This is a genomic window from Kitasatospora sp. NPDC038210, assembly GCF_055600605.1.
The window spans coordinates 115,344-226,855 of the sequence record NZ_JBVJYK010000011.1; the positions used below are offsets into that span (position 1 = coordinate 115,344).

At 74.9% G+C, this 111,512-nt stretch carries 106 protein-coding genes and 1 pseudogene (2 of these 107 cut by a window edge); 48 read left to right on the forward strand and 59 right to left on the reverse strand.

Features of this window, described 5'->3' with window-relative positions; genetic code table 11:
* From ACZ7KX_RS22720 to ACZ7KX_RS22735, 4 genes are all read right to left on the reverse strand, one after another.
* Positions 1–50, reverse strand: the 5' end (the start) of a protein-coding gene (locus ACZ7KX_RS22720; RefSeq protein WP_470328038.1) for a flavin reductase family protein. The gene continues 490 nt to the left of window position 1, outside the view; only the first 50 of its 540 coding nucleotides appear in the window; its start codon is at positions 48–50; the stop codon falls past the left edge of the window.
* Entirely contained in the window at positions 47–1,882 is a 1,836-nt protein-coding gene (asnB, locus tag ACZ7KX_RS22725) for an asparagine synthase (glutamine-hydrolyzing) (RefSeq protein WP_470328039.1), read from the reverse strand. Before asnB ends, ACZ7KX_RS22720 begins: the two co-directional genes overlap by 4 nt.
* 1 nt (position 1,883) lies before the next feature.
* On the reverse strand, positions 1,884–2,723 hold the full coding sequence (locus tag ACZ7KX_RS22730) for a hypothetical protein (protein ID WP_470328040.1): 840 nt from the start codon (positions 2,721–2,723) through the stop codon (positions 1,884–1,886).
* Between the two features lie 313 nt (positions 2,724–3,036).
* Positions 3,037–3,996 (reverse strand): LuxR C-terminal-related transcriptional regulator, encoded by a 960-nt coding sequence (locus ACZ7KX_RS22735; protein WP_470328041.1) that lies wholly within the window; start codon positions 3,994–3,996, stop codon positions 3,037–3,039.
* A gap of 640 nt (positions 3,997–4,636) precedes the next feature.
* Between ACZ7KX_RS22735 and ACZ7KX_RS22740 the strand changes: the two genes are divergently transcribed.
* The 7 genes from ACZ7KX_RS22740 (at position 4,637) to ACZ7KX_RS22770 (ending at position 11,938) form a co-directional block, all read left to right on the forward strand.
* Positions 4,637–5,581 (forward strand): ABC transporter permease, encoded by a 945-nt coding sequence (locus ACZ7KX_RS22740; protein WP_470328042.1) that lies wholly within the window; start codon positions 4,637–4,639, stop codon positions 5,579–5,581.
* Between the two features lies 1 nt (position 5,582).
* Positions 5,583–6,464, forward strand: coding sequence for an ABC transporter permease (locus tag ACZ7KX_RS22745; protein WP_470328043.1), 882 nt, complete (start codon positions 5,583–5,585; stop codon positions 6,462–6,464).
* A complete protein-coding gene (locus ACZ7KX_RS22750; RefSeq protein ID WP_470328044.1) occupies positions 6,461–7,243 on the forward strand; it encodes an ABC transporter ATP-binding protein in 783 nt (260 codons plus the stop codon). The genes ACZ7KX_RS22745 and ACZ7KX_RS22750 overlap by 4 nt, the downstream gene beginning before the upstream one ends.
* Positions 7,240–8,061, forward strand: a complete 822-nt coding sequence (locus ACZ7KX_RS22755) for an ABC transporter ATP-binding protein (protein ID WP_470328045.1) — start codon at positions 7,240–7,242, stop codon at positions 8,059–8,061. The genes ACZ7KX_RS22750 and ACZ7KX_RS22755 overlap by 4 nt, the downstream gene beginning before the upstream one ends.
* A gap of 12 nt (positions 8,062–8,073) precedes the next feature.
* A complete protein-coding gene (locus ACZ7KX_RS22760; RefSeq protein WP_470328046.1) occupies positions 8,074–9,702 on the forward strand; it encodes an ABC transporter substrate-binding protein in 1,629 nt (542 codons plus the stop codon).
* 38 nt (positions 9,703–9,740) lie between these two features.
* Positions 9,741–10,766 (forward strand): LLM class F420-dependent oxidoreductase, encoded by a 1,026-nt coding sequence (locus ACZ7KX_RS22765; RefSeq protein WP_470328047.1) that lies wholly within the window; start codon positions 9,741–9,743, stop codon positions 10,764–10,766.
* A gap of 77 nt (positions 10,767–10,843) precedes the next feature.
* On the forward strand, positions 10,844–11,938 hold the full coding sequence (locus tag ACZ7KX_RS22770) for an LLM class flavin-dependent oxidoreductase (RefSeq protein WP_470328048.1): 1,095 nt from the start codon (positions 10,844–10,846) through the stop codon (positions 11,936–11,938).
* A 34-nt stretch (positions 11,939–11,972) separates the two neighbouring features.
* Here ACZ7KX_RS22770 and ACZ7KX_RS22775 read toward each other — a convergent pair whose 3' ends face one another.
* Complete coding sequence (locus ACZ7KX_RS22775; RefSeq protein WP_470328049.1) at positions 11,973–12,488, reverse strand: signal peptide protein; 516 nt, start codon at positions 12,486–12,488, stop codon at positions 11,973–11,975.
* A gap of 269 nt (positions 12,489–12,757) precedes the next feature.
* Between ACZ7KX_RS22775 and ACZ7KX_RS22780 the strand changes: the two genes are divergently transcribed.
* Positions 12,758–13,060 carry a hypothetical protein gene (locus ACZ7KX_RS22780; protein WP_470328050.1) on the forward strand — a complete coding sequence of 101 codons (303 nt, stop codon included), beginning with the start codon at positions 12,758–12,760 and terminating at the stop codon, positions 13,058–13,060.
* A 600-nt stretch (positions 13,061–13,660) separates the two neighbouring features.
* Here ACZ7KX_RS22780 and ACZ7KX_RS22785 read toward each other — a convergent pair.
* The 17 genes and pseudogenes from ACZ7KX_RS22785 to ACZ7KX_RS22865 form a co-directional block, all read right to left on the reverse strand.
* Positions 13,661–14,041 (reverse strand): annotated as a pseudogene (locus ACZ7KX_RS22785) (hypothetical protein); the annotation flags it as partial.
* Positions 14,042–14,062: 21 nt separating this feature from the next.
* Positions 14,063–14,791 (reverse strand): hypothetical protein, encoded by a 729-nt coding sequence (locus ACZ7KX_RS22790; RefSeq protein WP_470328051.1) that lies wholly within the window; start codon positions 14,789–14,791, stop codon positions 14,063–14,065.
* Between the two features lie 286 nt (positions 14,792–15,077).
* Positions 15,078–16,067, reverse strand: a complete 990-nt coding sequence (hypE, locus tag ACZ7KX_RS22795) for a hydrogenase expression/formation protein HypE (protein WP_470328195.1) — start codon at positions 16,065–16,067, stop codon at positions 15,078–15,080.
* A gap of 100 nt (positions 16,068–16,167) precedes the next feature.
* Complete coding sequence (hypD, locus tag ACZ7KX_RS22800; RefSeq protein WP_470328052.1) at positions 16,168–17,292, reverse strand: hydrogenase formation protein HypD; 1,125 nt, start codon at positions 17,290–17,292, stop codon at positions 16,168–16,170.
* A complete protein-coding gene (locus ACZ7KX_RS22805) occupies positions 17,289–17,627 on the reverse strand; it encodes a HypC/HybG/HupF family hydrogenase formation chaperone (RefSeq protein ID WP_470328053.1) in 339 nt (112 codons plus the stop codon). Before ACZ7KX_RS22805 ends, hypD begins: the two co-directional genes overlap by 4 nt.
* A 6-nt stretch (positions 17,628–17,633) precedes the next feature.
* On the reverse strand, positions 17,634–19,952 hold the full coding sequence (gene hypF, locus ACZ7KX_RS22810) for a carbamoyltransferase HypF (RefSeq protein WP_470328054.1): 2,319 nt from the start codon (positions 19,950–19,952) through the stop codon (positions 17,634–17,636).
* Entirely contained in the window at positions 19,949–20,737 is a 789-nt protein-coding gene (hypB, locus tag ACZ7KX_RS22815) for a hydrogenase nickel incorporation protein HypB (protein ID WP_470328055.1), read from the reverse strand. The genes hypF and hypB overlap by 4 nt, the downstream gene beginning before the upstream one ends.
* A 5-nt stretch (positions 20,738–20,742) precedes the next feature.
* Entirely contained in the window at positions 20,743–21,120 is a 378-nt protein-coding gene (gene hypA, locus ACZ7KX_RS22820) for a hydrogenase maturation nickel metallochaperone HypA (protein ID WP_470328056.1), read from the reverse strand.
* A 152-nt stretch (positions 21,121–21,272) separates the two neighbouring features.
* Positions 21,273–21,377, reverse strand: coding sequence for a DUF6893 family small protein (locus ACZ7KX_RS22825; protein ID WP_396546524.1), 105 nt, complete (start codon positions 21,375–21,377; stop codon positions 21,273–21,275).
* The gene (locus ACZ7KX_RS22830; RefSeq protein ID WP_470328057.1) at positions 21,371–21,877 is read right to left on the reverse strand and encodes a hydrogenase maturation protease; all 507 of its coding nucleotides are present in this window, start codon (positions 21,875–21,877) and stop codon (positions 21,371–21,373) included. The genes ACZ7KX_RS22825 and ACZ7KX_RS22830 overlap by 7 nt, the downstream gene beginning before the upstream one ends.
* The gene (locus tag ACZ7KX_RS22835; RefSeq protein WP_470328058.1) at positions 21,874–23,262 is read right to left on the reverse strand and encodes a hypothetical protein; all 1,389 of its coding nucleotides are present in this window, start codon (positions 23,260–23,262) and stop codon (positions 21,874–21,876) included. The genes ACZ7KX_RS22830 and ACZ7KX_RS22835 overlap by 4 nt, the downstream gene beginning before the upstream one ends.
* Complete coding sequence (locus ACZ7KX_RS22840) at positions 23,259–23,903, reverse strand: DUF6084 family protein (protein WP_470328059.1); 645 nt, start codon at positions 23,901–23,903, stop codon at positions 23,259–23,261. Before ACZ7KX_RS22840 ends, ACZ7KX_RS22835 begins: the two co-directional genes overlap by 4 nt.
* Entirely contained in the window at positions 23,900–24,547 is a 648-nt protein-coding gene (locus ACZ7KX_RS22845) for a DUF5947 family protein (RefSeq protein WP_470328060.1), read from the reverse strand. Before ACZ7KX_RS22845 ends, ACZ7KX_RS22840 begins: the two co-directional genes overlap by 4 nt.
* Positions 24,544–25,011: a thioredoxin gene (locus ACZ7KX_RS22850; protein ID WP_470328061.1), complete on the reverse strand. Its 468-nt coding sequence runs from the start codon at positions 25,009–25,011 to the stop codon at positions 24,544–24,546. The genes ACZ7KX_RS22845 and ACZ7KX_RS22850 overlap by 4 nt, the downstream gene beginning before the upstream one ends.
* The gene (locus ACZ7KX_RS22855; protein ID WP_350524684.1) at positions 25,008–26,792 is read right to left on the reverse strand and encodes a nickel-dependent hydrogenase large subunit; all 1,785 of its coding nucleotides are present in this window, start codon (positions 26,790–26,792) and stop codon (positions 25,008–25,010) included. The genes ACZ7KX_RS22850 and ACZ7KX_RS22855 overlap by 4 nt, the downstream gene beginning before the upstream one ends.
* An 88-nt stretch (positions 26,793–26,880) precedes the next feature.
* Positions 26,881–27,927: an NADH-quinone oxidoreductase subunit B family protein gene (locus ACZ7KX_RS22860; RefSeq protein ID WP_350524685.1), complete on the reverse strand. Its 1,047-nt coding sequence runs from the start codon at positions 27,925–27,927 to the stop codon at positions 26,881–26,883.
* Positions 27,928–28,059: 132 nt separating this feature from the next.
* Entirely contained in the window at positions 28,060–29,751 is a 1,692-nt protein-coding gene (locus ACZ7KX_RS22865) for an enoyl-CoA hydratase-related protein (RefSeq protein ID WP_470328062.1), read from the reverse strand.
* Between the two features lie 379 nt (positions 29,752–30,130).
* Here ACZ7KX_RS22865 and ACZ7KX_RS22870 point away from each other — a divergent pair, with 379 nt between their 5' ends.
* Positions 30,131–31,060 (forward strand): hypothetical protein, encoded by a 930-nt coding sequence (locus ACZ7KX_RS22870; RefSeq protein ID WP_470328063.1) that lies wholly within the window; start codon positions 30,131–30,133, stop codon positions 31,058–31,060.
* Positions 31,061–31,082: 22 nt separating this feature from the next.
* On the opposite strand, the gene ACZ7KX_RS22875 is transcribed toward ACZ7KX_RS22870, so the two are convergent.
* Positions 31,083–31,694: a hypothetical protein gene (locus ACZ7KX_RS22875; RefSeq protein ID WP_470328064.1), complete on the reverse strand. Its 612-nt coding sequence runs from the start codon at positions 31,692–31,694 to the stop codon at positions 31,083–31,085.
* 294 nt (positions 31,695–31,988) lie between these two features.
* On the opposite strand from ACZ7KX_RS22875, the gene ACZ7KX_RS22880 reads away from it, so the two are divergent.
* The 4 genes from ACZ7KX_RS22880 to qcrB all read left to right on the forward strand — a co-directional run bounded on the left by ACZ7KX_RS22880 (position 31,989) and on the right by qcrB (position 35,712).
* A complete protein-coding gene (locus ACZ7KX_RS22880) occupies positions 31,989–32,492 on the forward strand; it encodes an N-acetyltransferase (protein WP_396546534.1) in 504 nt (167 codons plus the stop codon).
* Between the two features lie 137 nt (positions 32,493–32,629).
* Entirely contained in the window at positions 32,630–33,292 is a 663-nt protein-coding gene (locus ACZ7KX_RS22885; protein WP_470328065.1) for a hypothetical protein, read from the forward strand.
* Positions 33,293–33,448: 156 nt separating this feature from the next.
* Positions 33,449–33,868 (forward strand): SsgA family sporulation/cell division regulator, encoded by a 420-nt coding sequence (locus ACZ7KX_RS22890; RefSeq protein ID WP_470328066.1) that lies wholly within the window; start codon positions 33,449–33,451, stop codon positions 33,866–33,868.
* Between the two features lie 221 nt (positions 33,869–34,089).
* Positions 34,090–35,712 (forward strand): cytochrome bc1 complex cytochrome b subunit, encoded by a 1,623-nt coding sequence (gene qcrB / locus ACZ7KX_RS22895; RefSeq protein ID WP_470328196.1) that lies wholly within the window; start codon positions 34,090–34,092, stop codon positions 35,710–35,712.
* Here the strand turns inward: qcrB and ctaF are convergent.
* The 3 genes from ctaF to ACZ7KX_RS22910 form a co-directional block, all read right to left on the reverse strand.
* Positions 35,681–36,073 carry an aa3-type cytochrome oxidase subunit IV gene (gene ctaF / locus ACZ7KX_RS22900; protein ID WP_470328067.1) on the reverse strand — a complete coding sequence of 131 codons (393 nt, stop codon included), beginning with the start codon at positions 36,071–36,073 and terminating at the stop codon, positions 35,681–35,683. The two genes, qcrB and ctaF, sit on opposite strands and share 32 nt — an antisense overlap.
* Complete coding sequence (gene ctaD, locus ACZ7KX_RS22905) at positions 36,070–37,761, reverse strand: aa3-type cytochrome oxidase subunit I (protein ID WP_350524693.1); 1,692 nt, start codon at positions 37,759–37,761, stop codon at positions 36,070–36,072. Before ctaD ends, ctaF begins: the two co-directional genes overlap by 4 nt.
* A gap of 216 nt (positions 37,762–37,977) precedes the next feature.
* Entirely contained in the window at positions 37,978–38,619 is a 642-nt protein-coding gene (locus ACZ7KX_RS22910; RefSeq protein ID WP_350524694.1) for an L-threonylcarbamoyladenylate synthase, read from the reverse strand.
* A gap of 212 nt (positions 38,620–38,831) precedes the next feature.
* On the opposite strand from ACZ7KX_RS22910, the gene ACZ7KX_RS22915 reads away from it, so the two are divergent.
* Together ACZ7KX_RS22915 and ACZ7KX_RS22920 are read left to right on the forward strand one after the other, a co-directional pair.
* Positions 38,832–39,173: a hypothetical protein gene (locus tag ACZ7KX_RS22915; protein ID WP_350524695.1), complete on the forward strand. Its 342-nt coding sequence runs from the start codon at positions 38,832–38,834 to the stop codon at positions 39,171–39,173.
* A gap of 48 nt (positions 39,174–39,221) precedes the next feature.
* On the forward strand, positions 39,222–39,515 hold the full coding sequence (locus ACZ7KX_RS22920; protein WP_350524696.1) for a helix-turn-helix transcriptional regulator: 294 nt from the start codon (positions 39,222–39,224) through the stop codon (positions 39,513–39,515).
* A gap of 73 nt (positions 39,516–39,588) precedes the next feature.
* Here ACZ7KX_RS22920 and ACZ7KX_RS22925 read toward each other — a convergent pair whose 3' ends face one another.
* Together ACZ7KX_RS22925 and ACZ7KX_RS22930 are read right to left on the reverse strand one after the other, a co-directional pair.
* Positions 39,589–39,744: a DUF6131 family protein gene (locus tag ACZ7KX_RS22925; protein WP_470328068.1), complete on the reverse strand. Its 156-nt coding sequence runs from the start codon at positions 39,742–39,744 to the stop codon at positions 39,589–39,591.
* A 202-nt stretch (positions 39,745–39,946) separates the two neighbouring features.
* Positions 39,947–41,497: a threonine/serine exporter family protein gene (locus ACZ7KX_RS22930; protein ID WP_470328069.1), complete on the reverse strand. Its 1,551-nt coding sequence runs from the start codon at positions 41,495–41,497 to the stop codon at positions 39,947–39,949.
* A gap of 245 nt (positions 41,498–41,742) precedes the next feature.
* On the opposite strand from ACZ7KX_RS22930, the gene ACZ7KX_RS22935 reads away from it, so the two are divergent.
* Positions 41,743–42,153, forward strand: a complete 411-nt coding sequence (locus tag ACZ7KX_RS22935; RefSeq protein ID WP_396546541.1) for a nuclear transport factor 2 family protein — start codon at positions 41,743–41,745, stop codon at positions 42,151–42,153.
* Positions 42,154–42,575: 422 nt separating this feature from the next.
* On the opposite strand, the gene ACZ7KX_RS22940 is transcribed toward ACZ7KX_RS22935, so the two are convergent.
* Positions 42,576–43,241 carry a TetR/AcrR family transcriptional regulator gene (locus tag ACZ7KX_RS22940; RefSeq protein ID WP_470328070.1) on the reverse strand — a complete coding sequence of 222 codons (666 nt, stop codon included), beginning with the start codon at positions 43,239–43,241 and terminating at the stop codon, positions 42,576–42,578.
* Between the two features lie 174 nt (positions 43,242–43,415).
* Here ACZ7KX_RS22940 and ACZ7KX_RS22945 point away from each other — a divergent pair, with 174 nt between their 5' ends.
* The 3 genes from ACZ7KX_RS22945 (at position 43,416) to ACZ7KX_RS22955 (ending at position 44,568) form a co-directional block, all read left to right on the forward strand.
* Entirely contained in the window at positions 43,416–44,033 is a 618-nt protein-coding gene (locus tag ACZ7KX_RS22945; RefSeq protein ID WP_470328071.1) for an SRPBCC family protein, read from the forward strand.
* Between the two features lie 87 nt (positions 44,034–44,120).
* Complete coding sequence (locus tag ACZ7KX_RS22950; RefSeq protein ID WP_396546545.1) at positions 44,121–44,294, forward strand: CsbD family protein; 174 nt, start codon at positions 44,121–44,123, stop codon at positions 44,292–44,294.
* Positions 44,295–44,373: 79 nt separating this feature from the next.
* Positions 44,374–44,568, forward strand: a complete 195-nt coding sequence (locus ACZ7KX_RS22955) for a hypothetical protein (protein ID WP_470328072.1) — start codon at positions 44,374–44,376, stop codon at positions 44,566–44,568.
* A gap of 202 nt (positions 44,569–44,770) precedes the next feature.
* Here ACZ7KX_RS22955 and ACZ7KX_RS22960 read toward each other — a convergent pair whose 3' ends face one another.
* Positions 44,771–46,174, reverse strand: coding sequence for an FAD-dependent monooxygenase (locus ACZ7KX_RS22960; protein ID WP_470328197.1), 1,404 nt, complete (start codon positions 46,172–46,174; stop codon positions 44,771–44,773).
* A gap of 85 nt (positions 46,175–46,259) precedes the next feature.
* Between ACZ7KX_RS22960 and ACZ7KX_RS22965 the strand changes: the two genes are divergently transcribed.
* From ACZ7KX_RS22965 to ACZ7KX_RS22990, 6 genes are all read left to right on the forward strand, one after another.
* The gene (locus ACZ7KX_RS22965) at positions 46,260–46,919 is read left to right on the forward strand and encodes a TetR/AcrR family transcriptional regulator C-terminal domain-containing protein (protein ID WP_470328073.1); all 660 of its coding nucleotides are present in this window, start codon (positions 46,260–46,262) and stop codon (positions 46,917–46,919) included.
* 249 nt (positions 46,920–47,168) lie between these two features.
* Positions 47,169–48,995: a phospholipase C gene (locus ACZ7KX_RS22970; protein WP_470328074.1), complete on the forward strand. Its 1,827-nt coding sequence runs from the start codon at positions 47,169–47,171 to the stop codon at positions 48,993–48,995.
* A 266-nt stretch (positions 48,996–49,261) separates the two neighbouring features.
* Positions 49,262–50,041 carry an HAD-IIA family hydrolase gene (locus tag ACZ7KX_RS22975; RefSeq protein ID WP_470328075.1) on the forward strand — a complete coding sequence of 260 codons (780 nt, stop codon included), beginning with the start codon at positions 49,262–49,264 and terminating at the stop codon, positions 50,039–50,041.
* An 83-nt stretch (positions 50,042–50,124) separates the two neighbouring features.
* Entirely contained in the window at positions 50,125–50,655 is a 531-nt protein-coding gene (locus ACZ7KX_RS22980; protein WP_470328076.1) for a hypothetical protein, read from the forward strand.
* 116 nt (positions 50,656–50,771) lie between these two features.
* On the forward strand, positions 50,772–51,224 hold the full coding sequence (locus ACZ7KX_RS22985; protein WP_470328077.1) for a DUF6343 family protein: 453 nt from the start codon (positions 50,772–50,774) through the stop codon (positions 51,222–51,224).
* A 207-nt stretch (positions 51,225–51,431) separates the two neighbouring features.
* Positions 51,432–51,656 (forward strand): hypothetical protein, encoded by a 225-nt coding sequence (locus ACZ7KX_RS22990; protein WP_350524708.1) that lies wholly within the window; start codon positions 51,432–51,434, stop codon positions 51,654–51,656.
* A 190-nt stretch (positions 51,657–51,846) separates the two neighbouring features.
* Here the strand turns inward: ACZ7KX_RS22990 and ACZ7KX_RS22995 are convergent, their stop codons facing one another.
* Positions 51,847–52,083, reverse strand: a complete 237-nt coding sequence (locus ACZ7KX_RS22995; RefSeq protein ID WP_470328078.1) for a DUF6296 family protein — start codon at positions 52,081–52,083, stop codon at positions 51,847–51,849.
* Positions 52,084–52,269: 186 nt separating this feature from the next.
* Between ACZ7KX_RS22995 and ACZ7KX_RS23000 the strand changes: the two genes are divergently transcribed.
* Together ACZ7KX_RS23000 and ACZ7KX_RS23005 are read left to right on the forward strand one after the other, a co-directional pair.
* Positions 52,270–52,953, forward strand: a complete 684-nt coding sequence (locus ACZ7KX_RS23000) for a DUF6328 family protein (protein ID WP_470328079.1) — start codon at positions 52,270–52,272, stop codon at positions 52,951–52,953.
* Between the two features lie 156 nt (positions 52,954–53,109).
* Complete coding sequence (locus ACZ7KX_RS23005) at positions 53,110–54,408, forward strand: AI-2E family transporter (protein ID WP_470328080.1); 1,299 nt, start codon at positions 53,110–53,112, stop codon at positions 54,406–54,408.
* On the opposite strand, the gene ACZ7KX_RS23010 is transcribed toward ACZ7KX_RS23005, so the two are convergent.
* The gene (locus ACZ7KX_RS23010) at positions 54,310–54,633 is read right to left on the reverse strand and encodes a hypothetical protein (protein ID WP_470328081.1); all 324 of its coding nucleotides are present in this window, start codon (positions 54,631–54,633) and stop codon (positions 54,310–54,312) included. The two genes, ACZ7KX_RS23005 and ACZ7KX_RS23010, sit on opposite strands and share 99 nt — an antisense overlap.
* A 311-nt stretch (positions 54,634–54,944) precedes the next feature.
* On the opposite strand from ACZ7KX_RS23010, the gene ACZ7KX_RS23015 reads away from it, so the two are divergent.
* On the forward strand, positions 54,945–55,742 hold the full coding sequence (locus ACZ7KX_RS23015) for a sigma 54 modulation/S30EA ribosomal C-terminal domain-containing protein (RefSeq protein WP_470328082.1): 798 nt from the start codon (positions 54,945–54,947) through the stop codon (positions 55,740–55,742).
* 94 nt (positions 55,743–55,836) lie between these two features.
* On the opposite strand, the gene lpdA is transcribed toward ACZ7KX_RS23015, so the two are convergent.
* Both lpdA and ACZ7KX_RS23025 read right to left on the reverse strand, forming a co-directional pair.
* Positions 55,837–57,243 (reverse strand): dihydrolipoyl dehydrogenase, encoded by a 1,407-nt coding sequence (lpdA, locus tag ACZ7KX_RS23020; protein ID WP_470328083.1) that lies wholly within the window; start codon positions 57,241–57,243, stop codon positions 55,837–55,839.
* 294 nt (positions 57,244–57,537) lie between these two features.
* Positions 57,538–59,061: a M28 family metallopeptidase gene (locus ACZ7KX_RS23025; protein ID WP_470328198.1), complete on the reverse strand. Its 1,524-nt coding sequence runs from the start codon at positions 59,059–59,061 to the stop codon at positions 57,538–57,540.
* Between the two features lie 283 nt (positions 59,062–59,344).
* Between ACZ7KX_RS23025 and ACZ7KX_RS23030 the strand changes: the two genes are divergently transcribed.
* A complete protein-coding gene (locus ACZ7KX_RS23030; RefSeq protein ID WP_350524715.1) occupies positions 59,345–59,521 on the forward strand; it encodes an antitoxin in 177 nt (58 codons plus the stop codon).
* A 115-nt stretch (positions 59,522–59,636) separates the two neighbouring features.
* On the opposite strand, the gene ACZ7KX_RS23035 is transcribed toward ACZ7KX_RS23030, so the two are convergent.
* Positions 59,637–59,867, reverse strand: coding sequence for a hypothetical protein (locus ACZ7KX_RS23035; protein WP_470328084.1), 231 nt, complete (start codon positions 59,865–59,867; stop codon positions 59,637–59,639).
* Positions 59,868–59,940: 73 nt separating this feature from the next.
* Here ACZ7KX_RS23035 and ACZ7KX_RS23040 point away from each other — a divergent pair, with 73 nt between their 5' ends.
* Together ACZ7KX_RS23040 and ACZ7KX_RS23045 are read left to right on the forward strand one after the other, a co-directional pair.
* Entirely contained in the window at positions 59,941–60,531 is a 591-nt protein-coding gene (locus ACZ7KX_RS23040) for a TetR/AcrR family transcriptional regulator (protein WP_470328085.1), read from the forward strand.
* Positions 60,528–61,910 carry an MFS transporter gene (locus ACZ7KX_RS23045; RefSeq protein ID WP_470328086.1) on the forward strand — a complete coding sequence of 461 codons (1,383 nt, stop codon included), beginning with the start codon at positions 60,528–60,530 and terminating at the stop codon, positions 61,908–61,910. The genes ACZ7KX_RS23040 and ACZ7KX_RS23045 overlap by 4 nt, the downstream gene beginning before the upstream one ends.
* Before the next feature lie 383 nt (positions 61,911–62,293).
* Here ACZ7KX_RS23045 and ACZ7KX_RS23050 read toward each other — a convergent pair whose 3' ends face one another.
* Positions 62,294–63,760: an MATE family efflux transporter gene (locus ACZ7KX_RS23050; protein WP_470328087.1), complete on the reverse strand. Its 1,467-nt coding sequence runs from the start codon at positions 63,758–63,760 to the stop codon at positions 62,294–62,296.
* Positions 63,761–63,912: 152 nt separating this feature from the next.
* Here ACZ7KX_RS23050 and ACZ7KX_RS23055 point away from each other — a divergent pair, with 152 nt between their 5' ends.
* The 6 genes from ACZ7KX_RS23055 (at position 63,913) to ACZ7KX_RS23080 (ending at position 68,759) form a co-directional block, all read left to right on the forward strand.
* A complete protein-coding gene (locus ACZ7KX_RS23055) occupies positions 63,913–64,455 on the forward strand; it encodes a PadR family transcriptional regulator (RefSeq protein WP_470328088.1) in 543 nt (180 codons plus the stop codon).
* A 204-nt stretch (positions 64,456–64,659) separates the two neighbouring features.
* Positions 64,660–65,529, forward strand: a complete 870-nt coding sequence (locus ACZ7KX_RS23060) for a class I SAM-dependent methyltransferase (RefSeq protein WP_470328089.1) — start codon at positions 64,660–64,662, stop codon at positions 65,527–65,529.
* A gap of 70 nt (positions 65,530–65,599) precedes the next feature.
* Positions 65,600–66,184 (forward strand): hypothetical protein, encoded by a 585-nt coding sequence (locus tag ACZ7KX_RS23065; protein WP_470328090.1) that lies wholly within the window; start codon positions 65,600–65,602, stop codon positions 66,182–66,184.
* A gap of 120 nt (positions 66,185–66,304) precedes the next feature.
* Entirely contained in the window at positions 66,305–67,192 is an 888-nt protein-coding gene (locus ACZ7KX_RS23070) for an isocitrate lyase/PEP mutase family protein (RefSeq protein WP_402798765.1), read from the forward strand.
* Positions 67,189–67,548, forward strand: a complete 360-nt coding sequence (locus ACZ7KX_RS23075; RefSeq protein ID WP_470328091.1) for a hypothetical protein — start codon at positions 67,189–67,191, stop codon at positions 67,546–67,548. Before ACZ7KX_RS23070 ends, ACZ7KX_RS23075 begins: the two co-directional genes overlap by 4 nt.
* Before the next feature lie 98 nt (positions 67,549–67,646).
* Entirely contained in the window at positions 67,647–68,759 is a 1,113-nt protein-coding gene (locus ACZ7KX_RS23080) for a bile acid:sodium symporter family protein (protein ID WP_470328199.1), read from the forward strand.
* Here ACZ7KX_RS23080 and ACZ7KX_RS23085 read toward each other — a convergent pair.
* From ACZ7KX_RS23085 to ACZ7KX_RS23110, 6 genes are all read right to left on the reverse strand, one after another.
* The gene (locus tag ACZ7KX_RS23085) at positions 68,725–69,192 is read right to left on the reverse strand and encodes a hypothetical protein (RefSeq protein ID WP_470328092.1); all 468 of its coding nucleotides are present in this window, start codon (positions 69,190–69,192) and stop codon (positions 68,725–68,727) included. The genes ACZ7KX_RS23080 and ACZ7KX_RS23085 overlap by 35 nt on opposite strands.
* Positions 69,193–69,226: 34 nt before the next feature.
* Complete coding sequence (locus ACZ7KX_RS23090; RefSeq protein WP_470328093.1) at positions 69,227–69,901, reverse strand: ribonuclease FAU-1 family protein; 675 nt, start codon at positions 69,899–69,901, stop codon at positions 69,227–69,229.
* Positions 69,898–70,740, reverse strand: a complete 843-nt coding sequence (locus ACZ7KX_RS23095) for a hypothetical protein (protein WP_470328094.1) — start codon at positions 70,738–70,740, stop codon at positions 69,898–69,900. The genes ACZ7KX_RS23090 and ACZ7KX_RS23095 overlap by 4 nt, the downstream gene beginning before the upstream one ends.
* On the reverse strand, positions 70,737–72,539 hold the full coding sequence (locus tag ACZ7KX_RS23100; RefSeq protein WP_470328095.1) for a GMC family oxidoreductase: 1,803 nt from the start codon (positions 72,537–72,539) through the stop codon (positions 70,737–70,739). Before ACZ7KX_RS23100 ends, ACZ7KX_RS23095 begins: the two co-directional genes overlap by 4 nt.
* Positions 72,536–72,979 carry a hypothetical protein gene (locus ACZ7KX_RS23105; protein ID WP_470328096.1) on the reverse strand — a complete coding sequence of 148 codons (444 nt, stop codon included), beginning with the start codon at positions 72,977–72,979 and terminating at the stop codon, positions 72,536–72,538. The genes ACZ7KX_RS23100 and ACZ7KX_RS23105 overlap by 4 nt, the downstream gene beginning before the upstream one ends.
* Positions 72,980–73,323: 344 nt before the next feature.
* Positions 73,324–74,370 (reverse strand): TIGR03617 family F420-dependent LLM class oxidoreductase, encoded by a 1,047-nt coding sequence (locus ACZ7KX_RS23110; RefSeq protein ID WP_470328097.1) that lies wholly within the window; start codon positions 74,368–74,370, stop codon positions 73,324–73,326.
* A 295-nt stretch (positions 74,371–74,665) separates the two neighbouring features.
* Between ACZ7KX_RS23110 and ACZ7KX_RS23115 the strand changes: the two genes are divergently transcribed.
* Positions 74,666–76,159, forward strand: a complete 1,494-nt coding sequence (locus ACZ7KX_RS23115; protein ID WP_470328098.1) for a carboxylesterase/lipase family protein — start codon at positions 74,666–74,668, stop codon at positions 76,157–76,159.
* 137 nt (positions 76,160–76,296) lie between these two features.
* Here the strand turns inward: ACZ7KX_RS23115 and ACZ7KX_RS23120 are convergent, their stop codons facing one another.
* Both ACZ7KX_RS23120 and ACZ7KX_RS23125 read right to left on the reverse strand, forming a co-directional pair.
* Positions 76,297–77,871 carry an adenosine deaminase family protein gene (locus tag ACZ7KX_RS23120; protein WP_470328099.1) on the reverse strand — a complete coding sequence of 525 codons (1,575 nt, stop codon included), beginning with the start codon at positions 77,869–77,871 and terminating at the stop codon, positions 76,297–76,299.
* 153 nt (positions 77,872–78,024) lie between these two features.
* Positions 78,025–78,696 (reverse strand): type 1 glutamine amidotransferase domain-containing protein, encoded by a 672-nt coding sequence (locus ACZ7KX_RS23125; protein WP_470328100.1) that lies wholly within the window; start codon positions 78,694–78,696, stop codon positions 78,025–78,027.
* A 182-nt stretch (positions 78,697–78,878) separates the two neighbouring features.
* Between ACZ7KX_RS23125 and ACZ7KX_RS23130 the strand changes: the two genes are divergently transcribed.
* Positions 78,879–79,787, forward strand: coding sequence for a LysR family transcriptional regulator (locus ACZ7KX_RS23130; protein ID WP_470328101.1), 909 nt, complete (start codon positions 78,879–78,881; stop codon positions 79,785–79,787).
* Here ACZ7KX_RS23130 and ACZ7KX_RS23135 read toward each other — a convergent pair.
* The 10 genes from ACZ7KX_RS23135 to ACZ7KX_RS23180 form a co-directional block, all read right to left on the reverse strand.
* On the reverse strand, positions 79,781–80,344 hold the full coding sequence (locus tag ACZ7KX_RS23135) for a hypothetical protein (RefSeq protein WP_470328102.1): 564 nt from the start codon (positions 80,342–80,344) through the stop codon (positions 79,781–79,783). The two genes, ACZ7KX_RS23130 and ACZ7KX_RS23135, sit on opposite strands and share 7 nt — an antisense overlap.
* A 279-nt stretch (positions 80,345–80,623) precedes the next feature.
* A complete protein-coding gene (locus ACZ7KX_RS23140) occupies positions 80,624–81,460 on the reverse strand; it encodes an ABC transporter permease subunit (protein ID WP_350520264.1) in 837 nt (278 codons plus the stop codon).
* Positions 81,457–82,476 carry an ABC transporter ATP-binding protein gene (locus ACZ7KX_RS23145; RefSeq protein ID WP_470328103.1) on the reverse strand — a complete coding sequence of 340 codons (1,020 nt, stop codon included), beginning with the start codon at positions 82,474–82,476 and terminating at the stop codon, positions 81,457–81,459. Before ACZ7KX_RS23145 ends, ACZ7KX_RS23140 begins: the two co-directional genes overlap by 4 nt.
* 173 nt (positions 82,477–82,649) lie before the next feature.
* Entirely contained in the window at positions 82,650–84,077 is a 1,428-nt protein-coding gene (locus tag ACZ7KX_RS23150) for an RtcB family protein (protein WP_470328104.1), read from the reverse strand.
* A 111-nt stretch (positions 84,078–84,188) separates the two neighbouring features.
* Positions 84,189–84,596 carry an archease gene (locus tag ACZ7KX_RS23155; RefSeq protein WP_470328105.1) on the reverse strand — a complete coding sequence of 136 codons (408 nt, stop codon included), beginning with the start codon at positions 84,594–84,596 and terminating at the stop codon, positions 84,189–84,191.
* 215 nt (positions 84,597–84,811) lie between these two features.
* Complete coding sequence (locus ACZ7KX_RS23160; RefSeq protein WP_470328106.1) at positions 84,812–86,056, reverse strand: styrene monooxygenase/indole monooxygenase family protein; 1,245 nt, start codon at positions 86,054–86,056, stop codon at positions 84,812–84,814.
* Positions 86,057–86,149: 93 nt separating this feature from the next.
* Positions 86,150–86,902 (reverse strand): thioesterase II family protein, encoded by a 753-nt coding sequence (locus ACZ7KX_RS23165; RefSeq protein WP_470328107.1) that lies wholly within the window; start codon positions 86,900–86,902, stop codon positions 86,150–86,152.
* Positions 86,903–87,124: 222 nt separating this feature from the next.
* Complete coding sequence (locus ACZ7KX_RS23170) at positions 87,125–87,715, reverse strand: RICIN domain-containing protein (RefSeq protein ID WP_470328108.1); 591 nt, start codon at positions 87,713–87,715, stop codon at positions 87,125–87,127.
* Positions 87,716–87,868: 153 nt separating this feature from the next.
* Positions 87,869–88,906 carry a helix-turn-helix domain-containing protein gene (locus tag ACZ7KX_RS23175; protein WP_470328200.1) on the reverse strand — a complete coding sequence of 346 codons (1,038 nt, stop codon included), beginning with the start codon at positions 88,904–88,906 and terminating at the stop codon, positions 87,869–87,871.
* A 436-nt stretch (positions 88,907–89,342) separates the two neighbouring features.
* Positions 89,343–90,032 (reverse strand): AAA family ATPase, encoded by a 690-nt coding sequence (locus tag ACZ7KX_RS23180; RefSeq protein ID WP_470328109.1) that lies wholly within the window; start codon positions 90,030–90,032, stop codon positions 89,343–89,345.
* Positions 90,033–90,291: 259 nt separating this feature from the next.
* Between ACZ7KX_RS23180 and ACZ7KX_RS23185 the strand changes: the two genes are divergently transcribed.
* Positions 90,292–91,884, forward strand: coding sequence for an AMP-binding protein (locus ACZ7KX_RS23185; protein WP_470328110.1), 1,593 nt, complete (start codon positions 90,292–90,294; stop codon positions 91,882–91,884).
* A 149-nt stretch (positions 91,885–92,033) separates the two neighbouring features.
* Complete coding sequence (locus ACZ7KX_RS23190) at positions 92,034–92,216, forward strand: hypothetical protein (protein ID WP_470328111.1); 183 nt, start codon at positions 92,034–92,036, stop codon at positions 92,214–92,216.
* Between the two features lie 24 nt (positions 92,217–92,240).
* Here the strand turns inward: ACZ7KX_RS23190 and ACZ7KX_RS23195 are convergent, their stop codons facing one another.
* The 3 genes from ACZ7KX_RS23195 to ACZ7KX_RS23205 form a co-directional block, all read right to left on the reverse strand.
* Complete coding sequence (locus tag ACZ7KX_RS23195; RefSeq protein ID WP_470328112.1) at positions 92,241–93,230, reverse strand: ABC transporter ATP-binding protein; 990 nt, start codon at positions 93,228–93,230, stop codon at positions 92,241–92,243.
* 202 nt (positions 93,231–93,432) lie between these two features.
* Positions 93,433–96,246 carry a hypothetical protein gene (locus tag ACZ7KX_RS23200; RefSeq protein ID WP_470328113.1) on the reverse strand — a complete coding sequence of 938 codons (2,814 nt, stop codon included), beginning with the start codon at positions 96,244–96,246 and terminating at the stop codon, positions 93,433–93,435.
* Positions 96,243–99,539: an FtsX-like permease family protein gene (locus ACZ7KX_RS23205; protein WP_470328114.1), complete on the reverse strand. Its 3,297-nt coding sequence runs from the start codon at positions 99,537–99,539 to the stop codon at positions 96,243–96,245. The genes ACZ7KX_RS23200 and ACZ7KX_RS23205 overlap by 4 nt, the downstream gene beginning before the upstream one ends.
* A 408-nt stretch (positions 99,540–99,947) precedes the next feature.
* Between ACZ7KX_RS23205 and ACZ7KX_RS23210 the strand changes: the two genes are divergently transcribed.
* Entirely contained in the window at positions 99,948–100,682 is a 735-nt protein-coding gene (locus tag ACZ7KX_RS23210) for an ABC transporter ATP-binding protein (protein WP_470328115.1), read from the forward strand.
* A gap of 287 nt (positions 100,683–100,969) precedes the next feature.
* Here the strand turns inward: ACZ7KX_RS23210 and ACZ7KX_RS23215 are convergent, their stop codons facing one another.
* Together ACZ7KX_RS23215 and ACZ7KX_RS23220 are read right to left on the reverse strand one after the other, a co-directional pair.
* Positions 100,970–102,586 (reverse strand): alpha/beta hydrolase, encoded by a 1,617-nt coding sequence (locus ACZ7KX_RS23215; RefSeq protein WP_470328116.1) that lies wholly within the window; start codon positions 102,584–102,586, stop codon positions 100,970–100,972.
* A 217-nt stretch (positions 102,587–102,803) separates the two neighbouring features.
* On the reverse strand, positions 102,804–103,394 hold the full coding sequence (locus tag ACZ7KX_RS23220; protein WP_470328117.1) for a TetR/AcrR family transcriptional regulator: 591 nt from the start codon (positions 103,392–103,394) through the stop codon (positions 102,804–102,806).
* Positions 103,395–103,578: 184 nt separating this feature from the next.
* Between ACZ7KX_RS23220 and ACZ7KX_RS23225 the strand changes: the two genes are divergently transcribed.
* The 6 genes from ACZ7KX_RS23225 to ACZ7KX_RS23250 all read left to right on the forward strand — a co-directional run.
* Positions 103,579–104,778 carry an FAD-dependent monooxygenase gene (locus ACZ7KX_RS23225; RefSeq protein WP_470328118.1) on the forward strand — a complete coding sequence of 400 codons (1,200 nt, stop codon included), beginning with the start codon at positions 103,579–103,581 and terminating at the stop codon, positions 104,776–104,778.
* Between the two features lie 85 nt (positions 104,779–104,863).
* Entirely contained in the window at positions 104,864–105,385 is a 522-nt protein-coding gene (locus tag ACZ7KX_RS23230) for a MarR family winged helix-turn-helix transcriptional regulator (RefSeq protein ID WP_470328119.1), read from the forward strand.
* 194 nt (positions 105,386–105,579) lie between these two features.
* Positions 105,580–106,083 carry a hypothetical protein gene (locus ACZ7KX_RS23235; RefSeq protein WP_470328120.1) on the forward strand — a complete coding sequence of 168 codons (504 nt, stop codon included), beginning with the start codon at positions 105,580–105,582 and terminating at the stop codon, positions 106,081–106,083.
* Positions 106,080–106,946 (forward strand): NmrA family NAD(P)-binding protein, encoded by an 867-nt coding sequence (locus tag ACZ7KX_RS23240; RefSeq protein ID WP_470328121.1) that lies wholly within the window; start codon positions 106,080–106,082, stop codon positions 106,944–106,946. The genes ACZ7KX_RS23235 and ACZ7KX_RS23240 overlap by 4 nt, the downstream gene beginning before the upstream one ends.
* A 443-nt stretch (positions 106,947–107,389) precedes the next feature.
* Entirely contained in the window at positions 107,390–111,280 is a 3,891-nt protein-coding gene (locus tag ACZ7KX_RS23245; RefSeq protein WP_470328122.1) for a Pls/PosA family non-ribosomal peptide synthetase, read from the forward strand.
* Positions 111,262–111,512: the 5' portion of a M1 family metallopeptidase gene (locus tag ACZ7KX_RS23250; RefSeq protein ID WP_470328123.1), read on the forward strand. The gene runs 1,141 nt beyond the window's last position; only the first 251 of its 1,392 coding nucleotides appear in the window; its start codon is at positions 111,262–111,264; its stop codon lies off the right edge, out of view. Before ACZ7KX_RS23245 ends, ACZ7KX_RS23250 begins: the two co-directional genes overlap by 19 nt.

A 111,512-nucleotide genomic window follows, 5' to 3' on the forward strand; every position in this document is an offset into this window, starting at 1 on the left:
AAGTCCTGTTCGGTGGCGTTCGCGGCGGATCGGGTCAGGGCTCCGCTCATCGCAGCCCCACCCGGTAGGCGCGCAGCCACTCGTCGACCTGGACCAGGTGGTCGAGGCCGCCGACGGGGTTGGGCGCGGTGCGCGGACTGGGCAGCGGCCGGCCCTCGGCGAGCAGCCGGCGGACCAGCTCGCGGTCCACCAGCTCGAAGACCGGCGCGTTCGGGTCGGCCAGCAGTTCCTGCGCGCGGGCCGTGAGCACCTCGGTGTAGCGGACGGCGGGGGTGGAGGGGTAGCCGCTCTTGGGCCGGTCGGCGACCTGCGGCGGCAGGAGGTCCCGGACGGCGTCCCGGAGCAGGCCCTTGGCCCGGCCGTCCGGCGCCTTGAGCGCCCACGGGACGTTCCACAGGTACTCCACCAGCCGGTGGTCGCAGAACGGCACCCGCACCTCCAGGCCGACCGACATCGACACCCGGTCCACCCGGTCCAGCAGCGGCGGCAGCCAGCGGGTGAGCGCCAGGTGGAGGACCTCGCGGATCCGCGCGTCGCGGGCCGACTCGCCGTCCAGGCGCGGCACTTCACCGAGCGAACGGTGGTAGGCGGCGGCGGTGTACTCCTCGGGGCGCACCTCGGCCCGGACGTCCGCGCGCAGCAGGTCCGCCGGGGTGGCCCTGCCGTGCAGCCACGGGAAGGTCGCCGCGGCGACCGCGTCGGCGTCGTGGAAGTAGGGGTAGCCGCCGAAGATCTCGTCCGCGGCCTCGCCGGAGAGCGCGACGGTGGAGCGCCGCCGCACCTCCCGGAACAGCAGGTGCAGGGAGGCGTCCATCTCGCCCCACCCGGGGCGGTCGCGGGCGCGCAGGACGGCGTCGCGGGCGTCCAGCAGGTCGTCGTCGGGCACCAGGACGGTGGTGTGCAGGGTGCCGATGTGCTCGGCGGCGGCCTCCACGTAGGGGGCGTCGCGGGTGGTCCGCCAGGCGTCGGGGGTGCGGTCGGCGCTGCCGGGGAAGTCGACGGAGAAGCTGGTGATCTTGCCCTGGCCGGCCCGTTCGCGGGCGGCGGCGGCCAGCGCGGTGACGGCGCTGGAGTCGACGCCGCCGGAGAGCAGGGTGCACAGCGGCACGTCGCTGATCAGCTGCCGTTCGACGGCGTCCGCGAGCAGCTCCCGGACGGTCCGCCGGGTGGTCGCGGCGTCGTCCCGGTGCTCGGCGGACTCCGGCCGCCAGTACCGGACCTCGCGGGTGGCGGCGCGGGTGACGACCACCAGGTGGCCGGGCCGGACCTCGTGCAGGCCGCGGAAGAGGCCGTGGCCGGCGCTCGGCGCGGCGGGCAGCGCGAACAGCTCGGCGATGCCCTCGGCGTCCAGTTCGGCGCGGAACAGCGGGTTGGCGAGCACCGCCTTCGGCTCGGAGCCGAACAGCACGCCGCTGCGGTGGGCGTGCCAGTACAGCGGCTTGATGCCGAGGTGGTCGCGGACCAGCAGCAGCTCCGCGCGCCGGGTGTCCCACAAGGCGTAGGCGTAGATGCCGTTGAACCTGGTCGGCGCCGACCTGCCCCACTGGAGGTGGGCGCGCAGGACCACCTCGGTGTCGGAGCGGGTGCGGAAGACGTGCCCGAGGGCCTCCAGTTCGGTGCGCAGCTCGCGGTGGTTGTAGAGCTCGCCGTTGTAGGAGAGGACGGCCGCCGGGTCCGCTCCGGGGCGGTCGGCGAGCGGCTGGGCGCCGCCGTCCGGGTCGATCACGGACAGCCGGCGGTGGCCGAGGGCGGCGTGCCGGGAGAGCCAGAGGCCGTCCGCGTCCGGGCCCCGGCAGGCCAGGGTGGCGGTCATCTCCCGGACGGTCCGGGCCTGGTGGAGCAGGTCGGTGTCCCAGTCGATCCAGCCGGTGATTCCGCACATCTCAGGACTCCCCGGGTTCGTCGGTGGCGGTGGGCCCGGCCGGTCCGGCGGGCGGCCCGGGCTCGGTCGAGGTCGCGGTCACGGGCTCGACTGCGGTCGTGGACTCCCAGGTGCAGCCGTGGCCGGTCGGGCCGTGGGTCAGCCGGTGCGCCGGCCGGTAGCCCTTGGCGCGGATGTTCGCGGACAGCGCCTCGGTGCAGTAGGTGCAGGGCGAGGCGAGGGTCAGCCGGACGCCCGAGCGCCGGGCCTTCTCCCGGTAGTCCCAGATCGCGCAGTGCGTGATGGTGAGCGCCGCGTGCTCGGGGCCGGGCGGCGCGTCGTCGTCGAACTCGTAGTGCGAGCCGTACAGTTCGGCCTGCCGGGCGATCCGGTGGATCGGGTCGGCGGCGCCCCGGCCGTGGTCGGGCTCGACCTCCCGGTGCACCTCGGCGTTGGACCGGGCCCAGTCGCCGAGCACCTGCTCGCCGTAGCGCAGGACGAGGAAGCGTTCCATCAGCGCCTGGTCGCGGAAGAACACCCGCTGCCACTCGACGGCCGGCGCGTCCGGCCCGGGCAGGTCGGCGAAGAGCTCGGACTGCAGGACGAACCAGTCGGTGAGGTGCAGTTCGTCCCCGCGTGACACCAGGTACCGCGTCAGGCCGGCCTCCGCCTCGTGCAGCCGCTGCCGCCAGAGCGCGGACCGCTCGGCGTCCGGCATCCCCCGGTACGGGGACCTCGGCTGCTCCGCGCCGGGGTGCCGTTGGCTCGCGGCTGCCAGGACCGCCGTACGCGGGCCGGCCTCGCCGCCCGCCCCGGCAGCGGAGCCGGTCGGAGCGCCGGTCCCGTCGGACACACCCCCCATCGGGCCATCTCCCTTCGGCTGAACGATCCTTCGGACCGTCGTGTCGTCGTCGTTCCCGCCACGCTACGAAGCGGCCCGCGCGGCCCGGTAGCCCCGAACGGCGCCGGTCGGGGCGCCGATCGTCGCCGTGCGGATGCTCCGAAGGTCGCCCTGCGCGAGCCCTTCCCGCCCCTCCCGGGAACCGCGCGCCACCCGCCCGGCCCCGGGCACGACGAAGGGCGGGCCCCGCGTACCGGCGGGACCCGCCCTCGGGCGGTGTCTGCGTGTCTGTGCGTCTGTGCGTCCGGACGTCCCCGTGGGGGCGGCGGCGGGACTACCCGGCGAGCCCGTGGCGGTGGGCGTAGAGCGCGGCCCGCAGCCGGTCGGGCTGCCCGATCTTGCGCATGGCCTGGGTGAGGTGCTTCTTCACGGTGGCCTCGGCCAGGGCGAGTTCGCGCCCGATCTCGGCGTTGCTCAGCCCGAGCCCCAGCTTGACCAGCACCTCCCGCTCCCGCTCCGTCAACCCCGCGCGCTGCGGCGGCAGTTCGCCCAGGTGCCGGACGGGGGCCGCCGCGTGGATCCGGGCGGGCGGCGGCGCCGGCAGGAACACCGACCCGCCGGCCGCGGCGAGTTGGACGGCGCCGATGATCCGCTCCCCGGCCAGGTCGAGCGGGAAGCACCCGCCCGCTCCGGCCAGCAGCATCCGGCTGGCCTCGGCGGTCGACTCGGCCCGGCGCAGCAGCAGGACCCGCGCGTCGGGCGCCCCGTCCGGTCCACGCAGGGCCACCACGGTCGCCAGGTCCTCCTCCAGGCTGGCGCCGCGGCCGAGCAGCACGACGTCGGGCGCGATCCGGCGCACGGCCGCGACCGCGCGCAGTGGGTCGCCGGTGGAGCCGACCACCGTCAGGCCGGGCGCGGTGGCCAGCACGCTGCGCAGTCCGGCGCTGGCGACGGAGTGCCGCTCGACCAGGAACACTCGGGCGAGCCCGGTGCGGTCACGGTCCTCGTCCACGCACATCGGGTGGCCGCAGCCGCAGCCGGCCGCAGCCCGGCCCGCGGCGGGCGACGCCGCTTCGGCCAGCAGCTGGTGACCGGCGATCAGGTCCAGCGGGTTGTCGGTCTCGGCCTGCGGCCGGTCCGGGGCGGTGGCAGTGACGGTGGCGGGGCCGGCGACGGGGGCGTCCCCCGCACCGGTGCCGCCGCAGGCGCCGCGGCGGGCGGGGAGCCGCCGGCCGCGCGGGCCGGTCGGGGCAATCGGGGCGGTCGGCCCGGCGAAGGTGCTCACTGCTGCCATCGGGCACCTCCGGGGGCGGAGGCTGGACGTCTGTGGTGTGGCATGGCGATGCGGTCCCCCTAGCTGGCGGCCGGTCGGCCGCCATGGACGCGGTGTGCTGCGGCGGGGATCCGTCGGGGACGCGGACGGGCGTCGGGCGCGGATCCGGGAGAGGAGGGGGCGCCGACCGCGGCGGATGTGGACCGGGGCGGTCAGCGCGCGGCGCGCGGTCGACAGAGCTCGTCGAAGGACCTGCGGTGCCACGAGCCGCCGATCCCCACCAGGGTGAAGTCGGTCCGCCGGATAGCCATGCCGGGAACCCTAGGTCCGGTTCCTTGTGCAGGTCAAGGACGGGACCGGGCCCCGGCAGCCCCGGCAGTGGCGCTCCCGCCACCGCGGATCCTGTGACCACGGGTAACAGCATCAGGAACTGACTGGCTGTCCGGGCCGGCCGTCCGCAACGCTCCTCCAAGCGGCCGCGGCCGTCGCGACAGCGCCCCGACGGCGCCGGCGACGCCCGTCCCGTACGGCCGAACGCCACTGCCCCGACGGCGTGATGACGGCCCGACACCCCGACCGGAAGGAACAGCACCGCCATGCCCGCGCCACCCCACCGGCCCGCCGCCGACCCGTCCGGCGCCCCGACCCGGAGGGCCGACGGGTGACCGGGTTCCTGCTGCGCCGGCTCCTGCCGGCCGTCCCCACGCTGCTCGGCGTCACCGCCGTCGTCTTCGCGACCGTCGCGCTCGTCCCCGGCGATCCGGTCGCCGCCTTCCTCGGTCCGGGCGCGCCGCCCGAGGCCCGCCGGGAACTCGCCGAACGGCTGGGCCTGGACCAGCCGTTGCCCGTCCGCTACGCCGACTGGCTCGGCCACGCGCTCACCGGCGACCTCGGCACCTCCGTCTCCGGACAGCGCCCGGTCGTCGACCTCCTGCTCCCCGCGCTCGGCCAGACGCTCGTCCTGACCGCCGCCGCGTTCCTGCTGGTCCTGGTCGGCGGGGTGGCGCTCGGCGCCCTCGGTGCGCTGCGTCCGCGCGGTACCGGGGGCCGGATCTCCGGGGCGCTGTCCACCCTCGCGGTGTCCGCCCCGCAGTACTCGGTGGCGCTGCTGCTGATCGCCGTCTTCGCGGTCGGGCTGCGCTGGCTGCCGGCCGGCGGCACCCACGACGTGTTCGGCTCCGGCGGCCCGGCCGACCTCGCCCGGCACCTGGTCCTGCCGGCGGTCGCCGCCGCGCTCGTACCGCTCGGGCTGACCGCGCGGGTGTTCCGGGCGGCGTTGGGCACCGTCCTGGCCGGTGAGCTGGCCGACTCGCTGCGCGCCCGCGGCCTGCGCCCGGCCGCCGTGCTGCGGCACTGCGTGCACAACGCCTCGCCCGCGCTGCTGACCATCGGGGGCCTGCAACTCGCCTACCTGCTGGAGGGGGTGGTCTTCGTGGAGACCCTGTTCGCCTGGCCCGGCATCGGCCGGCTGCTGTACGACGCGCTCACCGCCCGCGACCTGCCGCTGGTGCAGGGCGGGGTGCTGGTGGTCGCGGTCGCGTTCGTCGGCGTCAACGTCCTGGTGGACGCGGCGCACGCGGCGATCGACCCCCGGGTGAGGATCTGACGTGTCGACTCCGTGGCTCAGACGCAACCTCGGCCTGGCCGTGCCCGGCACCCTCGCCCTGCTGCTCGTCCTGCTCGCCCTCGCCGCCCCGCTGGTCGCCCCGTACGACCCGGCCGCCGGACGGCTCGCGGACCGGCTGCTCGACCCCGGCAGCCCCGGCCACCCGCTCGGCACCGACGGACAGGGCCGCGACCTGCTGAGCCGGCTGGTCTGGGCCGGGCGCGCCTCGCTCACCGGCGGGCTCGTGCCGGTCACCGTCGCGACCGTCGCCGGCACGCTGCTCGGCATCACGGCCGGGCTCGGCGGCCGCCTCACCGAGCAGGCGCTGCTGCGCGCGCTGGACGTGCTCTACGCCTTCCCCGGTGTGCTGCTGGCGATCGCCGTCGCCTCGCTGCTCACCCCCGGCCTGGGCGCGACCGTGCTCGCGCTGTCCGTGGTGCTCACCCCCGCGGTCGCCCGGGTCGCCTTCACCGAGGCCCGGCGGATCCGCGCCTCCGAGTACCTGGAGGCCGCCCGGATCAGCGGCGCCGGCCGGGGCGCGCTGGTGCTGCGCCAGGTCGCCCCCGTGGTGGCGCCGGTGGTGCTGGTGTACGCCTCCTCGCTGGTGGGGCTGGCCGTCGTGTACGCCGCCGGACTGTCCTTCCTCGGGCTCGGCGTCGCACCGCCGACCGCCGAGTGGGGCGCGATGCTGGACGAGCTGCGGCCCGCGCTGCTCACCCACCCGTGGGTGGCGGTGCTGCCGGCCCTCGTCATCCTCGCCGTCTCGGTGGTGTTCAACACCCTCGGCGAGGCGCTGCGCACCCGCGTCGGCGACGGCGCCGACCACCTGCCGCGGGCCGTCCCGGCGGCGACGCGACGAGCCGCGGAGCAGGTGGTCCGGTGAGCGCGCTGCTGGAGGTCGACGGCCTGTCCGTCGGGTACCCGGGAGGCGTCCGGGCCGTCGACGGGGTCTCCCTCGCCCTGCCGGCCGGCGGCGCCCTGGTGCTGCTCGGCGAGTCCGGCAGCGGCAAGACCACCGTCGCCCGTACGGTGCTCGGGCTGCCCGGGCGCGGCGCCGCCGTCACCGGGGCCGTCCGCCTCGCCGGGACGGACCTGCGGGCGCTCGACGAGCCCGCCCTGTGCGACGTCCGCGGCCGGCGGATCGGCTACGTGCCGCAGGACCCGGGCGCCTCGCTCGACCCGCTGCGCCGGATCGGCCCGCAGATCGCCGAGGTGCTGCGTCGGCACGGGACGGCCGCCGGTCGACGGGCCGCCCGCGCCGCCGTGCCCGGGCTGCTCGCCACCGCCGGCGTCCCGGATCCGGAGCGGGTCGCCCGGGCGTACCCGCACGAGCTGTCCGGCGGCCTGCGCCAGCGCGCCGCGATCGCCCTCGCGATCTGCTGCGGCCCGGAGCTGCTGATCGCCGACGAGCCGACCACCGCGCTGGACGCCCTGGTCCGCGGCCGGATCCTGGACCTCTTCGGGGCCCTGCGCGCCGACTGCGGCATCGCGCTGCTGCTGGTCACCCACGACCTGGCGGTGGCCCGCCGGATCGGCGGCACGGTGGCGGTCATGCGGGCCGGCCGGGTCGTCGAGCTCGGCCCGGCCGAGCGGGTGCTCCACCGGCCCGACCACGCCTTCACCGCCACCCTGGTGGCCGCCGAACCGGGAGCCCGCCGGTGAACCACGAAGCCACGGCTCCCCTGCTCGCCCTGGACGGCGTCGGCAAGCGCTACGGCGACCGGACGGCCCTGCAGGGCGTCAGCCTCGCCGTCGCCCCCGGCGAGACCGTCGGCCTGGTCGGCGAGTCCGGCTCCGGGAAGTCCACCCTGGCCCGCCTCGCGCTCGGCCTGCTCTCCCCGGACTCCGGCACCGTCCGTTTCGCCAGCCGCGACCCGTACCGGCTGCGCGGCCGGGCCGACCGCGCGCTGCGGGGCCGGCTGCAGTTCGTCCCGCAGCACCCGCGCGGCTCGCTCAACCCGGCGCTGCGGGCCGGGGAGGCGGTCGGCTTCGCGCTGCGGCTGCACGGCACGCCGCGCGCCGAGCGTGCCGCGGCCGTCGCCCGGCTGTTCGCGCAGGTCGGCCTGGAGCCCGCGCTCGCCGCCCGCTACCCGCGCGAGCTGTCCGGCGGGCAGCTGCAACGGGTGGCCGTCGCCCGCGCCCTGGCGACCGGGCCCGACCTGCTGGTCTGCGACGAGCCGACCTCCGCCCTGGACCGCGCCGCGCAGGCCCGCCTGCTCGACCTGCTCACCGAGCTCCGCGAACGCACCGGCCTGGCCTACCTGTTCATCTCCCACGACCTCGCCGTCGTACGCCACCTCGCCCACCGGGTACTGGTGCTGCGGCACGGCCGGGTGGTCGAGGAAGGCCCCGCCGACCGGCTCTGGGACTCCCCCGCGCACCCGTACACCCGGGCCCTGCTGGACGCCGCCACCGGCGCCGCCCCGCCCGCACCCGGGCTCCCCCGCACGACGAACCACCGGACCACCGACCACATCTGACGAGGAACCGCCATGACGCGCACCGCCCGTACCCGCTCCAGAGCCGTCGCCCTGCCGGCCGCCGCCGTCCTGCTCGCCGCGGCGGCGGGCTGCGCCGGGCCCGGCGGCGGCTCCGGCGACGGCTCCACCGGGGCGGGCGGCGGCACCGGCCGCGGCGGGACCCTGGTCATCGGCGCCACCGGCAAGCTGCCCAACACCGACACCGTGATCGGCGGCGCGGGCTTCGAGGGCAAGCGGCTGGTCTCCTTCCAGCTGTACGAGGGCCTCACCCGCTACGAGCTGCTGAAGGACACCGACAAGCCGCCGGTGGTCACCGGCGCCCTCGCCACCGACTGGCAGGTCGCGGCCGACCGCAGGACCTGGACGTTCACCCTCCGCAAGGGCGTGAAGTTCCAGGACGGCACCCCCTTCGACGCCGACGCCGTGGTCTTCAACCTGGCGCGCTACCTCGACAAGGGCAGTCCCGAGTACACCGACGCCCTCGGCGCCGCCGCCGCGGAGTACGCGGGCGACATCGCCTCCTACCGCAAGACCGACGCCGACCACGTGGAACTGGTCACCAAGGAGCCCAACGGCCACTTCCCGGAGGACCTCGCGCACGTCCTGATCGCCAGCCCCACCGCCGTCGGCAAGACCGGCTCGGCGGACTTCGCCCGGCACCCGGTCGGCACCGGCCCGTTCTCCTTCGTCTCGCAGACCGAGGGCCAGCAGATCGAGCTCGCCGCCAACAAGGACTACTGGCGTGGCGCCCCCAGGCTCGACCGGCTCGTGATCAAAGCCCTGCCGGACGCCGCCGCCCGCACCGCGGCCCTGCGCTCCGGTGGCGCGAACTGGATCGAGTACCCGAATCCGGACGACATCGACAGCCTGGAGGCCGACGGCGTCACCATCGCCACCAACAGCTACGACCACCTGTGGTACTGGATCCTGGACACCTCCAAGGCCCCCTGGAACGACCCGCGGGTGCGCCGGGCCGCCAACTACGCCATCGACCGCCGGGCCATCGCCGAGAAGCTGCTGCACGGCACCGCCGACCCCGCCTACCAGGCCGCGCCGCGCGCCACCGCCGCCTACGACCCCGCCGGTGACGCCTACTCCCACGACCCGGCCAGGGCCCGGCAGTTGCTGGCCGAGGCCGGCGTACCGAACGGGTTCACCACCTCCGTCACCGTGCCCACCGGCGGCAGCGGCAACCTGCTGCCGGTGCCGATCGCCGAGGCCCTCCAGCGGGACCTCGCCGCCGTCGGCATCAAGGTCGAACTGCGCACCACCGACTGGACCACCCTGATCGGCGCCGAGGCCAAGGGCCAGGTGGCGCTCGGTTCCGACGCCGTCGCCCAGTCCACCACGCTGTTCCAGTCCGAGGCGCTGCTGCCGCTGTTCATCGGCTCCACGAGCCCGTTCTGGACCGGCCACTACGCGAACCCGCAGGTCGACCAGCTGCTCGCCACCTCCGCCGCCGACGCCGACCAGGCCGCCCGGCAGGCCGGGTACCGCAAGGCCCTCGCGCTCGTCACCCAGGACGCGCCCTGGCTGTTCGTGGTCAACGACCGCAATCCGCGGGCCCTTTCGCCGAAGGTCCACGGACTCGTCCAACCGCAGTCCTGGTTCCTCGACCTGACCACCGTCTGGGTCGGCTGAGCCCCGCCCCCGAGTCCCACAGAACGGAAACCCGCCCGATGACCAGCCCGCACCCGCCGCACCACCACACCGAGACCGAGCCGCCCAAGTGGGGCATCACCCTGCCACTTCCGGGCCTGACCATCGACCGGCACCGCTTCCTGGTCGAGCGCCTGCCCGACCTCGGCTACACCGACGTGTGGAGCGCCGAGGGCGGCGGCACCGACGCCTTCACCCCGCTGGCCGCCACCGCGGCGTGGTCCCCCTCGCTGCGGATCGCCACCGGCATCGTCCCGGTGCACACCCGCGGCCCGGCGGTGCTCGCCCAGACCGCCGCGACGCTCGCCCAACTCGCACCCGGCCGAGTCCTGTTGGGCATCGGTGCCTCCGTCCCCGCGCACGTCACCGACATCAACGGCATCCCCTTCGACGAGCCGTTCAAGCGCACCCGGGACGTGCTGCGCTTCGTCACCCGGGCGCTGCGCGGCGAGTACGTCACCGGCGGGTTCGACACCTTCGACATCACCGGCTACCGACTGCCGCACCCGCCGGCCGAACCGGTCAAGGTGATCCTGGGCGCACTGCGGCCGAACATGCTCAGGCTCGGCTTCACCGAGGGGGACGGCGCCATCACCAACCTGCTGTTCCCGCACGACGTGCCGAAGATCCTGGACACCGTCGGCCCGCAGCCGCCCGGCAAGGAACTGGTGGTCAAGGTCTTCGTCTGCCCCACCGAGGACACCGACTACGCCCACCGCGCCACCCGGCCGTTCCTGGCCTGGATCCTCAACCGCGAGCCGTACCAGAAGTTCCACGAGTGGCTGGGCCACGGCGAGTTGCTCGCCGAGACGCACCGCCTCTGGGCCTCGGGGGACCCCGAGGGCGCCCAGAAGGCCCTGCCGGACGAGGTCGTCGACGGGCTCTTCGTCAGCGGCTCCCCGGAGGAGTGCCGTGAGCGCATCCTGGCCTACCACCGCCCGGGCGTCACCACCATCCAGCTGTACGTCTCGCTGCCGCCCGAGGTGTTCGTCAGCCGGGCCAAGCTGCTGGACACCCTGGCCCGGCTCGGCCCGGCCGCCCGCTGACCCGCCCCTCCCCGTCCCGTCCACTTCCCGTCCGACTCCTTGTCCATCTTCCGTCCGAGTTCCCCCGAGGAGAGCCCGTGCCCCTGGAGATCCGCGGCGGGGTCCGCGCCGCCCCCGTCCCCGGCAGCACCCCGCAGGAGCGCCAGGCCCTGCGCTGGGCCCCCGACGGCCGCGACCGCACCGCCGACCCCGCGTACGTCGCCCGCACCGCGCGCGAGAACGAGGAGGACGGACTGGACAGCGCCCTGGTGGTGCAGTCCAGTTCGTGGCCCGACCCCTGGCTGGTGGCTTCCTGGGCACTGGCCGCCACCAGTCGGCTGCGCGTCGCCGTCGCCCACCGGGTCGGCACCACCGCGCCCACCGTGGCCGCCCGCACCCTGGCGACCCTGGACCGCCTCTCCGGCGGACGGGCGGCGGCGCACGTCATCATCGGCTCCAGCGACCGCGACACCGCCCGCGACGGCGACGTCCTCGACAAGGCCGGGCGCTACCGCCGGGCCGAGGAGTACCTCGACCTGTTCACCCGCTACCTGGCCGCCGACCGCGACATCGACCACGAGGGCGAGTTCTACACGGTGGCGGCCGCCCGTCCCGGCCTGCGTCCCAGACCGGGCGGTGAGCTGCTCTCCTTCGGCGGCTCCTCACCGCAGGGCCTCGACCTCGCGGCCCGGTACGCGCAGGTGTACGCCGTCGGCCCGCTGCCGCTGCCCGACACCCGGCGGCGGATCGCCGAGGCCCGCGCGGCGGCCGCCGTCCACGGCCGTTCGCTGCGGATCTGGCGGCACGTCACCGTCGTCCTCGCCGAGACCGACGAGGAGGCCCGCGACCGCGTCCGCCGACTGCGCCGGGACGCCCTGCGCCTCACCTCCGGCGGCGCCGGCGGCCGTTGGCGCGAGGCCGTCCAGCTCGACCGCGACCGCGAGCGCGGCCGCTCCGACCCCGACCACGGCGACGAGCAGGTGGCCGCCTACATCCGCCGCTCCCTCACCGCCGCCTACGCCGGCTCCCCGGCCACCGTCGCGGCCCGCATCGGGCTGCTCCGCTCGGCGGGCGTGGACATCGTCCAGCTCGACCTCTCCGTGGAGACCGATCACGACCGGGAGCTGCGCCGCGCCCTCGTCCGCCACCTGCGCGCCGGGCTCGGCACCCCGGCCGACCGCCGCGACTGGTGAACCGCACCGACCGCCCGCACCCCGCCCGGGGGCGTCAGCCGTACAGCGCCACCCGGGGCTGGATGGTGCCCGGCGAGGCCTTCAGCACGGTGATCCGGTAGTGCTGGGTCAGGGTGTGGTGGCTGTGCAGGACCAGCTTTGCCGACGTCAGGGTGGTGAACAGCGTGCCGGTCTGGCTGCCCAGCGGCACCGTCCTCCAGTGGCCGCCGCTCAGCACCTCCAGCTTGACGTTCGCCGGGGTGAGGAAGGGCCCGTCGTCCGGCGACTCGACGAGGATCTGCGGGGCGACGGTCTGGTCCGCCGCCGTCGGGTTGCGGTAGGTGACGGTGATCCGGTGCGGCGCGTGGTCGGACGGCAGCGGGCGGCTCGGCAGGTCGACGAAGGACGTCGGCACGGCGACCGCCACCGCCTGCGGGGCGGAGGCTGCGGGGGCGGCGGCGGCCGGGGCCGCGGCGGCGGCCGCCGGCGAGGGCAGCGCGAACCCGGCGGCCGGAAGGGCGGCGAGGGCGGTCAGGGCCAGGGCCCGGCCGAGGAGCTTCCTGGTCGGCATGGCGGCCTCCTTCGATCGTTCTCGGCTCCCCCGGACGTCCGCCGGTGGCCGGACCTACCCGTCCACCCTGCACTCCGACGGCCCAACGCGCATCCGCGCCGGACCGGGCCGCGACGTCCGCTACCGCTTCGTCATCGACACCGCGCCCCTCTGACGCCGGTCGCGGTGGCCGGGAGCGGGTGGCCGCTCGCGGTGGCCGGGCGCGACCACCGGGGCGACCCTGGAGGAGGCAGTCGACTGCCCCTGCGCCGAGCCGAGGAGGCCGCCCCGTGAGGTTCATCCAGATCATCGAGTACCGGACGAGTCGCATCGACGAGTTCACCGCCCTGATCGACAGCTGGGTCGAGGAGAACGCCGGCCACCGTCTGGCGACCCGGGCCGTGCAGACCCGTGACCGCGACGGCAAGGACGTGTACCTGGACATCGTGGAATTCCCCTCCCACGAGGTGGCGATGGAGAACTCCGCCCGCCCGGAGACCGCCGCGTTCGCGACCCGGGTCGCGGCGCTGTGCGACGGCCCGCCGACCTTCCGCAACCTCGACGTGCTGAACGAGCGGACCTTCCAGGAGTGAGCTCCCGCCCCGCGCACCCGCCAGGAGGCCCCCGGCCGGGCGGCCGCCCGCCCGGCCGGTAGATTCGCTCCCCCGCCACCGACCGAGGGAGCGCCCGTGCCCGACCGTCCCAGCCTGCTGTACGTGACCGATCTGGCCTACCCGGCCCGGGGCCGCCCCTACGGCGACGAGGACGTCCTGCTCACCTCCCGGCTGCGGGAGTGGTTCGACCTCGCCCTGTGCCACCCGCTCGACGCCCGGGCCCTGATGGGGCGCTTCGACGCGGTCGTCGTGCGCAACAGCGGACCGGTGCTGCACTACCGCGAGGAGTACGCCCGCTTCCGCGCCGAGGCCGTGGCCGCCGGCGTCCGGGTGTACAACCCGCTGACCGGCCGCGGCGACATGGCCGGCAAGCGCTATCTGCTCGACCTCACCGAGGCCGGCCTCCCGGTCATCCCCACCGTCGACCGGCCGCAGGACCTCGACCGGCTGCCCGCCGCCGACCGCTACGCGGTGAAGCCCGAGGAGGGCGCCGACAGCATAGGTCTGCGCTTCCTCGGCCGCGAGGAGCTGGACGGCCTCGCATGGGGCGGCCTCCTGGTCCAGCCGCGGATCGACTTCCGCTACGAGGTCTCCTTCTACTTCGTGGACGACGCCTTCCAGTACGCCCTCCACGCGCCCGACCCGGACCGCCGCTGGGTGCTGGAGCCGTACGAGCCGAGCGCGGCCGACCTCGACTTCGCCCGGCGCTTCGTGGACTGGAACACCCTCGACCACGGGATCCAGCGGGTGGACGCCTGCCGGGCGCCGGACGGGCGCCTGCTGCTGGTCGAGCTGGAGGACCTCAACCCCTACCTGTCGCTCGACCTGGTGCCCGAGGAGACCCGGGAGCGCTTCGTCCGGGCGATGGCGGACTCGCTGCACCGCTTCCTCGGCCGCCCGGCCGGCTGATCTGCTGTCCGACCGGCCGACCGGCGGTGCGCCACCCGCCCGGGGCCTCACTGCTCGGTCCCCGCTCGGGCCTCACTGCTTGGGGACGCCCCCGACGAAGTCCTTCAGCGCGTCCATCCGGGTCCGCCGGCCGGGCGGGTAGCGGCGCAGCGCACGCTCGGCCCGGCGCGAGCCCGGCCGGTAGCGCCAGCGGGCCCACGGCGACTCGGGTTTGGCCAGGCGCAGGCAGGCGACCAGCGACACCAGGGGCACCAGCAGCCCGATCACCCCGGTGGCCGTCTTGCCCTTGAGGATCGCCCCGACGGAGAACATCAGGTCGACCAGCAGCAGCACGGCGAACGCCACGTTGGCGGCGGTGCCCCGGCCGGTGTCGGAGAACGGGTTGAACCCGGCCACCAGCAGCAGTCCGACCGCCACCGCGAGGAAGGCCGCGTCGACGGACTTGCGGCCCTCGCGGCTCCAGTAGACGTCCTCCAGGTGCAGCCACAGGGCGTACTCGTCGAGGGTGAGCGCGGCACCGGCACCGAACAGCGCGGCCAGGATCTGCGCCCCGGGGGTGTCCGGGCGGTAGGCGAACTCCATTGCGCCGGCCACCAGCATCGCGATGATCCCGTACACCTGGTGGTGCACGTGGGTGCCGCCGACCTCGACGTTGCGGAAGGGGCCGCGGCCCGCCCGGATCAGCCGGGTGATCACGCGGGTGCCCACGAAGGTGACGACGAACGCGCCGACCATCCACAGGCCGATTCCGTGGTTGGGCACGGTGATGACCACCTCGACCTCGGGGTCCGCGGTGCGCACGGTCGTGGTGTCCCGTCAGGCGCCGTGCGCGGGGGGCGCACCGGGCCGGGAGTGGGTTCCGGACCACCGGCCCCCGCACCGCCGCGGTCTGCTCTCCTCCGGCACCACGCACCTCCGCACCAGGCCGAACCGCTCCGTGCCGCCCGCCCTCACCGGGGGCGAGGGGCCTCCGTGTTCAGCGTATCCGGGTTCGGCGGACGGAGCCGGGCGAGCCCTCCGTACGACCGCCGGCCCCGTACGACCGCCGCCCCGGGGGCGGTCCCCCGGGGCGACGGTGCGCGCGGCGTCAGCAGATCCGCGGCAGCTGTTCGCCCATCGGCAGGTCCACCACCCGGGTGCCGCCGAAGCCCGTCCGGGCGACGACCATGCCGGGGTGATCCTCGACGCACTCGCCGATCACCACCGCCTCTGCGCCGAGCGGGTGGGCGCGCATCGCGGCGAGGACGGCGTCCGCCTCCCGGCGCGGCACGAAGGCGACGAGCTTGCCCTCGTTGGCGACGTACATCGGGTCCAGGCCGAGCAGGGCGCAGGCGTTGGCCACCACGTCCGGGACGGGGACGGCGCGCTCGCTGAGCGTCACCCCGACCCCGGCGGCGGCCGCGATCTCGTTGAGCGCCGCGGCCAGCCCGCCCCGGGTGGGGTCGCGCAGCACGTGCAGGTCGGGGGTGACGGCGAGCATCGCCTCGACCAGGCCGCCGAGCGCGGCGCAGTCGCTGCGCACCTCGACGCCGAACTCCAGGCCCTCGCGGACGCTCATGATCGCGACGCCGTGCAGTCCGATCGGCCCGCTCACGATCACCACGTCACCGGGGACGGCCCGCTGCGGCCGGATGTCGACCCCGGCGGGCACCAGCCCGATCCCGGCGGTGTTCAGGTAGACGCCGTCCCCGCGCCCGGCCTCGACCACCTTGGTGTCCCCGGTGACCACCTCGACCCCGGCCGTCCGGGCCGCGGCGCCGAGCGCCCGGGCCACCCGGTCGACCACGGGCATCTCCACGCCCTCCTCCAGGATGAACCCGCAGGAGAGGTAGGCCGGCCGGGCGCCGCTCATCGCCAGGTCGTTGACCGTCCCGTTGACGGCGAGGTCGCCGATGCTGCCGCCCGGGAAGAACAGCGGCCGCACGACGTAGGAGTCGGTGGAGAAGGCGAGCCGGGCGCCGCCGAGTTCCAGGACGGCGGAGTCGCCGAGCCCGGCGAGGGCCGGCCCGCCGAAGGCCGGGGCGAAGAGGTGCTCCACCAGTTCGGCGGACATCGCCCCGCCGCCGCCGTGCCCCATCACCACCCGGGGGTGGTCGCGCAGCGGCAGCGGGCAGCTCCAGCCGGAGAAGTCGGGCGCGGGCGGGGCCTCGGGGGCCGTGCCGGTGAGGGTCTCGGTGTCAGCCAACGGTGCTCACCGCCTCCGCCGCGACCGGCGTGCTCAGCCGCCGGTAGAGGTAGTACGCCGCGCAGGCCCCTTCGCTGGAGACCATGGTGGCGCCGAGCGGGGTGCGCGGGGTGCACAGCGTGCCGAAGGCCTCGCACTGGTGCGGCTTCAGCAGGCCCTGCAGGACCTCGCCGCTGCGGCACGCGGCGGGTTCGCGGGTGCTGATCCCCGAGACGTCGAAGCGGTGCTCGGCGTCGTGGTCGCGGTAGCGCGGAGAGAGCCGCCAGCCGCTGAGTGGGATCACGCCGATGCCCCGCCAGGCGCGGTCGGTCACTTCGAAGACGTCCTCCAGCATGGCGCGCGCCGCCGGGTTTCCCTCCGGCCGGACGGCCCGCTGGTAGGCGTTGTCGACGCTGTGCTCGCCGCGCTCCAACTGCCGTACGGTGCGCCGGATCCCCTCCAGGATGTCCAGCGGTTCGAAGCCGGTGACCACGATCGGCACCCGGTGCCGCTCGGCGAGCGCCGGGTACTCGTCGGTGCCCATGACGCTGCACACGTGCCCGGCGGCGAGGAAGCCCTGGACCCGGCAGTCCGGCGATTCCATGATGGCGTCGATCGCCGGGGGCACCCGGACGTGCGAGACCAGCATGCTGAAGTTCCGCAGGCCCTGCTTGCGGGCGAGGTGGACGGCCATGGCGTTCGGCGGTGCGGTGGTCTCGAAGCCGATGCCGAAGAAGACGACCTCCCGGTCCGGGTTCTCCCGCGCGATCCGCAGGGCGTCCAGCGGCGAGTACACCACCCGGACGTCGCCGCCCTCGCCGCGGACCCGGAACAGGTCGCGGTCGGTGCCGGGCACCCGCAGCATGTCCCCGAAGGAGCAGAAGACGACCTCGGGCCGGGCGGCGATCGCCAGTGCGCGGTCGATCACCTCCAGCGGGGTGACGCACACCGGGCACCCCGGACCGTGGATCAACTCCACCTCTTCGGGCAGGAGTTGGTCGATGGCATGCCGGATGATGCTGTGCGTCTGGCCGCCGCACACCTCCATCAGCGCCCACGGCCGGGTGACCGTGGCCCTGATGTCCGCGAGCAGGCCCTCGGCCAGCTCCGGGTTCCGGAACTCCTCCAGGTACTTCACCGTCCGGCCTCCTCAGCCGCTCGTGCCGCGTCGGGCCCGACCGCCGCCGGCCGCTCCCCGGGCGCCTGCCACTGCCCCGCAGCCTCCCATGGGTCGCCGAACTCCTCCTGCAGCAGCCCGAGTTCCTCGAACAGCGCGAGGGTGCGCCGGGCGGACTCCTCGTCCAGCCGCTGCAGCGCGAAGCCCACGTGGACGATCGCGTAGTCGCCCACCGCCAGGTCGGGCAGGTACTCCAGGCACACGTCCTTGACCACCCCGCCGAAGTCCATGACCGCCATCCGGGTCCCGTCGCGTTCGCCGATCTCCGTCACCCTGCCGGGCACTGCCAGGCACATCCGCTCTCACTCCTCCCGGGCGGCCGCCGCGCGGGCGGCCACCATCAGCTGGCCGAGTGCCAGTCCTCCGTCGTTGGGCGGCACCCGGCGGTGCCGCAGCACGGTGAAGCCGTCCTCGCCGAGGCCGCGCGCGCAGGCCGAGGAGAGCACGGCGTTGGCGAAGACGCCGCCGCTGAGCGCCACCGTGGTCGTGCCGTACCGCTCCCTGGCGGCCGCGCAGATCCGCCGGCACAGCTCGGCCACCGCGGTGTGGAAGCGCGCGGCCACCAGTCCGGCGGGCCGGCCCGCGACCACGTCCGCCACCACCGCGGCCAGCACCGGCCCGGGGTCGGCGGTCCAGCCGTCCGCCCGGGCGAGCAGCCCGAACCGGTAGCCCGGAGCCGGTCCGAACTCCGCGGCCGCGGCCTCCAGTTCGATCGCCGCCTGGGCCTCGTACCCGGCCCGCTGGCAGATCCCGGCGAGCGAGGAGACCGCGTCGAAGAGCCGGCCCATGCCGGAGCTAGGCGCGGTGTTCAGCCCGCGTTCCAACTGCCGTTCCAGCAGTCGGAGTTCCTCCGGCAGGCAGGCCAGCACCGGCGGCAGGCCGGCGGTCCAGGGCAGCCCGGCGGCCCGCAGGTGCGCCAGCGCCGTCCGGTACGGGCGCTCGACCGCCGCGTCCCCGCCGGGCAGCGGCACGTAGGCGAGGTGGGCGAGCCGGCGGAAGCCGTCGTAGTCGGCCAGCAGCACCTCACTGCCCCAGACCGCGCCGTCCTCGCCGTAGCCGGTGCCGTCGAAGGCCAGGCCGAGCACCGGCCGACTGCCGTCCAGCCCGTGCTCGGCCATCACGGCGGCGATGTGCGCGTGGTGGTGCTGCACCCGGTGCACCGGCCGTCCGGCGGCGGTCCGCTCGGCGTGCCGGACCGAACGGTAGCCGGGGTGCCGGTCGGCGACCAGCAGTTCGGGCCGCACTCCGCTGACCGTGCCGAGCTGCTCGACCGCGTTCTCGAAGGCGCGCAGCGTGGCCAGGTCGTCCATGTCCCCGATGTGGCCGGACAGCCAGGCGTAGCCGTCCCGGGCCAGTGCGAAGGTGTTCTTCAGGTCGCCGCCGACCGCCAGCACCGGGCGGACGGGCACCGGCAGGGGCAGCGGCAGCGGGGCGTACCCGCGTGAGCGGCGCAGCGGCAGCTGCTCGCCGTCCACCACCCGCACCACCGAGTCCTCGCAGGGCACGTGGATCGGCCGGTCGTGGGTGAGCCAGCCGTCGACGAGCGGGGCGAGCTTCTCCAGCGCCTCCCGGTCGTCGGTGACGATCGGCTCGCCGGAGAGGTTGGCGCTGGTCATCACCAGCAGGTCCGGGCCGGGCGCGGCGAGCAGCAGGTGGTGCAGCGGCGTGTACGGGAGCATCACCCCGAGGTCGGGGCTGCGCGGGGCCACCGCCTCGAACCCTGGTGTCGCCGCGCCGGTGCGGCGCAGCAGGACGATCGGCCGGACCGCCCCGGTGAGCAGTTCCCGCTCGACGGGGCCGAGCGGCAGCAGGCCCTCGACGGTGGCGAGGTCACGGGCCATCAGCGCGAAGGGCTTGTCGCCGCGCCGCTTGCGCCGCCGCAGCAGGGCGACGGCCGCGGGGTCGCGCGCGTCGCAGGCCAGGTGGTAGCCGCCGATGCCCTTGACGGCGAGGACCGCCCCGGCGGCGAGCAGCCGGCGGGCCTCGGTGAGGGCGTCCTCGTCGGCGAGGCCGGCGTGGCCGGTCACGGTCAGCGCGAGTCTCGGCCCGCAGGCGTGGCAGGCGACCGGCTGGGCGTGGAAGCGGCGGTCGGCCGGGTCGGCGTACTCCCGGGCGCAGTCCGCGCACATCGGGAAGCCGGCCATGGTGGTGTTGGCGCGGTCGTACGGCAGGCCGGTGACGATGGTGTGCCGGGGGCCGCAGTTGGTGCAGCTGATGAACGGGTGCCGGTGGCGGCGGTCCGCCGGGTCGGCGAGTTCGGCGAGGCAGTCGGCGCAGACGGCGACGTCGGGCGGGATGAGCGTGGCCCGGGGCCCGTCCGTGCGGGACGGGGTGATGGCGAAGCCCGTCGCGCCGGTGACGGCCAGCGGGGTGTGCTCGACGGAGGCCACGTGCGCGAGCGGCGGCGCGTCGCCGGCCACCCGTCGGCAGAACGCCTCGACCGCCGCGCGGTTGCCCTCGACCTCGGCGAGCACGCCCTCGCCGGTGTTGGTGACGCTGCCGGCCAGGCCGAGTTCACCGGCCAGGGTGAAGACGAAGGGCCGGAAGCCGACCCCTTGGACGAGGCCGCGGACGGCGACCCGGCGTCGCTCACGGTCGAGTTCCGGGTGACCGGCCGTCACGGGGTCTCCCCGACCACCGCGGGCCCGTGCCCGTGGTCGTGCGCGTGCCGGTGTCCGTCCCCGTGCTCGTGCCCGTGGTCGTGCCCGTGCCCGTGCGGCGCGGCCGACATCACCGGCCGGTGCGGCTCGGCGCCGTCCAGGACCGCCAGCGCGCGCTCCAGCAGCGCCCCGACGCCGTCCCCGGTCCGCGCCGAGGTGTGCACCACCTCCACCCCGGGATTGACCCGGCGGACGTTCGCCGTGAACGCGGCCTCGTCGAACTCGGCCGCCGCGGCGAGGTCGGTCTTGGTCACCAGGACCAGGTTGGCCAGCCCGAAGGCGGTCGGGTACTTGAGCGGCTTGTCCTCGCCCTCGGTCACCGAGGCCAGCACCACCCGCAGCGACTCGCCGAGGTCGTAGGAGGCCGGACACACCAGGTTGCCGACGTTCTCCACGAAGAGCAGCCGGCACTCCTGCGGCAGCCAGCCGTCCAGGTGCCCGGCGAGCATCCGCGCCTCCAGGTGGCAGAGCCCGTCGGTGAGCACCTGCTTGACCGGCGCGCCCGAACGGGCCAGCCGCCGCGCGTCGTTCTCGGTGGCGAGGTCGGCGGTCAGGGCGGCGACCGGCACCCCGCGCCGCCGGGCCAGCCCCAGCTCGGCCTCCAGCAGGGCGGTCTTGCCGCTGCCGGGGCTGGACAGCAGGTTCACCGCGACCGTGCCACGGGCGGCCAAGGCCGCCCGCAGCTCGCGGGCGCTGTCGTCGTTGCGGGCGAGGACCGCCTGGCGGAGGTCGACCGTGCGGCACATCGGCATCAGCCTTTCTGTTCGGCCGGGACGTCCGGGCGCTCGGCCCACTCGACGTCGAGGATCTGGAGCTCGCGCCCGGACAGCAGCTCGACGCCGCCGCCGGAGCAGCTCGGGCAGCAGAGGTCCGGCGGCATGCCGACGGCCCACTCGGTCTCGCAGGGCCGGCACCGGGCCCGCGCCGTGACCGGCTCCGTGTGCAGCACCGCGCCCTCCACCAGCGTTCCGGCGCAGGCCAGTTCGAAGCAGAAGTCGAGGGCCTGCCGGACGACGCCGGCCAGTTCGCCCACCCGCAGCCGTACCCGCGCCACGCCGGCGGCCCCGTGGTCGCGCGCGGCCGCGTCGACCTGCTCGACCACGGCGGCGGCGATCGACATCTCGTGCATGGGTCCCTTTCCCTCGGCGGGCGGCATCGGGCCCGACGACCGGGCGGGCCCCGATGCCGAGGCGCGCCCCATTACAAGGCGCGGTGGCGGCGACGGCTCGAAGCCGCGCCGCCACCGCTCCCGGGGCTGCACCGTTCGCAGCAATGCGCGGGTCACATCCGCGAGATCTGCAGGTACCGCTTCAGGTCCGGCAGGCTCTGCCAGACCAGTGCGCCGATCCCGGCCAGCAGGGCCAGGCAGAACAGTTTCCTCAGCATGGTGTTGTCTCCCTCTCCGGCTGCGTGGCCTCGTCCACGACCCGCAGGACCACTCGGACCGCCTCCTCGACGGCGGCGGCGACGGGCACGCTCAGCCCGATGCCCTCCTCCAACGACGCCGGCTCGCAGCCGACCACCAGCACCCGCCCGGGCGGCTCGCCGCCGGTCCCGGCCGCGAGCGTGGCCAGCAGGGCGAGCACGGCGTCCGGCCCCATCCGGTGCCCGTCCAGCAGCGGCGCCTCCAGCGGCTCGTCGGCCGCCTCGATGAGGTAGACCGTGCCGGGTGCCCCGCCGCGGCAGGTGGCGTCCACCAGGACGGCGGTGGGGTAGCCGTCGAGCAGCCGGTACGCCAGGTCGACGCCGCGCACGCCCACGTCGACCACCTCGACGCCGTCCGGCAGCGGGTGCCCGGCGAGCCGCCGGACGGTCTCCACGCCGAACCCGTCGTCGCCGAGGAAGATGTTCCCCACTCCGGCGACCAGCACCTGACGGCTGTTCACGACCCCTCCGGCACGTCGTCGCCGTCCAGCGGGGTGACCTCGTCGGGCTGGAAGTAGCGGAACCGCCCCTGGGCCCGCCACAGGTCGGCGCCCGGGTCGTCCTCCACCGTCACGGCCAGGTGCACCGAGCCGTCGACGTCGTGCAGCACCGCTTCCACCACGCCGGTGCGCCCGTCCAGGAAGAGGTCCTGGGCGTCGGTGCGCCGCCGTCCGGGCCGCAGCACGACCCGGCTGCCGGCGCCGACGGCGTGGCCGCCGACCTGCACCCGGTCCCGCTCGGGGTCGACCGCCGGGTCGTTGCCCGGGTCCCACCAGGGCTGTTCCCCGTCGGCGGCGCCGCCGGTGAGGTCGCGCAGCCCGCGGATGGCGCCGTGCAGACGCTCCAGCACCTCGGGCGGCATGGACTCCGCGAGGTCGATCACGGCCGCGGCCCGCTCGTCGGTGCCCCGGGCCTCCCGCTTCTCCTCCTCGGTCAGGGCCGCCGTCCGCAGTGCCAGGATCTCGTCGATCTCGGTGGCGTCGTACAGGGTGCCGAGGCTCTCCGGTGCGACCTTGGGGTGGTCCTCCAGGATGATCGGCGAGGACAGCACCACCCCGCGCTCGCCCGGCGGCCCGGCCAGGACCGGCCAGGTGTGCCGGCTGCGGCACCGCTCGACCTCGGGGCGGGCCCACTCGGGCGGGTCGGTGGCCGACACGAAGCGGCCCTGCTCCAGCCCCAGCAGCAGGTGGGCGGAGACCAGCGAGCGCGGCAGCGCCTCCTCGCGGCTCGCCCGTCGGGGCGGCATCCAGGCGGAGACGTTCTCGACCACCACCGTCAGCCGCTGCGCCCGGTACCGGCCGGGCAGTTCCTCGACGGTCACCCGCACCAGGCCGTCGACCTGTTCGCGGCGGCGCACCAGCCGTCCGGCGGCGGTGCCGTGCGCGCGCAGCAGCTCGGTCTCGCCGACGCCCGGCAGCCGGAACGCCCGCTCCACCCCGGCGCCGGTCAACTCCTCGACCGGGAAGAGGAGTTCGATGCGTTCCTCGACGCCCTCGTCCCACTCCACGAACACCCGGTCGGCCAGCTCCAGCCGCTCCACCGGCTCGAACCCGCCGGCGGCGGTCGCCTGTTCGACGGTCCGCCGCTGCACCCGCAGGAAGCGCAGCTCGACCGCCAGCCGGTCCCCGGCACGGGCCTCCATGACGCACTCGGTGCGCTGGTGCGAGTGCTCGCCGCCCTGCGCGGTGTACTCGGGCGGCACCAGGACCCCGAACTGCCAGCGCAGCCGGTTCTTGGCCGCCGAGGCGCGGTACGGGTAGAGCACGTAGCCCTCCAGCAGCACCGCGTCGGCGATCTGCCGGGCGGCCGCGAAGCCGCGCTCGATCCCGGGCGGGAAGGCGCTCATCGGGCCACCTCCTCGATCGCGGTCGCCGCGAGCAGGTCACGCACCGTCGCCTCCCAGGAGGGCAGGGCCCGCCGGGAGCGGTAGGCCAGCAACCGGTCCATCAGGTCGTCCGGCAGGCGCAGCCAGCCGCAGCCGGGGAAGTGCTGGTCGATGGCCTCGCGCCAGACCCGCACCGGCATCCGCACCGCGGCCTCCTTGTCCCAGGGCACCGGGGCGACCTGGAAGCCGCCGGGGCCGGCGAAGGCGGTGCCGGAGAAGAGCAGCAGCAGCGGCACCTCGCCGCCGTCGAGCGCCCGGAAGTAGCGGGCGGAGGCCACCTCCAGGTCGTAGCTGCACGGCACCACGAGGTCGGTCTCGGTCTCGCCGGTGAAGCCGGGCACCAGCAGCGGCACGGTGGCGAACTGGATCGGGTTGAGCGTGTTCGCCCAGCGCTCCCGTTCGCCGAAGAGGTCGGCCAGCCGCTCGCCCTCCGGCTCGGCGTACGACCGCCGGCCCGGTTCGATCCGCAGCTGGCAGCGGAGCGCCAGGGCGTGCACCCGGGTGTCGGCCGGCCCGGTGATCCGCAGCCGGAAGACCAGGGTCGGCACGGCCGCGTACGGGTCGGACCGCACGCCGGTGCAGGCGAAGGCGAGCGCCGTCACGCCGTCACCGCCGTGGGCAGCGGGCGGGCGCGGGCGGTCAACCGCTCGAAGAACGCGTCGAGTTCGGCCCGCGCCTCGGCGCCGCCGTCGAAGCCGTGCCAGCACCGCCGCAGCCGGCCGACCAGCTCGTAGCAGACGTCGATCGGCACCAGGAAGCACTCGACGCGGTGGTCGTGGCGGCGCAGCAGCAGGGCCTCCACGTCGGGCTCCAGGGCGGCGGCCAGCCGGCTGCCACCGAGGGCGCGCTCCCAGGCCTCCTCGTCCACCTCGCTCTCGGTGGCGCCGGCCGGGCCGGGGTAGAAGGCGAGCAGCCGGTCCAGCAGGGCGTTGCGGAACAGGAACGCGGTGCCGACCGGGATGCCCAGCACCGACCAGGCCCGCTCGTCCAACCCGCCGTCCGCGTCGGCGAGGTAGCGGTCCGGCACGGTGCGGAAGCGGCCGCCGGCCGCGCCCGGCTGCTGGAACAGCAGGCCGCAGGCGGTGCAGGTGCAGGACAGCGCCCGTTCCTCGACGTCCACCAGGTGGCGGTGGCCGGGCGGGAGGTCCCGGCCGCAGAAGCCGCACTGCTCGGGCCTCGGCGGCGCCGGCTCGCGCAACCGGTGCAGCAGGGCGGTCCCGTCGCGGGAGATCCGGCGGGTGTTCATCGCACCTCCGCGGCCTGCGGCGGGCGGGTGCCGATCTGCAGCAGCTGCGGGGCGCGCTCCAGCTCCACGGCCGTCACCTCGGGCGCGTGGCAGGCGAGGACGGCCTCGACGTCGCCTTCCGCGCAGCCGCAGCCGGTGGCGGTGCGGCGCAGTCGCAGGACACCGGTGCCCGGCTCGAAGCCGATCGGCTCGACCCGCTCGGGCAGGGCCGCGAGCGCCCGGTCGATCCGGGCGGTGACGTCCTCCGGGTGCAGGTCGTGCAGCAGCAGCAGCCCGGCCACCGCCGGGTCGTCCAGCATCCGTTCCAGGGCGGGCGGGGGCAGCGCCGGGACGATCCTGGCCAGCCCCTCGCCGTAGAAGTCCATCAGGTCGCGGACCAGTTGCTCGCCCGCGCTCTCGGCGCCGCTGCCGGCCAGGGCGTCCAGGGCCTCCTGGATGCGCAGCCCGGTCTGCTCGGCCGTCATGCGGTGAGCCCGCTGAGGCCGGTGGGCACGTGCATGGTCTGGACGGTGCGCCCGCCGACGTACATGTGCACGCCGCAGGGCAGGCAGGGGTCGAAGCTGCGCACCGCGCGCATGATGTCGATGCCCTTGAAGTTCTCCGGGGAGTTCTCCTCGAAGATCGGGGTGTTCTGCACCGCGTCCTCGTACGGGCCGGGCGTGCCGTAGCTGTCGCGCACGCTGGCGTTCCACGGGGTGGGCGGGTACGGGTGGTAGTTGGCGATCTTGCCGTCGCGGATCACCATGTGGTGCGAGAGCACGCCGCGCACGGCCTCGGTGAAGCCGCAGCCGATCGACTCGTCCGGCACCTCGAAGCGCTCCCAGGTCTGGCTGCGCCCGGCCCTGACCTCGTCGAGCGCCTTCTCGGCGAAGTGCAGGGCGGCGGCGGCCGCGTACGCCTGGAAGTAGGTGCGGGCGCGGTTGCGTTCGAGGGCGTTGCTCCACTGCGGGATCTTCCACTCGAAGGTGACCTCGGGCTTGGTCATCGAGCGGGGCAGGTTGATCTGCACGCTGTGCCCGGTGGCCTTGATGTAGCCGATGTCGACCAGCCCGGACAGCGCGGTGGACCACAGCCGGGCGATCGGGCCGCCGCCGGTGTCCAGGGCGAGGTGCTCCTTGCCGTCGAACCAGCGCGGGGACATCACCCAGCTGTACTTGTCGTCGAAGTTGCGCTTCTGCGGCTGCGGGATGGTGTGCTGGTTCCACGGGTGCCGGGGGTCGACCGGGTTGCCCAGCGGGTCGTGGGTGACGAACAGCTCCTTGCCCTGCCAGTCCTCGTAGTAGGAGCTGCCGAGCAGGATCCGGATGCCCAGGTTGATCTCGGTGAGGTCGTTGGTGACGAGCTTGCCGTCCACGACGACGCCGGGGGTGACGAACATCCGCCGGCCCCAGTCCGTCATGTTGCGGTACGTGAAGTCGCAGTGGTCCGGGTCGTTGAGGCTGCCCCAGCAGCCGAGCAGGACCCGCCGCCGGCCGACCTCCTCGTAGCCGGGCAGGGCCTGGTAGAAGAAGTCGAAGAGGTCGTCGTGCAGCGGCACGACCTTCTTCATGAACTCGACGTAGCGCATCAGCCGGGTCAGGTAGTCGGTGAACAGCTGCACCGTGGCGACGGTGCCGACGCCGCCCGGGTAGAGGGTGGAGGGGTGCACGTGGCGGCCCTCCATCAGGCAGAACATCTCCCGGGTGTACCGGCTGACCTGCAGCGCCTCGCGGTAGAACTCGCCCTCGATCGGGTTGAGCGAGCGCATGATGTCCGCGATGGTCTTGTACCCGTGGTCGGCGGCGTGCGGCGCCTCGGTGCGCTCGGCCTGTTCCAGGACGCCCGGGTTGGTCTCGCGGACCATCTTCTCGCAGTAGTCGACCCCGACCAGGTTCTCCTGGAAGATGTTGTGGTCGAACATGTACTCGGCGGCCTCGCCGAGGTTGATGATCCACTCGCCGAGGTGCGGGGGCTTCACCCCGTACGCCATGTTCTGGGTGTAGACCGAACAGGTGGCGTGGTTGTCGCCGCAGATCCCGCAGATCCGGCTGGTGATGAAGTGCGCGTCGCGCGGGTCCTTGCCGCGCATGAAGACGCTGTAGCCGCGGAAGACCGAGGAGGTGCTGTAGCACTCCGCGACGCGCTTCTGCTTGAAGTCGATCTTCGTGTGGATGCCGAGGCTTCCCACGATCCGGGTGATCGGGTCCCAGGACATCTCGGTCAGGCCGCTGCCGTCGCCGGCCGCCCTCGTCGTCGGTGTCGCCATCGTGTTGTCGTGTCCTTCTCTGAACGGGGGCAGGGGGCGGGGCGGCGGCGAGGGGCCGCACGCCGCGGGGGCGTGCGGCCCTCCGGCGTCACCAGGGCGGGCGGTAACCCGTGGTCAGGTGGCGGCCGGTGTGGCGCCACTTCGGTTCCTTGTCGACGGTCGCCAGCGTGATCGCGCGCAGCCGGCGGATCAGCGAGCCGTAGGCGTTGCTGGCGCCGGTGGAGACGCGGGAGCCGGGCGGCGGGTCCATGAAGGGCATGAACTTGTCCGGGAAGCCCGGCATGGTGCAGGCGATGCAGATGCCGCCCACGTTCGGGCAGCCGCCGATGCCGTTGGTCCAGCCGCGCTTGGCGACGTTGCACTTGACGACCGGTCCCCAGCAGCCGAGCCGCACCAGGCACTCGGGGGTGCCGTAGTCGGTGGCGAACTGGCCCTGCTCGTAGTAGCCGCCGCGGTCACAGCCCTCGTGGACGGTGGCGCCGAACAGCCAGGCCGGCCGCAGCTTGTCGTCCAGCGGGATCATCGGCGCGGAGCCGGCCAGCTGGTACAGCAGGTAGGTGAGCGTCTCGGCGAAGTTGTCGGGCTGGATCGGACAGCCCGGCACGCACACGATCGGCAGCCCGGCCTTGGACTTCCAGTCCCAGCCCAGGTAGTCCGGCACGCCCATCGCACCGGTCGGGTTGCCGGCCATCGCGTGGATGCCGCCGTACGTGGCGCAGGTGCCGATCGCGACCACGGCGGTCGCCTTGGGGGCGAGCCGGTCCAGCCACTCACTGGTGGTGATGGGCTGGCCGGTGGCCGGGTCGTCGCCGAAGCCGCACCAGTAACCCTCCTTCTTGATCTTCTCGTTGGGGATGGACCCCTCGACGACCAGGACGAACGGTTCGATCTCGCCGCGGTCGGCCTTGAAGAACCACTCGACGAAGTTGTCCGCGCCCTGGACCGGGCCGCACTCGAAGTCGATCAGCGGCCAGTGCACGGCGACCTTGGGCAGGCCGGGCAGTGCGCCGGTGACGATCTCCTCGATGCTGGGCTGCATCGCGGCGGTCAGCGAGACGGAGTCGCCGTCACAGCTGAGACCGGCGTTGATCCAGAGAATGTGCACCACGTCGGTGTCGGTTGTTGCAGCACCCATGAGGATGCCTCCTCGGGGATGGGAGCCGGACGTAATGGCTCAAACACAGTCATAGCAACAGTCCGGTTCCGACGCCGGTCGGGGCGGGCGTCGGAGCGGCGCGGGGGGCGCAAGCCGGCGGGGCCGTTCGGGTCACGTACCGGCGAGGAGCCCGGCGGGCGCGGGGCGCTTGCGGACGAACGCGGACCGCAGCGCGTGGTACGGCGATTCGGGGGTGAAGAACTGCCGGTGCATCACCGCCAGCTCCTCCTCCCGGTAGGCGGCGAGCGGCTTGGCCTGCTCGTCGGCCTCGCGCGCGGCCTTCTTCGCCGCGATCCGCCGCCGGGCGAGCGGCGAGGCGGCGAGCAGCCCGGCCAGGTGGGCCGCGGCCGGCCCGAACTCCTGCGGCCCGCAGTCGAGGACGCGGTCGACCAGGCCGATCCGCTCCGCCGACGCGGCGGACACCGGCACGGCCTGCCGGGTCAGCCGCTCGGCCTGCGCCGGGCCCACCCGGCGCGGCAGGGTGTACGTCCAGTACTCCGAGCCGTACAGCCCCATCAGCCGGTAGTGCGGGTTGAGCACGGAGCCCCGCCGGCACCACACCTCGTCCGCCGCCAGGGCCAGCATCACCCCGCCGGCCGCCGCGTTCCCGGCCACCGCGGCGACCACCAGGCGGTCGGTGGTGGTCAGCACCTCGGCGACCAGGTCGTCCATCGCGGTGATGTTGGCCCAGGACTCCGCGGCCGGGTCCGGCGCGGCCTCGATGACGTTGAGGTGGATGCCGTTGGAGAAGAAGTCCCGGCTCCCGCCGAGCACCAGCACCGAGGTCGGCCGGCCGAGTGCGAAGCGGTACGCCGCCAGCAGGCGGCGGCAGTGGTCGGTGGACATCGCGCCGCCGGGGAAGGAGAAGCGCAGGAGGCCGACCGGGCCCTCCTCGCGGTACTCGACATCCGTCCAGGCGGGCGGCCCGTCCCGTTCCGCCGTCAGCGGCGCCGGGACCTCCGGCAGCGGGGGCAGCAGGGAGCCGAGCGCCGTCACCGCCGGGAGCTTGAAGGTCGCGGGCCCGCCGGGTGCGCGCCGGCGCCGGAGTTCGGGGATCCACACCGCGCCGTCCGCGGTGGCCCGGCACACCGCACCGGCGCGGGTGGCGATCAGCTCGCCCGGGCGCCCGCGCAGCTGCGGCTCCGGGTGCCCGCCGTGCAGGTACCACTCGTCGGCCCCCAGCGTGTCGAGCACCCCGGGCTGCGAGTCGGCCGCCCGGAGCCTGCGCAGGACCGTCCCGGTGGAGTCGGCCGCCCAGTCGATCCGGCGCTCCGCCTGGCGCAGGAAGGGGCGGACGCGCACCGGCTCCCGCCACGAGGGGCCGTGCTGCGGCTGCGGCGCGTACGAGCCGGAGGCGAAGCGCTCGACGGCCCGCAGCGCGGCCAGGACGGCGGCGTCGGCGACCTCGTTGCGGTACAGGTCGCTCTTCCCGAGCGCCGGCAGCCGGCAGGGCTCCCAGGCCCAGACCGGTCCGGCGTCCATCTCCGCCTCGGCCTGGAGCACCGTCACGCCCCAGTCGTCGGAGCCCTCCTGGACCGCCCGGTCCAGGGACGAGGGGCCCCGGTCGCCGGGCGGGCCGGGGTGGACGACCAGGCAGGTGAGCGCCGACCAGACGTCCGCGGGGATCGCGGTGCGCAGCATGGGCGCCAGCAGGAGGTCCGGCGACAGTCGGCGGACCGACGCCCGCAGCTCCTCGTCGTCCCCGGCGAGTCGGACGTCCACGGTGTGCCGCCGGTCCCGCAGTTCGGCGTGGAGGCGCTGGCTGAGGCTGTTGAAGGCGCTGGCGAGGAGCAGGATCCGCATGTCTGCCTCCGGGGTGCGGGCGGCCGGGAACCCGGCGATCATCACCCCCGGTCCGGCGGCGCCCCGGCCGGTGCGGCGTGCCGCGCCGCCCGTTCACCCGGGTGGCGGGCCCACGGGCGGGTCAGCGGGCGGAGGCGTGCCGGGGCGGCGGCGCGCGGGGGCGACGTCCGGCAGGCGCTCCGGGCTCCGGCGATGGCGGCGGCGATGGCGGCGGAGCCGTGGCCGGGGCGTCCGCTGCTCGTACTGCCCGACGGCATCCGGGAGTTCGGCCGCACCGCACTGGACGGCGGCATGGTGGGGACGGCCGCGGCGGGCCCGGCGGAGGCTGCCCGTAGCATGGCGGCTTCCGGAACGAGTGGTGCGAGGAGAGGAACGGGACGTGCGCGGGGGCGAGCTGGTGGGCGGACTGGGACGGCTGGTCGGGGCGGCGGCCGGAGCGGCGGCGGGGGCCGCGGCCGGGTTGGGCGAGGCCGGGCGGCAGGCCGTACGGCGGGGCGGACGCGGCGCGGCGGCGGGCGGGCGGTGGGCGTACACGGCCCTGACCTCCGTCATGCCGCCGGAGGTACCGGCCACCGAGCCGTGGAAGCTGTCGGTGGGCACCCTGATCGGCCGCCACCCCCTGACGCCGGCCGTGGTGCACAAGCTGCTCGGACTGCTCGACGGTCTCGGCGCCGTCCACCTGGGGCCGTCGAAGGTCGGTTTCGACGGCGAGGAGGTCGAGTGGGACAAGGTCGTCGAGATCCGCACCCGCAACGCCTTCGAGGTGCTGACCACCACCGCGCTGGAGCAGGAGGTGGACCGGATCCGGGAGTTCCTGCCGCCGGTTCCCGGCCGCAAGTGGGTCGTCACCAAGGCGGGCGAGGCGCTGGCCACCGTCGTCCTCGCCGCCCTCGAACGCGGCTCGGACGACCAGCGCCTGGACGAGCTGACCGTCCCGGCCCGCATCGTCTGCCGCGGGCTGCTCGGCCGCCGACGCACCCTGGACGCGGGCGCGTTCGCCGCCGCGACGCTCGTCCTGGCCGACCGGGCCGCCGAGAGCCTGATCGCCACCGCCCGCAAGCGCGGCATCCCGGTCCTGCCCGTGGACGAGCTCGCCGAGCCGACCGACGCCGCCCGGGTCGCGGCGCTGCGCGAGCGCACCGACTCCGTCGCCCGGCTGCTGGACCGCATCGAGCGGAGCGACCCCGGGGCAGCACCGGCCGGGGACGCACCGGCCGGGGCCGTGCAGGCAGAGGCCGGGGCGGCGCAGCCGCCGTTGTCACTCGACAAGGGTGCGGGCGGCAACGGCGGCGCGGCGCAGCCGAGTTGAGCGGCCGCGCGGACGGACGCGGTCAGTGGCCGCCGCGCGGCTCCTCGCAGTTGGTGCCGTCCGGGTAGCCCGCGAACGCCTCCGCGGTGGTGACGGCGCTGTTCATCGTGCCCTCCAGGCACAACCCGGTGGCGTCGACCAGGAAGGCGACGTCGGTCGGGCCGTTCTGGGTGACCTTCACCTTGGCGGCCTGGTAGCCCAGCCCGGTGAGCTGTCCGCGGGTGCTGTCGGGGGCGAAGTCGCCCCGGGTGCGCAGGGGTTCGAGGGCGCCCTTGATCCGCTTCACGGCGTCCAGGCCGTCGCAGCGGCGCCGGCCGTGGAGCGGGATCGGCACCCGGAAGCCGTGGTTCTCGGCGTAGTGGTCGACGGGCGGCCCGGTCGGGGCCGCGCTGTTCGCGGTCGGGGTCGGGGTCGGGGTCGGGGGCCTGGTCGGCGTCTCGCCGGGGCAGGGGTAGTCCGCTTCGGTGGTCGGCACCGCCGCGGCCGTCGACGGCACCGCCGTCACGGCCGCCGTGGGCGCCCCCGCGCCACCGGCCGCGCCCACGTGCTCCGCCCCGCACCCCGCCGCCAGTACGGCCAGGGCCGCCACCGCCGGTGTCCGGAGGCGCCCCCACCTGGTCCTGATCATCGTCATCCGGTGATCATGCCCCGGCGACGGGGTCGGCGTCATCCCGGCCGCTCGGGGCCGTCTTCAAGCCCCCGTCGTCCGCCCGGAGGGCGGGCGGGGCGGCGTTGGGGTGCGTACATCGCAAGGCGGAGGACGGGGGCACCTCCCGGCCGAAGGCTGGGGGCCATCGGCGACCGACGACAACGCAGCGAGGTGCGTGCCCTGACGTCGCCCCGCAGGCGGGGGCTTGAAGACGGACCCTACGGGCCCGGACCGATAATCCGCGCGGCCCGGCCCGGTTCTCGGCTAGCCTCCAGGCCCATGACCTGGTTGCCCGCCGATTTCGTCCACCCCGTCCACGTGCCGCTCCCCGGTGGCGGTTACCACCTGCGCCCCATTGCCGGGACGGACACCGAGCTCGACTACCCCGCCGTGATGGGCTCCCGGGAGCGCCTGTGGTCCATCTACGGCGAGGCCTGGGGCTGGCCCGCGGCCACCATGACCTACCAGGCGGACCTCGACGACCTGATCCGGCACGAGCGGGAGATCGCCGCCCACGAGTCGTTCAACTACGCGCTGTTCGACGAGGCGGAGTCGGCCCTGCTCGGCTGCGTCTACATCGACCCGCCGCAGAAGGCCGGCTCCGACGCGGAGATCTCCTGGTGGGTGGTGGACGACCAGGTCGGCTCCGAGCTGGAGCGGGAGCTGGACGCCCTGGTGCCGCGCTGGATCGCCGAGGCATGGCCCTTCGGGCAGCCCTGTCTGATCGGCCACGAGGTCTCCTGGGCGGAGTGGCTGGCCCGCCCCGCGATCGCCGGCGCCTGACCCGACGGCGGGCGGGCCGGAGCCGCAGCCGGCCCCGGCGCCCCTCCAACTCGGCCCGCCCGGACACGGGTTCGGGTTCAGGAAGGTCAGCACCCGGAGTTCTGGACGGGCCCGACGCGGCGCCCCACGATGGGTGCATGACGGACGACGAATCGGCACAGCCGCCCGCGTCGGGTGCCGGGCCGGCGCGGCGCCCGGACTGGGGCGCGGTCGGCGCGATCGCGGGCGCGGTGGCCACGCTGATCGCCCTGGTCGCCTACCTGGTGCCACCGGACGCGCCGCAGCCCGCGGCCGCCCCGGTGGTCACCACCGCGGCCCCGCAGCCGCCGGAGCCGCTCCCCGATCCCACGCCGAAGCCGGTCCCGTCGTCCGTCCCGTCGCCGACGCCCACGCCGGCGCCCACACCCACCCCCACGCCGGCCCCCGAGCCCGATCCGCCGCCCCCGGAGCCGAGCCCGTCGCCGATCCGGACCCGGACCGCCGCCCCGACGCCGGAACCGCCGCTCCCGGCGGTCCGGCCCGGTGGCTGCGACGAGGCCGAGGCGGCGCTGGCCGCGTACCGCCGGAACGCCGGCGACACCCGCGGCAGCCAGGCCGACGCGGCCGGCCAGGCCTACCAGGACCTGATGGGCGCCGGCCTGGACGCGCAGGGCGCGGTCGGTTCGACGATCCGCCGGCTGGCCGCCGAGTTCTCGGAGTTGCGCTTCCGCCTGAACGGCATGGTGCTGGCCGATCCCAACCAGGTGATCACGGACATCAACGCGGACAGCGCCCAGCTCGGGCGGCTGTGCGGATCCTGACCGCCCCGGGCACGACCGCGGTCGACCGCACCCCGCACGCAAGGACGTTGTGGAGGTTCGGCGGAGGCCGACTGCCCGGACCGGCACCGGGTAGGCACCGGACAGGAGCGTCGGCCCGCCCGGGGACGACGCTCGCGACCGTAGGAGGGTCGTGCGATGCCCATGCCCGTCCACTCGATGCCCGTCACCTTCCCCGACAGTCCGCTGCCCGACGTCCCGGTGGTCGCGGAACTGCGGTTCGACCCGGACCTGCCGTACGCGGCCTGCCTGGCGTTCCCGATCGCCCCGTGCGAGTGCGTGACCGCGGACGCCCGCGTGTGCTGGTACTTCAGTCGCGAGCTGCTGAACGAGGGCCGGCACGCCCCCACCGGCAGCGGCGACGTCCGGGTGGGCCCGGGGCCCGCGGGCGAGGTGCTGATCACCCTGTGCGGGCCCGCCGGCCAAGCCGTCCTCAGCGCACCGGAGCAGGACGTCACGGCCTTCCTCTCGGACTGCTTCAGCCTGGTGCCCGAAGGATCGGAGTCCGAGCACCTCGACGTGGACGCCGCGCTCGCCCGGCTGCTGTCCGACGACTGACCGCAGGCCGCCCGGAGCCGCGGGCGCAGCCCGGAGGAGCTCCCGGGTGCCGCCATCCGGGTGTTCTGCCGACGGCCGCCACGGGACCCGCCCCGCTCGGCCGACCCGCGCGGAGCGCCGCGCACTAGGTTGCCTGCGTGGAGGCAACCAAGGCTACGAACGGGCGCGAGCCGTCCGCCGGTGAACGCGTCGTGACCCGGCTGGACGGGCGGTTGCCGGTCATGGAGGCGGGCCGGGAGCTGCTGCGCAAGGTGTTCCCGGACCACTGGTCGTTCCTGCTGGGCGAGCTCGCGCTGTACAGCTTCGTCGTGCTGCTGCTGACCGGTGTGTTCCTGACGTTCTTCTTCGTCCCGAACATGAACGAGGTCGTCTACGACGGCGCCTACCTGCCGCTGCGCGGGGTGCTGGTCTCCGAGGCCTACGCCTCGACGCTGGACATCAGCTTCGAGGTGCGCGGAGGCCTGATGATCCGTCAGATCCACCACTGGTCGGCACTGTTGTTCGTCTCGGCGATCGGCGTGCACCTGCTGCGGGTGTTCTTCACCGGGGCCTTCCGCCGGCCGCGCGAACTCAACTGGGTCATCGGGGTGACGCTGTTCAACCTGGCCCTGCTCGAAGGGTTCTCCGGCTACTCGCTGCCGGACGACTCCCTCTCCGGCACCGGGCTGCGGATCGCCGAGGGCGTGCTGCTCTCGGTGCCGCTGGTCGGCACCTACCTGACGTTCTTCGCCTTCGGCGGCCAGTTCCCCGGCCACGAGGTCATCCCCCGGCTGTTCACCGTGCACATCCTCCTGGTGCCCGGCCTGCTGCTGGCCCTGGTCGGGGCCCACCTGACGCTGGTCGTGGTGCTGAAGCACACCCAGTGGGCCGCCCCCGGCCGCACCAACCGCAACGTCGTCGGGATGCCCTTCTTCCCGCAGTTCCTGACCCGTACGGTCGGTCTGACCTTCGCGGTGGCCGGCATCATGGCGCTGTCCGCCTTCCTCGCCGAGGTCAACCCGATCTGGCGCTACGCCTCCTACCGGCCCGACGTGGCCGCGGCCGGCGCCCAGCCGGACTGGTACATCGGCTTCATCGAGGGCGCGCTTCGGCTGATGCCCGCCGCGGAGACCTCCCTGTTCGGGCACACGGTGTCGTGGAACGTCCTCCTCCCGGCCCTGGTGCTGCCCGGCCTGCTCTTCGCGGTGCTGTACGCCTACCCCTTCGCCGAGCGCTGGCTCGACCCCGAGCGCGGCGAACAGCACCTGTGCGACCGCCCTCGCAACAAGCCCACCCGCACCGGGCTGGGGGTCGCGGGGATCACCTTCTACGCCGTGCTGCTGATCGCCGGCGGCAACGACGTGATCGCCTTCGTCTTCGGCCTCTCGGTCAACGCGATCACCGTCGTGCTGCGGGCGGCGCTGATCCTGCTGCCGCCCGCGGCCTTCCTGCTCACCCGGCGGCTCTGCCTGGCCCTGCAGGCCAGGGACCGCGACCGGCTGCTGAAGGGCGACGAGACCGGCCGGATCGACCAGGGCCACGACGGCGGCTTCACCGGCCACCGCCGCCCGCTGCCCGCCGACGAGCGGTTCGTCCTGCTCGCGCGGGCCGCGCCGGACCCGCTCCCGGCCCCGGACCTCGCGCCGCGGCGCGAGCGGGCCCGGGCCGCGGCGGGCGCCTGGTTCTACCGGGACCGGGTCGAACTCCCCGCCACCGAAGGGGAGTCGGAGTTCATCGCGGGTGTCCTCACCAGCCCCGCCCACCCCGAGGCGCCCGCCGGGCCGCCCACCGGGCCGACCCGGGCCGGCCCGGCCCGCCGGCTGCTCCGCCGACTCACCCGTCGTCGTCGCCGTACTGGAAGATGAACCCGGACACGGCGAGGGCCAGCACGACGGCACCCACGACGACCAGCCAGCGGGCGAAGACCAGGCCGAGGGCGAGGACCGTCAGGCCGGCCGCCGTCAGCACCGGGTAGCCGCTGCGGGCCGGGAAGAAGCCCACCGGGCCGACGGCCTCCGCGATCTCGGCGTCCCCGCGGTCCTGCGGCCGGCCGCCGCCACTCCGCCGGTACTGGACGAACCAGAACAGCGCGATCAGCCCCGACATCAGGAACGCCACCGCCAGGATCGCCGTGCCGGCGGGCTCCTGCGCCCAGAATCCGTAGATCAGCCCGGTCACCGCGAAGAACACCGTCATGACGGCGAACAGCCGGCCCTCCGTCTTCACCGCCCGCTCCCCCGTCCGCCCGTACGGTCGGCCGCTCCGCCCACCGGCTCCTCGGTCGGCACCTCCGGGTGGTGCAGGTCGAAGGCCGGCGACTCGGAGCGGATCCGCGGCAGCGCCTCGAAGTTGTGGTGCGGCGGCGGGCAGGAGGTGGCCCACTCCAGCGAGCGGCCCCAGCCCCACGGGTCGTCCTCGGTGACCCGGGTGCCGTGCCGGGTGGTGGTCCAGACGTTGTAGAAGAACGGCAGGTTGGAGACGCCGAGCAGGAACGAGCCGATCGAGGCGCACACGTTGAGGGCGGTGAAGTCGTCCACCGCCAGGTAGGTCGCGTAGCGGCGCGGCATGCCCTGGGCCCCCAGCCAGTGCATCACCAGGAAGGTGGTCTGGAACCCGACGAACAGGACCCAGAAGTGGACCTTCCCCAGCCGCTCGTCGAGCAGCTTCCCGGTCAGCTTCGGCCACCAGAAGTAGAAGCCGCCGAAGGTGGCGAACACCACCGTGCCGAACACCACGTAGTGCAGGTGGGCCACCACGAAGTAGCTGTCGGAGACGTGGAAGTCGATCGGCGGCGCGGCCAGCAGCACCCCGCTCAGCCCGCCGAACAGGAAGGTCACCAGGAAGCCGAGCGACCACAGCATCGGGGTCTCGAAGGACAGCGAGCCGTTCCACATCGTGCCGATCCAGTTGAAGAACTTCACCCCGGTGGGCACCGCGATGAGGAAGGACATCATCGAGAAGAACGGCAGCAGCACCTGGCCGGTGACGAACATGTGGTGCGCCCACACCGTCATGGACAGGGCGGTGATCGCGATGGTCGCGCCGATCATGCCGTAGTAGCCGAACAGCGGTTTGCGGCTGAACACGGGGATGATCTCGCTGATGATGCCGAAGAACGGCACCGCGACGATGTAGACCTCCGGGTGGCCGAAGAACCAGAAGAGGTGCTGCCACAGGATCGCCCCGCCGTTCGCCGGGTCGAAGGCGTGCGCGCCGAACTTCCGGTCCGCCTCCAGGCAGAGCAGCGCGGCCGTCAGCACCGGGAAGGCCAGCAGCACCATGATCGAGGTGAACAGCACGTTCCAGGTGAAGATCGGCATCCGGAAGAGCGTCATGCCGGGCGCCCGCAGGCAGGTGATGGTGGTGATGAAGTTGACCGAGCCGAGGATCGTCCCGAGGCCGGCCACCACCAGGCCGAAGGCCCAGAGGTCCCCGCCCTGCCCCGGGGAGTACACCGGCCCGTTCAGCGGCGCGTAGGCGAACCAGCCGAAGGCGGGCGCCCCCGTGGAGGTGAGGAAGCCGCTCAGCACCATCAGCCCGCCGAGCAGGAACGCCCAGTAGGTGAAGGCGTTCAGCCGGGGGAACGCGACGTCCGGCGACCCGATCTGCAGCGGCATGATCGCGTTGGCGAACCCGGCGAAGGTCGGGGTGGCGAACAGCAGCAGCATGACCGTGCCGTGCATGGTGAACATCTGGTTGTAGCGCTCGTTCGACAGGAACCCGGTGTCGGGGCCCATCAGCTGGGCGCGCATCAGCAGCGCCAGCACACCGCCGACCAGGAAGAACCCGAACGCGGTCGCCAGGTAGAGGTTCCCGATGACCTTGTGGTCCGTGGTGAACAGCCAGCGCAGCAGCGTGCTGCCCTGGTGGAGACGGGCCTGGGTACGACGCGACGCGGTGGACGTGGCGCTCATGGAACCTCCGCAGCGGAGCCGACGAGCCCCCCTCGCGGCGGCGCCCCCTCCCCCGCTCGGCGGGAGGGCCCACTCCCGCGCGCCATCGCCGACCCTAGCGGTGGCCGTCCGGCCCGCCGGGGCGCCACGCGGTGCGGCGCCCCGACCGGGCGGCGTCCGGGGCCGGGCGGCCCTGCGCGCGGCCTCGGTGGGCCCTGCGCGCGCAGGTCGGGCGGTTCAGCGCTCCAGCAGGTCCGGGACGACCTCGCGCAGCCGCTCGGCGCCGATCGCGCCCGCGCGCAGCAGCACGGGCACCTCGCCCGTGACGTCCACGATCGAGGACCCCACCGCGGCCGCGGTCCGGCCCCCGTCGAGGTAGACGGCCACCGAGTCGCCCAGCATGCCCTGGGCGGCGTCGCAGTCCTGCGGGGAGTCCTGCCCGGTCAGGTTGGCACTGGAGACCGCCAACGGGCCCGTGGCGTTGAGGAGTTCGATGGCGACCGGGTGCGCGGGCATCCGGACCGCGACGGTTCCGCCGGTCTCGCCGAGGTCCAGCTCGACCGACTTCAGGTGACGGGCGACCACCGTCAGCCCGCCCGGCCAGAACGCCGCCACCAGGGCCCGCGCGCGGTCCGTCACCTCGACCAGGCCGTCCAGGCCCTCCGGGGAGCCGACCAGCACCGGCGAGGGCATGTTGCGGCCGCGGCCCTTGGCCGCCAGCAGGCGGGCGACCGCCTCCGGCGCGAAGGCGTCCGCTCCCACCCCGTACACCGTGTCCGTGGGCAGCACGACGAGTTCACCGCGGCGCACCGCGGCCACGGCCTCGCGCAGCCCGGCTGCGCGCTCGGACGCGTCCGAGCAGTCAAAACGACGAGTCATCAAGGTTCTCCACGGCGGACCTCGGCCCGCACCGTCCATCCGGCCCGGCCACCTCGCCGGCCGGGCACGACCCGGTCAGACTACCGGGCGGGTTCCTGCTGACCCGCACCGCCGGGACGCCGGGACACCCGGCCCTGCGCCGCTCGGGTGGATCACGCGGCCGCCGGGCCGCCGGAGGGGGCGGCGGCGCCGGGCGGACGTAGGTTGCGGGCATGACCAGTGACGAGACGATCCCGGCCGTGGGGGTGCGCCCGCTGGACGAGGTGTTCGCCGCGATCGACACGGCCAACCGGCGCCCGCGGCCGTGGACCGGCTTCGAACACGGCGTGCTGGGGGCGTACCGGTGGGCCGCCGGGGCCCAGGTCGCGGCACCGGTCACCGCCACCGCCGCGGTCGGCACGGCCGAGCCGTGCCGGGCACAGCTGCTGGCGGAGTGCCAGGCCGCCGCCGTGCGCCTGCGCCGGGCCCTGGTGCAGGGCACCGACCACGCGTACGTCCTGGGCGCCCACCAGGCGCTGGCCTGGCTGTGCGGGCTGCACGAGGAGTGCCCCTGAGGGGTGCGGCCGGTTTCGGGGCGGGTCCGGCGGCCATATCCTTGGGCCGTGGAAACCGGCCCGGCCACGGCGCGGCAGTGGACCTTCCTGACGAACCACGCCCGCGTCCTCGTGCAGATCGCTCGCGACCCCGGCATCCGGGTGCGCGACATCGCGGCCCGGTGCCTGCTCACCGAGCGCGCCGTCCAGCGGATCATCGCCGACCTGGAGGAGGCGGGCTACCTCGCGCACGAGCGGCGCGGGCGCGCCAACCACTACAGCGTGATGACCGGCAAGCAGCTGCGGCACCCGGCCGACGCCGGTCCGACCATCGCCGAGCTGCTCGCCGCACTGCTGCGCTGACGCCGGCCGGCGGGGCGCCGAGCGCCCGCACCGGCCGGCACGGCATTGAACGGGGGTCACATCACCGGCCTCGTCAGTAGTAGTGGCGGCGTCCGCCGACGGCGTGGCCGAGCGCCCCGGCGACCCACAGGATGAGGCCGACCAGGAGCAGCACGAGGCCGATGGTCCACAGGATCGAGATGCTGGTGACGAAGCCGATGATGAGCAGGATGACGCCGAGCACGATCACGGGAGCCTCCCGGGGTTGACGAGGGGGACGGGCGTCGAACGGGCGGCCTCTCGACGCCGCCCGTCCTCGGCCCGGTTCACAGCTGCGCGTCTACCTCGCCGGCCGCACGTCAAACGGTCGGACGCCCAACCGTTCGCACGCCGAACCGGTCGGACGCCTGACCGGTCGGACGCCTGACCGGTCGGCCGGCACGCACCAGCCGTCACCTGCGGTGGCGGCCGCCGCTGCGGCGGGCGGGCGGGGCGGCGCGCGGGGCGGGCAGGAAGAGCCGGGCCAGTTCGCGGCCCAGGTTCACGCCGATCGCGAGGGCCATCGACATCGCGACGGCGCGCCCGATGCCGCTCAGCCCGACTTCCGGCCGGCCCCGGACGAAGGCGAGCATCCCGAAGTACAGCACCGACCCGGGCAGCAGCGGGCCCAGCGCCGCCGTGACGTGCGGCAGCACCGGGCCACCCCGGTAGCGCGCCATCAGCTGGCCGGACAGGCCCACCAGCCCCGCGGCGAGTCCGGTGGCCAGCATCGGCTCCGCGCCGGCGTTGGCCAGCACCCCGTACGTGGTCCAGCCGGCCGCGCTGTTGAGCATGACCGCGGGCAGCGCGCCCGGCTCGGTGTTCAGCAGCACCGCGAAGGTCAGGGTCAGCAGCACCGCCGCGGCGAGCTGCAGCGGCGGGTTCACCGCGCCGGCCGGGACGTCCTGGGAGGCGAGGTCCGCGCCGTTGTTGACGCCGACGTAGAGCACCGTCATCACGCCGATCACCACGCCGGCCATCAGGTACAGCGCCTCCAGCAGGCGGGCGGCGGCGGTCAGGTAGAAGCCCGCCAGGCCGTCCTGGGCCGCCGCCACCATGGGCCAGCCCGGCAGCAGCGCGAACAGTCCGCCGGTGATCACCACCGATCCGCGCAGGTGCAGCCCGTTGAACGACAGCAGGATGCCGATCACGGCCGCCGGGGCCGCGGCCACCACGAACCGGTAGAAGGCCGGGAGGTCGTGGCGCGTCACCAGGGCCGAGAGCCGGTCGCCCGCCAGCGCCGCGACGACGGCGCTGGCGAACACCAGCCAGGCCCGGGCGTCGGTGCGGCCGCCGACCAGCAGGGTCGCGGCTCCGGCCAGCAGGCCGCAGCACAGCAGGAGCAGCCAGCCGGGGTAGCGGCGACCGTGCCGGTGCACGGCCACCAGCCGCTCGTACGCCTCGTGGACCGGGACGCCGCCGGCCGTGATCGCGGTGACCTGCCTGAAGACGGCGGCCAGCCGCGCGTAGTCCCCGGCCGGGCTGCGCACGGAGCACTCCGCCGTCAGCGACGGCTCGGGCGCGCCCGGCTGGTAGGAGATCGCCACCCGGGTGAAGGTGACCTGCGGGTCGCACGGATGGACGCGGTAGGCCCGGGCGACGGCGAGCATGGCCGCTTCGACGTCCTCCGCCGCCTCACCGCTGGCCAGCAGCAGCTCCCCCACCAGCAGCGCGAGGTCCAGGACCCGGGCCGGTTCGGCCGCGCCCGGCCGCCCCGCTCCGGGGGCCTCCGCCACGAGCCTGCGCTCGGCCGCCGGGGTGCGCAGCAGCGGCAGCATCCGGTCGGGCCAGGGGTCCGCGGGGTCGGCGTCCTCCTCGGGGCCGGCGGAGTCGTGGCCGCCCGGGCCGGCCGGGGCGTGCCCGGCGCCGCTCGCGGGCGGTGGCAGCTGCGGCGGCACCCGGCCGGACTGCACCGGGGGCCCTTCCGAACCGGCACGCGTGCCGAACGGGTCGTGTTCCGACATCGTGACTCCCTGAACCACCCCCCTGACACTCTTTGCACCTGATCAACTACCCGGAGTGACGGTTTCGTGAACACTCCGGCGCTCGGCGCGCGCTCCCCGACGGAGTGCGACGGGCCGTACACGCCCCATCAGCGCGGCGTGCCGTCGCCTGACGGCGGAGCCGGGCCGGTTCCAGGGTGGCGGGGCCGTGGCAAACGGCCCGGTGCGCAGGCGCGGGCCCGAGGAGCGGCCGTAGCATCCTGACCATGGCCGACAGTGACGAGGAGCAGGTCGCCGACCTGGTCCGGAGCTGGGCCGCCGCGGTCCATGCGGGCGACCTCAGAGGGGTCGTCGCCGACCACGCGGCGGACATCGTGATGTTCGACGTGCCACCGCCGTACGAGGGCGTGCGCGGGCTCGACGCGTACCGGGAGACCTGGCCCCCGTTCTTCGAGTGGCAGGCGCAGGGCGCCGCCTTCGAGATCGAATCGCTGGAGGTGACCGCCGGTGCGGACGTCGCCTTCGCGCACGCCCTGCTGCGCTGCGGCACCCCGCAGGACTTCGCCGACCGCCCGGCGCAGCGGCTGCGGCTGACCGTCGGCCTGCGCAAGGAGGACGGGCGGTGGCTGGTCGCGCACGAGCACCACTCCTTCCCGGATCCGGGCGAGGCCTCGTAGCACCGCCGGGGATTCGCGGGGGGCGCGCCGGGTAGGCGCGGCGGCGCAACCACCCGACCAGGAGGTGCGCGATGACCGTCCCGACACCCCCGGACCCGGACACCGGGCCGATCCCGCACCCGTACCCCGCGCCCCGGCCGGGCGAGCCGCCCGACCCGGTCCCGCCGCCGGTCCCGCCGTTCCCGGACCCGGACCCGGCGCCGCCTCCGGAGCCGCACCCCGGACAGGCCTGAGCCGCCGGCCGCCCCGGCCCGTGGGCCCGCCACGGCGCCGCGACGCCGTGACGCTGCGGCGGGCGCGCTCGCACGGGGGCGGCGACATGGGCGGCGCTCGGGCGGCGGGCAGGCGGGTGTCGGGCGCCGGATGCCGCCGGATGCCGCCGGATGCCGCCGGAACAGAACGCCGTCAGGCCTGGGGCGCCGTCAGGCCAGGGGCGCCGTCAGGCCGTCCAGTTCGGCCTCGAAGAGCAGCTCGGGCCGGAAGCCCATGCCGGTGAAGTGCCCGGCGAGTTCCAGGGACAGGACTCCGTGCAGGCGGGTCCAGAGGACCAGGAAGCGGTGCAGGGCCGCGGGCGTGGCGGGATGGTCGCCGACCCAGTCCCGGTGGGCCGCCAGATGGTCGGCGAACGGGGTTCCGGGCGTGCCGGCGGGAGCGGGGGCGAGCGCGGCGCAGGCGTCGAGCAGGGTGCGCATGATCTCGTCGGCGATGACGGTGGTGTCCTCGGGCGCGTGGTAGCCGGGGACCGGGGTGCCGTAGAGCAGGAAGTACCGCTGGGGGTCGGCCAGGGCCCAGCCGCGCAGGGCGCGGGCGAGCCCGGCCAGGTCGGCGCCGTCGTCGTCGGCGGCGGCGGCCAGCGTGTCGGCGAGGCTGCGGTAGGCGTCCCGGACCAGCTCGGTGATCAGCTCGTCGCGGCCGGCGAAGTAGCGGTAGAGCGCGGGGCCGCTGAGGCCCATCTGCTTGGCGATCGCGTTGAGCGAGAGCGCGGAGGCGCCCGCCGTGGCGATCTGCCGCCAGGCGTGCTGCTTGACCTCTTCGCGCAGCTGGGCGCGGTAGCGCTCGCGCGGGGTGTCCGCGCCCGTCTTCGCCATGGTCCGCCCGCTCCCGGTGATCCGACTACATGCTCACGCTTTCGTTAGAGGTTATCACGAAACTCTTGACGCCCCGGGCGCCGAGGAGTTAGAACTTCTAACGAACGCATGAGCATCTAGCTCACCGCGAACCGCGCCGTCCGTCCCGACGGCCCGTCAGCGAAGGGGACTCCCGTGTCCGCGATCCGCCGCGCCGCCCTCGTCACCGTCCCGCTCGTCCTCGGCCTGCTCGGCACCGCCGCCGCGCCCGCCGGGGCCACCGCCTCCCACCGCGACGCCCCCCTCACCTGCCGCGGGGCCGGCGTCGACCCCGACGCGCAGGTCCGGTACCGGACCGAGACGGTCGTCCACGCGCCGCTGCGCACCGTCTGGAAGCTGCAGACCGACGTCGCGCGCTGGCCCGCCTGGCAGGCCACCGTGGCGACCGCCGAGCGCCTCGACCACGGACCGCTGCGCCCGGGCTCCGCGTTCCGGTGGACCACCCCGCTGCCGCCGAACCCCGCCACCACGGCCACCAGCCTCGACATCACCTCGACCGTGCAGCAGCTGCGGCCCGGCTCCTGCATCCGCTGGACCGGCCCGGCCGACGCCGCGGGGCTGCACATCGACGGCGTCCACGTGTGGAACTTCACCGAGGTCGACGGCGGCGTCCTGGTCCGCACCGAGGAGACCCACACCGGCCCCCAGGTCGACGCGAACGCCCCTGCCGCCACCGCGCTCCTGCGCCAGGGCCTGGAGGGCTGGCTGCACGACCTGAAGGCCGCCGCCGAGGCCGGCGCGCGGACGAACTGACCGCGCGCCACGGCGCATGGAACCCGGCCCCCGGGGCAGACGCGGCCCGGGGCGGACTTCGCCCCGTCGACGAGAGGAGCACCTGCCATGGGCACCGACGACAAGATGCGCAACATGGCGGAGAAGGCCGGCGGGAAGGCCAAGGAAGCCGTCGGCAAGGTCACCGGCGACCGTTCGACCGAGCTCAAGGGCAAGGGCGAACAGGTGACGAGCGACCTGAAGCAGGCCGGCGAGAAGATCAAGGACGCGGGGAAGCACTGACCCGGCGGGGTGGGGACCGTCATCGGACGGTCCCCACCCGCTGTGGCCCGCACCGCACCCGGTCGAGGAGGCGAATGCCGTGACCGACGTGACCGACCAGGATCAGCCCGTCCCCGGGGACCCCCCGCAGGCGGTCGAGACCCCTGAGTCCCGGATGACCGGCGAGGGCTCGCCGCCGCCCGAGCACGAGGAGGAGAAGGGGCCGCAGGACGGCCCGGAGTACGCGACGACCGAACCGGCCCACGACCCGGGGCCGAACGAGCCGCCCGACTGACCCGACGAATCCGCTGATCACACGGGTCCGCCGATCGGACGTCGCCGCGGCCGCCTCGCCGACCGCCTGCCACCGGAGCCGCCGCCGGGGCCGTCGCCGGAGCCGTCACCGGGACGGACCGCGGACGGGAGGCCCGGCTCCGCCCGCGGTGGCACCGATCCGCCGCGCCCCCTCCCCCGCCCCGGAGGCGTCGCCCGGACGGTCAGCCGGCGAGCAGGCCGTGGCGGGCCGCGTAGTCCGCGAGGCCGTCGGGGGTGCTTCCGGCCCAGCCGAGGTAGCCGTCGGGCCGGACCAGGAACACGCCGGTCCCGTACGCCTCGTAGGCGGGGATGCGGACGACCGGAGCGGTGACGCCGGGCAGCGGGTCGTCGGTGCCGACGGCGAGCAGGGTCCAGTGCGGGCCGCGGAAGGCGTCGAACAGGCGGGTGCCGCCCCGGCGGCCGTCGGGGGCGCGGTCACCGGCCCGCAGCGCGTCCTCCGGGAGGTCCGGGCGGGTGTCCACGGCGAGCGAGGACTCCCGGTAGCCGAGGCCGAGTTGCTGGGTGGCCCGGCCGCGGCGCTGCTCGCCCCGGTGGACGCGGGTCGACAGGGCGAGCATCGCCGCCGCGTTGGCCCGGCGCTCCTCCTCGTAGGTGTCCAGCAGCGACGCGTCCGCGCGGCCGGCCAGGACGGCGGCGAGCTTCCAGGCCAGGTTGTACGCGTCCTGGACGCTGGTGTTGAGGCCCTGCCCGCCGGCCGGCGAGTGGACGTGCGCGGCGTCGCCGGCGAGGAAGACCCGGCCTGCGCGGAAGCGGTCGGCGAGCGCCGCGCGCGGGCGGAACTCGGAGGCCCACCGCAGCTCGGTGACCTGTTCGGCGGTCAGGTGGGAGCGGGCGGCGACCACCGCGCGCAGACCGTCGAGGGTGTGCTCCACGGCCGCCCCCTCGGGGAACTGGGCGACCAGCTGGTAGTCCTCGGTGCCGCCCAGCGGGCAGATCGCCAGCAGGCCGTCGTCGGACCGGAACACGTGCCAGTGTTCGCGGTCCAGCCCGGTCACCCGTACGTCCGCGACCAGCATGGGGGCCGGGTCGACCGTCTCGCCGGTCATCCCGATGCCGAGCAGCCGCCGGACGGTCGAGCGTCCGCCGTCGGCCGCGACGAGGTAGCGGGCCCGGACCGGCGCGCCGGTGGCGAACCCGGCGGTCACGCCCTCCTCGTCCTGGGTGAGGGCGACCAGCTCGCGGCCGAACGCGACCTCGCCGCCCAGTTCGCGCAGCCGCTCGTGGAGGACCTGCTGGGTGCGCCACTGGGGCAGCATCAGCGTCTCGGTGTACGGCTCGGGCTCGGACGGCTCGGTCGGGTCGTACATGCTCTGCCCGTCCTGCGGCTCACCGTCCTTCCAGAACAGGGTGGGCGGGTAGTGGCCCGCGACCGCGCGGACCCGGTCGAGCACGCCGAAGTCGTCGAGGACCTCCAGCGTGCGCGGCTGCAGGCCCTTGCCGCGCGAGCCGGGGAAGAGTTCCGCGCCGCGCTCGACCGGCAGCGCGGTGACGCCGTGCCGGGCGAGGTCGAGTGCGAGGGCGAGGCCGGTGGGCCCGGCGCCGATGATCAGGACGTCCGTTTGCATGCCGAGAGCAGTCACGGCAACCCCCTTAACGTTGTTAAGCAGCCGATGCCGGAAGCGTGCACTTAACGGCGTTAAACTGTCAAGCGTGACCCCGCAGAAGACCCCCAAGCTCGACCGCAAGCAGGTCGTCGACGCCGCACTGAAGCTGCTCAACGAGGTCGGCCTCGACGGCCTCACCCTGCGCGCCATCGCCGCCGAGCTCGACGTCAAGGCACCCGCGCTCTACTGGCACTTCAAGGACAAGCAGGCGCTGCTGGACGAGATGGCGACCGAGATCATGCGCCGCATGACGGCCCGGACCGCCGAGGCGGGCGACGGACGGCGCACCTGCGACTGGCGGGACGCCTACCTCACGACGATGCGCACCCTGCGCGCCGAGCTGCTGCGCTACCGCGACGGCGCCAAGGTGTACAGCGGCGCCCGGTTCACCGACACCTCGTACGCGGCCGGCCTGGACGCCTCGCTGCGCCTGCTGATCGACGCCGGCTTCACCCTGGCCACCGCCACCCGGGCCTGGTACACGGCGTACAGCTACACCATCGGCTACGTCATCGAGGAGCAGGCCATGGCGCCCAATCCGTTCGACGGCGACGAGGGCTACGACGTCGAGGCCCGCGCCGACCGGCTGTCCGCCCACCCGCTCGCCGCCGAGGCGGGCCGGGTGATGTTCGTGGACTTCGACGAGGGCTTCGAACAGGGACTGGCCCTGGTGCTGGTCGGGACCGAGTCCCTGCTCGTCGACTGACGGCCGGTCGACCGCCGGGCCTCGAAAGGCGGTTGACGAACCATCCGCCGCCCGACCGCACCCGAACCGATTCGAAGCCCGAAGGCTCCCCCTCGGACCACCCCGGTTCATTCCGGGTTCACATGCACATGTAAATTGCGTTCACCTCGCCCGTCTACCTTCATGGCGCCCCGCCACTCCAAGATCCACCCGAAGCTCCACGCGGCGGGGCCCGACTCCGAAAATGACATGACGTTCGAGGTACCAACCATGCACGCAGTTCCCACCCGCTCACGGTGGCTCCGGCACGGCGCCGGCCTGGTCGGCGCGCTCTCGCTGACGACCTTCGGCGGCGCGCCCGCGGCCTTCGCGGCCGACGCCCCGCAGACCTCCACCCCGGTCAAGCACCTGGTGGTGATCTTCCAGGAGAACGTCTCCTTCGACCACTACTTCGGCACCTACCCGAACGCGGCCAACACCGCCGACGACAAGGTGAAGTTCACCGCCAAGCCCGGCACCCCGAAGGTCGACGGCCTCTCCGACGACCTGCTCCACCACAACCCGAACGGGACCAACCCGAAGCGGCTGAGCCCGGCCCAGGCCGTCACCTGCGACCAGGACCACACCTACAAGGACGAGCAACTCGCCTTCGACGGCGGCAAGATGGACAAGTTCGTCGAGCACACCGACGTCGAGAGCTGCAAGGCCCCGATGTTCACCCAGCCCGGCCTGGTGATGGACTACTACGACGGCAACACCGTCACCGGCATGTGGAACTACGCCCAGCGCTTCGCGATGAGCGACAACTCCTTCGGCACCAACTACGGCCCGTCCACCCCCGGCGCGCTCAACCTGATCTCCGGGCAGTTGCACGGCGGTTACCCGGTGGACCCGAAGACCGGCCAGAAGACCACCGACGCCTACGTGGTCGCCTCCCCGGACGCCAACGGCGTCGGCACCGTCATCAACGACCCGGACCCGGGCTACGACGAGTGCTCCAACCCCCAGCACAACCAGCTGGTCATGACCGGCAAGAACGTAGGCGACCTGCTCAACGACAAGGGCGTCAGCTGGGGCTGGTTCCAGGGCGGCTTCAAGCCGACCGGCGACAAGGACGGCAAGGCCGTCTGCGGGGCCGCGCACGACAACATCGTGGGCGCCTCCCAGACCGACTACAACCCGCACCACGAGCCGTTCCAGTACTACAAGTCCACGGCGAACCCGAAGCACCAGGCGCCCAAGGACGTGGACGAGATCGGCCACAACGGCCAGGCCAACCACCAGTACGACCTGACCGACTTCGACGCCGCCCTGCAGCACGGCAACCTGCCCGCCGTCAGCTACCTCAAGGCCGCCAACTACCAGGACGGCCACGCGGGTTACTCCGACCCGCTGGACGAGCAGCACTTCGTCGTGGACACCCTGAACAAGCTGCAGAAGTCCAAGGACTGGGCCTCCACCGCCGTCGTCATCGCCTACGACGACTCGGACGGCTGGTACGACCACAAGTTCGCCGAGCCCGTCAACGGCTCGCGGGACGCCGCCAACGACGGCCTCAACGGCCCCGGCCAGTGCGGCAAGGACGCCGGGTGGGGCGGCTACGCCGACCGCTGTGGCTTCGGCCCGCGCCTGCCGCTGCTGGTGGCCTCCCCGTTCGCCAAGGCCAACTTCGTCGACCACACGCAGACCGACCAGACCTCGATCCTGCGCTTCGTCGAGGACAACTGGAAGACCGGCCGGATCGGCGACTTCTCCTTCGACGAGCACGCCGCCTCCATCGAGGGCATGTTCGACTTCAAGAACCCGCAGCAGGCGACCCTCCTGCTCGACCCCGCCACCGGCCAGCCGGCCGGCACCGCCACCCCGACCGGCGGGCCCACCGGCGGTGCTTCGACCTCCGCCCCGGCCGGCCCGACGGACGGCTCCGGCAGCGGCACCGCCGTCGCGGCACCCACCAGCGGCGCGTCCGGCCCCGCGCTGGCCACGACCGGCGCGGACTCCAACACCCTGCCGATCGCGGCCACGGCCGTGGCGCTGCTGGCGCTCGGCGGCGGCGCGGTGTACGTCACCCGCCGCCGGCGCGGCCGCCGCGCCTGACGACCCGTCCGGCGCGCGCCGTCTCCGGGGGCGCCGGTGACGCGCGCGGTGACGCGCGGCAATGCGTGTGACGCTCGGAGACGCGTGTGACACGCGGTGACCCGACACCGCCGGGCCCTCCACGGGCCCGGCGGTGTCCGCGCGTCCGGGGCGGGCAGGGGCCGTGAACCCACCCACCGGGGCCTGCGCATCGGGCCTGCCCACCGGGACCTGCGCACCGGCTCGGCAGCGCGCCGCGGCCGGTGTCGCTCGTTAGGGTCGGGAGCATGGGACGAGGCCAGGCGGCACTGCTCGACATCGACGGCGTGCTCACGATCGGCTGGAAGCCGCTCCCGGGCGCCGTGGAAGCCCTCCGGCGGCTGGACGACGACGGCGTCCGGTACGTGCTGCTGACCAACACCACCTCCCGCACCCGTCGTTCGATCGCCGACACGCTCGCCGCGCACGGCTTCCCGGTCGGCATCGAGCAGGTGCTCACCGCACCCGCCGCCACCGCCGAACGCCTCGCCGGCACCCGATGCCTGCTGCTCAACAGCGGCGACATCGAGGACGACCTGGCCCCGCTGCGGCTGGTGGACGACCCGGCGGACGCCGAGGTGGTGCTGGTCGGCGGCGCCGGGCCCGAGTTCGGGTACCGGGCGCTCGACCGGGCCTTCGCCGCCCTCCGCGGCGGGGCACGCCTGGTCGCCATGCACCGCAACGCCTACTGGCGGACCCCGGAGGGCCTCCGGCTGGACAGCGGCGCCTTCGTCGCGGGGCTGGAGTACGCGACCGGCGTCCGGGCCGAGGTGGTCGGCAAACCGGCCGGGGCCTTCTTCGCCGCGGCCCTGGCCCACCTGGGGGTCTCGGCGGCCGAGGCGGTGATGGTCGGGGACGACATCGAGTCGGACGTGCTCGGGGCGCAGCACCACGGGATCGGCGGCGTGCTGGTCCGCACCGGCAAGGCGGCCCCCGGCGCGCCGGAGCGGGGGAACGGCGAGCCCGACCACGTGCTCGACTCGGTGGCGGACCTGCCGGAGCTGCTGACCCGGCTGCGCGCGGGCTGAGGTCGCGGCAGGCCGGGGTGCGCGAGCCGCGTGATCGGTCGTAGAACGGAAGGGAACGAACCCGACCGGGAGGAGGCGCGGCCATGGGCCTGCCCCTGGCGGCCGGACACGTGCTCGTCCGGCTCGGCGACGGCCCGCAGCAGGCGGCGGAGGCGGTGCTCGACGCGCTGGAGGCCGCCTTCCCCACCCACACCGGGCGCGGGCGGACCAGGATCGGCAACGCGTGGGAGGACCCTGCCACCGTGACCTCGGAGGGCACCCGGGTGGTGGCCGGAGCCCAGCCCGACGGCGTCTCGGTGCGCCTCTCCCAGTCCTTCGACGCGCGTGATCCGCGCGATCCGCGGGTTCCACGCGATCCGCACGACCCTGATGTTCCGTACGACCCGCGCCTTCCGCCGGGAGCCCGGGAGTCGCCCGGAACCGGGAGCCCGGACGGGCCGGAGCGCCCGATCGCCCTGGCGGGCGGAGTAGGCGCGGACCTGCTCGGCTCGCCCGATGACGTCCGACGGGTGCTGAGCGTGCTCGCCGGGCTCTGCGCGACGGAGGAGGAGTCGCGCGAGGAGCAGGGCCCCCAGCTGGCCGTACGGCTGCGCCTCGGGCGACCGCACGGGTAGCGGGCGTGCTGGGGAGGACTTCGGGAGTGGCCGCGCGTGTGCCACCGCCGTGCCGGGGCAGACGCGGACGGCAGCAGACCGGTCACCCAGACCGACCGCTCCGTTCGGGGGCCACCATGGCCGTACAACGCAGACCGGGCTTCCTCCACGGGACCCGACGCCGGGCGGGCGAGCGCCACGACTTCCGGCACGCCCCGCAGGGCCCCGGCCGGACCACACCCCGGCTCCGCCCGCAGGACACGGTGCGCCGGGGCAGCGAACCCGTGACCGCGCGTTCGGACCTTGAGCTGCGCCGCATGCTGTCCCGGGTCTTCCTGGTCCTGTTCGTCCTCGGGACGGCGGCCTTCGCCGTCCTCGCCGCCCTGGCCTCCCCCGGCCCGGCCCCGAACCAGGGCAGCTACGCATTCTTCGCGGCGTTGTGCGCGGCTTTCGCCGGCCTCGCGGCGCTCGACCTGCTGGTGCTCCGGCGTCGGCCGGCGGCGGGGCAGGGCCGCGACCGCGGAACCCCTGCCGCGGGTCGTCCGCCACGAGCCGGACGGCGGTGGCAGGGGTCCGACGGCACGCGGTGAGGCCCGGATCGTCGTCGTCGCCCGGCCTCCGGTTCCGCGGTCTTCGAGAAGTCCCGGCGGCGGCGGTACTCGGCCAGGGTGTCGTTCATCGGGGGTCCTTCACGGGATGTCCTTCACAACCATCCCACCGGGTCTGGCCCGGTGGCCGTTCGGAAGACCCCCGGAGAGCATGGACTGACCGAGCCCCAGCGATCCGGAGGTAGCGCCGTGTACGAGATGTGGGCCGAGCACGACCCGGCGGTGTCCCCGCCCGCCGTGGTGTGGCACGTGGTGGCGAAGGACGACGCGTCGTCCTCGCTGTGCGGACGGTTCCTCGAACCGTCCCAGCGCGTCGTCCCGGCGGGGGACGGCACCGACTCGGCCGGGCCGGACCGGTACTGCGATCCCTGCCTGGTCACCGTGCGTGAGGCCCTGGCGGCCAGCGCCCGGTAGCGGTCCCGTCAGCCCCGTCACGGACGACGCCCGTCCCGGTTCCCGTCCCGTTCCCGCGTCGGTGCCCGCGACGGCGCCCGGGCCGGCCCTCCTTCCGGCACGCGTCACGGCGGACGCCGCGGCCTCGACCGCGGCGTCCGTCCTCCGTCCTCCGTCGGCCGCGGCGCCCCGTGGTCGCGGCCCTCGTTCGTCACGGCAGTGGCACGGCCAGCAGACAGGGGTGTCGGCTGCCGGTTCCCCGGGCGGCGAGGACCGTGGCCACCTCGCCGCTGATCTCCACCCGGAGTGCACCGTCCGTACTCTCCCAGACGAAGCCTCCGTCGGGCCCCACGGTCTGCGTCTCGTGAACGACGACGACGGCCGGTGGAGCGTGCCCGCCGATCGGGCCGGGGAGCGTCACCGCGTAGCGGTGCGTGAGGCTTCCCATGACGGCCTCCTTCTCCCCCCACCCTGTCCCATCGATTCTCCTCCCGCACCAGGCCAGTTGTACACGGACCGCCCGCTTGTTCCGGCAGCCCGCGGTGACCGGCCGCTGCAAGGGAGTCCGGCTCGGCGTTTGCCCGCTCCGGGCCCGGCTACACGCACCGGTGGAGCAGGACTCGGAGGCGATCCCATGACCACGACGCCGGACACCGGCCGGACCGGCCCCGCCGATCGCCGGGCCGCACGCCGGACCGGACGCCGGGAGTCGCCCGAGGAACGGGCGGACCGGCGCTGGAGCGACCTGCTCCAGGAGGTGCGCGTCGCCCAGACCGGCTCCCAGGTGCTCTTCGGCTTCCTGCTGAGCGTGGTCTTCATGGCCCGCTTCCCCGGGCTCAGCGACTTCGACCAGGGCCTGTACGTGGCCACCGTCGTCCTCGGCGCACTCGCCACCGGCTCGCTCGCCGCCCCGGTCGCCTACCACCGGATCTTCGCCGGGCACCGCCTCAAGCCCCAACTGGTGACCGCGGCGGCCCGGTTGGTGACGACCGGGCTGGTGCTGCTGGCGCTGACCATCAGCTCCGCGCTGCTGCTCCTGCTCCGGGTCGCGACCGACGACTCGGCCTCCTCCAGCTTGATCGCCGGAGCCGTCATGCTCTGGTTCCTGTGCACCTGGCGGCTCCTCCCGGTCCTGCACCTGCACCGGCACGACGGGCGGCTCTCCTCACCGCCCGCCGGAGCCGGGCCGCCCGTGCGCGACCCGCCGGTTTCCGACCCGCGGGTGTCGGACCCGCCGACGGCCGGTTCGACGACGGCCGACCCGCCGACGGCCGACGCGGCCAGGGCCGCCCCGCCCGCGCCCGGCTCGCCGCCGTGACACGGGCGCGCCCGACGCCGCGTGCGCGCCGCACACGGCAGGTGCGAGACGGCCCCGCCGGAGAGACTGGGTGCAGGACTTCCACCGGGGAGGCTTCCATGGACAGCAGAGTCACCACCGCGGACCGCATGACCGGGTCCTCGGCATGAGGCGCCGGTGAGCCCCCGCCCGGGGCACGAGCCGCCCGGTTCCACCGGAACGGGCCGCCGGGCCGTGCCGCTCGGCAGCCGCCGCCCCCGGGTGACGCCGCGCCGCGAAGGCTCGACGGCGCCGCCCGGGGGCCGGACGCCCTCCGCCGAACGGGTGCCCGCCGGGCTGCGGACCGCCGCCGGGTACGCCTGGCGCCTGGGGCTGCTCGGCGTCGGCGCCTACCTGGTGGTGGACGTCCTGACCCGGCTCGAACTGCCGCTGATCGCGCTGTTCCTGGCCCTGGTCGTCACCTCGGTGCTGCGCCCGCTGGTCGACCTGCTGGCGAGGGTGACGCCCCGCTCGCTGGCCGTCCTGCTCGCCTTCCTCTGCACCATCCTGGTGATCGGCGGGGTCCTGACGCTGGTGGGCACCACCGTCGCCGACGAGTGGAACCGACTGGGCAACGAGCTGCGTGGCGGCCTCGGCCGGATCGACCGCTGGCTGACCGGCTCCCCCTTCCACCTGCGACCCGGCACCGTCACCGACCTGCGGGCCAAGATCGGCGAATTCATCGCCGCCCACCGCTCGACGCTGGTCAGCACGGCGCTCAGCGGCGCCGGTCGGGCCGTCGAACTGCTCACCGGCGTCGCGCTCGCGGTGTTCTGCTCGGTGTTCTTCCTGCACTCCGGCGACCGGATGTGGTCCTGGGCCCAGCACCAGCTGCCCATTGGCAGCCGTACGGTCTGGGACCGGGCCGGGCGGGCGGCCTGGCGCACCTTCGCCGGCTACACGCGCGGCGTGCTGATCGTGGCGGCGACCAATGCGGTGCTGGTCGGCATCGCCCTGTCGATCCTCGGAGTGCCGCTGGTCCTGCCGCTGACCGTGCTGGAGTTCGTCGCGGCGCTCATCCCGCTGATCGGCTCCCCGATCGCCCTGGCCGTCGCCTCCCTGGTCGCCCTGGCGGCCCGCGGTCCGGTGATCGCGCTGCTGGTGCTCGCCCTGATCGTGGTCATCGGCCAGATCGAGGGCCACCTGCTGCACCCGCTGGTGCTCGGCTGGTCGGTCCGGATCCACCCGGTGGTCATCGCCCTGTCGGTGACCGGCGGCGCCGTCCTGGCCGGTGTCCTGGGCGCGGTGGTGGCGGTACCGGTGGTGTCGGTCGCCTGGGCGGTGACCGGCGAACTCCGCGACATCCGGGCCGAACGCGCCCCGGGCGGGCGCTCACGGTCACGGCCGGCTCCCCCGGCGGCGGGCGACCAGCCGCACGGCCGAAAGGACGAGCGTCGCCGCCCAGATCGGGCCCAAGGCGGCAAGGACGGCCGCTGAGTGCGCATCGGCGCTGACCAGCAGCAGGCCCGCCGACAGGGCGAGCAGGACCGACAGCACGGACGGCGGCACCCGGGCGGCGGCCCTCAGCGCGCCGCCCGGCACCGAGCGGGGACCGCGCCGCACGGTGCGCAGGGCGCGGTCCGGTCGGCCGTCCGCACGCAGGTCGAACTCGATCTCGGCCAGGATCCGCAGCTCCCGACGCGAGAGTGCCGGGCCGTCCATCGTCTCCACTCCGGTCCCCCGGTTGGGCGGCTGCCCATCGCGGCCCGGCCCACCCTCCGGTGCGGCCGGGGAGGCACTGAGCGGGAGAGGAGGGACGGGACGGGCGCAGAAGCAGGGACGGCCCGGGGGCACCGACCACAGATGGAGGGACGGCCCGGGCGACCCCGGCCTTCCCGGCGTGGCCGGGCCTGCGGTGCAGGTCAATGCCCGGCGGGCCCATGAGGTGGGGTCGTTGGGCCCTGGCCGGGGAGGCTCAGGGGTCGGGATTCTGATCGACGGATGCGCCGGACGGGAGTGGAAGGGCCTGGGTGATGGGCGAGTTGGTGGCGGTGAGGGCGTTCGAGGGGCTGACGGGCGAGGTCCTGGCCGAGGCGCGGTCCCGGGTCGCCGCCGCGGCGGTGGCTCCCGGGGTGGGGACGCTGGTGGAGGCGCTGCGGATCAGGCTGGCGTCCGTGGCCGGCGGTGTGCTGGCGCAGGTGAACGCGGAGGTGGACGGGCGGCGGATCCGCGTGCAGGAGGTCGCGGCCGGGCTGGGCGACTCGCTCGACCGGGTCGCCGACGCGCTGCGCGGCAGGATCCGGGCGGTCACCGGCGCGTGGGCGCCGCGCCCGTGGCCCGGCCACCGGACCGCCGCGCTCGCCGTCCCCTTCGTCCCGACCGTCCCGACCTTCGCGCACTCCGAGACCGGCGACGCCGTCGGCGCGGGCGCGGGCGCGGGCGCGGGCGCGGACTCCCGGATCGTCCGGCGCAAGGAGCCCGCGCTGGTGTGGTGCTCGCCGGAGGCGGCCGCCCGGACGATGGACGCGATGGACTACGACATCCACCTCTTCACCGATCCGGCGACCGAGACCGATGCCGTCGTCTACCGCGTCGGGCCCACCGGCTACCGCCTCGCCCGGACCGTCGCCGCCGGGCCGCCCGGGCGCCGCACCGTGCCGATCACCCTGAGTCCGAACGGCGCGCCCCGGCTGACCGAGGCGCAGGCCGTCGAGCGACTGGAGGGCGCCGGGCTGCCGTTCCTGTTCTTCGCGCAGCCCGCCGACGGGCGCGGCCGCGTGCTCTACCGGCGCTTCGACGGCCGGCTCGGCCTGATCGCGGGCCGGGTCTGAGGACCGCCCGCCCCGACGCGCGGTGCCCCGTCGAACTGCTGCTCGACGGGGCACGGCGGGCACGGCGGGCACGACGGCCGTCAGGACTGCTGCGTCACATGTTGATCATGTGACCGGCGAGGCCGTGGATGGCCTCCTTGACCGCCTCGCCCAGGGTCGGGTGGGCGTGCACGTTGCGGGCGACCTCGTGGACGGTCAGGTCCCACTGCTGGGCCAGCGTCAGCTCGGGCAGCAGCTCGGTGACCTCGGGGCCGATCAGGTGGGCGCCGAGCAGCTCGCCGTGCGTGTTGTCGCTGATGACCTTGACGAAGCCGATCGGGTGGCCGACGCCGTGCGCCTTGCCGTTGGCGGTGAACGGGAACTTGGCGACCTTGACGTCGTAGCCCAGCTCGCGGGCCTGTGCCTCGGTGTAGCCGAAGGAGGCGATCTGCGGCTGGCAGTAGGTGGCGCGCGGGATCATGACGAAGTCGACCTCCATCGTCTCCGCCCCGCCGATGGTCTCGGCGGCGATCACGGCCATCGTCTCGGCGGCGTGCGCGAGCATCAGCTTGGCGGTGACGTCACCGATGGCGAAGATGTGCTCGACGCTGGTGCGGCCGCGGCCGTCCACGGCGATGGCGTTGCGGTCGGTGAGCTTGACGCCGGTGTTCTCCAGGCCGTAGCCGTTGACGCGCGGCGCGAAGCCGATCGCCTGGAGCACCTTGTCGGCCTCCAGCACCTTCTGCTCGCCGTCCTTGGTGACGGTGACGCGGACCTTGGCGTTGGCGTCGCTGTCGTCGATCGACTCGACGCGGGTGGAGGTCAGCACCTCGATGCCCAGCTTGCGGTACTGCTTGGCGAGTTCCGTGGAGACCTCGACGTCCTCCAGCGGCACCACGCGGTCGAGGAACTCGACGATGGTGACCTTCACGCCGTAGTTGTGCAGCACGTACGCGAACTCGACGCCGATCGCGCCGGCGCCCGCGATGATGATGCTCTCCGGCAGCTCCTCGGTGAGGATCTGCTCCTCGTAGGTGACCACGCGGTCGCTCAGGCTGGTGCCGGGCAGCAGGCGGGTGGTGGCGCCGGCCGCGATGATGCAGTGGTCGAAGGTGACGACGTCGAAGCCGCCGCCGCTGAGCGCGACCTGGATGGTGCGGTCGTCGACGAAGGTGCCCCAGCCGTCGTACTCGGTGATGCCGTTCTTCTTCATCAGGTAGTGGACGCCCTTGACCCGGCCGTCGGCCACCGAGCGGCTGCGGCGGAACGCCTCGCCGAAGTCGAAGGTCACCTGGCCCTCGACCTTGATGCCGAAGGTCTTGGCCTCCTTGGTGAAGATGTGGGCGAGTTCGGCGTTGCGCAGCAGGGCCTTGGAGGGGATGCAGCCGACGTTGAGGCAGACGCCGCCCCAGTACTTGGCCTCGATGACCGCGACCTTCAGGCCCAGCTGGGCCGAGCGGACGGCGGCGGTGTAGCCGCCGGGGCCCGCGCCGAGGACGACGACGTCGTAGTGCGTGCTCATGTTGCTGACTCCTCCGAGGGTGTCACGGTGTCGTGATCTCGGTCCCATGGTGGCAGGACCGGGCTCGGCGCACCCATCGGGTCTCGACGGATGCGCTCCGCGCGGCACCGTACAGGCCCGGGGGCCGAATTGTCAGTGGTCTCCGCTACGGTGACCGCACCGGCGCCCACCAGGGGCGATGACGGAGGGGAGGGAGCGGATGCCGAGGTCACGCAGGGTGTTCGCCGCGCGAGCGGCGCCTACGGCGGGCGGGTGGGCCCGCCGCCCGAGGACGGCAGCGGGCCCACCCGGGCGTCAGGCCGTCACTTCGTCGGCGCAGCCGCTCACGCCGCCGGTGCCTGCGGCGCTCGCGTCGGCTGCTGCGGCCGCGGCCTTGCCGGCCGGGGACTGCGCCGGTACGGGCCGTTGCAGCGAGGAGAGGTCCCAGGCGTAGGTGCCGACGGCGTGGGCGATCACGTCGATGTTGACGTCGAAGGCCTCCATGTCGATGTTGCCCAGGTTGTCGCAGTCCTTGTGGTAGCAGGAGTCGTACGCGGCGCCCGCCGTGCCGCCGTAACGCTCCGCCTGCTCCGGGGACTTGATCTTCTCGGCGCCGGTGTCGGTGCCGCCGGCCGGGATGCCGGCGTCGATGAACGGACCGTAGTCGGAGCGGCCGTCGAAGGCGGTCGGGTCGTGCGGCCGGCCGAGGCCGTCCAGGTAGCCGGTGATGTCCCGTTCGATCTGCGCCGAGCCCTCGGGACCGGCGCCGCCGCCGGCGCTGCCGGAGCCGTTGTAGACGAACTGCGCGTGGTTGGGGGATGCGATCATGTCGAAGTTGAGGTAGAGCCGGATCTTCTTCCGATCCGCCTCGGAGAGTGACTTCACGTACGCCTCGGAGCCCTTGAGGCCGAACTCCTCGGCGGACCACCAGGCGAATCTGACCTTGTTCTTCACCGGGTGGACGTTGAGGTTCTCCGCGACCTCCAGGATGCCCGCCGAGCCGGAGCCGTTGTCGTTGATGCCCGGCCCGGCCGGGACGGAGTCGAGGTGCGCCCCGACCATCACGGTGTTCTCCGGGTCCCCGCCACGGGTCTCGGCGATGACGTTCCAGGTCTTGCGCGGTTCCATGACGGTGCGGATGTCGAGGGTCACCCGGACGGGCCCGGCGGCCGCCGCGGCGGCCAGGGCCTCGCCCGCCGCGCCGGTGATCCCGCCGGTCGGCACCTTCCCGGCCGTCGGGTCCCCGAGGGTCCCGTTGAGGTCGCCCTCGGCGTTGTTGTAGACGAGCGCCCCGATCGCGCCCGCCGCCGCCGCGGCGGCCTGCTTCTGGGCGAAGCTGCAGCCGCCGCGCCGGATCAGGGCGATCCTGCCGGTGAACCCGCCGGCCGGGTAGTCGGTGGGCGCGCAACCGGTGGTGGCGCTGACCGGGGCGACCGCCAACTCGGCGGTCAGGCCCGCCTCCGGTCCGCCCACCGAGTACGTCATGGCGATCACCGGCACGGACTCCGCCGTCGGGGACAGCACGTCGAGGCGCTGCGTGCGGGCCTCGAAGAAGGTGTACTCGAACTCCTGCTTGGACACCTTGAGACCGGCGCGCCGTGCCCGCTCGTAGACGTACTGCGCGGACTGCTCGTGGCCCTTCGAACCGGCCACCCGGGTACCGCCGTTGCGGTCGGCGAACCGCTGCAGCGCGGCCAGGGTGTCGTGGGCGGACTCGGCATCGGCGGCGTCGACCAGCCGGGCGGCCAGCTTGGCGCCCTTGCGCGCCGGGTCCGGGTCGGCCACGGCGACACCGGCACCGGCCAGCAGCAGCGGGGTGACCAGGGCGGCGACGGTCAGTGCGGCGCCCGCGCGACGCGCGGTGACGGCGGTGCGGGGGCGCCGTAACGGGGTGGCGGTGTCGGGCCTGGTGGCGTGGTCGTGCCGGGGCGAACGGTCGAGCGGGGCGGTCGAGCGACGGGTGCGCAGCTTCAAGGCGACTCCTTCCGACGGGCCGTGAACTCACGATTTGACAGGACCGGAATCGCCTTGCCAAGCCCGCCGCGCGCCCGGCGGGATGCGCGCGGGGGGATGCGCGGTGATATTGGAGGAGTGGGGCCGTCTCATCCGGGAGTGTGACCACATGTCCATGATGGATAAGCTCAAGAACCTGCTGAAGGGCCACGAGGAACAGGCCGACAAGGCCGTCGACAAGGCGGGTGACGCCGTCGACGAACGCACGCAGGGCAAGTACAGCGGCCAGGTGGACGCCGGCCAGGAGCAGATGAAGAACCAGTTCCGCGACGAGCCGCCGCAGTAGGCAGGCCGTGGCGGACGCACGGACCGGGCCGTGGCCCTCCGTGTCCGCCGCCCCGGTCCGGCCCTCGGCCGGGCCGGGTCGGGCTTCTCGGGGGCGGCGTCGGCGCGCCCGGGCGTCAGGTCGAACGCCGCCGCGGCGCGTCGTCCGTGTGCGGGGCGCCGTCCGTACGCGGGGCGCCGTCCGTACACGGGGCGCCGTCCGTACACGGGGCGTCGTCCGTGCGCGGGGCGTCGTCCTCGGCCGCGCCGCAGTGCTCGCACGGCGCCGGTGCCGGCCGCTCGCGCAGCCGCCCGCACTCCGGGCACACCCGCTCCAGCCAGCAGGCCGACTCGCCGCCCTCGTCCATGCCGCCGATTCTGCCCCGGGCTGCCCGCGGGGGCGAGTAGACACTGTCTACGAACGCCTGGTAGACAGTGTCCATGACCGATCAGGACAGTGACCTCCGTGCCCGACTGGTGGCCGCCGGCGTCGAACTGGTGGCCACCGGGGGCGTCCAGGCGCTCGGCCTGCGCGAGATCGCCCGCCACGCCGGGGTCTCGCACGGGGCGCCCCGCCGCTACTTCCCCACCCACCGCGAGCTGCTCGCCGCCATCGCCCGGAACGGCTTCGGCAGGCTCACCGACGCCATGGCCGGCGCCGACGCCCTCGCGGTCGGCAGCGGCGCCGACGCCCGCAGCCGCCTCGACGCGCTCGCCCGCGCCTACCTCGGCTTCGCGGCCGCCAACCCGGGCATGTTCGAGCTGATGTTCCGTCACGACCTGCTGGAGGGCAGCGGTGCGGAGCTGCGCCGCACCAGCGTTCCGCTGTTCCTCACCTTCGTCGGCCTGGTCGCCGAGCTGCACCCGGACTCCGGCGATCCGGCCGTCGCCACCGCCGCCCTCTGGGCCAACCTGCACGGCCTCGCCCAACTGCGCACCTGGGGCAGCCTGCGGCTCATCACCGGCAGCGAGGACGTCGAACCGCTGCTGCGCGCCGCGCTGGACGCCCATCTCGGTCCGGCCGCCCGGTGACGCCGCGGCTGCACCGACGGCTCACCCTGGCCGCGAGCATCACCGGTGCCGTCCTGGTCGCCCTCGACGGCACCGCGCTGACCGTCGCCCGGCCCGTCCTCCAGCACGACCTGCACGCCTCCGTCGCCGCCGTGCAGTGGGCCGGGACGGGCTACCTCGTCACCGTCGCCGCCCTGCTGGTGTTCGCGGGCCGGCTCGGCGACCGCTACGGGCACCGGCGGGTCTTCGCCGTCGGCGTGACGGGCTTCGCCGCGGCCTCGGCCGGGATCGCCCTCGCACCCGGCATCGGCTGGGTGATCGCCCTGCGGGTGGTGCAGGGCGTCTCGGGCGCCCTGCTGCAGCCGGCCACCCTCGGCATGCTGCGCGCCGCCTGGCCCGCCGACCGGCTGGCCGGCGCGATCGCGGCGCGCACGGCGGCGATCGGGCTCGCGGCCGCGGCCGGGCCGCTGGTCGGCGGGGCGCTCACCGCGCACTTCGGCTGGCGGTCGGTCTTCCTGTTCGGCCTGCTGCCGGCCGGCGCCGCGCTGCTGGCGGCCCTCGCCGTGCCGGCCCCGGCACGCCCCGAGGCGGCCGTCCGGGGCGGCGGGCTCGACCTGCCGGGCGCGGCCCTGCTCGCGCTGGCCCTGGCCTGCCTGGTGCAGACCCTGGTCGCCCTCCCGGACTCCGGCTGGTCGGCCGGCACGGCGCTCGGGCTCGCGGCCGCCGCCGCCCTCGCCCTGGCCCTGGCCCGGCACGAGAGACGCACCACCCGTCCGCTGCTGCCGCCCGACCTGCTCCGCTCGCCGGCGGTCGCGCCGCCGCTGGGCGTCCTGCTCGCAGCCTCGGCGGCGCTCCAGGGCGTGCTCTTCCCGGCGACGTACTACCTGCAGGACGTGCTGGGGCTCGACCCGCTGCAGAGCGCCCTGCGGGCGGCGCCGCTCGCGGTGGCGATGATCGTGACGGCAGCGACCTCGGCCCGGGTGACGCGGCGTCACGGTGAGCGGGCCGTGGTGCTGGCGGGAACGGCCCTGGTCACCTCGGGCGCGCTGCTGACCACCCGGCTCGGGCCCGGTTCCGGGACCGTCGCGATCGCCGGGTGCTTCCTGCTGTTGGGCGCGGGCTTCGGCGCGGTGATGGCCACCGCCACCGCCCTGGTGGTCCGGGGCGCGGCCGCCGCCGAGGCCGGTGTCGCGGGCGGGCTGCAGCAGACCGCGCTGAACATCGGCCCCGCCCTGGGCATCGCACTGGCCACCACCGCGGCCGGCCGCGCGCAACCCGGCGCGGCGCTGACGCCCTCCGCGCTGGCGATGGCCGCGGTGGCGGCTGTCGGCATCCTGCTCGCGGCCCGGGTGCCGGGTCGAACGGCCGACCGGCAACGGGAGTTCGCCACCCGCCCGTGACCCGTCGGGGCACTCGCGTGGCCGTTGTGGCGGGCGGGCTCCTCCGTCGGCGTCCGGGCAGGCCCCGGCGGTCGGCTCGCACCCGTACGCGACCTCCGCCTGTCGTCCGCGCCGTGGCCCGGTGGTGCCTCTCGGCCGGAGAACGCCCGCTGGTGCCAGGTGCGTTCGACCCCGGCGAGGTGCTGGACCGGGCGCAGCAGAGTCATTGCCGGGACTGGCGGCCCGGCGACCGCTGGTGTGCACGGCCACCCGTCCGGGGTGGACGCCGTGGCCGCCACTCCGGCGCGGCCGAGGCACGGCAGAGGCACGGCAGACCGGTGCCCGCGCCAGGCGTCCGCCCTGGCGTGCGACCGGTCGCCGCTGGACGTCCGCACCGTCGCGCGTCATTCGAGCGGCCGGAGCGCCTGTGGTGCGTGGGCCGCCGACGGGAGCGGTGCTGCTTGCGACTTCGGCGTCGGCTTCGGCTTCGACTTCGGCTTCGGCTTCGGGTCCGGCGTCGGCGTGCAGTCCGGCTGCGCCCGGCCGCGGGTGAGGGCCGCCAGCAGGGCGAGCTGCAGAGCCGCACCCACCGCCGGTCCGAGCCACACGCCCGACACTCCCCACGGCCCCGACAGGGCTGCCGAGGTGGCGAGTTGGGCACCGAGGCCGAGCAGGACGGAGAGCACGACCGGGCGGCCGGCGCCGGCCGCCTGGTACGCACCGCCGAGGGCCACCACCAGGGCGTACGGGAGCAGGTAGAGCGCCGCCATCCGCAGGAACCCGACGGACTGCGCCGCCACCGCCCGGTCGTCGGTGAAGAGCGTGGTCAGCGGGCCGGCGAGCGTCGCGGAGAGCAGCGCCGCCACGGCGCCGACGAGCGCGGCGAGGCCTCCGGTGTCGCGGCGCAGCGAGCGCAGCGCGCCGTCCTCCCCCGCGCCGGTGAGGCGGGCGGCCTCGATCGCGGCGGCTTGGCGCAGCGCGTAAAAGGCCATGGTGACGACGAGCAGCACGCGGTAGCCGACCCCGTACCCGGCCACCGCCGCGACGCCGAAGCCCGCGACCAGCCCGAGCTGGGCGGTGCCGACGGCCATCCGGGCGGTGAAGTCCAGGCCGAACGGTGCTCCCGCGCGCACGATCCGCACCGCCGCCGCCCGCGTTCCCCCGGCGGCTCCGGTGGCCCCGGCCGAACCGGGCCGAGGCTCCGGCCGTCCCACCCGCCGTCGCGACCGCCGCTCCGACCGCCGTCCCCGCAGTCGTAGCGTGACGGCGAAGGCGATCGCCCGCGAGGCGGCCAGGGCCAGCGCCGCGCCCGGGACGCCCAGGGCCGGAAGCGGACCGCCGCCGAGGATCAGCAGGGGGTCGAGGGCGAGCAGCAGCGCGTTGGAGAGCAGGGCGATCCGCATCGGGGTGCGGGTGTCGCCCGCGCCCTTGAACAGTTCGTCGGCGACGCGCTGGGCGAAGAACAGCACGAACGCCGGGAAGGCGACGGTGAGGTATTCGGCGGCGCGGACGGCGGCCTCGCCGTCCAGGAAGGCGCCTGCCAGCCGGTCGCGCAGCAGGAAGCCGGGGACGGCGAGCGCGAGGCTGCCGACGGCGCAGAGCCGCCAGGCGGCCCGGGTGGTCCGGGCGGCCTCGGCGTGGTCGCCCGCGCCGAGGGCGTGGGAGAGCCGGACGCTGGTTCCGGAGCTGACCACCAGGACGAGCCCGAGCAGCAGGTTCTCGACGGTTCCGGCCAGTGTCACGGCGGCGACCGCGGCCCCTCCGAGGCCGGCCACCCAGAGCGTGCCGATCACCGAGGCGATCACTCCGGACAGCAGTTCCGCGTAGACGGGTACGGCGAGCGCCGTGAGTCGGGACGTGTGCCCGCGCATTGGTTCCTCCCCTGGTCCGCCGCCACCTCGACCCGGACCGCCCGGCCGGAGGCCTGAACGGCAACCTCGATGAGAGATACATCGTTTCGAGGTACATCGGCAAGAGGTAATATGACGCTCCACCGGGCGCACTCCGACGGAAGGGCTTCGCCGTGCTGACCCTCTCGATCCTCGGCTTCCTGTACGACCAGCCGATGCACGGCTACGAGCTCAAGTCCCGGATCACCGGCCTGACCGGCCACGTCCGCCCGGTCAGCGACGGTGCGCTCTACCCCGCCATCGCGCGACTGGAGAAGGCCGGCCTGCTGTCCCGCCGCACCGAACCGGGCACCGGCGCCGCACCACGCCAGACCCTGGAGCCGACCGAGGCCGGCCGGACCGAGCTGCTGCGGCGGCTGGCGGACCCGGAGCAGGCCGAGATCACCGACCAGATGCGCTTCTTCACGCTCGTCACGTTCCTGCACCACCTCGCCGACCCGCCCCGACAGGCCGCCGTCCTCCGCCGCCGCCTGGTTTTCCTGACCGAGCCGAGCAGCTTCTTCCACGACGGCGACGGCCGGCCGGTCAGCGCCGAACGCGAGCCCAACCCGTTCCGGCGCGGGATGCTGCTCGTCGCCCGGGCGTCCACGGCGGCCGAGCGGGCCTGGCTGGAGGAGACCGTCGCGGAGCTGGAACAGTCCGGACGGCCCAGTTAGCCCCGGCGACCTCGGCAACCCCCCTGGCCCAGTGGCCCCAGTGGCCCCGGTCGCCCGGACGGCCCAGCGGACAACAGGAAGAGGGTCGTTCCACACCTGGTTCCACCGGGCTCCGGCGTGGCTATGATGATCCGCCTCACGTCCTCGGCGTCCCCTCCGCGGCGTGATCCGCCACCGCGCCCCGCCGTCCCCCTGGAGGCCGCCGTGCCCACTGCCGAGACCGCAGCCGCCCGCCCCGCGCCGCTGAAGCGGGACGACATCCCCGGATGGTTCTTCAGTCTCGATCGGGCCGCCTTCGGCCACCTGCTGTCCAGCCAGAGCTCCGCCGGGGCCACCGGGGACATCCTGGAACTCGGCAGCTACCTGGGCCGCAGCGCCGTCCTGCTCGGCGACCACCTGCGGCCGGGCGAACGGCTGACCGTCTGCGACCTGTTCGACTCCGAGGCGGACGACGACGACAACGCCGCCGAGATGGCCATGTCCTACCGCAAGACGCTGACCCGCAGTGCCTTCGAGTCCAACTACCTGGCCTTCCACCGCGAACTGCCCGAGATCGTCCAGGCCCCCACCTCCGTGCTGGCCGACGGCCGGATACCGGCGGGCAGCTGCCGGTTCGTCCACGTCGACGCCTCCCACCTGTACGAGCACGTGGCCGGAGACATCGCCGTCGCCCGGGCCTCACTGGCCGAGGACGGCCTGGTCGCCCTGGACGACTACCGCTCCGAGCACACCCCGGGCGTCTCGGCGGCGGTCTGGGAGGCGGTCTTCACCGGCGGACTGCAGCCGGTGCTGCTCACCCCGATGAAGTTCTACGGCACCTGGGGCGACGCCGCGGCGGCCCGGCAGGTCCTGCTGGAACGGGACTGGCGGGCCGAGGGCTACACGGTCGACGAGGACACCATCGCCGGAACGCCCGTGCTGCGCCTCAACTACCAGGTCAAGGCACCCGTCCACCGCTCCGCCTCGCGCCGGCTGGCGCTGGAGCTGCTGCCGCCGGTCGCCACCAGGGCGACCCGCCGGATGCTCCGGACGCTGCGCGAGCGGCGCGCCGCACCGCCGGTGCCGAGCACCTGAGTCCCGGCGGAGCCGCCACGCCGGCCCCGCCCCTTCCCGGCCCCTTCCCCGGCCCGGCCGGCTCCCGTCCGTGCTCAGCACGGGCGGGCGGGCGCCGGCACCGGTGCCGTCCCCGGTTCCGCCGGTGGCACCGGCTCCGCCCGCGGCACCGCGAAGGCGAGCGAACACGAAGGCGAGCGAACACGAAGGCGAGCACCGCGCCGAGGAGCCCAGCCGCCGAGGCGGCGACCAGCACCCGGTTCAGGCCCTCGAACGGCTCCCCGCCGCCCTGCCGGAACAGCACGCCGAAGGCCGCGACGCCCAGGGTCTGCCCCAACTGGCGGAAGGTCGTCATGCTGCCGGCGGCCGCACCCGCCGCCCCGGAGGCGGCGCCGCGAACACCGCCGCACCCGTCGCCGGGCCCAGCAACCTGCTCACAGCCGTCAACTGCCGGGACGCGCTGCACCTCGGGCGCTACCCGACCACCCGGATCGCCGCGCCGGACGGGATCCGGGCGATCGAGACCGCACCCGTCATCCGCACCGTGAAGCGCGCGGGCGCACTGCTTCCGCCCGACCGCGGCCCCGGTGAGTCGCCTTTCACACCCGTGGACACACGGGATTCGCCATGCGACCGCTTTTGCGATGTTCCTATTTTCACCACCCCTTCACTCTAACGGGGGAATCTCTTTTAAAGATTTGCCCACGGAACATTAAAGGGCGCATAGTGATGGCACCTCAGTTTGGTCTAGCGGACACCAAGTTCAGGCAAAGTCATCCCAGGTGAGGAGAAGGCCTTGTTCCACGGAACCACGACGGAGGGCGCCCCCGGGCAGCGGCTCCGGGCGGAGATCGCGGGCCCCGGCACCACGCCCCTGATCGGCGTCTACGACATGTACTCGGCCTCGATCGCGGCCGAGCACTACAACGGCATGTTCGTCTCCGGCTTCGGCTTCGCGGCCTCCTACTACGGGCTGCCCGACATCGGCTTCATCGCCTGGCCGGACATGGTCGGATTCGTCGAGCGGCTGCGCGGCGCGTTCCCCCGGCACCACCTCCTGGTCGACATCGACGACGGCTACGTCGATCCCGAGGTGGCCTGCCACGTGGTGCGCCGGCTCGAACGCATCGGCGCCTCGGGCGTGATCCTGGAGGACCAGAAGCGGCCGCGCCGGTGCGGGCACGCGGACGGCAAGCAGGTCCTCCCACTGGAGGAGTACCTGGAGAAGCTGGAGCTCGTCCTCGCCAACCGGACCGACCTCGTGGTCGTCGCCCGGACGGACGCCACCGAGGAGGACGACATCCTGCGCCGCGCCCGGGCGCTGGCCGCCACGGACGCCGACGTGGTGCTGGTCGACGGCGTGCGCAGCGAGGAGTGGATCCGCCGGATCCGCGCCGTGGTCGGAGACAAGCCCCTGCTGTTCAACCAGATCGCCGGCGGTAAGTCCCCCCGGCTGTCGCTCTCGGAGCTGACGGAGCTGGGGGTGGACGTGGCCATCTACAGCACACCGTGCCTGTTCGCCGCGCACCGGGCCATGGAGGAGGCGCTGGCCGGGCTGAAGGTCGCCGACGGACGGCTGCCCGCGTCGGCCGAGGAGGACCGGCAGGTCGGCGTGCGGGAGTCCACCGAACTGCTGGAGCGGAACATCTCCCGCTCCCGGGGGCTGACGGCGGTGACGGTATGAGGGCCGGGCAGCGCGGACCCGCCCCGCCCCCGAGCGCAGTCCTCCCGCGGGTCGGTGCCCTGCGGACCGGCATGCTGCGGGTCGGCATGCTGCGGGTCGGCGTGCTGGGGCTGACGGGGGTCGGCGCGCTGTTCGCGGGCGGCGCCGTACCCGCGGCCGCCGACAGCCTGATCACGGTCGTGGACAACTCCCACGCCGACTCGTGGCTGGAGGTCGACCGCACGGCCAACCTCCAGAACGGCAGCGGTTCGGCGGGGAGCGACCACGACGGCGCGGGCTCGCTGGTGGGCGGTCTGCTGGGCTCGGGGTCCGCCGCCGGGCGGGCACTGCGCCCGGTCCCGGGAGGCGGCCCGTGACCGACGACGCGGCTCTCCCGGAGCAGCCGCCCGAGGCGCGCGCGGACGGGCTTCGCGCGCGCCCGCCGCGGCCACCGCACCGGGCCCTGCTGCACCCGCTGCACCGCCTGCACGGGCTGCGGCCGCGGTGGCTCGATCCGTACGTGGTCGCGTTGGCCGGGACGGTCGGCCTGGCCGCACTGTTCCCGGCCTCGGACGGGGCCGCCCGGGTCGCCGAGGCCGCCTGCGACCTCGCGGTGGCGCTGCTGTTCTTCCTCTACGGCGCCCGACTGTCCACCCGCGAGACGCTGGCCGGGCTGCGGCACCTGCGGCTGCACGGATTGGTGCTCGCCACGACCTTCGGCCTCTTCCCCCTACTCGGGGCGGCCACCGCGCTGCTCACGCCGGCTCCGCTGACCGGGCCGTTGCAGACCGGGGTGCTGTTCCTCTGTCTGGTCCCGTCGACGGTGCAGTCCTCGGTGGCGCTCACCGGCGCCGCCGGGGGCAACGTCCCGGCGGCGATCTGCGCGGGCACCTACTCCAGCCTGGCGGGGCTGGTCCTCACCCCGCTGCTGGCAGCCTGGCTGTTGGGCTCGCACACCGAGCTGTCCGCCGACGGGCTGCTGCGGATCGGGCTGCAACTCCTCGCGCCGTTCCTGCTGGGGCAGGTGCTGCGGCCGTGGATCGGCGGTCTGCTGGCCCGTCACAAACGGGTGCTGACGCCGGTGGATCGCGGTTCGATCCTGCTGGTGGTCTACACGGCGTTCAGCGCGGCGGTGGCCCAGGGCATCTGGGGCCTGGCCACGCCGACCGCCCTCCTCGGGCTGCTCGCGGTGCTCCTCGCCCTGCTCGCCGCTGCCCTGGCGGCCACCGGGGTGGGGGCGCGACTGCTGGGGCTCGACGGACCGGCCCGGATCGCGGCGGTGCTGTGCGGTTCGCAGAAGAGCCTGGCCAACGGCCTGCCGATGGCCACCGTCCTGTTCGGGCCGGAGGCGGGGCTGCTGGTGCTGCCGCTGATGCTCTACCACCAGCTCCAGCTGGTCGTCGGCACGGTGCTGGCCGGACGGTGGTCCAGGGCGACTGCCACGGCCGCAGACCCCCCGGCGGCCAAGCCGACAGCCGAGCCAGAGGCAACCGAAGCAGGCCCGGACCGGCTCGGCGGACACGAACCGGCGACGCCGACCGATCCGGCCGCGCTCACCGGTCGGGGCGCGTCGCCAGCGCCCGGGTGATGCCCCGGCGCAGCGAGGTCGAGGCCCCCGGCAGGTGTCCCAGCCAGTTGAGCCGCTCGACTGCCGGCTCCGGCCGCCGGGCCAGTTCCAGCACCGCGGCGTACGGGCGGTCGCCCTCCCTCAGCCGGACGGCCAGCACGTCCACCAGGCCGTCCAGGTCCGGTCCGGTGAGGGCGGGGTGGGCTGCGACCAGCCGGAGCAGGCAGTTGTCGTTCCAGGTCGTGTGGCGCCGGGTGGAGAGCGCGACCAGCACCTCGGCGGGCGTGGCGGCGTTCCGGGCGATCGCGTGCCAGACGAACGGCAACTCGGCTCGGACGGCCAGTTCGCGCAGCACCTCCGGGTTCGAGGTCCGTTCGGCCAGCCGGCGGTAGTCCCCGCCGTCGTGCAGGTGGCGCAGCGCCTCGACGTCGTCCGTCCGGTCGGTGTCGTCCATGTCGAGGCGTGACCCTAGCAGGCCGGCCCCGGCCTCACCCGGTGGGGGTGCTGAGCGCGGCGGTCGGCAGGACGGGCAGCGGGCCCGGGGGCGGCAACGTCCAGGTGTCCGGGTCGGAAGCGAACGGCCCGCTGTGCTCCAGGGCTTGAGCGAGGGCCAGCTCACGGGCGCGTTCCAGGTGCCGGTGGGTGGCCGTGTCGATCAGGCCGAGCCGTCGGGCCTGGGCGTACTCGTCCTCGTCCTTCCAGGCGTGCGTCGACAGATCGGGGGTGATCACCAGGTCGAGGAAGAGGTCGAGGGTGTCGATCCCGATGGCCGTCCGCCGGTACGGGCGCTCGAAGTTGACGTACCAGTGCAACGGTCGGCCCTCGGGGGTCAGGAAGCGGTGCACGCTGTAGTGGTCCCCGGCCGTGAAGCGGCTGAGGACCACGGTGTCGCGCCAGACCCAGTGGTCGAGTTCCCAGTGGCCGGCGGCGAGGTCCTCGATGCCGAGCTTGCGGGCCGCGTCGTCGCCGGCGCGCAGCGAGGCGGTCCAGCTCCGGGGGGCCAGCATCGCGGTGCCGGGGCGGGCGGTCAGGGTCAGCGTGGCCCCGTCGTCCGCGAGGACGGTGTACGGCATGGCCGTCCAGACCCGGCCGTGGGCGATGTCCCGGCGGACGGCGGTGCTGCCGGCGGTGAGGCGGCCGGCGGTGACGCGGCCGGCCGTCATCGGACGTAGTAGGCCCGGTTGTGGGCGGCCACCGGTGGGGACTGGTAGGTCCAGACCCCGGCGGCGGGGGCGTCGGCGATCAGGTGGGCGAGGTCGCGGGCGGACTCCTCGGCGGGGTTGCCGAGGTCGAGCCGGACGCGTTCGGCGGTGCGGTCGTCCAGGGCGTAGTAGCGGTACGGCTGGTACACGTTGAGCGGGCCGGCGAGCAGCTTGCCCTCGTCGTCCGTGCCGTAGCCGGTGATCGGGGTGTTGTTGACCGGTTCGGGGGTGAGGCCGACCAGGTTCACGTCCAGGGTGAGGAGTTCCTCGTCGTGGCGGTCCAGACCGTCCGGACCGGGGGTGGCGCGGCGGCAGGTGACGGACCAGCGTTCGCGCACGGCGGGCGCGTTGAGGGAGGGCAGCGTGGTCTCGAACCAGCCCGGGTGCTTGGGCTCGGCGTAGAGCCGGCGTCCGGCGTCGATGGCGAGCGGGTTGTCGCAGAGCACGTGCAGCCGGGCGATGCCGAGCAGTTTGGTCTGGTCGTGACCCCGGGCGTACTGGCCGTAGTCGACCACCGGGATCCGGTCCTCGGCGAACACCGGGTGGGCGATCAGGTTGATCTCCAGCTCCTGGGTGATGCCGCCGCCGTTCGGGTACTGGGCGAAGTAGAGCTGGTAGTTGAGCGACACGCAGGCCCCGCCGTCGAAGGAGGCGGCGTTCAGCCCGGGGTGGCGCTTGCCGAGCAGTTCGCGCGCCCGCTCGTGATCGACCAGGTAGTCGACGCCGATGTTGTGCAGCGCACCGTAGTGGAACGGCAGGTGGTAGGGCTCCGGGACGGGCGGCAGCGGCAGGCCGGTCATGAGGACTCCGAGGACGAAGGAGGTTCGGGAGTGCGGGAGGAGGGGGCCGGGGACGTCACCTGGGCGGGTCCGTGCAGTTCCAGGAGGTCCCGGTGCATCCGCTCGGCGCTGCGCAGTGCGAGCGCGGCCATGGTGAGCGAGGGGTTGGAGGTGCCGAGGGAGGGCATCGAGCCGCAGCCGACGGCGTACAGGTTGGGGTGCTCCCAGCAGCGCTGCCAGTGGTCGACCACGGAGGTGGCTGGCGAGTCGCCCATGACGTGGGTTCCGCCGGCGTGGCCCGCGCCGCGGTAGCCGTGGACGGCTCCCCGGTGTTCGAGCCGGCCGGGCCACGAGTCCGCCGGATAGGCGGTGTGGTCCTCGGCGCCCAGCAGGGCGAAGAGCTGGTCCGAGACGGCCCGGGCGGAGGCCATGCCCTCGCGGACGTAGTCGGAGAGGTCGTAGCGGATCGCCGGGGCGGGGAGACCGAGCGGGTCGCGCCGCTCCGGGTCGAGGGTGACCCGGTTGGCCGGGTCGGCGGGCTGCTCCAGCTCGAACTGGAGCGAGAACTGACGGCCGAGCCGGTCACCGAGGCGCTCGCGCAGTTCCTTGCCGCGCAGTCCGGTGGCGAGCAGCGCGGCGGCCTCCGCCTCCGGCGCCCGGCCGGCCCAGGACCAGCCCCAGTTGCCGATCTCGATCCGGAACGGCGCCCGGTGGCCGCGGCCCGGGCCGAAGCGGAAGGCCTCCAGGCCGCTGGTGGAGCCCGGCCCCCTGAAGGGGCCGACCGGGCGGGGCATCAGGCCCCAGGTCAGCAGGGCCGGGTGGTCCATGAGGTTGCGCCCGACGTGGTCGCTACCGTTGGCCAGACCGGAGAGCAGCAGCAGCCGGGCGTTCTCGATCGCGTGCGCGGCGAGCACCACCAGGTCCGCCTCCACCCGGTGGGCGGCGCCGCCGGAGCGGTACTCGACGGCCGTGGCCCGGCCGGTCCGCGGGTCGGCGAGCACCCGGCTGACGACGGCCCCGGTGCGCAGCTCGACCCCGGCCGCCCAGCGGGCCTGGGTGCGCAGCGGGGTGTACTTGGCGCCGGTCGGGCAGGCCGGGACGCAGCCGGCGCTGCCCGCGCAGAGCGGTCCCTGCGCGGTGCCGGGGCTGGTCGGTGTCCCGTTGCGGGCGTGCGGGGTCGCGGTGACGGCGAGTCGGGCGGGGCCGGGCACGGCGGGGTCGCGGACGGTGCGGCCGTCGAGGGCGTCGGCCAGCTGCCGGTCGAGGAAGCTGGCGGGGATGGCGCGCATCGGGAAGGCGTAGTCGTCCGGGATGGGCAGTCCGACGGCGCTGCGCTGCTCCCCGGCGTCGGCGGCGACGCCGAGTTCGCGCTCGGCGTCGCGGTAGTGCGGTTCCAGGTCGTGGTAGCCGATCGGCCAGTTGCGGCCGTGCCCGAGGTCGCCGGTGCGGAAGTCCTCGGGGTGCATGCGCGGGGTGAGTCCGGTCCAGAGCAGGCCGGTGCCGCCGTTGGCGCGCAGGTAGCCGCTGGCGTAGGGCAGCGGCCCGTACTGGCGGAGGTGGCCGGTGGCGGTGAAGCCGCCGCCCGGCAGTCCGGTGAGGTCGGTGACGTCCGGTGACGGCGCCTCGGGGCTGTGCGGGTAGGGCGAGGTGGGCGGCCCGCCCCCGGCCGCGCGGTGGGCGGCGGAGGCCTCGGCGCCGGTGGGTGCGGCCCGGCCGGCCTCCAGGACGAGCACCCGCCAGCCCTGCGCGCCGAGCCGGTGGGCGACCAGTGAGCCGGCGAAGCCCGCGCCGACCACGACGGCGTCCCAGCGCGCGCTCATCGGCCGTCGCCGCCTCGGGGCGCCTCGGCCCGGGGTGTCCCGGTCGGGGAGGGCTCGACCGCGGGTGTCCCGCCCGGGGGTGCCTCGGCCCAGCTGCCGTGCCCGGGCGCGGCGGCGCCGGGCGGGGTGGCCCGGAAGGTCCGCCAGACCAGGCCCTGGTCGTGGGCGCGGGTGGAGCTGGGCGCCTCGCCGGGCCAGGCGCCGACGTACCAGAGGTGGACGAGGGCGTGCTCGTCGCGGACCCGGTGGGCCAGCACGGTGCGGTGGTGCTCGTCCACCATGCCGGTGGCGCGCAGCTCGGGCACGTCGAAGCCGGTGAGCTCGGCGCAGACGCGCAGGAACTCGTCCGGGTCGGCCAACTCGTCGGCCTCGTCGGCCTCGACGGGGTCCCAGCAGTCCGCCAGGTCGTAGTCGGCCGGGCGGTCGTCGGACAAGGACACGCGGGCACCCCCACGATCGGCAGCGGCTGGCCGGGGAACCGATGGCCAAGACATGACAGACCCGGAGTTCCACGCCCCACCGCACGGTCCGGCCTGCCATCGCGATCCTGCCTCCCGCCCTCACCACCGGAAACCCGTTGCACGAATCTGCCCGGACTTGATCGTCTACTGCCCAATCGACGGCCGATTGCGTTCGCGGTGCACCTGGTTCCGTTCGACCACGGGCGGAGTCTGCCGGGACCAGCCGGGCCGGCACAGGGACGGACCGCGAGGCGGCAAGGGACGGCGAGGCGGCGGGGTACTGCAGGACGGCGAGACGGCGGCGGGCGGCCGCAGCACGCGCGTCAGTCCAGGGCGCGCACCGCCGCCAGGACGTCCAGGCCCAGCTCCGGGTCCGCGCTCTCCGGCTGGCTGACCGAGAGCCGGGTGACCAGGCCCGCGTACCGGTGGCGGATCTCCCGGGCGACCTCCTCGACCGGCCCGGACACCGCGAAGGTGTCGAACACCTCGTCGTCGACCAGCGCGGCCATCTCCGCCCAGCGCCCGCGCACCGAGTGGGCGTGCAGTTCCTCCTGCAGGCCCTCCCAGCCGTGCTGCGCCAGCACCGGACGGTAGGCGGGCGTGGAGGCGTAGAAGGCGAGCCGCTCACGGGTCGCGGCCCGGTTGGCCGCCAGCTCCTCCTCGGTGCGGCCGGTCGCGGTGAGCACGTTGCCGACGACCTCGAACGGGCGCTGCGTCCACACCGCGCCCTCCGCCTCGGCCCGCGCCCGCTCCTCGGTCAGCCCGGGCAGCACCTGCTCGGCCAGGTACGCGGTGGAGGAGAACGGATGGCTCAGGAAGCCGTCCGCCACCGCCCCGGCGGTGCGGGTCATCAGCGGTCCGACGCCCGCCAGCAGGATCCGCGGCACGCCGGCCGGGACCGGGTCCGGCGAGAAGACCGGCGTCATCACCGTGTGGGTGTAGAACTCGCCCCGGAAGCGCAGCCGTTCACCGGTCTGCCAGCTGTGCCAGATCGCCCGCACCGCGTGCACGTACTCGCGCATCCGGGCGGCCGGACGGTCCCAGGGCATCCCGAAGCGCTTCTCGATGTGCGGCTTGACCTGCGAGCCCAGCCCGATGACGGCCCGTCCGCCGGAGGCCGCGTGCAGCCCCCAGGCCTGGTAGGCCAGGGTCATCGGGGTGCGGGCGAAGGCCACCGCGATGCCGGTGGCGAGTTCGATCGACGTGGTCCGGTCGGCGGCGCGGGCGAGCTGGAGGAACGGGTCGTACGCGGTCTCGGCGACCACCAGCCGGTCCATGCCCCGGCGTTCGGCCCGCTCGGCGGCGGCCAGGATGCCCGCCGGGTGTCCGAAGTCGGTGGCGTCGAGGCGGAAGGTGGCGGGTCGGTCCATGGTGGTGCTCCTGGTCGCGGGCTGCGGTGCTACCCGGGTCAGCCTGCCACGCTCCCGGTGCTCCGTGCTCCCCGGCCCGCCCGCATCCCCCTTCCCCTTCCCCCTCCCCCGGCCCCGGCCCCGGCCCCGGCCGCCGCCGGCCACGGCGTCCCGAACGGCGGTTCGGCACCCCGAGCCCGATTCGGCCCGGACACTCCTCCGATCGGCCGCCCTCGCGTCGGCGAACGGTGGCAGCATCTCGAACAGCACCGCCCGCGACGCCCCGCGGGCGGCGTTCCGAGGGAGGAGTGTCCACATGCTCACGCAGCCCGTCGTCCGCACCACCGAGGGGACCGTCCGTGGCTTCCTGGACCGGGGGCTCGCGGTCTTCCGCGGCATCCCGTACGCCCAGCCGCCGGTCGGACCGCTCCGCTTCGCCGCTCCCGCACCGCCCGAGCCCTGGGACGGCGTCCGCGAGGCCTTCGAGTTCGGCCCCGTGGCACCGCAGTCCGGTCCGCTGCCCGCGGGCGAACCGTCCACGGGCACGGACTGGCTCACGCTCAACGTCTGCACCCCGCACCCGGACAGCGGGGGGCTGCCGGTGCTGGTCTGGCTCCCGGGCGGCGGCTTCATCTCGGGGACGGCCAACGACCCGATGTACGACCCGGTCGAGCTCGCCCGCGCCGGACTGGTCGTGGTGAGCGTCAACTACCGGGTGGGCGCGGAGGGTTTCGCACTGCTGGAGGGGGCCCCGGCCAACCGGGGCTTCCTCGACCAGATCGCGGCGCTGGAGTGGGTGCGGCGCAACGTCGCCGGGTTCGGCGGCGACCCGGACCGGGTGACCGTCGCCGGCCAGTCCGCGGGCGCCGGCTCGATCGCCGCACTGCTGACCGTGGACGGGGCGCGCGGCCTGTTCCGACGGGCCGTCACCCACAGCGTCCCGGGCCGGTTCTGCACCCCGGCGCTGGCGGCCGAGGTCACCGCCGAGCTCGCGAAGCAGCTCGGCACGACCCCGACGGCCGCCGCGCTGGCCGGGGTCGACCCCTGGCGCCTGGCCACGGCGGTCACCGACCTCGGCACGGCGCTCCCGCAGCACCTCGCCCGCTGGGGGCGGCTCGCGCAGGCCGGCATCGCCACGATCCCGGTGGTCGACGGCGAGGTCCTGCGCGGCACGCCCTGGTCGGCCCTCGACTCCGGCCGGGCGGACGGCATCGAGCTCCTGGCCGGTCACACCCGCGACGAGTTCCGGCTGTTCAGCGTCCTCAGCGGCCGACACGGCAGCTACACCGAGGAGGAGGCCCGCCTCGCCCTGGAGCTGTACGCCCCGTGGCCGACCGCACCGGACGAGTACCGTGCCGCGTACCCGGGGGCCACCGCCCCGGACATCCTCGAAACGGTGAGCTCCGACGCGCTGTTCCGGATGCCGTCCCTCCGGCTCGCCGAGGCCAACGCCGCGGCCGGCGGCACCTCGCACCTCTTCGAACTGACCTTCCCCGCCCCCGCGGCGGGCGGCGTGTTCGGCGCCTGCCACGCCCTGGACGTCCCGCTGGCGTTCGGCACCCTGGGCAGCCCCGCAGGACGCCGGCTCCTGGGCGACCCGCCCTCCCCGGAGGCCGTCCGGGTCTCGAAGGAGCTGCAGCGGGCCTGGGTCCGGTTCGCCACCACCGGGGACCCGGGTTGGCCCGCCTTCGAGCCGGACGGGCGACTCACCCGGGTCCTGGACGCCCGCTCGGAGACCGTCCGGTACCCCGAACAGGCCTCCGGCCGGATCTGGGCGGGGCACCCCCTCGCCGCCGACGACCTCCGCTGACACGGCTTGCCGTCCGGCGACGCCCCGGCGGACGGCGGTCACCCGGCGACGGGCGGTCGACGGAGGTCACCCGGCTACGGGCGGTCGACGGAGGTCACCCGGCGACGGACAGTTCAGGGGCGGCCACTCCACGGCCGTCAGATGTCGTGCCGCACCACGGCCGCCTCGAACTCCCGGAAGCCGCACTCCTGCTGCCACTCCTGCTCGGCCTTGGGGCTGGCCGCCAGCAGCGCCTCGCAGCCCGCACTCGGGTGGTCGTCGCCGAGCACGTCGGACGCGCACTCCGGCACGGGCTCGAAGCGGTCGCGGTCCTGCCAGAGGCTGCGGCCGGGCAGGAAGCCGTACTCCAGCGAGGTGCGGGCCAGGTTCCGCAGGTCCCGGTAGCCCAGCGCGTAGCGGGTGGTGGCCTTCTGGTACTCCTCGGTGATGTCGCCGCGCGAGACCCCCGGGTCGTCGGTGGCCAGCGCGGTCGGCACCCCGTGCCGCCGGTAGAGCGGGAACGGGTGGGCCGGGCCGGAGACCTGGAGGATCTGCTCGTTGCTGGTCAGCGGCACCTCGATCAGGGTGTGCCGCTCGGCCAGGGTGTCCAGCAGCTCGGCGGAGTCGTCCTCGTGCACGACGTCCACGCCGTGGCCGACCCGCTCGGCGTGGCCGGTGAGCACCGCCTCCCGGATGTGGAAGCGCAGGTCCTCGGGCTTGACCAGGCCGGGGACCAACTCGCCGGCGTGCAGGGTGATGTGGGCCTTCGGGTAGAGCGGGTGCAGGAAGTCCAGCATCCGCATCTGCAGGTCGTAGTTCTCCAGCGAGGCCGGGGCGTCTTCGGGCTGGACGAGGTTGACCGCGACGAACCGGTCGTCCTGGCTGGCCAGTTCCATGCCGAGCATCAGCTGGGTGAACACCCGGGCGGGCGTCGAGGTGCGCGCGGCCTGGGAGATGAGCCGGACGGTGACGGAGCAGCCCTTCGCCGGCCGGTCGGTGTCGCAGTTCTGGGTGTCCTCGTACTCCTCGAACATCCGGTCGGCCTCGGCGCGGGCGTCGGCGACGACCTGTGCCATGCCGCCGTCGGCGAGCAGCTTCTCGCGCATCGCCGCGAAGTCCGGGTCGAAGCCGACCTTGGCGGCGAGCGCCGAGCCGCTCACCGAGGCCGGCGTGAGCATGGTCTCCAGGTAGCTCTGCTGCTGGTCCGCCATGGTGTCGGTGACCTCGGCGAGCATCCGGCCGGGGTGGCGCCAGCTGGCCTCGCCGAACTTCAGGAAGGTGGCGAAGAAGTGGTCGTGGCCGGACTCGGCGCCGGGCACGAAGTCCTGCATCGACCAGGCCCTGACCACCTGCCGCCGGAAGTCCGGGTCGGACTCCGCGTCGGCGGCCGGACGGGCGGTCGCCGAACACGGCGCCACCTGCGCCGTGAGGGTCGCGGTGTCGATGCAGAGCCCGTCCTCGGTGGCGAGCCGGATCAGCAGCTCGGTGGAGACGGCTCCGGAGAGGTGGTTGTGCAGGTCGCCGCCCTTGGGCAGCTGGTAGAGGAAGCGCCGCAGCGCCTCCGGGTCGTTGCGGACGCTGTCCAGGTAGGCGTCCACCCGGTGCTCGGCGCCGCCGCCCGCGACCTTGGCGGCTGGCAGCGGCGCGGCCTGGGCGGCGGCGGGGAGCAGCGGTGCGATCAGCGCGGCACAGGCGGCGACCGCGGCGACGGTGGTACGGCGTAGCGTGATCATGGCCGTATGCTCGCGGGCGGCCACCGCCCCCGCAGGCGTCTGCGGAGCCCGTCCCGGACACACCACCCGGACGGGCGATCGGTGGGTACGCACGGTACGACGCGCACGTACGGCCGACCGCTCATCCGTCCGGGTCGGTCCTGGACGCCGCTGCTAGGCCGAGAGCCGGTCCAGCAGTCCGGCGGCCACCAGGGCCGAGGAGGACGGGTTCTGACCGGTCACCAGGTTGCGGTCGACGACCGAGTGCGGCGCCCAGGGCTCGCCCTCCTCGAAGTCCGCGCCGAGCGCGACCAGCCGGTCCTGGAGCAGCCAGGGCGCGCGCTCCGCGAGGCCGGCCTGGGTCTCCTCGGCGTTGGTGAAGCCGGTCAGCCGGTACCCGGCGAACGGCGAGCCGCCGTCCTCGGTGCGGGCGGCGAGCAGCGCGGCCGGGCCGTGGCAGACCACGCCGAGCGGTCGGCCGGAGGCCAGCACGGCGGTGAGCAGCCGGCCGGAGTCGGCGTCGACCGCAAGGTCCTCCATCGGGCCGTGGCCGCCGGGGTAGAAGACGGCGTCGTAGTCGGCCGGGTCGACCTCGGCCAGCACACGCGGCCGGCGGAACTCGTCGATCGCCTCCAGCGCCCCGGTGATCCCCGGGTCGGTCAGGCTGGCCCGGTCGGCGACCGGGACGACGCCGCCCGGGGTGGCGACGGTGACCCGGTGACCGGCCGCGGTGAAGGCCTGGTACGGGACGACGGCCTCCTCCGCCCAGAAGCCGGTCGGGTGCTTGGTGCCGTCGTTCAGCGTCCAGACGTCCGAGCCGGTCAGGACGAACAGGATGTCGGCCATGGTGGGTGCCTCCAGTGGCTGCGGTGGTGCGGTCCCCGCCGCGACGACCCGCCGCGGCGCTCACGTCGTCGACGCTAGACCGGGCGGGCCCACGGGAACCAATGGGCCACGCGATGCGGGGCATCGGAATCCCGATGGCTCCCACGGGCGGCCCAGCCATCGGGATCCCGTAGGCTCGCGGTATGAGCGATCGGCTGCTGCCGGGCTCCGGCCCGCTGGACCTCAACCAACTGCGGACCTTCCTCGCGGTGCACCGCGCGGGCTCCTTCACCGCGGCCGCGCACCTGCTGGGCCTGTCCCAGTCCACGGTGACCGCGCAGATCCGTGCGCTGGAGCAGCGACTCGGCCGGGAGCTCTTCGAGCGCCGGGCTCGCGGGGTCAGCCCGCTGCCGTACGCCGACGACCTCGCCGCCCGCCTGGCGGAGCCGCTGGACCGGCTGGCTGGTGTCGCCGACGGGCGCGGCGGCGGCGTGCCGGAGCCGGTCCACCTGGCCGGGCCGGCGGAGTTCCTGGGCACCGTCCTGCTGGCGGAGCTGGCGCCGCTGGTCGCCGAGGGCGTCCGGCTGCGGGTGACCGGCGGGCTGACCGACCCGCTGCTGGAGGAACTGCGGGCCGGGCGGCACGACCTGGTGGTCGCCACCCGCCGCCCGCGCGGCCGGACGCTGCTGGCCGAGCCGCTGGCCGACGAGGAGTTCGTGCTGGTCGCCGCCCCGGTGTGGGCCGAGCGGCTGTCCGGCCGGGAGCTGCCCGAGGCCCTGGCGGACGTGCCGCTGCTCAGCTACGCCGAGGACCTGCCGATCGCCCGCCGCTACTGGCGGCACGTCTTCGACCGGCGGCTGCACGCCCGGGCCGCGGTCACCGTGCCGGACCTGCGGGCGGTGCTCGCCGCGGTGACGGCGGGCGCGGGCTGGAGCGTGCTGCCCGGCTACCTCTGCCGGGCCGAACTCGCTTCCGGCGCACTGGTGTTGCTCCACGAGCCAGCCGACCCGCCGATCAACACCGCCTACCTGGTCCGGCGCCCGGCCGGCTCGGCCAACCCGCACGTCGCGCTGGTCCGCGAACGCCTGCTGGCCGCGGTCCGGGCCTACTGAGCCCCCGGCTGCCCGTCCGGCCGGCCACCCGACCAGCGCCCCGGCCGACCGCGCCACGGCGCACGGTACTGCGGTGGACGGCGGAGCAGCAGCCCCGCCGCGACGGCGAGCAGCAGGCCGCAGGCGGACCACAACACGATCTCGGTGCGCCCGACGGGCCGCTCGGGGAAGCGGGCGCCCGGCGCGACCGGCTGCGGGCCGAACCGGGACGTCAACTCGCCCGCGTCGAGGGTGACCTGCTTGACCGCCGACTCGCCGAACGCCGCGGTGGTGTCGATGTGCACGCTCGACACCGGGTAGGGGAAGCGCTGCCAGAACACCCCCGCCTCGGAGCGGGCGAGGGCCATCGCCTCGTCCCGGTCGTGTTCCTGGCCCGAGTACCGGACGTCCAACCGGTAGCCCGTGGCCGTCCGTTCGCCCACGGTGAAGCAGGCGAAGGCCGGGAGGTCGTCCTGCAGCTCCTGCACCCCGGGGAAGCCCGGGGCGCACGGCCCGTTCCAGTCCGGGGCGGTGGCGGCAGCCCAGCCGGCCAATGCCGCGACCGCCAGTGCGGTCACCACCGCCCTCCAGGGCGTCCGTCGGGCCGTCGGGCGCCGTCCCCCGAGGGGAGGGGCGGGTCTGTGGTCGCTGCTGTCCATCGGTCCGTCCGTGCAGGATGATCGTCGCCGCCGGGTCGGCGGGGGTACAGCATGCCGGAACCGCCCGGCGGCCGGTCCGTCGGGGGTACGGTCGGTGCTCTCGGTGCTCTCGGTGCTCTCGGTGCGCCGGACCTGCTGCGGCCGGTCCGCTCGGCACACAGGACGGCGGTCGGCCCGCCGGACCGGCCGCCGCCGCGCTCAGATCGCCAGGTCGCGCCGTTCCAGCAGCCGGAACGCCGCCAGGAGCCCGAGCAGGCCGACGCCGATCAGCAGGCCCAGCGACACCCAGGGCACGCCGCCGTGGCCGAGCACGTCGCCCGGGGCGTAGTAGTGGAACGGGCTGAGGTAGCGCAGCGGCCGGGCCGGGGACCAGGCCAGCGCGACGAAGTTCAGCGCGAAGCCGACCGCACCGAAGGCGACCGCGGCGCCGATCACGTACGCCCGCCGCCGGCTGAGCGCGGACACCGCCAGCACCGGCCCGGTCAGGCTGAAGGCGAGGGCGCAGCCGAGCAGTCCGGCGGTGAACACCGCGCCCTCCGGGACGGCGGCGCGCAGCTTCGGGGAGAACGCGACCCCGAGCGCGATGGTCAGTGTGGCGGCGGCGTTGAGCAGCACCGAGGCGGCGACCATGGCGCCGGCCCGTTCGGCGAGCAGCCGGCGCCGGGAGACCGGGCGGGTCATCAGCAGCTCGATGGTGCCGGACTCGACGTCGGCCGCGACGGCGGCGGCGCCGAGCGAGCCGATCACGGTGAGCTGGAGGGCGATCCAGAACGGGTGGGTGAGCCCGGCGCCGAGCAGGCCCGGGTAGCTGGCGATGGACACGTCGCCGTTGGAGCCGCTGAAGGCCCGGAACGCGCCGGGCGGGTTGCGACGGGCGGCGCCGAACAGGTCGCCGGGCGCGATGGTCCCGGCGATCACCACGATCAGGGTCTCGAAGACGACCATGCCGAACAGCAGCGAGAGCAGCATCCGGCGCCGCCGGTGCAGGGCGAGCCAGACCAGGGGGAGGCGGCGACTGACGGTACCCGGGTTCACGGCTTGTCCTCCGTTTCCGGGCGGTGGCCGTCGCCCGCTGCCGTCGGCCGGTGGTCGTCGCCCGTCGCGTCGTGGCCGCGGTCGTCGCCCGCCGCGCCGTGATCGTCCTCCGAGCGGTAGAGGTCGAGGAAGGCCTCGTCCAGGCCGGCCTCCTCCACGGTCAGGTCGGCGACCGGCAGTTCGGCCAGCAGGGTGCGCACGGCCCGGACCACCTCGTCCGGCGGCACCAGCAGTTCGACCCGCCGGCCGTCCCAGCGCGGGGACCACCGCTCGGCGGCGCCCAGCGGCCGGGCGCCCAGGTCGTCGGCGAAGACCAGCCGGACCCTGCGGGCCCGCGCCTGGCGCAGTTCGGCCACCGAGCGGACGGTCACCAGCCGACCGCGGCGCACGATGGCGACCCGCCCGCAGGTGCGCTGCACCTCGGGCAGCACGTGGCTGGAGAGCAGGACGGTCCGCCCGGCCGCGGCCTCCTCGGCGAGCAGTTCGTAGAAGGTCTCCTGGACCAGCGGGTCGAGCCCCTCGCTCGGCTCGTCCAGCACCACCACCGGGGGCCGGTGCTGCAGCGCCTGGACGAGGCCGAGCTTCTGCTTCATGCCGCGCGAGTACTCCCCCACCGGGCGCGCGAGGTCGGCGCGGGAGAGCTTCAGCCGCTCGCACAGCTCGTGCCGGCGCGGCACCGGGGCACCCTGGAGGGCGGCGAGCAGGTCGAGGGTCTGCTGTCCGGTGAGTTCGGGGTAGAGCCGCAGTTCGCCGGGCAGGTAGCCGATCGAGGGGGCGACCCTGCGGTGGTCGGCCACCGGGTCCAGGCCGAGCACGCGCACCTGCCCGTCACTGGGGCCGAGCAGGCCGACCAGGCAGCGCAGGGTGGTGGTCTTCCCGGCGCCGTTGGGGCCGAGCAGGCCGAACACCTCGCCGGCCTCGACCGACACGTCCAGTTGCTCGATGCCGACGGTGTCGCCGTAACGCTTGGTGAGCGACCGCAGTTCGATGACCGGCCCGGTTCCGTTCCCCGGCATGACCCACCTCCAGTGACGGGTGCGTCGGACATCAAAGCGCTCGCGGCGGAGCCTGTCGAGAGACCCGGCCGGGGCAACCGGGTGCGGATCGGCCCCGGCCCGGCCGACGGGCGCCGACTCCGCACCCACTCCTGCTGCCGTCGGACGCCCGTTCCGGGCCGGCCCGCGCCGTCTCACCCCTTGCACACGCCCAGCGGCACCAGGCACGCGACCCTCCGGGCCAGCCCGGCGGCCTCGGTGACGGCGGCCACCGCGTCGACGTCCTTGTAGGCCTCGGGCGTCTCCTCGGCCAGGGCCCGCCACGAAGCGGGGCGCACCGCGATGCCGCGCGCCTCCAGGTCGCTCTTGAGCCGTTCGCCGCGCACCGTGCGCAGCGCCTGGTGCCGGCTGAGCACCCGCCCGGCGCCGTGGCAGGCCGAACGGAAGGCCTCGTTGTCCGGCAGCCCCACCATGACGTACGAGGCGGTGCCCATGGTGCCCGGCACCAGCACGGGCTGCCCGGCGTCGGCGAGGTCGGCGGGCAGGTCGGGGTCGCCGGGCGGCAGCGCGCGGGTGGCGCCCTTGCGGTGGACGCACAGTTTCCGGGGGACGCCGTCCACCTCGTGGGTCTCCAGCTTGGCGAGGTTGTGCGAGACGTCGTAGACCAGCTCCAGCCCGATGCCGAGCGCGGTGGCGAAGGCCCGGCGGGCCGCCTCGGAGAGCAGTTGCCGGTTGGCCCGGCCGTAGTTGGCGGCGGCGGTCATCGCGCCCAGGTAGGCGCGGCCGCGGGGCGAGTCGACGGGGGTGCAGGCGAGTTGGCGGTCCGGGAGGTCGATCGCGTAGCGGTGCAGTTCGCGGTCCATGGCGCGCACGTGGTCGGTGCAGATCTGGTGGCCGAGGCCGCGCGAGCCGCAGTGGATCATGACACAGACCTGGCCGGGCCGCAGTCCGAAGGCGGCCGCGGTGTCCTGGTCGTACAACCGGTCGACGGCCTGCACCTCCAGGAAGTGGTTGGCCGAGCCGAGGCTGCCGACCTGCTGCAGCCCGCGCTCGACGGCCCGGGTGCTCACCTCGCCGGGGGCCGCGCCGTGCAGCACCCCGCGGTCCTCGCAGCGCTCCAGGTCGCGCGGCACGCCGTGGCCGTGCTCGACGGCGTACCGGGCGCCGCCGAGCAGCAGGTCGTCCAGTTCCTCCGGTCCGGAGAGCTGCCAGAGGCCGCCCCGGCCGAGGCCGCGCGGGATGGTCTTGTCCAGCAGGTCCATCAGGCGGCGGATCCGCTCGTGGTCGAGCTCGTCCCGGGTGACGCCGGCCGCCAGCAGCCGCACCCCGCAGGAGATGTCGAAGCCGACCCCGCCGGGCGAGACCACCCCGCCCTCGTCGACGTCGGTGGCCGCGACCCCGCCGATCGGGAAGCCGTAGCCCCAGTGCACGTCGGGCATCGCGTAGGAGGCGCGGACGATCCCGGGCAGCGTCGCCACGTTCGCCACCTGCTCCAGGGCCTTGTCGCCGCCGGCCTGCGGCAGCAGCGCCTCGGAGGCGAACACCACCCCGGGCACCCGCATCGGCGGGCGCGGCTCGATCCGCCAGCGGTGGTGGCCGGCCCCGGTCAGTGCGATCTGCATCTCGCTCACCCCGCTCCCGCTTCCGGGACGCTCCGGCACCCCGGTGCTCAGGTGCTCAGGCGCTCCCGCATCGGCTGCTCGGACGTCCCTGCCGTTCGGATGCTCAGCCGCTCAGACGTCCACGGTGACCAGGCAGGTCCAGCCGTCCGGCCCGGCGCGCAGGTCCAGGTCGTGCAGCGAAACGGCCTTCGGCACGGCGCCGACCAGCACGGCGGTGGCGGCGTCGGCCATCCGGAACCGGACCGCCACCGTCCGGGCGCCGTCCAGTCCCTCGATGCGGGCGATCGCCAGCGCGACGGGCAGTTCGCCGTCGGCGTCCATCCGGTAGATGACCTCCTCCAGGACCCCGGCGAGCAGGTCCGCGTCGCTCACCCCGAGGACGGTGCAGACGCGCTCGCCGACGACCCGCGCGCCGGTCAGGTCGGCGAAGCTGCCCACGACGGCGTGCACCAGCTCGCCGATGCAGCCCTCGGCCGTCGGCGCCCAGGCCTCCACCCGCAGGTCCGCCGTGTGCGGCACACTCCGGTGACCGCGCCCGGACCGGCCGGCGGGCTCACGTCCGTCCACGAGCGACGCCTCCCGCACCCGTTGCCGTCCTCCCTCCAGCGTCGTCCCGCGGGCGGTCCGGCGGCAAGTGCGGCGGTCCCCGGCGGACGGAAGCACCCCCGGGACCGGGGCCGCGGGCCAGGACCGGGGGCGCGGCGGCCGTCGGGCGGGCGATCCGGGGACGGCCCCTACCGCGGGCCTCCGAACGAGGCGAGGTAGGCGGCGGTCAGCTCGGGGGTGGCCAGCCAGGCGGCGTGGTCGCTCGGCTCGGCGTAGGTGTTGGCGAGCCGGCGGGCGACCTCCTCGTGTGCCGCGGCGGCCGCGAACACGCCCTGTACGTGCTCCGGCACGGTCAGCATCGCAGCCGTGAACTCGACGGTGTGGCGGGCGTGTTGCTGCCAGAAGCGCTCGGCGGTCCGGCACATCCAGTCGGCCGTGAACGGGGCGTCGCCGTGCTCGACGACGGCCCGCCGGTAGGCCTCGGCCGCGCGGGCGGCGCTGTTGGCGCCCTGGCCGGTGATCGGGTCGTTCACCACCACGGCGTCGCCGAGGCCCAGCACGTGCACCGCGTCCACGCCCGAGCCCAGCTCGGCCACCGCGCGCCGGACCGTCGGGGTGACGGCGCCGAAGAGCCCGGCCCCGGCGTCGGTCGGCTCGGCCTCCGTCCAGAGCTCCGCCTCCCACGGCAGGTACTCGCCCAACAGCGCGCGGATCCGGGCCAGTTGGACGTCCGGCGCGGGGGCGTCGCCGAACGCGTCCAGCGGGCTGCCGGGCAGCGCCTCCCAGAGCAGGATCGCGCACGGGCCGGAGAACGTGAGCGCCGGCTGCAGGTACAGCTCGCCGAGGCCGGGCAGGGCGTGCATCCGAGCGGTCGGAGCGGCGGCCGGGTCGGCCGCGCCGACGCCGTGCGCGTAGAGGCAGGACAGCACCCGCTGCGGCCGGTCGAAGGGCGAGCGGGCGGCGTCACGGCCGAAGATCCCGGCCAGCTCCCCGCGACCGGCCGCGACCACGGTCAGTTCGTGCCCACGGGCCAGTTGGTGCAGGCCCTCCCGGTCCAGCGAGCGGTACTCGACCCGGGCGCCGCGCTCGGCCAGCAGCTCCAGCCAGCCCGCCAGTTTCAGTCGCTGGTCCACCGACCGGGCGGGCTCGTCGAGCGTCATGGTGAACTCCAGCGCCCGTACGGCGGGCGGCGCCGCCAGCACCGCGTCGACGGAGGAGACGGCCGGCGTCCGGTCCGCCCAGAGGTCCAGCCCGGCGGCCGCCTCCAGCCGCAGCGCCGGTCCGAACATCGCCTGCGTGGACAGCACCCGCCCGCCGCGCACCTGCTCCGGGGTGCGCTCGGCGACCAGCGTCACCTCGTACCCGTCCGCCACCAGCCCGAGCGCGAACTGCAGGCCGGCCTGACCGGCTCCGACGACGGCGATCCGGCGCAACACGGCCTCCCGGTGGTCCGTTGACGACTCGTCAAGCTCGCACAGTAGCCGAGCGGGCGGCTTCGGTCACCCGCACGGACCGGTCCGGCGGGCTCAGCCGCGCAGGTGGGCGACGAGCAGCCGGACGACCTCGGGGATCCGGTCGGCGAGGTAGAAGTGCCCGCCCGGGAAGACCCGCAGGTCGAAGCCGCTGGTGGTGTGCCGGTCCCACTGCCCGACCTGTTCCGCCGTGGCGTTCGGGTCGCTCTCCCCCACCAGGCCGGTGATCGGCACCGACACGGTCGCGTCCGGGCCGCAGCGGTACGTCTCGATGGCGGTGTAGTCGGCCCGCAGGGCGGGCAGGACCAGCTCCCGCAGCGCGGGGATGTCGAGGATCCGTTCGTCCGTGCCGCCGAGTTCGACGATCCTGGCGAGCAGTTCGTCGTCCGGCAGCTTGTACATCTCGCTGTCCCGGGGCAGTGAGGGCGCGCGGCCGGCAGAGACGAACAGCCGCTCCGGGCCCTTCACGCCGTGGCGCTCGAACCGCCGGGCGGTCTCGAACGCGACGGCCGCGCCCATGCTGTGGCCGAAGAAGACGAGCGGCCGGTCCGTCCAGTCCAGCAGCTCGCGGTACAGCTCCTCGGCGAGCCCCGCCACCGTGCTGATCGGCGGCTCCATGAAGCGGTTCTGCCGGCCCGGGTACTGGACGGCGAGCACGTCGGCGTACGGTGCCAGCGCGTTGGCGTACCCCAGGTAGTAGCTGGCCGAGCCACCGGCGTGCGGGAAGACCACGACGCGGGCGGGCGCGGAGTCGGACGGGTTGAACCGGCGGAACCACGGGTTGTCGACGGCGGCGCTGCTGGGCATGCGGGGTGGGGCCTCTCTCCGTGACGGAATCTGCCGGCCCCAGTCTGGCAGCGCGGGGGGTGGCTGCGGGTGTTGTGGTGATCACGCGTGCCGGGCGTGGCGGCGCCGATCGACGACGCGGCGGGACACCCGTTCGGTGTCCCGCCGTTCCTCCGGCACGGTGTTCGTCCGGCACGGTGCCCGTTCCTCCGGCCCGGGATCAGGCGCCGTCGGGCCCGGGGATCAGGCGCCGGTGATCTGCCACCACTGCTGGGACTGGAAGTTCTTCGCCCACAGCTGCGCCCAGGCACCGTCCCCGCGCACGTTGGTGTCGCGGTCCACCACGGTGTTCAGGTTGTTGTTGAACCGCTGGTTGTAGATCGCCAGGTCGTTGGCGCGCATGAACCACTTCTGCTGGGTGCTGCCGTTGCACTGCCACAGCTGCATCCGGGTGCCGTTGTTGCCGCCGCCGTTGGTGTCCGCGTCCAGGCACATCCCCCGGAACCGCACGCTCTCGATGCTGTAGTCGTCCCAGGAGATCCACTCCTGCTGGGTGGTGCCGTTGCAGCCCCAGACCTGCACCTTGGTGCCGTTGCCGCCGGCGTTGGCGTCCGCGTCCAGACACTGGCCCGGGGTGACCTGGTAGAGGCTGTGGATGCGGATGTACCCGCTGGCGAGCGCGGGCGCCGCCCCGGACGTGCGCGCGGCGCCCTGCCCGAGCGTCAGGCGGTCGGCCGGCGCGGCGGGAGCGGCGGCCGAGGCGGCGGTGGGCAGCAGCGGCACGGCGAGCGCGGCGGCCGAGGCCAGCACCGCGGCAGTGGTGCGGATACGCATGGTTCCCCCTGATGCATGGGACCGCGACCGGGCCGGTTGCCCGGTGGCGCGGACGAGCGGCACCCAACCTAGGCGGGCGCCGACGGCATCGGAATCCTTTGACCGTACAGGTCAATTGTCGCTTGCAGTAAGAGAGTCGACACCGCAGCGGGGTCACGGTGCCGGACCGGAGCGCCCCGGTCCGGCCGCCAGCGACTCGCCCAGCGGGGAGCGCCGGTAGAGCACCGCCCGGCCGCTGCGGGTGCGCTCCAGCAGCCCGGCCGCCGCCAGTGCGCCGAGGTGGCGGCTGACCGCGCCCGGCGTGACCCCGAGCCGCTGGGCCAGGGCGGTGGTGGTCGTCGGCGTGTCGAGCAGGCCGAGCACGCGGGCGCGGGGCACGCCGATGAGGTCCGCGAGCGCGGCCGACGCCGCCGCCGCACCGGTGTCCGGACCCTCGACCCCCTCGGTCCCCTCGGCCATGGTGCCGCGGCCCCGGGCCGGGTAGACCACCACCGGCGCGCCGCCCGACGAGGCCTCGCACAGCGCACGGTCGGCGAACAGCGTGGGCATCAGCACCAGCCCGCGCCCGGCCACCGGCTCCCGCCGGGCCGGCGCGGGCGCCCCGCGCGCGCCGCCGCGGATCCGCAGCGCGCCGTCCGCCCAGGAGACCCCCGGGTCCAGGTCGGCGAAGAGCCCGACCGGGCCGCACTCGGCGAGCCGCCGCCCCCGGTAGGCGAGGTCGGCCTCCAGCACCGTCCGGGCGCGCGGCCACCAGGCGGGCTCCAGGCAGCGCGTCCAGTACTCGCCGAGCGCGGAGACCAGCCGGCCGCGCAGCGCGTACGGATCGTCGAGCAGCAGGTCGAGCACCGGCGGCAGCGGGCTCCCGTCGCACGCGTAGGCCGTCCGGAAGCCGGCGGGCAGCCGGTCGGGCGGCACGGCGGCGAGCAGCGGCAACTCGTCCTGGATGCAGGGCCGGCAGCCGCGCGGGCGCGGGGTCAGCACGTCCGGCGCGAAGCCCCTCGGCGTCACCAGGGCGTCCAGCAGTTCGGTGTCCAGGCCCGCGTAGTCGCGCGCCCAGGAGGCCGCCCAGCCGCGCTGCTCGGGGAACCCGCCGGGTCGGCCGCGCAGTCGCAGGCTGCACACCGTCTCGTGCAACGGGGAGTACCCGCACCGGGTGACGGCGAGGTCCTCCACCCCCAGGAGATAGACCATCACCGGATCCACGCTAGGAGGGCACCCGGGGCTTGGGAACACCCGCGTGACCGCCGGTCCTGCCCCGGGAATCCCCTCCCGTTCCGGCCCGAACCGGTGGCACCATGGCTCCCATGAGCGAGCCCGACACCGAGTGGATCACCGTCGCCGCCCACCGGAGCCTGCCCGGCCGTCCCACCCTGCCGGCCGCCGTCCGCGCTTGACTGCGTGACCGGGGCATCGACTGGATGCCGTTCTCCGAGGACGCCGTGCGCTACGGCCTGACCTGCGGGACCGGCCCGGACGGCCGCCGACAGTGCCGGGTCGAGGTCCAGGTCGCCGCCGAGTCGCTGCGCCCGCTCGGGCTCCACCCCGAGCAGCCCTCCGCCACCGTCGACGGACCGTCCCCGCCCGGCTGGTGGCACGCGGAGGCGGAGCGCCGCGCCCGCCGCTGGGGTCAGCCCGCCCCCGGCACCCCGCCGCCGCCGCCACGACCGGCGCCTGCGCCTGCGCCGGGGTCGTCCGCCCCGAACCGCACCGCCGCCGCCCGGGACCGGGAGACCGCGTCCAGCAGCAGCACGGACGAGGCCTCGGGCGTCGGCATCGGCCCGGCCGACCGCGCCTGCCGGGTGAAGGCGGCCAACAGTCGCTCCAGGCCCCGGTGGTGGCGGGCGAACACCCGGGCGGAGGCGTGCCGGCCACGGGCCCGCTGGCCGTCCAGCGCGGTGGCCGCGCCGACGTCCAGCAGCACCAGGTGCAGCTCGCGGCCCCGGCGGCCCGCCTCCCGGGCGAGCCAGCGCCGCATCCAGGCGCGGCTGCCGCAGTCGTGCACCAGCAGCGGGCCGCCGCGCCGCACCGAGGCGCGCAGCAGCCGGAAGTGCTCCAGCCGCGCCCACGGCCGGTACACCGCGTACGGCAGGCCGGCCGGCATCACCGCCTCGCAGGCCTCGTGCACCGTCCGCGGGTCCACCGCGCGCACCGCCGCCCCGGACCACCGGCGCAGCAGCGTGCTCTTCCCGGCGCCCGGCAGGCCCGACACCACCACCACGGCATCGGCCGGGTAGGCCACCACGAAGCCCGCCCCGGCCTCGCCCCGCAGGTCCACCACCCCGCGCGGCACCACGACCACATCCACTCCGCTGCCCACCGGTCTCCCCGTTCACGTCCGACCGGGAACCCTAACAATCCCGGCCGGCCCGCCCGGCCGCCCCCCGAGGTACCCGCCACCGGCCCGGACCCGTACCCGTACGGCGCCCGCGCTCCCGGCGCCCGTCGCCCGCGGTCCCGGCGCCCGCGCACCCGGCTCCGGCCGGTCGGCGGTGCTCGTGGGGTTCCGGTCGACCGCCGTACATCTCCGGGGCCGCCGTTCCACTAGGCTGACGCACCCTCAGAAAGGGGGCAGGGCCGTGGCCGAGACGGGTCCGACGTACACCGGGCTGGTGCTGGACGGGCTGGCGCGGGATCCCGGGCGGGTGGCGATCCGCTCCGGGGACGGCACCGCGCTCACCGCGCAGGCCTGTCTGGACGCGGTCCACCGCGGCGCCCGGGCGCTGGCACGGGTCGGGCTGGGACGCGGGGACGGCGTGACGGTGCTGGCCGGGAACCGGCCGGAGGCGCTGCTGGTCCGACTGTCGGCGAACCTGCTGGGCTGCCGGGTGGCCATGCCGTACCCGGACGGGCCGGTCCGGGAGCAGGTGGCGCTGGCCGAGTTCGCCGGGACGTCGGCGCTGGTCTTCGATCCGCTGCGCTGCCGGGCCGCGGCCGACGGGATCGCGCGCGCCGTGCCCGGAGCCCGCCTCCTCGCCCTCGGCCCGGCGCCGCTGGGGCTCGGGGAGGACCTGCTGGACCTCGCCGCCGACTGCTCCCCCGCCCCGCTCGAACCCCGGTACCGGCCGGAGGACGTGATGGCGGTGCGCTTCACCGGCGGCACCACCGGCCGGCCGAAGGGCGTGCTGCGCCGCTTCGCCCGGCCGCCGCGCCCACCGCTGCTGTCCGGCTCGACCTTCCTGCTCTGCACGCCGCTCTGCCACGGCGGCGGGACGACGGCGGACCTCGCACTGGCCGCGGGCGGCACGGTGGTGCTGCAGGACGGGTTCGACGCCGGGTCCGTGCTGGCGGCGGTGGAGCGGTACCGGGTGTCCCGGATGTACCTGCCGCCGCACCTGCTCTACCGGCTGCTGGACCACCCGCTGCTGCCCGTGACCGACACCGGCAGTCTGCGGCGCGTCGGCTACACCGGCTGCCCGCCGTCGCCGCGGCGACTGGCGGAGGCGACCCGGCGGCTGGGCCGGGTCCTGCACCAGACCTACAGCCTGACGGAGTGCGGGCCGGTCGCCCGGCTGAGCCCGGACGAGCACCTGGACCCGCGGCTGCTGTCCACCGCCGGCCGCCCGTACCCGGACACCGGGGTGCGGATCCTGGACGAGGAGGGTGCGCCGCTGCCGTCCGGCCGGACCGGGGAGATCTGCGTCCGGACGCCGACCGCGATGGTCGGCTACTGGCGCGATCCGGAGTCGACCGCCCGGGTGCTGCGCGAGGGCTGGCTGCACACCGGCGACCTGGGCAGCCTGGACGCGGCCGGCTATCTGACGGTGGCCGGGCGGCGGGATCCGATGGCGATCGTCGAGGGGCACAATGTGTTCCCTCGCGAGGTGGAGGAGCCGCTGCGCGCCCACCCGGACGTCCGGGAGGCGGTGATGTTCACGACCACCGGCCCGGACCGGCTGGAGCGCGTCCACGCGGCGGTGGCCCTGGCGGACGGTTCCCGGACGACGGCGGACCAACTGCGGCGCTGGAGCCGGGAGCGCGGCGGCACGCGGTGCGCGCCGGACACCGTCCTGCTGCTGCCCGCCATCCCGTTGAACGGTCTCGGGAAGCCGGACCTCGGCCTCCTGCGCGCCCTGACGGACACCGACGCCCGCACGGCGGACGGCGCCCGCACGGACGCCGGCGACACCGGCCGGGCCGCCGCCACCGCAGGGGCGTGCGAAGGAGCGTGACGCGCCCCGCGAGTGCTCCGAGCGCCCACGCGGGCGACCTCTCGCGCGGCACCCGGTGGGAAAACCGTCCGTGGGCACTCGACCGTGCGGGCCCACCTGCCGATACCTCCCGGGCAACGTTCCCCGCACCGTCCCCAGGAGGCACGACCTTGACCTGGCTCCGCGTCCTGACCGCAGTGGGCATCCTCGCCGTGGCGGCCAGTGCCCTGATCGTCTTCGCCCGGTGCACGGCCGCCCCCCGCGGCGAGCGTGCCGCCCCGGAGGCGCCGTCCGATCTCCGGGCGGACGCCGAGGACAGCGGCCTCTTCCGGCGGATGGGCGGCGACGGCTGACGGCGCCCACCCGCCGGAGGGCGGTCAGTGCCCCGCGATGTCGTCCGGGCGCACCTCGATGTGGTCGGCCGCGAGGTCGACCGCGACGCGGTGCTCCATGCCCAGCGCCTCCAGGAACTTGACCGGCAGCTGGACCCGTCCGGTGCGGTCCAGCATCACGTACTCGCGCTCGTTCACCGACTCCTCGCCGTGCTCGTCCGTCACGGTGCGGCGCAGCACCTCGCTGCTGGTCCGCCCGTCCCGGATGGCGACCGTGCGGCGCACCTCGCCCGCCACCATCGGGTCGTGGGTGACGATGACGACGGTGGCGCCGAGTTCGCGGTTGACGGTGCGGAAGGCCTCGAAGATCACTCCCGCGGTCTCGGAGTCCAGCTCACCGGTGGGCTCGTCGGCGAGCAGCACCGGCGGGTTGTTGGCCATCGCCACCGCGATCGCCACCCGCTGCTGCTGGCCGCCGGAGAGCTCGGAGGGGCGCCGGCGGGCGAGGTCGCCGATCTCCAGTGCCTCCATCAACTCGGCTACCCGTGCGGCCTGTTGCTTCGATCCACCGGCGCCCGACCGGCGGCCGCGGAGCTGCATGGGCAGAGCGATGTTCTCGGCGGCGGTGAGGAACGGCAGCAGGTTGCGGGCGGTCTGCTGCCAGATGAAGCCGACCACCTCGCGCCGGTAGCGCAGCCGCTCCTTGGCGGACATCTCCAGCAGGTCGCAGCCGGCCACGGTGGCGGTGCCGGCGGTCGGCACGTCCAGCCCGGCGAGGATGGTGAGCAGGGTGGACTTGCCGCTGCCGGAGGCGCCGACCAGGGCGACCAGGTCGCCCTGCCGGATGGTCAGTTCCAGGCCCTGGAGCGCCTGGACCTCGACGCCCTCGGTGCTGAAGATCCGGACCAGACGGTCGCAGACGATGGCCGCGCCCTCGCCGTACGCCTTGGGCGAGGCGGCGGCGAGCGCCCGCTGCCGGAGTTCCTGCAGGCTGGGGGTCGCGACGGCCGTCGGCCCCTGGGGGGTGCTGTTCACCGCTCGTCTCCTGTCTCGACGGTCTGGCTGCCACCGACGGTTCCGCCGGTTCGGACGGTTTCACCGGCACGGCCGGTCTCGCGGGTACGGACGGTTCCGCGGGTAAGGACGGTCCCGCCGGCCCGGACGGTCCGTCGGCCCCCGGGACCGGGCCGGCTCCCGGCGTTCTCCACCGTCGCGGCCCGCGCCGCGGGTTCCGCCGTCACGCCTGCTCCCCCGCCCGCAGCTCGGTGGCGATCTGGCGTCGGCCGGCGATCAGCGTCTCCAGCACCACCCCGAGGCCGACCAGCAGGGCCAGGCCCGCGGTGGGCAGCAGCACCGGCATCAGCGCGGGGGTGATGACCTCCCCGACCCTGGCGCCGACCAGCGTCGAGATGTCGAAGCCGCCGCCCAGGAGGGCGACCGCCGCCACCGCGACCAGCCCGCCGCCGATGGCCGCCGCCAGGGTCTGCGGCAACGCCTCGATGACGATCAGTGCCAGGCCCTGACGGGGCCGCAGGCCCATGGTGCGCAGCCGGGCGAGCACGGCCGTGCGGTCGGGCGCGGCCCGGAACAGCGTGAGCAGGACGGCGAGCAGGGCGTACCCGGCTCCGGCGGCGGCCGCGTACCAGAACAGCCGCCCGGCGGCGTGCTGCAGCGGGTCGTCGCCGAGGGCGGCGGCGGTCTCCCGGCTGCTGTGCACCGTGTATCCGGCGGGCAGGCCGTGGGTGGCCTTGCCGCCGGCCGCGGCGTCGTCCGCGATCAGCTTGGCCAGACCGACCGGCCGGGCCCCGCTGTTGTCCCGCAGGGCCGTCCTGACCCCTTCGGGGTCGACGTCGCCGACGGCGAACCACTGGTTCACCCGCCTGGCGTCCGGCAGTCGCTCCCAGGCGGGGCCGGCCGGAACGACCACGAAGGGCTTTCCGGGGTCCGGCAGCGCGGGGGTGGCGCCGACCGTCGCGGCGACGGTGAGGCGCAGGTCGTTGCCGTTGGGCGTGCGCACCTGGGAGGACCCTTCGGCCAGGCGCTTGGCGAGGTCGCGGCTGACCAGGGCGGGCACCGGGGTGTCCCGGCCGCCGGCCGCCCCGGCCAGCTTCGCCGGGTCGAACTCGCCGGCTCCCAGGGTCCGGGCGATCTCGGCGTACGCCGCCGGATCGACGACCATCACCAGGTAGGCCTCGGTGTAGGTCTGGTCGGCGCCGAGGATGCGGGTCTTGGGCTCGACCCAGACCGCGGTCGAGGCGCGGACGCCCGGCAGGGCGCCGGCGGTCTTGGTGAACTCGTCGGTCAGGCCGGCGTAGCCCGGGAGGGAGACGCCGATGTCCCCGCCGGTGGCGATGCGCGCGGCGCGGGTCCGCACGTGGTCGACGGTGTCGAGCACGGTGGCGCCGAAGCCGGTCGTGGTGACGGCGATCAGCAGGGCGAGCAGCGGCAGTACGGACGGCTTGCGGCGGCCCGAGCTGTCACGCGCGGCCCGGGCCAGGCCGAGGAAGCCGATCAGGCTGCGGCCGCGGCCGGCCAGGGCCGCCAGCCGGCCGACCAGCACCGGTTCGATCCGGGCCAGCAGCAGCCCGCCGGTGACGGCGAGCAGGAGCGGGGCGGCGACCAGCAGCGGATCCACGCCGGCGTCGGCGCCGGTGCCGACGCCCCGGCGTCGGACCTCCGCCACGGCCGCGGCGGTGACCGCCAGGACGGCGAGTTCGCCGACCAGTCGGCGTCGGCCGCCGGCCGCCCGTCGGCGCGCCCACAGCAGGGCCGTGCGGGCCGGGAAGGCCAGCAGCGCGATCAGGGTCGCGACCAGGGCCGTCAGCACCGAGCGGTCCCAGCGGGGGGTGGGCAGCAGCACCAGGGCGAGGGCCGTTCCGAGCACGGCGGCCGGCAGGACGGTGACGGCGCCCTCGCCGATCAGCCGTCGCAGCACCCCGGCGGCGGAACCGCCGCGGGCCCGGAGCAGCCTGATCTCGGCGGTGCGCCGGTCGGTGGTGAGGGCGGCGGCCAGGAACAGCACCACGGTGGCGACGCCCGCCACGCCGGCCGGGCCGATCGCGCTGAGCGGCAGCGCGGCCCGGTAGCGCGCGTCCGCCCGGCTGAGGATTTCCGGCAGGTTGGAGCTGGTGTGCAGGTCGGTGCGCCCGGTCGCACCGACCAGGGCGGTGGCGTCGCGGCCGGTCAGGAGGGAGCTGATGGCGCTGCGGGTGCGGTCGATCCGGTCGGCGTGCAGCGACGCGGGGTCGACGGGCAGCCGCCAGAAGATCTCGGCGCTCGAACCCCAGTGCGCCATCGCGGGCAGGCTGGCGCCGTCGACGAACCCGCTGGTCGTCCAGTGCTCGTGGTCGGGGTCGGTCCGCAGGCAGGCGCGGACCGAACAGCCGAGGTCCTCCCAGAACGGGTCCAGGGGGTCGTTGGCCTGGTAGAAGCCGACCACCACGGTGGTCCGCTTGACGCCCGAGCCCTCCTCGCCGTTGTCGATGACGTCGCCGAGCTTGATCCGGATCGTCTCCGCGGCCTTCTTGCTGATCACGATCGGCAGCGGGGCGCCGGCGGAGCCGGGGGTCGGCCAGGTGCCGTCGGTGAGGGTGGCCCGGCCCGGCAGATCGTGCAGGTAGAGCAGGCTGAGGTCCGGGAGGTCCTTCTCCGCGATCCGGGCGTACCCCGGGTTGCCCATGGTGCGGGGGCTCAGGGCGCGGGCGCCGTAGGCCTCGCCCGACCGGGCCGGCGTGAGCGCACGGCCGATCGTCTCGACCAGGGTCTGCTGCACCCGGTCGAGCTTTCCGGCGTCGTCGTCGGCGAGGACCTTGGAGGTGGTCTGCAGGCTGCTCTGGACGAGGCCCTTCTGACGGACGAAGTCCTGGAGCGCCGCGTCCGCGCCGCGGTCCGCGATGCGGGGGAAGGCCGCGGCCAGGAACACGGTGACGAGCGTGAGGGCCGCCATGAGCAGCGCGGCGAGCGGGTTCGCCCGCAGCCTGGTGCGGACCCAGCCGGCGGGGCGGTGGGCGGTGTCGGTGGTGGGCACGCGGGTGCCGGCCGGGGTGGTCACATCTCCTCCACGTGGCGCAGCCGGTTGGCCACGTCTCGACGGCGACGTCCGATGAGGAAGGCCGACAGCAGCGGGGCGGCGGCGATCGCCGCCGCGAACAGCAGGGCCTGGCCGACGGGCAGAGTGATCAGCGCCTCGGGCCTCGGGCGGCGGGCAGCGGGCGTCAGGACGACGAACGGGACGATCAGGTGGACGAGCAGGGCGCCGAGGGCCAGTCCGACGACCCCGCCGAGTCCGACCAGCAGCGCCTGTTCGGCGGCGACGGTGCGGGTGACCTGCTTGCGCGGCGCGCCCAGGGCGAGCAGCAGCGCGGAGTCCCGGGCGCGCTCGTGGGCGGAGCCGGCCACGGCGGCGACGAAGCCGATCGCGGCGAGCAGGGCGGTGACCAGCGCGATGGCCATCAGCGCGTTCTGCGGGGCGGCGCCCACCGGGTCGCTGAGCATCCCCTCGGAGACCTCGTCGTACAGCCGGACGTCCTGGGAGCCCGGGGCGGCCCGCAGCGCGGCGGCCAGCTCGGCCGGGGCGCGGTCGCCCGGCGCGGCGGCGGGCAGCCACCACTCGGCGCGGCTGGGCAGGCTGCGGCCCTGGGCGGCCAACAGGCGCGCGGTGGTGGCCAGGTCGACGACCAGGGCGTCGGGCCCGGTCGCCGGCACGGCCGGGACCGCCCCGGTGATCCTGACCTGGACGACGGCGCCGGCGATCGGCACCCGGACGACGTCGCCGACCGAGGCGCCGACGAGCTTCAGGTAGTCCCGGGTGGCGACGCCGCTCAGGACGTTCGGCGCCTCCGCTCCCGCGATGCCGACGACGGCCCGCAGGGGGACCTTCTCCGAGGCGTAGCCGACGGTGATCAGCCGCGCGGCGTCGGCCGGTTCGGGCCGTACGGTGACGGGCGGCGCGGCTCCGGGCCGCAGGGTCGGTCCGTCGACGACGCCCCCCTTCCAGGAGAGGCCGGCCGGCACCGGGACGTCGGTCGCGGGCCCGTCCGCGCTGTCCGAGACGGCCAGTCGGCCGACGGTCACCTCTCCGACGACCCGGTCGCCGAAGGAGACGGTCGCCCCGACCAGGGTCAGCGGCGCGGCGACGGCGCCCACCGGGGCGTCGACGAGCGCGCTCAGCGGGGCCGAGGCGCGCTGCTCGCCGCTGACCGGGAGGTCGACGAACGGGGCCTTGTGGACGTAGCCGAAGCGGTCCCGCAGCAGCAGCGTCACTTCCGGCGGGGACGGGAGCGGCGGGCGCGCGCTGCTGGTGTCGAACACCTGCCGGACGGCCAGGTCGGCGTCGATCCGCAACGGACGGCCGGGCAGGGGGACGCCGGCCTGCGCGCCGGTCGGCGCGGGCTGGGCGAGCGTGCCGAACACCTTCGCCGGGTCGGCCCCGCCGAGCAGGTCGGCGCGGTACGGGACGCGGCCGGCGAGGGCGGCGGAGTCCACCGCGAGGATCTGGCCGGTGCCGTTCGACAGCGTCTGCTCCTCGCGGTCGACCGGGATCAGCCGGTCGCCGCCGGGCAGTGCGTCGTAGTGGCCGCCCTGGCCCATCAGCGAGGTGCGCGCGGCGGAGACGCGCAGGCCGCCGGCCGTGTCGAAGGAAGCCTGGTCGCGCTGGGAGGCGGTCCAGGTGGCGTGCTGGCCGAGCGCGAGCACTCCGGTGGCCACGGCCATCACCAGCAGCAGCACGGGTCCGGTGGCCCGGGCGGGCTGACGGGCCAGCTGCCAGCCGACCATGGCCGGGCCGAGGCCGTCGCCGCGGGCGGCGACCCGGGCGCCCAGCCGGGCGACCACGGGCAGCAGCCGCAGCACGATCAGGGTGCCCGCGCACAGTGCCAGGGTGGGGGTGGCGACCAGCAGCGGGTCGACGCCGAGGTCACCGGAGGAGTCGGCGGACAGCCCGCCGCCGTACTGGTCGAGTTGCTGGTAGGCGAGCGCGGCCAGGGCGAGCACCGCGAGGTCACCGCCGTTGCGGGCGATGCCGGAGACCACCGCCTGGCGGCGGCCGGCCCGGCGGCGCAGGGCGGCGCCGGCGCCGCGTAGCAGGCTCGGCACGGTGGCCAGGACGACGCAGCCGACGGCGCAGACCAGGGCCACCGGCCAGAGCGTCCAGCGCAGTTGGGTGTCCAGGGCGACCTGGTGGGACCGGCCTAGGCCGGCCAGGACGCGGACCAGGAACGGTGTGAGCACGGGGGCGAGCACCGCGGCGGGGAGGGCGAGCAGCACCGACTCCAGGGCGGTGAAGCCGCCGAGCCGGCTGCCGGAGGCGCCGCGGGCGGCGAGCAGTTCGTTCTCCCGCTCCTGGCGCGCCGAGATCAGCCGGACGACCAGCAGCAGGGCCGCCGCGGCGAGCACGGCGAGTTGCAGGGCGCCGATCAGCAGGGTCGACCTGGCGACCATCAGACTGGCGCTCAGCTCACGGACCACATCCGGGAGTTCCGTGGTCGCGGCGAGACCGGAGGTCTTCCGCAGATCGTCGGCCAGGAGCTGGGCCCGGCCGCCGATGGCCTCGGCCGCGCCCTGGTCGACGCCCGCGAAGTCGGCGTCGAGCAGCCAGCCGCGGCTGCTCTGCGGCAGACCGCCCGCGGTGAAGGCACTCGGGTCGACCAGCATCGGGCCGTAGGTGGTGAACCCGCCGGTCTGGATCTCGTGACCGCCGACCGGGTCGATGTGCCAGTACGGGGCGAACGGGTCGGCGGCCCGGTAGGTGCCGGTGATCCGGACGGTCAGCGGCTTGCCGTCCACCCGGTCGGCGAGCCGGACGTCCGTGGGCAGGGCCTGGGCCGTCAGGCCGAGGCGGGCCAGCACGGCCTGTGGGACGGCGACCTGCGGAGCGGCGGACCGGACGGGCTCGCCGACGGCCTCGGGCCAGGCGCCGGCGGTGAGCCGCACCCGGGTGCGGTCGAGATCGGCGAGGACCGTCAGGTCGACCTTGGCCGCGCCGGACTGACCGGCCGTCGCGCTTCCGGCCGGGGCGGCGTCGCCGCCGCCGCCCGGGAGGCCGTAGGAGCGGCTGCGCAGCAGGCTGTCGGTGTGGACGGGCAGCCCGCCGAAGAGCTTCTGCCGGTAGGAGGCGAGTGCCTCCTCGTCCTTCTGCCGTTCTTCGAGGCCGTGTTCGGCGGTCACCACCACGGTGGTCCGGGCATGGCCCGGCCCCTGGAGCGTTTGCCGCAGACCCGCCTGACCGACGCCGCTGTTGAAGGTCACCAGGGCGGTCAGCACCGCCGTGGTGATCAGTACCGTCAACAGGACGGCAGCAGCCAGCGGCAGTCGTCCGCGCAGTCTGCGCACGACGAAGCCGAGCATCGAGTTCCTCCCCCGGATCACGTCCCCGGTAGCGTCGACCGGCCCCGCCCATCGATCCGTTCCGGGCACAAATCGGCCACGGGCGGACACTTCGAGGGCACACCGGCGCATTGATCACCGGCATTCGATCACCGGATAGCGGACGATGCTGTCAGAAACAGTCCAGGAACGGAAGGGACTTGCGCGAATCAAGTAAGCAGTGAGCAAATTCCATCATTGATAGCATCCCGGCCGGGATGCCCCACTGAAATGCCATGCACACTTCACAACTCCGGCTCCGTCACGCTCCTTCGGCCGACGCACACTCCGTCCGCACGGATTCCGTTCCCGGAATCCTGAACCCGCGGAGCCGCCGCACCCGTAGAGCCGAACGGAACCGGGCAACCACGCCCACTGGGGGGACGACGCATGACGCAGGACCAGGCCGCCACCGTCACCGCCACGACCATCGCGCCGATGGTGGCCGTGACCGATCTCCGACGCAGCTTCGGCACCGGCGAGCGGGCCGTGCACGCCCTGCGCGGCGTCTCCTTCACGATCGGCCGCGGCGAACTCACCGCGCTCAAGGGCCGCTCCGGCTCCGGCAAGACCACCCTGCTCAACCTGGTCGGCGGCCTGGACTCCCCCACCGCCGGCGGCATCTCCCTCGACGGCATCGACCTCGGCGGGCTGAACGAGGACGGACGGCTCGCCCTGCGGCGGGAACGGATCGGCTTCGTCTTCCAGTCCTTCGGGCTGATCCCGATGCTCACCGCCGCCGAGAACGTCGGCGTGCCGATGCGGCTGCGCAAGGTCGCGGCGGCCGAGCGCGAGGAGCGGGCACACACCCTGCTGGCCCTGGTCGGCCTGGCCGACCACGCCAACCAGCGCCCCGGCGAACTCTCCGGCGGCCAGCAGCAGCGCGTCGCCATCGCCCGCGCGCTGGCCAACGATCCGGGCCTGATCATCGCCGACGAGCCGACCGGCCAGCTGGACTCGGAGACCGGCCGCTCGATCATGGAGCTGCTGCGCGCGGTGGTGCGCAGCGAGGGCGTCACGGTGCTGGTCGCCACCCACGACCCGACGCTGATGGAACTCGCCGACCGCGTGATCGAGCTCCGGGACGGGCGGATCGTCGAGGCGGAGTCGGAGCAGGCCGCGTAAATCGCGGGAATCCGATCCGATCGGCAGCCGGCTGGTTCGTGTGCCGACCCGGCAATTCGACCGGGGAAGAGCTGCGGGGAGAGGGTGTGACGATTCGTCACCCCTTCCCTCCGGATGTTCGACGGCGATCTTCCGCTGATTTCCCCGAGAGCTCGGGGAGTTCAGGGAGTTCCGGGAGCGCTCCGGGCCGGAAAAACGGTTGTGGTGGCCGGCGCCCGCCGACCACCACAACCGTCACCTCGATTCGTGAGGCCCCGGGATTCTCATGCCCTCACACTTCCGGGCCTTCAGACCGCCGGGAAGATCTCCGCGTCCGGCTTCAGCAGCTGGCCCGGCTTCGGAGCGGTGCCGTCCACCAGGTAGCGGGTGACCAGGTCGTTCAGCGCCTTGCTCCGGCCGACCGCGCAGTGCTCGATCGAGTCGACGCTGACCAGCACCGCGTTGCCCAGCTCCTGCTGCATCCGCTGCGCGAACTTGTACTGGGTCGCCGGGTCGTAGAGGTTGCCGATGACCATCACGGTGTTGGAGGTCTTCTTGTTCCACGGGCCGGAGAAGCGCTCGGCGTCCCGGGCCGGGGCCGGCCAGCTGGCGCATGCGGGCGCGTCGAAGGCCTGGTAGCGGCCGAAGGTCGGCGACTCCTGCTCCCAGGTCTTGGCCACGTTGGCGAACACCCGGTCGTTCGACGGGTACGGCTTGTCCTGGCAGTTGACGCCCATGTAGGAGTCGTCGGCGGTGTACTCGGAGTCCGCCGGGGCCTCCCGCAGCGCCCGCGGCAGGTTCACGGTGAGGAGGTTGGCGTCCTCCTCCGCGACGTTCGCCTTCGGGGCCAGCAGGGTGGCGGCGTTCGGCTTCTGCAGCACCTGGTACGTCGCCTGCAGCGACTTGGCCAGCGGGGCCAGCTTGGCCTGCGAGTACAGCGCGCCGGCGACCTCGCTGGTGAAGCTGGACAGCGTCACCTTGGTGCCGTTCGCCAGCGTGATCGGGCTGGTCCGCAGGTGGTCGCGGAGCTCGTCGAACTTGGCCCGGGTGTCGCCCTCGCCGAAGGCGCAGCGCGGGGCGCCGGCCGCCTGGCAGCGCTTCAGGAACTCGTCCAGGGCCAGCTCGAAGCCGCCCGCGCGCTGGCGGTCGTACTCCAGGCCGTTGTGCAGGCGCAGGTTGGGGTCGACGTTGCCGTCGATGATGACCGCGCGGACCTTGTTCGGGTACATGTTCGCGTACGTCGAACCGATCAGGGTGCCGTAGGAGAAGCCGGCGAAGGTGAGCTGGGAGTCACCGACGGCGCGGCGCATCCGGTCGAGGTCGCGCACCACGTTGATGGTCGACATGTGCTCGATCAGCGGGCCGGCGTTCTTGCTGCAGGCGTCCGTGTAGTCCTGGTCCGCGTCCAGCGTCTCGTTGACCTCGGCCTTGGTGACCGGAACGCCGACCATGCGGTTGTTGACCGCGTCGGCGTCCTCCTGGGTCTTGAAGCACTTGAGCGGGTTGCTCCGGGCCACGCCGCGGGGGTCGAAGCCGACCAGGTCGAACTTCGCCTGCACCTCGGGGCCGAAGCGGCTGGTCGTCGCCCACAGGTAGCCGCTGCCGCCCGGGCCGCCCGGGTTGAGGAACAGCGAGCCGATCCGCTTCGACGGGTCGCTCGCCCGGCGACGCATCATCGCGATGCCGATCTTCTCGCCCGACGGGTTGTCGTAGTCCAGCGGCACGGGGTAGACGGCGCAGTCGTAGATGCCCGGGTCCGGCTTGCTCGGGTCGGGGTTGCACGGGGTCCAGGCAACGGGGTCGACCTTCGCCTCGGCCGGACCCGGGGCCTGGTCGACCGACGCCGCCGACGCGGCGACGGCGGAACCGGTGACAAGTGCGAGGGCGCAGGCGACCGCTCCGGCCATCGTGGATATGCGGGACAAGGAACCTCCTCGGTCCTGAAAAGGGCTGCCCCAGACTGTCAGTCGGAGATCTCCGTGTGAAGACCTCGGGGCAGCGCAAATTCTCCGCACACCATTCCGTTGGCCGCAGATTATTCTGTGAATGAACCGACTTGACGGTTGGTTGACCTGATGATTGGTCAATCGAGGTCGATCCGCGCGGCCGCCGCCGAGCACGGGGGCGGGGGCGAGGGCGGGGTCAGACCGCGGCCGCCCCGCGCAGCGCGGCCGCCACCAGCCCCCGGATCTCGTCGGCCCCGGGCTCTCCCGCGCCCACCAGGCGGTCGAAGACCAGACCGTCGATGCAGGCGAGCAGCGTGGCGGTCCGTCCGTCCGGGTCCGACACGCCCCGCTCGGCGAGGAAGGCCCGGACAGCGGCGCGGCCCGCGTTCTCCCGCGGCACGAGGATCTCCCGCAGTTCGGGATCGCGCACGCTCTCCACCGCGCACGCGTACCGCGCCAGCGAGCGCCGCCGCCCCTCCCCGGACAGTCGACGCCTCATCAACTCGCGGATTCCGTCGACCAGTTCCTCCACGGTGCGGACGGGCAGCAGCTCACCCATGACCTGCAGCTCCCCCTGGTCCAGCTCCACGAGCCGGCGCACCAGCGCGGTGAGCAGCGCCTGCCGGGTCCGCAGGTACGCCGAGGTGGTGCCGGTCGGCAGCCCCGCCGCCGCGTCCACCGCCCGGTGGGTCAGCCCGCGCACCCCCAGGTCCGCCAGCACCCCGATCGCCGCGTCCGCCAGAACCGTCCGCCGGTCCGGCCGCCCCTGCTCCTCGTCTCTGCGCATCCCCCCTTTCTACCGGCACCACCCCCGGGGCCCGTACCGCCGCCGCACGGCGGTCCCGGTCCTGCCCGTGGGTCCGGCACCGGCCCACGCTGCGGCCCTCCCCGGCCGCTCCGAGGCTCCCGGGGCCCGTAGTACGCTCCTTCTACATCTGTAGAAAGCAGCGTGTGGCACGGGAGGGCCGGGCATGGGCAGCAGCAGCGCAGTGGTGGTCGGGGGCGGGATCGGCGGGCTGGCAGCCGCGATCGGACTCCGGCTGGCGGGGTGGGACGTGACCGTGGTCGAGCGGGCGGCCGTCCTGGACGACGCGGGGGCCGGCATCTCCCTGGCCGCCAACGGGATGCGCGCGCTCGCCGCCCTGGGTGTCGGCGCCGCGGTCGAGGCGGCCTCGCGCCGCCAGTACACCGGCGGCACCCGCACGCCGGACGGCCGTCGGCTGGCGGTGATGGACGGGCGGGCGCTGGAGCGGGAGCTGGGCGCGCCGATCGTGGGCATTCCGCGCGCCGCCCTGCACCGGATCCTGCGCGAGGCCCTGCCGGCCGGGTCCCTGCTGGTCGGAGCCGAGGTGACCGACCCGGACACCTCTCACCCCTCCCGGGTCCGGGTCGCCCACGGGGGCACCACCCTGGACGCCGACCTGCTCGTGGCGGCCGACGGGATCAACAGTCGCATCCGGCGCCGCCTCTTCCCCGCCCACCCCGGACCGGTGTACAGCGGCTCGACGGTGCTGCGGGCGATCACCGAGCGCCCGGTCGACGGACTGTCCGCCGACTTCGAGCTCAGCTGGGGCCACGGCGCCGAGTTCGGCCACATCGCCTTCCCGGACGGCACGGCCGAGTGGCACGCCGTCCTCAACGCCCCGGCCGGGGTCCGCTACCGCGACCCGCTGACGGAGGTCAGTCGCCGCTTCGGGCGCTGGCACGAGCCGGTGCCCGCACTGCTCGCCGCCACCCGCCCGGAGGCGGTGCTGCACCACGACGTCCACGAGCTGGCCACCCCGCTGCCCTCGTACGTCGCGGGCCGGATCGCCCTGCTCGGCGACGCCGCGCACGCCATGACGCCCCACCTCGGCCAGGGCGCCTGCCAGGCCCTGGAGGACGCGGTGACCCTGGCGGCGGCCCTCGCCGGTGAGCGGACGGTCGAGGACGCGCTCGCCCGCTACGACGCGGTCCGACGGCCGCGCAGCCAGACCGTCGCCCGCGACGCCCGCCGGGCCGGCCGGATGGGCCAGCAGCTCGCGAACCCGCTGGCGGTCGGCCTGCGCAACGCCGCGATCCGGCTCACCCCGCCCGGCGTGATGGTCCGCACCGTCCTGAAGCACGCCGACTGGACGCCGCCCCGGATCGCGCCCCGCGCCGCCCAGGGCCCGTCCGGACGGGCCCTGTAGGTCCCGGCCCGGGCTCCGTGCCGCCCGGGCAAGGTCCGGCCCCCGCACTTGACGGGTCATCCGATTAGGCGCCATATTACTTCTCGTGACGCAGCATCCCGAGGCCCACGACGGAGCCCCCACCCTCGACCAGGCCCGACGCCAGATCTCCCGCTACGGCCTCACGGCCGACCCGCAGGCGGTCCTGGTCGCGGCCCGGCTGATGGCGGCGGGCGCCCGGCTCGGCCAGGCCGGCGAGGTGCACTTCGGCCGCTTCGGGCTCTCCACCGGCCGCTACCGCCTACTGGCCGACCTGGAGGACCACGGCGGCGAGAAGTCGCCGTCCCGGCTCGCGGCGAGCCTCGGCGTCTCCCGGGCGACCGTGACCGGCCTGGTCGACGGCCTGGAACGGGAGGGCCTGGTGGCCCGCCGGCCGTCCACCGAGGACGGGCGCGGCAACGTGGTGATCCTCACCGCGCGCGGCGCCGACCGGCTGCGCGAGGTGGCGCCCGAGCACTTCGCCCGGATGCAGGCGATGGTCGCCGGCCTCTCCGTCGAGGAGCGCACCACCTTCCTGGACCTGCTGGCCCGGGTGGTCACGGGCATCGACGCACTGACCGCGGACTGACCCCGGACCGCTCGCGAGCCGGACCCGACCGGCGCGAGCCACACCTCCCGACCGCACCCCCCGACCGCACCCCGCAGGCGGGCCGCCCGACGGCCCGCCCTTTCTCAAGCCCCACTGGTTAGGCACCTAAGCACAAATGCTTAGGTGCCTAACGAGATCCGCCGGAACAACGACCCCGAACGTGAGGACACCTCATGAGCAAGAAGGCCCCCGGCGCTCCCCCGCCGTTCGTCCTGTGGCGCGAGGTCCTGGTCGCCTACCTCATGCCCGCCGTGACGGCCGGCCTCGGCGGAGCCGCCACCGGGCAGCAGCGACTGGCGGTCGCCGCGCTCACCACCATCGGCGGCACCTCGGCCCTCGTGGCCGCCGCGCTCGGCGCCGCGCTGCGCCGCCGCCCGCCCCGCACCCGGCCCGCCCGGACCCCGCGCGCCGTGGCGGCAGCCGCCCTCGGCATGGCGGCCGCCGCACTGGGGCTCGCCGTGGGCCTGGCCGCCGCGCGCTGGCTCCCGCACGTCCCGGCCCTCGCCGACAGCCCGTGGCCGAAACGGCTGCCGATCGACCTGCCGGTCTCCGCCGCCATCGCCGCCACCATCACCACCTGGCGCTGGCGCGGGAGCCGCCGCACCCGCGAACCGCAGCAGCCGCTCCACACCGCACCCCGACACACCGCACCCCGACCCGAAAGGCAGACATCATGATCGTCATCATGGGCGCCGCCGGCGCCACCGGCGGCGCCACCCTGCGCAGCCTCACCGCCCTCGGCGCCCCGAGCCGGGCGCTCAGCCGCGACCCCGCCCGCCTGGCCGCCGGACTGGACGAGCGCACGCTCGCCCTCACCGAGCCGTTCCCGGCCGACGCCGCCGACCCGGCCTCCCTGCGCACCGCGCTCCACGGCGCCCACCAGCTCTTCCTCACCATGGCCAACAGCCCGGACCAGGTCCGCCACGAGCTGAACGCGATCGACGCGGCCCTCGACTGCGGGGTGGAGCACATCGTGAAGGTCTCCGCGCCCGCCGCCGAGCCGGACTCCCCGGTCGCGGTCTCCCGCGGCCACCACCTGATCGAGGAGCGCCTGCGGTCCTCCGGCGCCACCACCACCGTCCTGCGCCCGTACGCGTTCATGCAGAAGCTGCTGCTCCTGGCGCCCGGGATCGCCGCCGCCGGGGTGGTGCACGGCACGACGGGCTCGGCGCGCTGCAACTACGTGGACGTCCGGGACGTCGGCGACCTCGCCGCCGACGTCCTCACCCGTCCGGACCTGGCGGGCCGCACCTATCCGCTCACCGGCGGGCGGGCCTACAGCCACCCGGAGCTCACCGCCCTGCTCGGCCAGCTGCTCGGCCGCCCGGTCCGCTACGTCGACCTCGCCCCGGCCGAACTGCACGCCCACCTGGTCGCGCGGGCCGGGATGCCGGACTGGCTCGCCGCCCACGTGGTGGAGATCCAACGGCTCGCCGTGGTCCGCCGAGAGACCCCGGACGGCTCCTACACCCTCGCCACCGGGCGCAGTCCGCGTACCCTGGAAGCCTTCCTCCAGGAGCACCTGCACCGCTTCCGCTGACCCTCCCGCCCCCGGTGGCGGGCCCGGACCGACCGGGCTGCAGGGCCGTAAGGCGCCCGGACCGACCGGGCCGCAGGGCCGAAAGGGGCCCACGGACGGCCGAAACGCCGGGCCCGCCACCCGGAGGGAGCAACATTCGCTGTGGTGTGGATCACGATCGAAAATACGATCTGACGAACCGTCAATTCGACTGACCGGTCGTCACACTGGTTTCGCTGAGCCCGAGTTGCTATCTGATGCAACGTCAGATTCACGCTCCTCCGGCCGAGTTGGCCACACACGTCCTCCTGCAGCGCCGAAGATACGGAGCTACCATCGGTCAGGTTGTCCGCTCCGGCCCCGGAGTGGGGTCACCCGGTTACGGCGAGTGGTCCCACCGCCCCCAAGGGCCGGGCATCGATCGGAACGGGGCGAGGACGAGGACGAGGAGCGCACGGGCTGCCATGACAGCTGAACCGAGCCGGCCGAACGAACCCAGCCGACCGCTGCAGACCGCACGGCCGCCGCGCGCCCTGTTCCCGGGCCGCCCGGCCGCCGCGCCGCGCACCCTGGTGGACGTCCTGGACGCCACCGTGCGCGCCCACCCGGACGAGCCGGCCCTGGACGACGGCCGTGCCGTGCTCAGCTACCGCGCGCTGGCCGCCGAGGTCGAGCAGCTGCGCCGCCGCCTGGCCGCCGCCGGGATCGCCCCCGGCGACCGGGTCGGCGTGCGGGTGCCCTCCGGCACCAACGACCTGTACGTCGCGATCCTCGCGGTGCTCGCCGCCGGGGCCGCCTACGTGCCGGTCGACGCGGAGGACCCGGACGAGCGCGCCGAGCTGGTCTTCGGCGAGGCCGGTGTCGCCGCCGTGCTGGGCGCCGACCGTGCCCTCGCCACCACGGCCGAGCGCGCGCCCGCCGCCGGACGCCGCCCCACCCCCGCCGACGACGCCTGGATCATCTTCACCTCCGGCTCCACCGGCAAGCCCAAGGGCGTCGCCGTCAGCCACCGCAACGCCGCCGCCTTCGTCGACGCCGAGGCCGCGCTCTTCCTCCGGGACGAGCCGATCGGCCCCGGCGACCGGGTGATGGCCGGCCTGTCGGTGGCCTTCGACGCCTCCTGCGAGGAGATGTGGCTGGCCTGGCGGCACGGCGCCTGCCTGGTGCCCGTGCCCCGCTCGCAGGTGCGCAGCGGCGCCGACCTCGGCCCCTGGCTGGCCGAGCAGGAGATCACCGTGGTCTCCACCGTCCCGACCCTGGCCGCGCTGTGGCCGGCCGAGGCGCTGAACGAGGTGCGGCTGCTGATCTTCGGCGGCGAGGCCTGCCCGCCCGAGCTGGTGCAGCGCCTGGTCACCGAGGGCCGCGAGGTGTGGAACACCTACGGCCCCACCGAGGCCACCGTGGTCGCCTGCGCCGCGCTGCTCACCGGCGAGGGTCCGGTGCGCATCGGCCTCCCGCTGGACGGCTGGGACCTCGCCGTGGTGGACGAGGCCGGCGAGCCGGTCGCCCCCGGCGGCACCGGGCAGCTGGTGATCGGCGGGATCGGCCTCGCCCGCTACCTCGACCCGGAGAAGGACGCCGAGAAGTACGCCCCGCTGCCCTCGCTGGGCTGGGAGCGCGCCTACCGCAGCGGCGACCTGGTCCAGGCCGACCCGGCCGGCCTGCTGTTCCTCGGCCGCACCGACGAGCAGATCAAGCTGGGCGGGCGCCGCATCGAGCTCGGCGAGGTCGACGCGGCCCTGCAGGCCCTGCCCGGCGTGGCGGGCGCGGCCGCCGCCGTACGGACCGCGCGCGGCGGCAACCAGCTGCTGGTCGGCTACCTGGTGGTCCAGGACGGCTTCGACCGCGAGCAGGCCGTCGAGCGGCTGCGCGCCGAGCTGCCGGCCGCCCTCGTCCCGCTGCTCGCCACCGTCGAGACCCTGCCCACCCGGACCTCCGGCAAGGTGGACCGGGCCGCCCTGCCCTGGCCGCTGCCCGACCTGGAGACCGCCGGCCCCGGCGAGCAGCTGTACGGCACCGAGGCGTGGCTGGCCGAGCAGTGGTCCGAGATCCTCGGCATCAAGGTCGGCGGCGCGCGCGACGACTTCTTCGCGATCGGCGGCGGCAGCCTGGCCGCCGCCCGGCTGACCACCCTGCTGCGCACCCGCTACCCGAGCGCGGCCGTCCTCGACATCTACCAGAACCCGACGCTGCGCAAGCTCGCCCGGCACCTGGAGCGCACCGCCGCCGACAGCGCCGAGGCCCGCACCGTCACCCTGGTGCCGACCCGGGCCAAGCTGCTGCAGCTGCTCCTGCTGATCCCGCTGTTCACGGTGGTCGGCCTGCGCTGGACGGTCGCCCTGCTGGCCGCCGGGAACCTGCTCACGCACCTCGGGGACTACCCGTGGGCGCCCACCGCCTCCTGGTGGTGGGTCGGCGCGGGCGCGCTGGCCCTGTACACCCCGGCGGGGCGGCTCGCGGTCTCGGCGGGCGGCGCCCGGCTGCTGCTGCGCGGCCTGCGCCCCGGCAGCCACCCGCGCGGCGGCGCCGTCCACCTGCGGCTCTGGGCCGCCGAGCGGCTCGCCGAGCTGAGCGGCGCCACCTCGCTGTCCGGCGCCTGGCTGGTGCGCTACGCCCGCGCGCTGGGCTGCAAGGTCGCGTCCGACGTCGACCTGCACTCGCTGCCGCCCGTCACCGGGATGCTCAAGCTGGGCCGCGGCTGCGCGGTCGAGGCCGAGGTGGACCTGTGCGGCTACTGGCTGGACGGCGACCGGCTGCTGATCGGCCAGGTCAAGGTCGGCTCCGGCGCCGTGGTCGGCACCCGTTCGACGCTGCTGCCCGGTGCCCGGATCGGCAAGCGAGCCCAGGTGGTGGCCGGCTCCAGCGTCACCGGCCAGGTGCCGACCGGCCAGCGCTGGGGCGGCGCGCCCGCCGCCAAGCTGGGCCGCGCCGAGCGCACCTGGCCCAAGGAGCGCCCGCCCCGCCGGGCCCGCTGGGCCGCTCTGTACGGCGCCAGCGGTGCCGTGCTCGGCCTGCTCCCGGCACTGCCCGCCCTGGCCGGCCTCGCCGTGATCTCCCGCTTCGTCCACGAGGGCGACGCGCTCGGCCCGGCGCTCGGCGGCGCACTGCTCGGCCTGCTCCCCGCGACCCTCGCGTACGGCGCGGTGTACGCGGGGCAGCTGCTGGCGCTGGTCCGGCTGCTCAGCATCGGCCTGGTGCCCGGCACCCACCCGTTGCACGGGCGGGTCGGCTGGCAGGCCTGGACGGTCACCCAGCTGATGGACCGGGCCCGTGAGGTGCTGTTCCCGCTGTACGCCGGGCTGGTCACACCGCTGTGGCTGCGGGCGCTCGGGATGCGGATCGGCCGACACGCCGAGGTCTCGACGGTGCTGGCGCTGCCCAGCCTGACCACGGTCGGCGACGGCGCGTTCCTGGCCGACGACACCCTGATCGCCCCGTACGAGCTGGGCGGCGGCTGGGTGCGGCTCGGCGAGGCGAAGGTCGGCGAGCGGGCCTTCCTCGGCAACTCGGGGATGACCGCGCCGGGCCGTTCGGTGCCCAAGCGCGGCCTGGTGGGCGTGCTGTCGGCGACCCCGGCCAAGGCGAAGAAGGGCGGCTCGTACCTGGGCATGCCCCCGATGCGGCTGCCCCGCTCGGCGGACCAGGCCGACCAGAGCCTGACCTACGAGCCGCCGGCCCGGCTGCTGTGGGCGCGCGGGCTGGTCGAGGTGGCCCGGGTCGTGCCGGTGCTGGCCTCGGGGGCGCTCGGCCTGCTGACGGTGGCGGCGCTGTCCTGGCTTGCGGCGGGCTCGCCCCTGACCGCGGCGCTGCTGTCGGGCCTGGTGCTGCTGGGCGCCGGTGCGGTGGCCTGTGTGGTCGCGGTGGTCGCGAAGTGGCTGCTGGTCGGGCGGTTCCGGGCGGTGGAGCACCCGCTGTGGAGCGGATTCGTGTGGCGCAACGAGCTGGCGGACACCTTCGTGGAGATGCTGGCGGTGCCCTGGCTGGTCGGCGCGGTGCCGGGCACGCCGGTGCTGAACCTGTGGCTGCGCGGGCTCGGCGCGAAGGTCGGCCGCGGCGTCTGGTGCGAGAGCTACTGGCTGCCGGAGGCGGACCTGGTCACCCTCGGCGACGGTGTCAGCATCAACCGGGGCTGCGTCGTCCAGACCCACCTCTTCCACGACCGGATCATGCGGATGGATACTGTGGTCCTCCGCGAGGGCGCCACCCTGGGCCCGGGCGGTATCGTGCTGCCCGGCAGCACGGTGGGCGCGCGCAGCACGCTGGGCCCGGCCTCGCTGGTGATGCGTGCCGAGTCCGTCCCCGCCGACACGCGGTGGCTGGGCAACCCCATCGAGGTGTGGCAGACCACGTCATGAACGCCTCGACGACCACCCGTCCCGGCCCGCAGGAAGCGCACGTCCCCGTGAAGTCCAAGCACGCCCCCGCGGCCGCCGGCGCCCCGGACCCGTACTTCCCGAACAGCGGCGACCACCGCTACCGGGTGCACCGCTACGAGCTGACGCTGGACTACCGGCCCGGCCCCAACCGGCTGGCCGGCTCGGCCCGGCTGAGCGCGGTCGCGGACACCGCCCTGGCGGAGTTCGCGCT

Bases quoted from the DNA above. Each gene is read 5' to 3' on its own strand.
- ACZ7KX_RS23165 (WP_470328107.1), bottom strand. From the start codon at position 86,902: ATGCCCAGCAGCGCCGCCGTCGACAACCCGTGGTTCCGCCGGTTCAAC.
- hypB (WP_470328055.1), bottom strand. From the start codon at position 20,737: ATGTGCCGCACGGTCGACCTCCGCCAGGCGGTCCTCGCCCGCAACGAC.
- ACZ7KX_RS23040 (WP_470328085.1), top strand. From the start codon at position 59,941: ATGACCGATCAGGACAGTGACCTCCGTGCCCGACTGGTGGCCGCCGGC.
- ACZ7KX_RS22775 (WP_470328049.1), bottom strand. From the start codon at position 12,488: ATGCCGACCAGGAAGCTCCTCGGCCGGGCCCTGGCCCTGACCGCCCTC.
- ACZ7KX_RS23145 (WP_470328103.1), bottom strand. From the start codon at position 82,476: ATGCCGGGGAACGGAACCGGGCCGGTCATCGAACTGCGGTCGCTCACC.
- ACZ7KX_RS22970 (WP_470328074.1), top strand. From the start codon at position 47,169: ATGCACGCAGTTCCCACCCGCTCACGGTGGCTCCGGCACGGCGCCGGC.
- ACZ7KX_RS22730 (WP_470328040.1), bottom strand. From the start codon at position 2,723: ATGGGGGGTGTGTCCGACGGGACCGGCGCTCCGACCGGCTCCGCTGCC.
- ACZ7KX_RS22975 (WP_470328075.1), top strand. From the start codon at position 49,262: ATGGGACGAGGCCAGGCGGCACTGCTCGACATCGACGGCGTGCTCACG.
- ACZ7KX_RS22735 (WP_470328041.1), bottom strand. From the start codon at position 3,996: ATGGCAGCAGTGAGCACCTTCGCCGGGCCGACCGCCCCGATTGCCCCG.
- ACZ7KX_RS22885 (WP_470328065.1), top strand. From the start codon at position 32,630: ATGACGGACGACGAATCGGCACAGCCGCCCGCGTCGGGTGCCGGGCCG.
- ACZ7KX_RS22850 (WP_470328061.1), bottom strand. From the start codon at position 25,011: ATGACGGCCGAGCAGACCGGGCTGCGCATCCAGGAGGCCCTGGACGCC.
- ACZ7KX_RS23235 (WP_470328120.1), top strand. From the start codon at position 105,580: ATGAGCAAGAAGGCCCCCGGCGCTCCCCCGCCGTTCGTCCTGTGGCGC.
- ACZ7KX_RS22960 (WP_470328197.1), bottom strand. From the start codon at position 46,174: ATGCAAACGGACGTCCTGATCATCGGCGCCGGGCCCACCGGCCTCGCC.
- asnB (WP_470328039.1), bottom strand. From the start codon at position 1,882: ATGTGCGGAATCACCGGCTGGATCGACTGGGACACCGACCTGCTCCAC.
- ACZ7KX_RS23115 (WP_470328098.1), top strand. From the start codon at position 74,666: ATGCTCACGCAGCCCGTCGTCCGCACCACCGAGGGGACCGTCCGTGGC.
- ACZ7KX_RS23125 (WP_470328100.1), bottom strand. From the start codon at position 78,696: ATGGCCGACATCCTGTTCGTCCTGACCGGCTCGGACGTCTGGACGCTG.
- ACZ7KX_RS23220 (WP_470328117.1), bottom strand. From the start codon at position 103,394: ATGCGCAGAGACGAGGAGCAGGGGCGGCCGGACCGGCGGACGGTTCTG.
- ACZ7KX_RS22835 (WP_470328058.1), bottom strand. From the start codon at position 23,262: ATGAGCGCCTTCCCGCCCGGGATCGAGCGCGGCTTCGCGGCCGCCCGG.
- ACZ7KX_RS22865 (WP_470328062.1), bottom strand. From the start codon at position 29,751: ATGCGGATCCTGCTCCTCGCCAGCGCCTTCAACAGCCTCAGCCAGCGC.
- ACZ7KX_RS22940 (WP_470328070.1), bottom strand. From the start codon at position 43,241: ATGGCGAAGACGGGCGCGGACACCCCGCGCGAGCGCTACCGCGCCCAG.
- hypA (WP_470328056.1), bottom strand. From the start codon at position 21,120: ATGCACGAGATGTCGATCGCCGCCGCCGTGGTCGAGCAGGTCGACGCG.
- ACZ7KX_RS23240 (WP_470328121.1), top strand. From the start codon at position 106,080: ATGATCGTCATCATGGGCGCCGCCGGCGCCACCGGCGGCGCCACCCTG.
- ACZ7KX_RS22915 (WP_350524695.1), top strand. From the start codon at position 38,832: ATGACCAGTGACGAGACGATCCCGGCCGTGGGGGTGCGCCCGCTGGAC.
- ACZ7KX_RS22765 (WP_470328047.1), top strand. From the start codon at position 9,741: ATGACCAGCCCGCACCCGCCGCACCACCACACCGAGACCGAGCCGCCC.
- hypE (WP_470328195.1), bottom strand. From the start codon at position 16,067: ATGGGGCACGGCGGCGGCGGGGCGATGTCCGCCGAACTGGTGGAGCAC.
- ACZ7KX_RS23035 (WP_470328084.1), bottom strand. From the start codon at position 59,867: ATGGACGAGGGCGGCGAGTCGGCCTGCTGGCTGGAGCGGGTGTGCCCG.
- ACZ7KX_RS22890 (WP_470328066.1), top strand. From the start codon at position 33,449: ATGCCCATGCCCGTCCACTCGATGCCCGTCACCTTCCCCGACAGTCCG.
- ACZ7KX_RS23210 (WP_470328115.1), top strand. From the start codon at position 99,948: ATGACGCAGGACCAGGCCGCCACCGTCACCGCCACGACCATCGCGCCG.
- ACZ7KX_RS22995 (WP_470328078.1), bottom strand. From the start codon at position 52,083: ATGGGAAGCCTCACGCACCGCTACGCGGTGACGCTCCCCGGCCCGATC.
- ACZ7KX_RS23085 (WP_470328092.1), bottom strand. From the start codon at position 69,192: ATGGACGACACCGACCGGACGGACGACGTCGAGGCGCTGCGCCACCTG.
- lpdA (WP_470328083.1), bottom strand. From the start codon at position 57,243: ATGAGCACGCACTACGACGTCGTCGTCCTCGGCGCGGGCCCCGGCGGC.
- ACZ7KX_RS22930 (WP_470328069.1), bottom strand. From the start codon at position 41,497: ATGTCGGAACACGACCCGTTCGGCACGCGTGCCGGTTCGGAAGGGCCC.
- ACZ7KX_RS23075 (WP_470328091.1), top strand. From the start codon at position 67,189: ATGAGGGCCGGGCAGCGCGGACCCGCCCCGCCCCCGAGCGCAGTCCTC.
- ACZ7KX_RS22805 (WP_470328053.1), bottom strand. From the start codon at position 17,627: ATGTGCCTGGCAGTGCCCGGCAGGGTGACGGAGATCGGCGAACGCGAC.
- ACZ7KX_RS23100 (WP_470328095.1), bottom strand. From the start codon at position 72,539: ATGAGCGCGCGCTGGGACGCCGTCGTGGTCGGCGCGGGCTTCGCCGGC.
- ACZ7KX_RS22980 (WP_470328076.1), top strand. From the start codon at position 50,125: ATGGGCCTGCCCCTGGCGGCCGGACACGTGCTCGTCCGGCTCGGCGAC.
- ACZ7KX_RS22855 (WP_350524684.1), bottom strand. From the start codon at position 26,792: ATGGCGACACCGACGACGAGGGCGGCCGGCGACGGCAGCGGCCTGACC.
- ctaD (WP_350524693.1), bottom strand. From the start codon at position 37,761: ATGAGCGCCACGTCCACCGCGTCGCGTCGTACCCAGGCCCGTCTCCAC.
- ACZ7KX_RS23170 (WP_470328108.1), bottom strand. From the start codon at position 87,715: ATGCGTATCCGCACCACTGCCGCGGTGCTGGCCTCGGCCGCCGCGCTC.
- ACZ7KX_RS23130 (WP_470328101.1), top strand. From the start codon at position 78,879: ATGAGCGATCGGCTGCTGCCGGGCTCCGGCCCGCTGGACCTCAACCAA.
- ACZ7KX_RS23205 (WP_470328114.1), bottom strand. From the start codon at position 99,539: ATGCTCGGCTTCGTCGTGCGCAGACTGCGCGGACGACTGCCGCTGGCT.
- ACZ7KX_RS23030 (WP_350524715.1), top strand. From the start codon at position 59,345: ATGTCCATGATGGATAAGCTCAAGAACCTGCTGAAGGGCCACGAGGAA.
- ACZ7KX_RS22875 (WP_470328064.1), bottom strand. From the start codon at position 31,694: ATGACGATGATCAGGACCAGGTGGGGGCGCCTCCGGACACCGGCGGTG.
- ACZ7KX_RS22880 (WP_396546534.1), top strand. From the start codon at position 31,989: ATGACCTGGTTGCCCGCCGATTTCGTCCACCCCGTCCACGTGCCGCTC.
- ACZ7KX_RS22760 (WP_470328046.1), top strand. From the start codon at position 8,074: ATGACGCGCACCGCCCGTACCCGCTCCAGAGCCGTCGCCCTGCCGGCC.
- ACZ7KX_RS23015 (WP_470328082.1), top strand. From the start codon at position 54,945: ATGGGCGAGTTGGTGGCGGTGAGGGCGTTCGAGGGGCTGACGGGCGAG.
- ACZ7KX_RS22825 (WP_396546524.1), bottom strand. From the start codon at position 21,377: ATGCTGAGGAAACTGTTCTGCCTGGCCCTGCTGGCCGGGATCGGCGCA.
- ACZ7KX_RS22845 (WP_470328060.1), bottom strand. From the start codon at position 24,547: ATGAACACCCGCCGGATCTCCCGCGACGGGACCGCCCTGCTGCACCGG.
- ACZ7KX_RS23095 (WP_470328094.1), bottom strand. From the start codon at position 70,740: ATGACCGGCCTGCCGCTGCCGCCCGTCCCGGAGCCCTACCACCTGCCG.
- ACZ7KX_RS23050 (WP_470328087.1), bottom strand. From the start codon at position 63,760: ATGCGCGGGCACACGTCCCGACTCACGGCGCTCGCCGTACCCGTCTAC.
- ACZ7KX_RS23225 (WP_470328118.1), top strand. From the start codon at position 103,579: ATGGGCAGCAGCAGCGCAGTGGTGGTCGGGGGCGGGATCGGCGGGCTG.
- ACZ7KX_RS22985 (WP_470328077.1), top strand. From the start codon at position 50,772: ATGGCCGTACAACGCAGACCGGGCTTCCTCCACGGGACCCGACGCCGG.
- ACZ7KX_RS23090 (WP_470328093.1), bottom strand. From the start codon at position 69,901: ATGACGGCCGGCCGCGTCACCGCCGGCCGCCTCACCGCCGGCAGCACC.
- ACZ7KX_RS23110 (WP_470328097.1), bottom strand. From the start codon at position 74,370: ATGGACCGACCCGCCACCTTCCGCCTCGACGCCACCGACTTCGGACAC.
- qcrB (WP_470328196.1), top strand. From the start codon at position 34,090: ATGGAGGCGGGCCGGGAGCTGCTGCGCAAGGTGTTCCCGGACCACTGG.
- ACZ7KX_RS23010 (WP_470328081.1), bottom strand. From the start codon at position 54,633: ATGGACGGCCCGGCACTCTCGCGTCGGGAGCTGCGGATCCTGGCCGAG.
- ACZ7KX_RS23245 (WP_470328122.1), top strand. From the start codon at position 107,390: ATGACAGCTGAACCGAGCCGGCCGAACGAACCCAGCCGACCGCTGCAG.
- ACZ7KX_RS22860 (WP_350524685.1), bottom strand. From the start codon at position 27,927: ATGGGTGCTGCAACAACCGACACCGACGTGGTGCACATTCTCTGGATC.
- ACZ7KX_RS23150 (WP_470328104.1), bottom strand. From the start codon at position 84,077: ATGCAGATCGCACTGACCGGGGCCGGCCACCACCGCTGGCGGATCGAG.
- ACZ7KX_RS23175 (WP_470328200.1), bottom strand. From the start codon at position 88,906: ATGGTCTATCTCCTGGGGGTGGAGGACCTCGCCGTCACCCGGTGCGGG.
- ACZ7KX_RS22935 (WP_396546541.1), top strand. From the start codon at position 41,743: ATGGCCGACAGTGACGAGGAGCAGGTCGCCGACCTGGTCCGGAGCTGG.
- ACZ7KX_RS23120 (WP_470328099.1), bottom strand. From the start codon at position 77,871: ATGATCACGCTACGCCGTACCACCGTCGCCGCGGTCGCCGCCTGTGCC.
- ACZ7KX_RS22910 (WP_350524694.1), bottom strand. From the start codon at position 38,619: ATGACTCGTCGTTTTGACTGCTCGGACGCGTCCGAGCGCGCAGCCGGG.
- ACZ7KX_RS22950 (WP_396546545.1), top strand. From the start codon at position 44,121: ATGGGCACCGACGACAAGATGCGCAACATGGCGGAGAAGGCCGGCGGG.
- ACZ7KX_RS23000 (WP_470328079.1), top strand. From the start codon at position 52,270: ATGACCACGACGCCGGACACCGGCCGGACCGGCCCCGCCGATCGCCGG.